Origin of the sequence: Enteractinococcus fodinae (assembly GCF_031458395.1) — a bacterium.
Classification (GTDB): Bacteria; Actinomycetota; Actinomycetes; order Actinomycetales; family Micrococcaceae; genus Yaniella; species Yaniella fodinae.
This window is the reverse complement of the sequence record NZ_JAVDYJ010000001.1, coordinates 1-115,343: the sequence shown is the minus strand read 5'-3', so window position 1 is coordinate 115,343 and position 115,343 is coordinate 1. Positions and strand designations below refer to the sequence as shown.

Below are 115,343 nucleotides of genomic sequence, written 5' to 3'. Positions count from 1 at the left end.
CCAATCGGCCATTGACCGCGAATACATCCTGCCAGCGCTGTCCAACAGTGATTGGTACGGGGCCGGTGCGGGCGCGGTTGAAGGACTGGCAACAGCTGCGACTGGCGACGTCGGCGCCGGCCCGGGCGCTGCACAAGATGGCGGCGCCGGTGGTGGTCTGCTGTGGCTGCTTATCCCGGTCGGCATTCTGGTAGCCGTTTTCATTTGGTATCAGAGCTCCCAACGTCGAAAGCAACGTCGACGGCCGGTGGAGCAGCCTGCGCCTGAAGATCCTCGGGATGCCATGCCAATCCCTGAATTACGCACACAAGCTGGTTCGGCCTTGATTCAAGCCGACGATGCCATCAAGGTCGCGGAACAAGAGATCGGCTTCGCTCAGGCCTCCTACGGGGATCGTGCGGTTGAGGTGTTTCAACGGGATCTGCAAGAGGCCAAAGACCACATGCAGCAGTCCTTCCAATTGCAGCATCAATTGGATGATCACATTCCCGATACGGAAGAAGATCAACGCGCCTGGCTCAAAGAAATTCTCGACCGCAGCGCACAGGTCGTGACGGCGTTGCAGGAACACGAGCAGGACTTTGCCACGTTGCGAGACTTGGAGAAGAACGCTCCCGAGGCACTCGAGCGCGTGAAGGGCGTGTTTGCACCGCTTCCAGGACAGTTGGACCAGGCTATTGGCACCGTCGAAGACTTATCGGCCAGTTACGATGCGGCAGCGCTAGAAGAAGGCGTGGATAACCTCGAACAAGCCAAAGGGTTGTTAGATTTCGGCCAAGAACGCATCCGCGAAGCCGAACAACAACTGCAAGACGGCCAGCTCTCGCGGGCCGCGTGGAGCATTCACGAAACCGAAAATGCCACCCAAGAGCTCCAAGAGTTATTTGCTTCGATCAGACAACTGCCTGCCCACTTAGATCAGGCTCAACGACAGCTTGGCATTGAGTTGGGACAGGCCGAAAATATGCTGGCCGAAGCGAAAAATTTTGCTGCACAGCATCGCACGGACTCGTCATTCTCCGCCCAGATCGCAGCCCTAGAACAGACCGCAGACCGCATTGGGGCCCAAGTGCCCAGTCGGCATCCTGTCCGAGATCTCGATCAGCTAGAAGACACTCTCGACCCAGTCGTAGAAGCGTTGCAACCGCTGCGCGATCACCAACAGCAAGTCGAAGTGGCGCGACGTGATTTTGAACCCACGATGGACCGGGCGCGCTCGAGCATTGACGCGGCCGACGATTATATCCGCCGCCGTCGCGGGGCTGTTCGCCACGATGCTCGTACGAAGCTGTCAGCCGCTCAGATGCACTTCAACACGGCACTGCAACTGCGCAATCAAGATCCCGTCCAGGCCCTGAGCGAAGCCCAAAAAGCCGTCCAGTTGGGCCGACGCGCGCAACAGCTGGCCGAAGAAAATTACACCGACTTCAACCAACACTACGGTGGTCCGCGCGGTGGCGGCGGCTCGAACATGAGCGCGGTGCTCGGTGGCATCCTGCTCGGGCAGATCCTTGGCGGCGGTGGATCCTCGGGAGGCGGCGGCATGTTTGGTGGCGGCTCCAGCGGCGGAGGTGGCGGATTCTTCGGTGGCTCCGGCGGTGGATTCGGAGGCGGCATTGGCGGCGGCTTCGGTGGAGGCAGCGGGGGCAGTTTCTAAACCCTTTAGCTACTGCCCCGACCATGACAGACACGTAATCAAATACTACGTTCGACGAAAGGTACGCACTATGGAAAAACAATCGATCCTAGGCCGCATCACCCAAATGGCAAAAGCTAACATTCACGCCATGTTGGACTCAGCAGAAGACCCCCAGAAAATGTTGGATCAGATGATCCGCGACTACACGGCCAACATTTCTGAAGCCGAATCCGCGATCGCGCAAACCATCGGCAACCTGCGTCTGGCCGAAGATGATTATCGCGAGGACCTCGAAGAGGCCAACACATGGGGACAAAAGGCTCTGGCAGCTTCGAATAAAGCCGAAGAACTGCGCGGCCAAGATGACGCTGCAGGTGCCGAAAAGTTCGACAAACTTGCCCGTATTGCGATTGAACGGCAAATGGATGCTGAATCTTCGGCGAAGACCGCCGCTCCAGCTATCGAGTCCCAGAACGAGGTCGTGAACAAACTCAAAGAGGGTTTGGAAGCGATGAAACAGAAGCGTCAGGAGCTCGTGTCGCGTCGCGATCAGCTCGTGGCTCGTGCCAAAGCCGTCCAGGCACAGGGACAGGTCCAAGATGCGGTGAAATCCATCAACCTATTGGATCCCACATCTGAGGTTGCACGTTTCGAAGAAAAAATCCGTCGCGAAGAAGCGCGCGTGCGTGGTCAAGAAGAACTGGCCGCTTCCACGTTAGATTCCCAGTTCGAAGAGCTAGAGGACCTTGGTCAGCAAACTGAAATTGAGGCCCGTCTGGCCGCGCTGAAATCTGGTCAGCAGCCCAAAGAACTGGGTAGTTAATCCTAAGCTCCACTTGACCATGGAAGTATCCGATGCCAGGGCGTTTCTGGCGCTGGCCGAAGAACTCCACTTCGGCCGGGCCGCGCGACGCTTGCAAATGGGTCAGCCGCCGCTGTCGCGGCTGATTCAGCGCCTCGAGCGGTCCCTGGGCACGGAATTATTCAAACGAACCTCGCGTCAAGTGGAGTTAACCGTGGCCGGGCGAAGCCTGATCGAGCCGGCCCGTGAGTTAGTAGCCGCCTCAGAGCGCGCCGTGGAAGCCGTGAAATCGACGATTACCGGTCAGATCGGCACGGTTTCCTTGGGCTTTGCGGGTGCAAGCTCGAATGCTGAAGTGGCTGCTTTAACTCGCGAGCTGGCGATCCGGGCGCCCCGGCTGCGGTTCGAGGTGCAATCCTCCCAGTTTGCCGATGATTCGCTGAAGAAAGTACTCGACCAGTCGCTGGACTTCGCCATCGGCCTGTGGGAATACGTACCCTCAGAGCTGGATGCGCTGCATCTCAGCGATGACGATGTCCTCATCGCGCTACACAAGAACCACCCGCTGGCCAAGCACGAGCGCATCAAGATAGCTCAGCTCGCGCAGGATCCCTGGATTAATCTGCCCGGCGGGTACAACTCTGCCCTCCAAAACCGGTTTCGCCACCTGTCCCTCAACGCGGGATTCGTGCCCCGCAGGAATCAGACGGTCCCCGACTCGTGGACCGTGATGTTGTTAGTAGGACTTGGGATGGGCGCTTCCCTCACCCTCTCCTCAGTGGCCTCCTCGGTGCCCGCCGATGACGTGGCCTTCCTGCGGATCGACGATGAGTCGAACACTCCCTTACCCTTGCGTCTGGTGTGGCGCCGAGATGCCTTCAATCCGGTGCTGCAAACCGTCATAGAGACGGCCAGAGATCTCTTCGGGTAAACGGGTTAGAGGATGTGGCGCAGGTTGGCGCGTGCCAGATCGACCAGCTGCGAGCCCTGACCGCTGAGCACTGTACGCAGCGCATACAGCGAGAAGCCCTTGACCTGTTGTGCCGTAATGGTCGGCGGAATTGAGAGTTCTTGGCGTTCGGTGACGACATCGAGCACGGCCGGACCATCGTGGGCGAGAAAGGCCTCCACGGCATCCGGGAGGTCTTTACTCCGCTCGACGTGCTTGCCCCAGATGCCCATGGATTCGGCCACTTTGGCATAATCCGGGTTATCAAGGTCGGTCGCAAACGGGACGAAGCCATCGGCTTTCATTTCGAGTTCGATGAAGTTCAGCGAGGAGTTATTGTAGACCACGATCTTGATGGGCAGGTCGTGCTCGCGCACGGTCAGCAGCTCGCCGAGCATCATCCCCAGCCCACCGTCACCGGCCAGAGCAATCACCTGGCGGTCGGGGAAGCTGGCCTGTGCCCCGAGACTCATCGTCAACGCATTAGCCATCGAACCGTGCGCAAAGGAACCCAGAATGCGTCGATCGCGGGTTGTGTGCACGTATCGTGACGCGTAAATGACCGGGGAACCGACATCTGGGATAAAGACCGCATCATCGGTGGCGAGCTCGTCGACGACCCGGGTGAGGTACTGCGGATGAATTGGTCGAGAGCCACGCGACGGTTTCGCCAGATCATCGAGTTTTTCTCGGGTCTTATCGTAGTGGTCACGCATCTTCGACAGGTGTTTCGAGGACTTGGCCGGTTCCAGCAGCGCCGTGAGCTCGCGCATGGTGTCCTTAGCGGTCCCGACCAACGGCACCTCAACGGGCACTCGTTTGCCGATCTGTTCGCCCCGGTTGTCGATTTGGATGACCGGCACCTCTGGATAGAACTGCCGGTAGGGCAGGTCGGTGCCGATCATCAGCAGGGCTTCGGCCTCACTCATGGCCCGATATCCCGAAGCGAATCCCAACAGCCCGGTCATACCCACGTCGTAGGGGTTGTCGTATTCGATGTGTTCTTTGCCGCGCATTGCGTGCACGATAGGCGCCTGGAGTCGTTCGGCAATGGTCAGCAACTCGTCGTGTGCGCCCTCGACACCTGCACCGGCAAGGATCGTGACTTGCTTACACCCGTTGAGCAGTTCTGCGGCGCGGTGGAGTTCTTCCTCGGAGGGCAGGATACGGGACCTGGTGTGCCGGATGATCTCAGGTTCGGTCTCGGGCATCTCGGTCAGAAACATCGAGGCACTGAGCACCAGGACGGCGACCCCGCGCTTCTCAATGGCCGAGCGCATCGCGATCGTCAGCACCCGGGGTAACTGACCGATGTCGCTGACGTGTTCAACATAGACGCTGCATTCCCGAAAGAGCTCCTGCGGGTGCGTTTCTTGGAAGTACCCGGTGCCGATTTCTTCGGCCGGGATATGCGAAGCTAGCGCCAGCACTGGAACGCGGGAGCGCTGCGCATCATAGAGGCCATTAATCAGGTGGAGATTGCCCGGCCCGGCTGTCCCAGCGGTCACGGCCAGCTCACCGGTCATGGCCGCTTCGGCCGAGGCTGCGAACGCGCCAGCTTCTTCATGCCGGACGTTCATCCACTCGATGCTGGAGCCTTGAAGCGCATCGGTAAAACCGTTCAGGGAGTCTCCGGCGATGCCCCAAATGCGTTCGATACCGTTGGCTTCAAAGGTTGAGATGAAATGCTCTGCTACGTTTGCCATTGTGCCTCCGTCAGATCGATTGGCTCCCACGGTACCGGAAAGCCATCTGACACCCAATGACTGGATTACACCGCAGCACAGACGGTGGTGGCGGCCTGGGCCAAGCGGTTGTCTTGGCCCAGGCGCAGCAGGTGTTTTAGACGGTGACGTTGGCGTCCAGCAGGTAGGTTTCGAAGTACTGGTCGAAAGCTTCGAACTCATCCAGCGGCAGGACGTGGCCGATGTACTGGTCGGGCCGAACGATCACAACCGCGCCCTTGGACCGGTCGATCTCGCGGAGCTGGTAGATGTCCTGGGTGGCCTGCAAACCGGGGATGGTACCCAACAACTGGCCGTTGGTTTGTTCGGCTGCGAAGACCTTTTCGTAGTCCTTCAGCGCGAACTTGCCTTTTGTTGGCTGCAGCAACGGGTGGATGTCGTTGACGTCCACGTCGAGGTGGTGCGCCTGGGTGACCGCGTAGACGTCGAAAACCGAGTCTGGATCGGCGTCATTGGCGGTGAAGCGGTTGATGGCACTGCTGGCCTCGGTGCTCATGCGTTCACACCAGTTGGCCACGGTCGACCCGGTGCCCACGCCTGATTCATCAGCGAACAGGTAGACGCGCCAGCGACCGTCAGCCTGGTGCACATGGCCCAGCTGCAGTGGTTTGGCATCAGCGACCCGAATGACCGGAGCCGAGTGGAAGCGGGTGCCAATCTCGAAGCCGGTGGCCAGGTCCTGGTGGGTGTTTTCGCCGGTGAGACGGGAGAACTCGGGCTGGTAATGGGTACCGAAGCCGGCGGTGAATTTACCACCGCGCACGAACTGGTCTTGCACTTCTTGTGGGGTCACGGGTTCATCCGCGTCACGGGAACCGACCATGCTGGACCAGCGGGTGTCGTAGTCAATGAGCTGTTGGGCGGTGACTTTGCGTTCGTGCTCGTAGGTGTGCAGCAGGCTCGGATGGGCCTGACCTCGCAGCACGGCACCGAGTTTCCAACCCAGGTTGAAGGTGTCTTGCATCGACACGTTCATGCCCTGACCGGCTTTGGCCGAGTGGGTGTGGCAGGCGTCGCCGGCGATGAAAATGCGTGGCTGGTTGGCGGCGCGCTCGTCGTCGTTGAGGTTGTCGAAGCCATCGGCGATCCGCTGACCGACCTCGTACACCGACCACCACGCGACGTCACGGACATCGACGATGTAGGGGCTGAGGATGGCGTTGGCCTGGTCGATGACCTGGTCAACGGTGATGCGCTTGCGGAATTCGGCGTCGTCTTCTGGCACGGCACCCATATCGGCGTACATCCGCACCAGGTAACCACCTTCACGCGGAATGAGAATCATCGAGCCGGCCTCGGAGCTGATGACGGCTTTTTTGCGAATATCTGGGAAGTCGGTCACGGCCAGGATGTCGAGCACACCCCAGGCGTGGTTTTGGGCGTCCCCGTGGAGCTGGCGGCCGATAGATTTGCGCACGACCGAGCCGGCACCGTCGCAGCCGACAACGTATTTGGCGCGCAGGGTGCGGGTCTGGCCGGCGGTTGCTTCGGCGGTGGATTCAACGGTGACTTCGACCGGGTACTCTTGGGTTTCGTCAAGGGTCTGGGAAAGGTATTTCCACCCGTAGTCCACGCTGTGACGCGATGGGGTTTTGGCCGCATTGTCGAAGAGTAGTTCCTGCATGCGAGCCTGGTTGACGATCACGTGTGGGAATTCAGACAAGCCGTCGGCGACGTCTTGGACGACACCGGTGCGGGTAATGCCCTTGCCCGAGTCGGCGACCGACCAGAAGGCGGTCTCATTGACCCACAGCGCTTCGCTGAGCAAGGTATCGGCCAGGCCGAAAGCTTCGAACATTTCGACGGTTCGGCAGGCAACACCGTCGGCGTGGCCGCGGGCCAACGGTTCGGTGCGTCGGTCAATCGTGCAGATGCTTACCTCTGGGAATTCGGCGAGTTGCGCGGTGAGCACGGCGCCGGCAGGTCCGGTCCCAACGACCAGTACGTCGACCTGCTCGGGAAGGTCGTCGCCTGGTTGACGGTGGTCTGGGGCGGCCGGGGCAATCGTCGGGTCGCCGAAGGTATAGCCGTTGAGGTGATATTGCATCTGAAAATTCCGTTTCTTCCTCGGTGTTCTAGAACACGTTTGTTGGTTGCAGACTATCCCGTTTAGTGCGACTGCAGCAAATACCGTGCTATATTTGCAGTGTGCGCAAATCACCGGACCGTATTGAAGCAATTCACCGTGCCCTGCAAGTCCTGAAACTCATGGCTTCCCAGGGTTCCGTGAGTGTGTCCGAAGCCGCTGACTATTTGGCCGTGAATCCCTCGACCGCTTCCCGAATTCTGACCACGATCGAATCCGACGGGTTTGCGGTGCGCGGGGCCAAGCGACGCTACTACCCCGGCGCCAACGCCTTACACTTCGGCCAGCCGCCGGTCATGCCGAAACTCTATGAGCGGCTGCGTCCGCACCTGGAACGCTTATCCAGTCTGACGCACGAGACCGTGCACACCGCTACATTGGTGGGCACCACGGTCCATCACAGTGATGCCATTGCGGCCACCGATCGCGCGTTGGTGTTGACCAGCCGCGTGGGGAAACGCTTGCCGGCGCACTTAGCTGCCTCGGGCAAAGTCATGCTGGCCGACCTGGACCCTGCGGTGGTGAGCGCCCGCTACGCACCAACCGATAGCGGCGCTATGCCGCAAGCCATCGCTTTCAACATGTCGAATCTGCACACCGAGTTAGACCACATCCGGCAGCGCGGATATGCGGTCAATGTCGAAGCCACCGAACAAGGGCTGGTCGCGCTGGCCGTCTCACTGGGTCACCTCGGTGGCGAACACGTGAGCTTTAGTGTCGCGTTGCCGTTAGCGAGGTACTCGGGCACCACGCATCAACACATCGCCGATGCGCTGGTGACCGTTCAGCACGAGGTGCAAACGGCGTTTGCCGACGAAGGTCGACCACCGCTGCCAGACATGCTCTAGTACACGAAACCTGCTGCTGGCTTGGGGTTGGTGATACAGTGCGGGGCACATCATCACACCGATCTGTTCTGGAGTTCTTCCATGACACAAGGGCCTTTTACCCCACATCAGCCGCCCCCTCCGCCCCCACCGATGTCGCCCGCACCAGCACCCAGGGGATTCGCAGTGGCCGCTTTGGTCACCGGGATCGTCGCTCTCGTGTTCGGTTTCATACCGGTCTTGAGCGTACTCATTGGGGCCGCAGCCATCGTGTTAGGCATAGTTGCGCTGCGCAAAAACCAGTCCCGCGGGATGAGTTGGGCCGGCATTATCACCGGCGCACTGGGTGCGTTGGCTTCGATTCTGGTCACCATCGCCGGGTTCATCCTTCTTGACGAGATTATTCCGGACGAGGCCCCCACCCCGCGCGCCACGATCGCACCTCCTTCGCCCGAGACCACACCTTCACCCACGGCCACTGAAACGGCGACACCGAGCCCGAGCCCGACACCAACACCGACAGAGACGCCCACCGAACCAGAACCGAGCCCGGAACCCACGACTGAGGAACCAACCCCTGAGCCAACCGAGGACGAAGAAGCCGGGACGGCCAGCCAGCAAAACGCGCTGGACTCGGCGCGAAGCTACCTTCGCTACACCGCGTTCTCCAAGTCGGGTCTGATCGACCAGTTAGAGTTCGAAGGCTACTCGACTGCCGATGCCACCTGGGCGGTCGAGAACGTCGACGTGGACTGGGGCGAACAGGCCATAGAGTCGGCGGAAACCTATATAGACTACATGGCGTTTTCACGCTCTGGACTGATCGACCAGCTTGAGTTTGAGGGCTTTTCGAATGACCATGCGGTCGCTGCCGTCGATAGCATCACGGTGGACTGGAACGAGCAAGCCGCCGCCTCGGCAGAGACGTATCTCGAGTACTCGAGCTTTTCGCGCAGCGGACTCATCGACCAGCTGATCTTCGAAGGGTTCACCGAGTCACAAGCACGATACGGGGTCGATCAGGCCGGCCTCTAGATTCCGGTATTTTCCGCGGCCCATGGATTGACGCTTCGATGCCCGTCGCGGTGAAATCTTTCGTGTTCCGAGCGTCGAAGGTGAGTAGGGACTCGGTATGTCGATACGGCGCAATCCCCGTATCGATTGCATTTTCTAACTGCGCCTTTCGTTTCCCTTCCGGTAAACGCTGGACTCCGGCCAATAACTCAGCCAGCGTGATGGTCGTGATAGCAACATCATCAGTGAGCAATTCAAGCCATGACATGACTTGCGGGTCAGGACGCGGACGGAACATCTCCGAAATTACATTCGTATCAAGGGCAATCATCCGAAATCTACACTTCGAGCTGGATCGGTTCGTTCGGGAAGCTGCAGTTCATCCACACCGCCAACTTCACGGGCGGCCTGCGCCAGACCTATATGCGGGCGTGTTGCGGCGCGGGTCAGGATGTCCCGCACTTCCGCTTCCATCGACCTGCCGTGTTCTTTAGCCTGTGCCGCTAGTCGACGCTTTACAGACTCATCAAGCCCACAAACAATAATCGATGCCATAAACACACCTCACTCGCTATCACCCAAAATAGTACTCCTGCGCGCGTGCCTTCCACTAGGAAATGTCAGAGGTTTGACGCTCTCGAGCACGCAGCTGCCCGGAAAGTTCCGGCAACTACGCAGACCAAGCGGGGCTTAGGGTCATCTCCTGCCGGTGTGTGCCGCAGTGTCGTGCAACCATGCGCGAATTGCCTCGGCGTCGGCGTTGAGTTTCGGTGGTGCTTTGGCATAACTGACCCCACTGCGCGAGTAGTCGATGGGGTGCTTGACGGTCGGAATTGCTTCTTCCCCGGCAGGCTGGACCGGTTCCAACCCGATCTCGTCGGCAAACTCGACGCCTTGGGCGATCGTGAACACTTCGGAACACGGGATGTGTGCTGCTCGCAGCTCTTCGACCCACGCCGAGGCGGATTTCGCCTGGAGGTGGGTCTCGAGTTCGGCCCGCAGCAGCTCACGGTGGGCGTTGCGACCAGGGTTGGTCGCAAAGCGCTCGTCGTCGGCCAGTTCGGGCACGCCCAGGGCGGTGGCGAGTCGACGGAACTGGTTGTCATTGCCGACGGCAATAATCAGCGGCTGGTCGGCTGCAGCAAACGGGCCATAGGGCGCCAGCGACGGGTGGTCATTGCCCATCCGGGTCGGTACCACTCCCCCGGCAACAAATGCCGAGGTCTGGTTGACCAACCCGGACAGTGCCGAAGACATGAGATTCACGGCCACGTGCTGGCCTTTCCCGCTGCGCTGGCGCTCCTGCAGCGCGCCCAGGATACCGACCGTGGCATGCAACCCGGTCACGACATCGAAGATCGCGACCCCGGCTTTTTGACCGTGCGATTCGGGTTCTCCGGTGATGTCCATCAGTCCCGAGGCCGCTTGCGCTAGCAGGTCGTAACCGGGCAGGTGCGCGCCACCGGCCGTGCCGAAGCCGGTGATCGAAGCGTGCACCAGTTGTGGGTACCGTTCGGCAACCGAGTCAGGGTCCATCCCAAACTTCGCCAAACCGCCGGGCTTCCAGTTCTCTATGAAGACATCGGCCTTGGCTAAAAGTTGATGCGCCGTGGCGAGATCGTCCTCATCTTTGAGATCTAACGCGATGGCGTGTTTATTGCGATTCACCGAAAGAAAATAGGTGGCCTGATCGTCGCGCACCGGCGGCTGCCAGGCGCGGGTGTCATCTCCCCCGGGAGATTCCACCTTAATGACGGTGGCACCCATGTCAGCGAGCAGCATGGTCGCATAGGGGCCCGCTAAGACGCGCGAGAAATCGGCGACCACAATGCCATCTAAGACGCCGCTGGAAGAAGAACCAAGAGAAGTAGTCATGGTCATCATCGTGGGGCCACGACCCCTGGCTCTGCAAGATCGATGCCGTAACAACATCGATCCGAATCGATCTCCGTAATGATAGGTGCCGATGTTGCTCGGGTCCCGCGGGGTTAGCTACCGTGAATGACATCACAGTAGCCACACAGGGTCAGAATGCTGACCAGACGCTTGGAGTACGCATGTCGAAAACAGATCTGTTCAATATCGCCTCGATGCTCACCGATGAGGAACTCGCAGTCCGCGACAGAGTCGCCGAGTTCGTTGACCGCCGCGTTCGGCCCAATATTGCCAAGTGGTACGACGAAGCACACCTGCCAATGGAGCTCATCCCCGAGATGGCCGAGCTGGGCCTATTCGGCATGCACATCGAAGGCTACGGCTGTGGCGGCCGCAGCGCGGTCGAATACGGCATCGCGATGCACGAGATGGAAGCCGGCGACTCCGGACTGCGCACCGTCATCTCCGTTCAAGGCTCCCTGGCGATGACCGCTATCGCAAAGAATGGCTCGGAGGAACAGAAACAAACCTGGTTGCCCAAGATGGCAGCCGGTGAGATCATTGGGTGTTTCGGTCTGACCGAACCAACCGCCGGATCCGACCCGTCGTCGATGACTACCCACGCAAAGTTTGTCGACGGTGAATGGGTGCTCAACGGCGCCAAGCGCTGGATCGGACTAGCCACCGTAGCGAATGTGGCCATCATCTGGGCCAAAGCGTCAGTTGCCGACGCCAAAGCCGCCGGCGTGCACCCCGAAGGCGATACTCGCGCCGACGATGAAATGGTCGTTCGCGGATTCATCGTCCCGACCGATACCGTTGGATACCGTGCTGAAGCCATCGAACAGAAACTGTCGATGCGCGCCTCACTGCAGTGCGATATTTACCTGGAAGACGCCAAGCTGCCCGCCGATGCGATTCTGCCGCACAACCCAGGCTTGCGCGGACCGTTCTCGTGCCTGAATGAAGCCCGCTACGGGATCGCCTGGGGTGCCCTCGGTGCAGCCCGCGACTCAATTGAAACCGCGCTCGATTACGCCTCAACTCGTATGCAGTTTGGCAAGCCCCTGACCGCCTACCAGCTGACCCAGAAGAAACTGGCCGATATGACTATCGCGCTGAATAAGGGTCAACTCATGGCCTTGCAGTTGGGACGCGCCAACGATGCCGGCACCATGGACCTGCACCAGATTTCGATGGCCAAACTCGATAACGTGCGCGTGGCGATTGAGATTGCCCGCGAGTGCCGCACGATCCTCGGCGGCAACGGCATCACCGCTGCCTACTCGCCACTGCGGCACGCCAATAACCTCGAATCGGTCCGGACCTATGAGGGCACCGACGAGGTCCACACCTTGATCGTGGGCCAGAAGCTAACCGGTGAGGCCGCATTCAGCTAAACCTTTACAGCACGCCTCGGGGTCGACGACGTTCGGTCAACCTCGAGGCTTGCGTTCAAGGCAGCTTATTCTTGGTCTGCGATGAGCGCAGCAGCGCGGGCACCAACCCCAATGCTGGGAGCCATGGTGTTCCCAGGCTGACGTGGGAGCACCGAAGCGTCAGCGACCCGCAGACCCTCAACGCCTCGAACACGCAGATCTGCATCCAAGGGGGCATCATCGGCGGAACCCATCCGAACTGTCCCGCACGCATGTAAGGCGTGCCCGCTGGCCCACGAGTGACCAATAGCCTCCTCACGGGAGTTCACGTTAGGACCCGGGGCTTGTTCTTCGGTCACCAGATCCGCCAGCGGATGTTGGGCTACAATCTCTCGGACAATCTGTAAGCCACGATATTGCGCCTCGCACTCCGCCTCATCTTCGAGATAGTGAGCATCAATGACCGGTGGGGCGAATGGGTCCTGGCTTGTCGCATGAATTGAACTCTCGGTGGTAGGAGTAACCAGATACCCTGCACCGCTGAATCCCGGTTCGGGGGCTACAGCCATGCTAGTTGCCGCTAAGTCCAACATGTGAGGCGTGAACATCAAGAATAAATCTGGCACCTCCAGGTGCTGAGCCGACTTAGCAAACGCAGCTAGATCGTAGCCGCCAGTACTGATGATGCCACCCCGTGTGGTGAGCCAGGCGGCCCCAGCAACCAACTGGCTAAATTTAGTGGACAGTTTCTGGTTATAACCCATCTGCTCTTTGATGCGCCACTGATATGCGAACATGCGCTGTTCTACCGCATGTTCCCCTACATGTGGGCTCTCCGCCACCTGACTGACGCCCAGCTGGCGCAGCACCTCGGGCTGGCCAACGCCGGAACGCTCCAAGAGTAACGGGGATTCCAACGGGCCAGCACACAAAATAATTTCGCGACGTGCCCGGAACATGCGGCGCTGTCCCTTCACGATCGTTTCGGCCCCGATGGCGCGCCTGCCATCAAAATGCACCTGTGCGGCGTGGGCGTGGTTGACATGGGTTACAGTACGTTTCTTCTTCGCCAGTGATAAAAAGGCGCGAGCCGTATTATGCCGCCGACCATTCTTCGTCGTGTTGGGGATGTAACCGATGCGCTCTCCGTCATGGGAATTCAAGTCCTCGGTCCAGGGCAGTCCCCAAGCTTGAGCAGCTTCCACTACCGCGTCATTGAGAGGTTCAGGATCGCGAGTGACATGGACAGATAGTGGGCCGCCTGCACCTCGAGCAGAAGACTCGCCGAGCTCATGATCTTCGATGGAGCGGAACGTATCCAACATATGCCGCCAACTCCATCGTTCATCAGCCTTTTGAGCCACAGAATTCCAATAGTGTCCGCCGGCGCGATCATACTGCATGCCGTTGATCGAGGTTGAGCCCCCGTCGACGCGGCCGCGCTGCCATATGTCAGGCTCTCCCGACTGCGGGACGGGTTTTGTTTCGTAGTAAAACGAGTGCTTCTTGCCGCCGTAAAGAAAGAAGAAGCCCTTCGGAATATGAATCATCGGGTCCAGATCGGGACCACCCGATTCTAAAACTAGAATGGTCTTATTGGTGCGGCGACTCAGCTCATAAGCGAGGGTTGCCCCACCCGCTCCAGCGCCGACAATAATGTAGTCAAAAATATCGGTATTCATCCTGGCCCTCCAGGTTCGCACCGCTTATGACTCTCACAAGCGTGTATGTGATGAGTGTCACATACTTCGAGCCTGCTCGGATGCCCGGGGTATGTCAATAGGGGCGTGCAAATTTCAAGACAAAAGCGTAGTTCAGGAGCCACATAGCAGACCTCTTCGCCTCGTCCGCCCTTGGCCCGGCGCAGTGTAAAAGTTATGTTTACAACACAGCGGTTCTACGGTTCGCGCTGAAACACGGAACAGCTCAGCAGATGTTCTGCATGACGCCCAAAGTTCTACGACTATCTACGGTGATAACGATGAGCACTCACTTAGACGCCAACAACGCTACCGGTCTCAAAGACCTGGACCCAACAGTCAACCCCGCTCGAGACGCAACACACTTTCGCAACATCCGTGCTGCTCGAGCTAAACTCGAGCAAGCCGAAGCCGACCTACGTGCAGCAATAAAGCAAGCACGTGCTGCCGGAGATTCCTGGACCATCATTGGCGCTGCTCTCGAGACGAGACGACAGGCCGCTTACCAGCGCTTAGGCCGCGACTAACTTCGTCACTATGCTGGATCTGTATTCAAACGGGAAGATTGTCAGCTCTAGACCGAAGGGTGCTGCTGCGAGGCGGTGGGGTCCGGGTTGGCTCGGCTGCGTCGTCCCAACCACCACCGCAACAGCGGCAAACCGACGACAATCAACAGCACGGCGATCCAAATGACCGCGGCAATGGGTTGGCTAATGAAATAGGTCAGGTCGCCATTGGCGGCGGTCAGTCCCTGTCGGAAGTGGCGTTCGACCAGCGGTCCGATGAGCGTCCCCAGCAGGACCGGGACGAGTTGGAAGTTGTAGCGCAGCATGAAAAACCCGATGACGGCCAGTGCTGCTGCGACCACGAGATCGAACCAGCTCAACCGGTAGGTGTAGACGCCGGCCCAGCAGATCGCGACCACGGCGGGCAGCAGGATCCAGTTGGGCACGCGCAGCACCGCCACCCACACGCGGATGAGATTGACGTTGAGGAGTAACAACATCACGTTGCCGATCAGCAGCGAGGCGATGAGTCCCCAAAACAGGTCCGGGTTGGTGGTCACCAGTTGTGGTCCGGGTTGGATGCCGTGTACCTGCATGGCCACCAACATGACCGCCAAGGTCGCCGAAAACGGCAGCCCCAGTGCGAGGAGCGGGATCATCGACGAGGTTGCTGCCGCATTATTCGCCGATTCCGGTCCGGCCAGGCCAGAGACCGCGCCTTTGCCGAAGTTTTTGCGGTCGCGTCCGACCATCGATTCGAGTCGATAGCTCAGCAGGGTTGAGAGCGAAATGCTGGGGCCCGGGAGCAGGCCGAGGCCGAATCCGATACCGCTTCCGCGGAACCAGCTGCCGGCCGAGTTTTTCATGTCGGTTTTGGTCGGGATGAGTTGTCGCCAGCGCAGCGAACCGACGTACGGGGTGGATTGTTTTTGGATGATCAACCGCAAAATTTCGGTCAGCCCGAACATGCCAACGGCCAGCGCCACGATGCTCACCCCTTGGGAGGCTTCCCGCACACCGAAGGTAAACCGTGCGTCGCCGCTAATGGCATCTTCGCCCAGCACGCCAAGCAGCAAACCAAAGGCCAGGGGCAGTAAGCCTGCGGTGATGGACCCGCCCATGATGCGCGCCAGAATGATTAACCCGCCGAGCGTGAGGGCAAAGTATTCCGCCGACCCAAACAGCACCGCCACTTCGGCCACCGGTGCGGCCACCATGCTCAGCACAATGACGCTGCCGGTGCCGCCGATAAATGAGGCAATCGCGGTGATCCCCAGTGCCGGGCCGGCTCTGCCAGACCGTGCTAACGGGTATCCCTCAAATGCCGAGACCACCGAGGGCGCGTCTCCGGGGATGTTGAGCAGAATGGAGGTCGTAGACCCGCCGTACATGATCCCGTAGAACATCCCGGCGATCACGATCATGCCGGTCAGCGGATCGAAAACATAGGTCAGAGGCAGCAGGATGGCCGCCCCCGAGACGGGACCAACCCCCGGGATGAGTCCCATGATCGTGCCCAGCAGGGCGCCGACCAGGGCGGCCAGCAGGTGTTCTGGGGTCAGGGCGATGCTGAGCCCGTAGAGCAGACCTTCCCACGGGTTCATGGCAGGTTAATCCCTAATAGCATTTCGAACAGCGCCCAGATGCCGAAGGTCACGGCCGTCATCGTGACCGGGATTTTCCAGTGGAAGCTTCCTTCAATCAGGATTCCCAACACGGTGGTCCCCACGAGGGCGACCGGGATAAAGCCCAGCACCGGTAGCAAACAAGCGCCACCTAAGATAACTGCCGCACCGATGCCGAATCGTCGCCACGCGATCGGGTGATAGCCGAAGGTGACGCCGCGAGCCTCGATCAGCGCCACCAGCGAGGCGATCGCCATCAGCCCGGCCACCAGCAACGGAAACAGCCCGTGGCCTGGCCGGTCCAAAGTACCCAACGGGTAGTTCTGCCACGTGATCCAGGCTGTCACGGCGGCTACCACCAGGCCGATGAGGCCAGCAACCCGCCAGGGTACGGTGGCCGAGCGTTGCTCGGTGGCTGCGGGGCCCTGGCCGGTGGGCTCCTCGGGTGTGGCTGGGGACGGCTGTTGGGTGGACATGGTTTACGGCTCGAGCGTGTCGTATTCTTCGATGAGGGTGGCGATCTCTTCTTGGGTGTCCTCGTGGTTCAGTGCGCTTTCTGGCAGCCCTAGATCACGCAGCGTGTCGGTCCATTCGGCAGATAGGGCAAGGTCATCCATCGCCGCGATCATCTCGTCCCGGAGTTGGTCATCAATTTCATCGGTGGTGACCACATAGAACGAAGTGCCCATCGGTACGTCGAGACCAAATTCGTCGACGGTTGGGACATCTGGGTTCTCGGGTTCGTTTTCATCCGAGAGGACGGCCAGAATGTTGACGTCGCCGGCATCGATCTGTCCTTGGACTCCGGCGGTGGTGCTGACTTGGGCGTCGACTTCCCCGCGCATGACCGCCAGGATGCCTTCACCGGCCCCATCGGTGTATGGCACACTGCGCAGCTGCCAGTCGTTTTGTTCATTGAGTTGTTGAACGGTCAGGTCCGTCTGGGCGCCTTCACCGGTGACGGCCACCGCAAGTTCTTCGCCCGCGTCGGCGGCGTCGATGAAGTCGTCCATGGTCTCAAAGTCCCCGTCGGCGGCAACCATGAGCGAAAAGGGTGATTCCCCAACTTTCGCCAGGGCTTCATAGCCCTCGGTTTGGTCGTATTCCAGCCCGGATTCCACCAGCGGTTGCCACAACAAGCCGTTGGAGGTCGCTAGCGCGAGCGTGGTGCCATCTGCGGGTGCGCTCAACGCTTCATTCAGCGCGATAGTGCTGGCTCCACCGGTGCGGTTGGTCGCGGTCACGTTGACGTTGTGCCGCTCTTGCAGGTGATCGCCGACGGCTCGGCCCAGCAGGTCGGGGGTGCCCCCGGCGCCGAAACCAATGAGCATTTCGAGGTTCTCGTCCGGCCATGCGGCATCGTCATCACCCTCAGATGCGGCCCCGCAGGCCGTGAGAGTCAGTGCGAGTACGGCTGCCACGCTGATGCCGCGTAGGGCAGAAGTCAGCTTCATGGATGAAACCTCCGGTGAAAGAAATCGGGTATCGATGGCGGTAGCGCCAGATAGAGCAACAGCCTATGCTATTACGCCCTAGGCACGCTCTGGCTTTCCGCTGCAACTCAAGGTAATAGTCGTTTGCCAGTTTCGCTGCGGTAGGCAAAGATATGAGCGACGATCGTTCAGCACTTCAGTACAGAAAGCGGATAGACGCATGCCACGCATAGGATTTTTCACCCGACTGCTTGATGAGGGGACGGCTGCCCAACGGTACCGGTGGGCGCTGGAACAGATCCAGCAGGCCGAGCGTGCTGGTTTTGCCACCGCGTGGGTCGCGCAGCACCACTTTGATGCCGATGAGGGCGGATTGCCCACCCCGTGGCCGTTTCTTGGTGCCGCAGCGCAAGCCACCAGTCGCATCCGGTTGGGTACCGCCGTGGTGACGCTGCCGCATGAAAACCCGGTGCGTACGGCCGAAGATGCCGCAGTGCTCGATATCCTGTCCGACGGTCGTTTCGAATTTGGCATCGCGCCGGGCGCCAGTCCTGAGAATCTGGCAGCCCTGGGATACGAGAACACCAATGCCCGAGAGCGATTCAACCAGGATCTGCCGGTGCTCCGCGCTGCGCTAGCCGGTGAACCCCTGGGGTCCACCGACAAAGTCATGCAACCGCTCTCGCCAGGCCTCGGGGAGCGCATCTGGCAGGCGACGTTCTCGGCCAATGGCGCCACCCGGGCCGGCCAGGCCGGTGACGGACTGATGCTGTCGCGGATCCAGCCCGGAGCTGAGGTTGGTGAACTCGTCGGCGATCTGCAAATGCCGATCATCGAAACCTACCGCGAACACCTCACGTCCGGCGTCGAACCGCGCATTCTGGCCTCACGGACCGCAGTGGTGATTGACGAAGAGAACCGGTCTGCCGCGCTGAAGCACTTGCGCACTCGCGTGGCGCACTTGGCCGAACGCAATCTGCGCTCCAATGGCGAGCCCATCAATGCCGCCGATCTCAGCGACACCGAGCTGTTGCGGTACACCGGGACGTATTTCGGCACCGTTGATGAGGTCGCTGAACAACTAGCGGAAGATAAGGCCGCAGCGGCAGCCACCGAGGTCAGCTTCCAGGTCCACTCCCTGGACCCGGGTCACGAGTTGACCATGCGCTCGCTGGAATTGCTCGGCACCCAGGTTGCCCCGGCACTGGGTTGGAGTGTGGCGGGCTAGGCATGGCGGACATCATTGATACCTTGGCCCAGATTGAGCCCGGTTCCGCACTGGATCAGATCCGTCGGACCCGGCAACAAGCCCGCGACAACGCCCAACGCAGCTTCGAAGTCCTGTTTGAACCCGCCGATCCCGGGACCTTCCCCTTGGCCGAACGCTATGCGATTGCGGCCTATACGGTCAGCTTGCAGGCCAGCGAATCTCCGGCCGCCGCGTTCTACACCGAGCTGCTCGAAGACGAAATCAGCCCGGAGCTCGCCGCAGCGGTTGCCGAGCTGGCAGCACGGGATCGTCGCCCCGGTCCGTATGGCGAGTACAAGGAAACCGGGCTGGCGGCCGAATCCGAACCGGGCCCAACCGTGTCCTACACACCCAAGCACCGTCCGGCGGTGATCGATGAGCGTCTCGCCGCGGCCCTCGAGCACGCCCATCTGCTGAGCTTGCATCCCCGCGACGCCGAACCCGGGCACTTACGGCGGCTTGAAGCGGCCGGTTGGAGTGCCGATGACATCGTCACGTTGAGCCAGCTCATCTCGTTTTTGTCGTTCCAGATACGCGTTGTCGACGGGCTGATCGCCCTGAAAAGAGCCAAATCATGAGTGACACTCCTGCACGTACTGAATCACAGCGCCCCGAAGGCTTTACTCAAGACAGCCTCGGGTGGGAGCCTTGGTTAGCTCCGGTAGCAGAGGTTGACCTCACCGAGGAGCAACGCGCGGCGCTCATTGGCCAGTTCCGGCTCAAGAGCCCGTATTTCCGGCTCTTGGTTCGCAACCCGGACGCCTTGGAAGCCCGCACGCTCACGGATCAAGACATTTTCTATAACGTCACCACGGGTCTGCCGCGCGCCGAACGAGAGATCGCCGCCTCAGCGGCCTCCCGCGTCAATGGGTGCGTCTATTGCGCGTCCGTGCACACCGCTCGAGCCACCAAAGAGTCCGGTCGCCGAGACGACGTGCAAAAACTCCTTGACGAGGGCGTAGAGGCGGACCTCGGTCAACCGTGGTCCGCCATCGCACAAGCCTCTGCGGCACTCACCGAAACACCCAGCCAATTCGACGCTGAGCACATCGAGGCGTTGAGCCAAGCTGGTCTCGATGACGCAGACATCGTTGATGTGATCAACGGGGCGGCCTTCTTCAACTGGGCAAACCGGTTGATGCTCTCCTTAGGCGAACCCACACAGCATCAGCGTCGCGAGGGATAACTGTATCCATGCACCGTGGCGAGGTCGGAGCCGTACAGTCTGGTCTTGTTGGCGCCGGGCACGTGGGAGTTAGGCTGCGGTGCGCCAGGCGATGTCGATGGGTCCCATGGGTGGGTCGGTGGTGTCATGGCGCAGCTGGCTGATGGGTGGTCGGGTGGGCACCGTGTACTGGTGCCCAGTCGGGGTGGGGACCATCAACCGATCTGGGGTCCCGGAATACGTCCAGCCCCGGTTTTCTTTGCGTTGGTTGCAGCGTTTGCATAACCCGGTGGCATTATCCCAGCTGGTAGCCCCACCCTTAGCCCAGGGTTTACGATGATCGGCATCTTCGATGGGGCTATTGCACCAGGGTGTGGCGCAGGTGTCGTCCCGGATGGTCAGCATTTTGCTCAGGCCTTCAGGGAAGTGGCGTCGTTTGGATTCAAGGGCCACCAATTGGCCATCGGTGGCGCGGGTATACATCCGCCGGAAAAACTTTGCCGCCTGCGGGTCGGACAGCCAGCGTTTCACCATGCCCGCCGGCAGTGGCCCGTGGCCGGGAATCCAGGCCGGCACGTCATCATCACCCAACAGGCTGGTATCGTGCATCACGACGACGACTTCGGCGGTGACGCTGTTGGCGGTGGTTTGGCCGGTGAGGGCTTCCACAAACACATCGGCCATGAGGTCATCGCGGCTGATCCGGGTGGTATCGGCTTCGGCGGTGCCATCGCTGGTGCGGCGCAGTAGCGCGACTAGGCGTTTATTCGTGCGTTTCTTTAATGCGTCCATGACGGCCAGGCCCTGGTGGGTAGGCAGCTCGGCAGTCAAAGAGACCATGCCTTCCCCGGCCGGATCTAAGCACACTCGGCGTCGGCGCCGGGCGTTGTCAGCCGCTCGCTGGTCAGCGGCTTTGCGGTCGAGCCGGTAGGCGTGGCCTTCAATGAGTTTGCGTAACTGCGAGCTGGAGGCTTTCCCTAACCGGTGGGTAATCAGAGCATCGATGTCTTTGCGGTGGGCCTCTGAGAGGTGGTTGGTTTGGTCGGCCACGATCCGTGCATGATATTCACTGACCCGACCCTCGGCTAAAGCCGTATACGTGTTCGGTAACACCGTCCCCAGGGCAATGGCCATATGCGTCAACGCGGCCCCCACGAACGGGGATTCCCCACGAGCTAACCCGACTTCAGCTTCTATGCCCTTGAGCTGCTCCGTGGTGGTGATCCGCAGCCTAGCCTCATTTTCCTGACGCTGCTCAACAAAAGCATGCGTCGCCTTCGCTTGGGCGGCCGCCAAGGCGCGCTTGGCGCGCTCTAAATGCTGCAACCGATCAATATTGTCCTCTTCGGACACAGCAGCCGGCACCGAGGCCAGAGAGTCGATAAACTCCTGCACCCGTTGCCCCAAATCAACTGCCGTTTCCATACCTCAAGGGTACCTATTCACATGGACATGATAAGGGAAAACGGCCACTTTGTGGACAACTTCCTGCTATCTCGATGCCCTGTGGAAAACCCCACGAGGCACCCAAACTGAACCGATGAGCTGTCATCAGCTCACCGGCCCGAGCCTGTGCGCCCACTTCCAGCGCTAAGAACGGTAGCGTTCGTACGGCATCGGGTTCCAGGATCGCTGTTGACGGGACTCGTCGCTGACTTTGACCGGGAGCTCCGCAAGCAGCCGCTTCGCGGCGTGCAACTCTCGTTCAACTTCGGCGCGGTCCTGATACATGTACTCATCCGAGGTAACCTCTGGAGCGGTCTGGAGTTTCTGTTCCAGCTCGCCCAGCAGTTTCTCTTGAGCACAGCGCAGCTCGTCGCGTGCTTCCTCGCGCCAGACCGGCTGCAACGAGGGTGACCGATCCAGATGAGAGCTGTATTCGTCGTAGATGTCTTGATAGATCAGGTTGGCATTGGCGCGCACGTCACGCAGTGCTGTCTCCAGGTCTTGGAGCGTGAGGTCCTCGACCTTGCGCGGGGTCTCGAGTTTCTCGCCGCCCAGGCGCTTGTATTCCAAATAGAACGGGAACATGCTCTTGATGACTTTGCCCACCGGCGTGATGGTGGCCTCGCCATCCTCGCCGATGCCTTTGGGTTGAATGCCCTGCATCGCTGCGAGCGCGCTTTCTGGCCGGACAATTTCCTTGGGTGGCATATACCCGTAGCGCAGCAACTCTCGGATGCCGGTACCTGAGATGTTGAGTCGATACCGGATGTCGTCGTTGCCGACCGTTCGGGCGGAGGCGTGGGTGGCGGCTCGGGTGTCATAGAAGACTTCGTGGAAGAGCCGTACATCGATCCCGAGTTCGTCTTCGCCGTAGTCACTAAACACATTGTGTCCGGCGTATTTATCGTAGAAGTCGCCGATGCCGGCGTGGTCACGGCCAATGAGCGCGTGGGTGCACCCGTAGTTTTTCATGATCAACGCGTGCAGTACGGCCTCGCGTGGGCCGGCGAAAATGTAGGTCACACGCAGCGGGGACAGAATCGAGCGGTCCGTGGGGTAGTAGGTGTCCATCACGTTCTGGTAGCCACGGATCCGGTATTCGTGCCGGACGAACTCTCGCTTTGCCATCTCGACTAACGGTTGTAAGAACAGCCCGTCAATCTCTTCCAACGCATTGCGGTGAATGTACTCATGTCCGCGATGCAACGGGTTAGCACCCGTAATGAACCCGGCCACCGAGTTGAATTGTTTCTCTTCGTAGAACAGTTTCCAAGTGTCCTTGGGCTCGAGCCGGAGCCGTTCAAATGGTCCCCAGTCCACCCGGTTGAGCAACTGCAATGTACCACCCAGGGCGGTATCGCCCATCCGACGGTAGATAGAATCCACGCCCGGATGTTTGCGATCGGTGGTCCCAAAAAGATGCTCGGCGCGGTGTTCGCGGTCGTAAGCAAAAATATCTTCAATCTCTAAAATCGCCACGGGTTCGTTGGCATCATCGACCAAGGCCACTTGGTCTCCGTTGGAAAGCCCCGCGATGACCTCCTGGTTCATGGTCCCGGTCGGCGCGAAGCTCAACGGGACCGGCCAGACCGTCCCATCGCAGAGGCGTCCCTGTTCCAAGACCGACAGATAGTCCTGCTCATTCATGAACCCACGATTAGGAGACAGCACGCCGGTGGTAATCATTTCGATGGTGATGATCGCTTCCAGATCCACCCGAATGCTCGGGAGAGTTCTGGCCCGTTCAATCTCTGCCGCGCGAGTAGCTTCCGGGACGACCTGATCTACCAGCACCCCACCGTGAGGAGTTTGAGGATAGGTACGCATACGAACGATTCATTCCTTTCAAGACGCAAGGTGATGTGATCCACATAACAGTCTGGCCGATAGGAATGGTTCTGTCACTCGTCCGTCGCCCCGATGGGATCCGGACCGAACACGAACAATTGACGCTCACCCGCAAGACCCGTAATCCTGGGTGCAGCCGATGACTACGCGAAGAGGTATGCCGTGTCCTATGTTGCCCCGCCCGCTGTCGTTGACTCCATGCTGGAGGCAGGTGATGCCAAAACGGATTTGAGTGCCGCCCAGCTCGTCTTGCGCGCTGGGTTTTCGGTATTCCTGCTTGCCGGAGCGACCACCTTTGCGATCTTTGCTAGCGAGGAGACAGGATTCGGCATTGTCGGAGCACTGTTGTTTCCTTTGGGACTGGTGGTCGTCGTATTGCTGAACGTCGAACTGCTCACCGGAAACTTTGCGCTGGTCCCGTTGTCGGTGATGCACCGGCAGTCGACGATGGGTGAGCTCTGGCGGAATTTCACCTGGGTTTTGCTCGGTCATATCCTCGGCGGCCTCTTGGCTGCCTTTTTATTTGCAGCACTGCTTTCGCAGTGGTGGACCACCGGGGCTGATCCCACCGCCCAAGGCCTAATCCATTTGGCAGAAGCTAAAACTATCGACTACCAGCATCACGGCTACCTGGGTGGAGCCGGCTTGGCCTTTCTCAGTGGGGTTTTGTGTAACTGGCTGGTGGTCCTGGGTGTAGTTATGGGGATGACCAGCGAGTCGACCAGCGGTAAGATCATGGCCATCTGGCCACCCATTGCCGCGTTCTTCGCATTAGATCTGGAACACAGCGTGGTCAATCTGTTTGCGATCCCCGTGGGCATGATGCTGGGCGCACCGATCGGGGTGGACGACTGGTGGCTGTGGAATCAGATTCCGGTGTTATTAGGAAACTGGGTTGGCGGCTTAGCGCTGGTGGGTTTACCGCTGTATTATGCCCACCGCTCTGACACACCAGAACCGCCGGTCTGAGACACCGGGAGCTAAGCTGATTCTTCTTGCTTGGCCACGATACTGATCGTCCCAGAAGTTTCCAGGACCGCCCATTTGATCTGGTCCATGGATTCCAGCCCTTGGGTCTCTCGAGCGGAACTGAGGATATCGTCATCGGAGATCCGTTCGCGATTCATGGTGTCGCGCAGCGGTCGGCCATCTTCGACCAGCACTACGGGGGCGCTTTCAAGGATGCGTTTGAGCCGCGGCACGCGCCAGCCAAGGTAATCCGAGACCCGGTCTAGAAGCACCAGGGTGGTGACGATCAGCGCTGCAGCCGTCAGGGAGGGATCCTCCCCCACGAGGGCTTCAGCCACCGCTTCACCGATAATGAGCAGCAGAATAAAATCGAAGATTGTCACCTGAGCCATGGTTCGTTTGCCGGAAATCCGCATGATCAGCAGGATCAGCAGGTAGACGGCTGCAGCACGAATGACGACATCCACTACAAACTCCTCAAGGCAGGGCGAACTGGTTAAACAAGACGGTTTCCTCCGCGACGGTAACTTGAGCTTCACGCTGGAAAAGCTCTTGAGGTATCAGGGTCAATGACACGTCGATGTCGCTGGAAGGTTCGACCATAAATGTCAGCGCAGTCCCATCCGGGATGGCGTGTTGTTCCACGGGGTCGGGGGAAATCGATTCGAGGTCAACGCCACTGACCCACGGTCCGGTGAATTCCAGGGTGACGGTATCGTTCTCAACGGCTTCCGGTGCGATCCTGACGTGCATGGTGGTTTCTGCATTCGCTCTAACGATCCAGTCATGCTCGACCGTGACCATACCCTGCGAACTGGAAGATGTTGTAGTGGCTAACGGTCCGGCACCCAGCAAACCCAAAAAGCCTGCCACAATAAACGCGACCAGCACGAGGATGCCGAATCGTTGGACAGTCCACTCACGTCGCTGAAACGCTTGACGTTCTTCGCTCTGAAGCTCCATTGTCCCTCCCGCTCCCCAAAGCTGCTCGTTACCGTAGCATAACGCGGTGGAACCAGGACGAATAGGACTACACCGCAGTGCTGAGGTACATATTGGCCAGCTCCGCGAACACCGACAACCCGGCGACTGCCAGAAGAATTCCCAGCACAATGGCTAACACGAGTCCAACGGCCATCCAGATAAGACTGGCCCTGGCAAAGTTCTGTTTGGCAGCGGAGGTACTGGTCCCAAAAGCCAATACGAGCAGGTAGATAATGTTCACCAGCGGTATGAGGGTCAGCAACACGACCAGCATCCAGCTGCCCAAGGTTTCTCGGTCTTGGGGCGTGGGAAGGGAATCGAAGCCGAGTTCAGGCGACTCAGTGGGATGCGGATATGGCTGATACTGAGTCATTGGGGTCTCCTTGTAGTTGGGGCGGCAAGATGCGACGGCTACCCTAGGCCCAGCCCAGCTCGTGCAGAGCGTCGTCGTCGATGCCGTAGTAGTGTGCGATTTCGTGAATCAGGGTCACTCTGACCTCGTGTCGCAACTGTTGTACGTCATCGCAGATTGACAGTAGCGGCTCACGGAACAGCACGATCTGATCGGGCAGTTGGCCGAATCCGTAATCAGCACGCGCATCTCGGTCGTAGCCTTCGTAATACCCCAGCAAGTCCATGGAACCGTCGGCAGGACGATCCTCCACGACAAAGACGAGGTTTTCTAGCCCGCCCACGATCTCATCATCGAGGGAGTCGAGCACCTCGGTAACGAGCGTTTCAAACTCATCCATGGTCATGTCCATGAGGTTGCCTCCTACCGGTGCTGTCCCGGGACGGTGCCTTGTGCCAACAGTTGCAGCACGCGGGAACTCAGCGGCGCCAAACGATAACCCGCTGGCACGTCAAGTGCCGCGGGATCCACCCACCACATCTCGGCGATTTCGGCCTGTGCGCTGGCGTGCTGACCGGGCGGCAGGTGGGTGCTGTAGACGTCGGACCGCAGTTCGGTCGCCGCCTCGTTTGCGGCCCGGGTGGTGTATTCCCCCACGTGGGTAAAGTCTTCAGCCGCGACGACGATCCCAAGTTCTTCGTGCAGTTCGCGGGCGGCGGCTGCCCGAGCGGTTTCGCCCGGTTCCGGTTTACCGCCGGGAAAGATCAGCGCGGTGGTCTGATATTTACGTACCAACGCGACTTGGCCGGCGTCGTTGGTCAGCACGACGGCGGCGACGCTAATGAACGGGCTGGGGTACACGGCGACTCATGCGGCGGTCGAGAACAATCATGACAAGTACAACGGCAGCCCCAAGCAGCGCAAGGACTACGTTGAGACCAAAGGCGTCACCGATGGGCTGCAGCGCACCAACCTCATTTTGATACGGCCACAGTGCGCGCAACGCACCGACCATGACACCAGCGAGAATGAGCAACGTGATGGCGTGATGATGATCGAGTAACCACTTCATCAACTGGACAATCACCACAGCGCCCAGGGCCAGCCCAGCCAAGAACACCGCCAGATAACCCAGATCTAACGCCTCCACCGCGCGCAGGGTGGGCTCATAAAGACCAACGGTCAGCAGGATCAATGACCCAGAGAGCCCCGGTAGCACCAGGGCAGATACGGCGATCGCTGCCGCCGGCAGCACGATATACCAGTGGGGTTCAAGTGCTGTTGTCCCTGGCAGCGAGAGGATACCGAAGGTGATCACGGCCCCAGCAATAAACAAGACTAAGTGGCGCCAGCCCAATGTTTTGCGATGGTATTGCACATCGTCACGGACCATCAGCAGCGGGACGAGCACAGAGGCAGCGACCATCCCGAAGAATAGCGAGCGCATCTGCTCCGGATAGGTTTCGACAAGATCGGCTACCGGACCGGCGACGGTGAATACCGCCGCAATCATGCCGATGCCCAGCGGAATAAGTAGCCGCCAGGAAACCTGTTCCCAGTAGTGCCGGGCCTCATCGCCTCGACCGCGAACCAACGACAGGCCCCAGCGGATCAGTGCGGAGGCGGATCCGATCAGTTGTTGGTAGATCCCAACTACCAGGGCCACCGTGCCACCGGAGATACCGGGGATGGTTTCCACCACACCAATGAGGGCCCCTCGGATGAGGTTGCCGGGCACTGAGGTTCGACGTTCGTGTACTGGGCGCATCTACTCACAATCCTTACAATCGGACTTAGATTAGTGTAGTCGCCTGAACGCGGCCTACATTGCAGACCGCGGTGGGAGCTGGTGGGCTAGAACTCTCCGTGCTCTGCCGGATCGAAAAACAGCCGGCCGCGTTCTAGCCCGTCAATGTCGGCAATATCGGCTTCATCGAGTTCGACCTCGAACAGGAGGTTCTGACGCTGGCGCTGTGGGTTTGATGAGGCCGGGAGGGGCATGGAGCCGTGATGCACATGCCAGGCCAGTACGACTTCGGCCGGGGTGGCGCCGTGCTTTTCGGCGATCTTCACGAGCACCGGGTCTTGGATCATGTCCGTGGTGCGACCCAGCGGTGACCACGCTTGAGTCTGAATGCCGTATCTAGCGTGAAAGTCGCGCAGTTCGGCTTGCCCGAAATATGGGTGCATCTCGACCTGGTTGATCACGGGCACCTCACCGGTCTCGTCCACCAGTCGTTGCAGATGTTCGGGCAGAAAGTTCGACACTCCGATCGCACGGATCAGACCGGCATCACGCATTTCGATCATGGCCCGCCACGTATCGACATATTTATGCAAGCGCGGGAGCGGCCAGTGGATCAATGCCACATCCACGTAGGGTAGATCCAGGTCGATCAGCGACCGGACGATAGACGTTTTTGCTTCGTGGTAACCATGGAATCTGCCCGGAATTTTCGTCGTGACGGTGATGTCTTCGCGTGGCACGTCGGTTTGGGCGATGGCCTGGCCGACTTGGACCTCGTTGTTATAGCGAAGCGCCGTGTCGAGGGTCCGATACCCTACTTCGAGCGCAGAAAGCGTGGCAGCACGGTAGACATCTGGGTTGTCTCGACCGGCTTGTACAAGGGTTCCGAATCCAATGAGATCTGAGCGCATGGTTCCACTCTAGACGTCATGCCGACCGAACCTCTGGTGTTAGGTGCTTTCCGGTGTCGCACCCTCGTTGGTGCCAGCCGCGAACAGGTCGATCGTTGTCCACGCCATCAAAACGGCCGCATCAAGCAGGGTTTGTTCGGCGACGGGACCAACGCAGGCATCGGCGAAGCCTTTTTGATGGTTGGTATAGGGCAGCGAGTCAACGCCAATGTATGGATGGATCGCCGGCACGAGCTGGGACACGTTCCCCATATCGGTTGACGCCCGGTTCATGCGGCCCGCTGTTTTCGCATCCGCAAAGACTCTTCCGCGAGCCTGTGCGTTGCGTTTATATGCCTCAAGTGCCGGTTCGTAGGTACGGAACTCAGCGTAGGACTTACTTTCCTCGGTGATCTTCAGTTCAGCACCGGTGGCGACTGCTCCGGCCTCGAAACACGCCTCCACTTTGCGCTCTACTTCAGCCAAGTCCTCGAGTGTTGCGGCCCGGATGTACCAGCGCCCCTCGGTCTTATCTGGGATGGCATTGGGCACCGACCCTCCAACGGTTTGGACGCCGTGGATTCGGGTGTCAGGCGGTAGTTGTTGACGCAGCAAACCGATCGCGACCTGCGCTATCACAAAGGCATCGTTGGCGTTGATCCCTTCGTCGGGATAGGCTGCAGCGTGAGCAGACACCCCGGTGTACTCGATGTATTTATGCGACACCGCAAACGGTTCAGCTTCGGCGATGTCTACCGGTGCCGGATGTACCATCATGGCAAATTCGAGATCCTGAAAGGCCCCGGCATCGATCAGTTCTACCTTGCCGGCTCCGCCCTCTTCGGCAGGTGTGCCATAGACGCGAATCGTCAGATCGAGCTCATCAGCCAACGGAGCAAGCGCTACACCGGCGCCCACTGAGCTTGCCGCGATGAGGTTGTGCCCGCAGGCATGACCGAGTCCTGCCAGTGCATCGTATTCGGCCATGAAGCCGACCGTACGAGACCCGCTGCCGACTTCGGCAAGAAAAGCAGTCTCAAATCCCAGGTAATTGCGGGTGACGGTAAAGCCGTGGTGTTCCAACAGATCTGCGACGGCTTTAGAAGATGCGTATTCTTCCCAGGCTGTTTCGGGGTTGGCGTGCAGCGTTTCGGATAGGTCAGTCAGCGCATCAGCGTGTTCAGTCACGGTTGCTTCGGTTTGAGATTTCAACGTATCAACGTGCATTCTTTCCTCTCTGGTTGCTCACTGGAGTGATTCGGCACAACGGTTCGGATTACGGTACGCAAGAGCCGGCTCAAACCCTGGAGGTCGAGCCGGCTCTGAAGAGAACAGGAGTTCTCCCCTACTCTTTAGCGCCCGCCAACGTAGCCGGCATCGGCGTGGATCGTGGTTCCGGTGACATAACTGGACTGATCGGATGCTAACCACAGGCTGGCATGGGCGATTTCTTCTGGTTTCCCAAACCGCTCCAGCAGTGACAGCTGGGGAGCATAGGATTCTTCGTCCAATCCGAATTCTTCCAGTGCACCACGCAACATCGGCGTATCGATCGCACCGGGAGCCACGGAGTTCACCCGAATGTTGTGCTTGCCGTTTTCTAGGGCGGCCACCCGGGTCGCCCCGACAACACCGTGTTTCGCTGCAACATAGGCGATATTGTTGGGCTGTGGCCGAAAACCAGACACCGATGAGATGTTAATGATCGACCCGCCGTTTCCTTGGGCGATCATTTGCTGGAGCTCGTATTTCATACACAGGGCGACCCCTTTGAGGGCCACGCTCATCAGGCGGTCCCAATAGTCTTCATCAAATTCTGAGACCAGTGCATTATCTGGAGTCAGTGCCGCGTTGTTGACCGCGACCTCGAGCGACCCAAATTCTTCCACGGTTTTGGCGACCATGTCTTTGACTTGGGCAGAATCCGATACATCGACTTTGATAAAGAGTGTCTTGGCGCCCAGTGTGTTGGCTATATCATCGGCGACTTCGCGTCCTTTTTCTTCGTTGAAGTCCGCAACGACGACGTTGGCTTTCGCTTCGGCGAAGACCCGTGCGGTTGCTTCCCCCATACCCATTGCAGCGCCGGTAATGATTGCCGTTTTACCTTCAAGTACTGGATGAATTGTTGCCATCTGCACTTCAACTCCTAAAGGTTGCCCGATGCTTGAGAAGACACCTCAAGCGTAGGGGCGCGGCCTGAATAATAGCCGCGAACTCTCCTACTTCTTGCGCGGATAGCGCTGCTTGAAGTCTTCGGCGATGTCTTTCATGTAGGCGAATTCGACCCCGGGGTGAGAGGAGAAATGATCAAAGAGTCGTTCCAGCATCAGCAGCACTTGGGGGCGACCTGCGACGTCCGGGTGGATGGTCATCGGGTATACCGCGTAATCCATCTCGCGATAGACCCAGTCGAACTGGTCGCGCCACAGCTCTTCGATATCGCGTGGGTTCACAAATCCGTGGGAGTTTGGGCTGGATTTAATGAACATCATCGGTGGTAGGTCATCGATGTACCAGGACGCAGGGATCTCCACCAGGTCCGTTTCTTCACCGCGGACAAGAGGCTTCATCCATTCTTTGGCGGATTTTGCGTTGTAGTCAATATTGGTCCAGGTATCGCCGACACGCACATAATAGGGCGTGAAATCCCGGTGCATAAAGGAATGGTCGTACAGCATGCCGGCGTCGGAGAGGATCTCGTTGGTGTGGTGCGACATTTCCCACCACGGTGCCACATACCCAACAGGAGCTTGGCCTGCGCGACGTTCAATTAGATCGTAGACGTATTCGAAGACTTCGGTTTCTTGTTCGCGGGTCATCTCTAACGGGTTCTCATGCGAGTACCCGTGGTGGCCGATCTCGTGACCGGCTTCCACAACTTGGTCGAACTCCTCTGGGAAGGTTTCGATCGAATGCCCGGGCCAGAACCAGGTGAAGGGCAGATTCCGGCGCTGAGCCAACTGGAGCAGTCGTGGCACACCAACCTCACCGGCAAACATGCCTCGCGAGATGTCATTCGGGGAGTCTTGGCCCCCGTAGGAACCTAACCAACCGCCAACAGCGTCAACATCGACACCCACTGCGATATAAATTTTCTTTGCCATGTACCTCGACTCCTTACCTCGTCGTGTATGCAAGACACTTTCAGACTAATCACCGAGCCGGAATCGTTGTCAACCAATATTGCCTTCATTTCCATGAAAGACCCACCCAGCATGACTCACCGGGCCGATGTTGTGGCCGCCATGTCCTGCATGTTGTAGTGCAAAGCCTCAGCCAAGCCCCGTTGGGTCTAGTCCCCACGGGGCTTCGCTAGAGTTGGCAGCATGAAGATCTTGTTGCTGGGTTTTGGGTCAATCGGCCGACATATCGTGAAACTGCTCGACCACGATTTCACGGCGATGGTCCGAGACATTGCTGCCCACCGCGAGCGCGGAACCATGGGCGTTCGGCTGATTACCGAGGCAGATTTCGAGGAGGCACTGACCAAGGCCGACCTAGTGGTTGAGGCCGCTGGCGTTGCAGCTGCCAAAGAGTTTTTACCCCGCGTCCATAAACCCATGGTGCTAACCTCTGTTGGGGCACTCGCCGACCCGCAGATCGCCAATCAGCTGATGACACCGAACCTGCACATCACTAACGGCGCCATCGGGGGTTTCGACCTGTTCGAGGCCGTGGCTGACCAACTCGAGCACATCTCCATCACGACCTCAAAAGATCCGACCGGGTTGATCCAACCCTGGATGAGCCAAGACGAGGCGGCGCGACTCGAAGCACTCACCGAACCGGAGACGCTATTTGAAGGCAACCCGGTGGATGCGATCGAGCAGTTTCCCGGCAACGTCAATGTTGCGGTGGCGCTGGCCTACGCGACGCGCGGGTCGCGCCCGTTCTCGCAAGCCATACAGCGGGTACAAGTACGCTTAGTGGCCGATCCGCTGCGTCCCGAGTCCGCCCACCGCATCGAAGCATCCGGGAATGCCGGTCAGTTCAACTTCGAATTCGTCTCGGCCCCCAGCCCCATCAACCCGGCAACCTCGGGCACGACGGCGTTATCGCTGGCCGCCACGATTCGACGCATCGCACCCTATATTCGACGTGGCTGACCGCAACATCGACCAATCCTGAACTTGCGGGCGCCCCTTAGAATGGAGGGCATGACGGACCGAGCGCCAGAACCCGACAGCCGAGTGGAGGAACGCAGCCCGAAGCGATCCTCGGCACGCATGGAGTCCGGTGCGATCTGGGCTTCGATCAGCTTCGCGGCCCTGGCAGTCGTGGTCGGGCTGATCGCGTTTTCGAATAAACTCACGCCCCTATCCGCCGACTACTCGGTGGGCACCGTGGCCGGGTGGACCACAGGCATCGCCGCGGGTGCCTCGGCGATGATTGGGCTACTGCTGGCCACCGAATCACCGCGTGGCAAACTCAGCTGGATGCGCCGTCGCTTCTGGGGATGGTGGCTGATCGATCTCATCGGGCTGATCATCACCCACGGGGCCATTGCCACCCTCGCGGTGCTGAGCACCTTCCGGCTCTTCCAAGAAGCGTTTCAAGGGCTCGTCGTGGATGCGATCGCCGCGACCGTCATGTTGTGTCTGGTTACCGCCGCAGCATCCTATTTCGGGTTTAGCTCCGCCTCGCGCGCCACGACGGCCTCAATTTCAAACCTGCTGGCACTATTTATGGCCGCAGGCGTGCTGGCTTCGATGCTGCTGGCCGAAAACCCCTACTGGTGGCATATGTTCTTCTCAGAACTGGGCACCGGCCAGGCAGGGATCCTATCGTTTTGGACGTTCAACACCACACTGACCGTTTCGGGTCTGATGTTGATCACGCTGGCGAACTTTATATCCCAGGACTTCAACGCCTGGGCAGCACATCGACGTCGCCAGGATCAGCGCCGCGGGTATGTCCGAGTGCTCAAGGGTGGCATCATCATCATGGGACTGTGCATGGTCGGGATATCCTGGGTGCCGATCAATATCAGCGACCCGATCCACACCGGCTTCGTCCAAGTATTGGCGGTGACGTTTGGGCTCATGTTGCTCACTGTGCCGATCTGGTTACCGGGCGCCCCGGCGGCGATGTATGTCATTAGCTATTTGATGCTGGGGCTCGGCGTGCTGGCCGTGGCCCTGTGGCATCCGCTGAATTATTACAATCTGACCGCCCTGGAACTGGCTTTTGCCGGCATTATCTTCGCCTGGCTCGTGGTCCTGATTCGCACCCTGGATGCCATGTTGTCGGATATCCGGCGGCCACGACCTCGCAGCGACCACCCCGATACCGAGGCCACAACAGTCAGCCAGACAACGGGTGGTAACCATGCGCCAGCCTAAGTCTCCGCGCACCGATGTCGAGCTCGCGCGGGAAGGGATCGTACTCGCCGGGGGTGGAGCTGCCATCGCCTTACAGGTTGCGCACCGGCCCGTAGCCGCCGGCGTCCAACAGCACTCGAACTTTACCGCCGACCCACTGGGCAGGCTGCGCCGCACACTCCAGTATCTGGCCGCTATCGTGCTTCCAGAAGCTCGATCTGCCCGCGCCACCGTTACCGGTTGGGTGGCACGCGCCCACGAACCAGTCGAAGGAATCGCCGATGGCGTGGCCTACAGCGCCGCCGACCCGGACACGCAACGCTGGGTCACCGCCACGCTATATTGGACGGCCGAAGAAATTCGCTGGCGCATTTGGGGTGAACAGCATCCCGACGACGCCGATCAGATTTACCGCAGCTACGCCGCCTTGGGTACCGCGCTAGGTATGCCGCAGGAATACTGGCCCGCAGATCGTGCCGCTTTCCAACGCTACTGGGATGAGCAGCTAGCCAGCCTGGATGTCACGGACGCGGCACGGCAGATCGTTAGTGATCTCTTTGCCGCACACAGTGCTCCGTGGTGGTTGCGCACCGCGATGCCGACGGCCAGGTTTCTGACGGCCGGTCTGTTGCCCGCTGAGGTTCGCGTCCAGCTCGGCCTGGACTGGGATGGCGCCGATGCTGTCCGAGAAGACCGACTGTGGCGCATCCTTGCCTCCGCCTATCCGCAATTCCCTGCGGGAATCCGTCATATTCCTGCACGGCTTGTGGTGGCTGAGTTGATCGCTGGATCACGCGGTACCAAGCACTCGTTCGATGCGCTGGGCTGACCGGCGCAGTTGGGCTGCGGCATCAGCAATATCCGCGCCCCCTTCGGTCAGGTACAAGATCGCCAGGGAAGCCGGTCGACCGTCTTTGGTGCGTAACGGCACTGCAATCGAGGTGACCCCAGCGAAAACTTCATCATGGCTGACTTCGTAGTCCTTGGGCGGGTACTCTTCGGGACGCAGCTGGGAGCGGATCACCCGACCGGGTGCGCCGCGGTCAATGGGATGTCGACTCCCGGGACGCTGCGCTACCGTTGTGATGGCATCCTGCGGCTCGACCGCCAATAATGTAACAGCCTGTTCACCGTCATAAGTCACGATAAAAGCCGTCATCCCCAGCGCGTTGGACAGGACGATCAGCTCCGGGCTGGCTGCGGTTTGCAGATCGCGGGCGATGCTGCGCGTCAAGGTCGCCATCCGCACCCCGATCTCGAGATTTCCCGTCGAGTCCCGTTCAATAAAGCCAAACTCTTCTAAGGTGCGCACTAAGCGATAGGCCATTGAGCGATGAATGCCCAGCTCTTGGGCGAGTTTTGGCACCGTCAGCGGGGTATCCGATTCACCGATCAGCGCTAGCGCATGGAGGCCGCGGGCGAGGGTTTGCGATCCGCCGGTGACCTGTTTGGTCGTGCTCGACATACATTTGTCCTTGCCAAAAGAGTGCGCAGTGACCTCCACCACGCTAGTATTGTATCTATATATAGAACTATGTCTCAACTATAGAGACAAGGAGCTCTTCATGCAATTTCACTACCGGGGTTATGACTCCCACGATCCGCGTATCAAGCCAGCAGCCGGTTACGGCATCAACCGCGCGGCAGATGTGCCGGATGAGATGGACGTGCTCATCGTGGGCACCGGTCCCGCTGCGGCTGTCGTGCTCGCGCAGTTGTCTCGCTTCCCCTCGGTGAACGTACGGGCGGTTGAACGGCGCCCGGGTCGGCTTGAAGTAGGCCAGGCCGATGGTATTCAGGCGCGTTCGGTCGAGACGTTCCAGGCCTTCGGTTTCGCTGAAGAGGTCATCAAAGAGTCTTACCGGAACGTCGAAATGTGCTTCTGGGCGCCAGATTCGCAGAATCCATCGCATATTGCCCGATCCTCGCGCAGCCCCGACGATGCGACCGGGATATCAGAGTTCCCGCACATCTACGTCAACCAGTCACGTATTTTGGACTATTTCTTGCGTGACGCTCAGCGAGCACCCGGTCGGGCAGTTCCGGACTACGGAGTGGAATTCCTCGGAGCCGATATCGACCCCGATGCCGACTACCCAGTGACCGCCAAGATCCGGTACGTCACGGGACCGCGAGCTGGTGAAGAGCGCACCGTCAAAGCCAAGTACCTGGTCGGTGGCGACGGAGCTCGTTCGACCGTCCGCAAAACGCTGGGCCACCGGCTCCAAGGGGATGCTTCGATGCATGCTTGGGGTGTCATGGATATCTTGGCCAACACCGACTTCCCCGATATCCAGGTCAAGTGCTCAATTCGGTCGCAAGAGCACGGCACCATCCTGTTGATCCCTCGCGAAGGCGGCTATCTGGTGCGGATGTACGTTGACCTCGGCGAAGTCACCGAAGACAGCGCGAAAACCATCCGCTCCACACCCATCGAAGAGATCATCCAGGATGCGAACAATATTCTGCACCCCTACTCGCTGGACGTGAAATCAGTGGCCTGGTGGTCGGTCTACGAGGTCGCACACCGTGTGGCAACCGGTTTCGATGATGTCCCAGACGGCGAGCGCGATACCCGCACCCCGCACGCCTTCATCATGGGCGACGCGTGCCATACCCACTCGGCAAAAGCCGGTCAGGGGATGAACGTGTCGATGCAGGACGGCTTCAACCTCGGTTGGAAACTCGGCCTCGTGCTAGATGGTCGCGCTCCGGCAAGCCTGCTGAATACCTACGCGGAAGAACGCGAAGTGGTGGCCCATGAGCTGATCAATTTCGATAAGCAATGGTCGGCAATTATGGCCGATGAAGGCGACCCCAAAGAAGTCGAAGAGTTCTATTTGAAGACTTTCGAATTCCCCGCCGGTTTCATGACCGAATACACCAAGAACCAGATCACCATGGGCACCGAGCACCAGGACTTGGCCCCCGGCTTCCCGGTGGGCAAGCGCTTCAAATCGGCTGAAGTCATGCGCCGAGCAGATAACCGCTGGCGTCATCTGGGCCACTTCCACGAGGCCGATGGCCGCTGGCGCATCTATGTCTTTGCCGACCCAGCAGCCCCGGCACTGGAAGGCACACCGGTCGCCGAATTCGCCACGTGGTGGAACGACGACCCGACCTCACCGCGCGTCCGATACACACCTGGTAATGGGGATACCGATGCGGTTTTCGATACCAAGGTCATCTACCAACAGGACTACACCGAGGTCGAACCCTATAACGTTCCCGCGGCGTTCAAACCGGTCAAGGTCCCGTACGGTCTGATCGACACGAATCAGATTTTTGCTTCGGGACATGGTCGCGATATCTTCCGCGACCGCCAGATCAGCAAAGACGGCGCGATCGTGGTGGTCCGGCCGGACCAGTATGTCGCCGGTGTGCTGCCCTTGAGCGCACGCGAAGAGCTTACTAAGTTCTTCGCTGCCAACATGCTGGAACCGGCCCCGACCGGTCCACCCGAATACATCAGCGACCTTGAGGTTGCTGACCGCGCTCGTCTCGCCATCAATGTGGAGGACTGACGCCACCCGTGCGTGGTGGTGTGAACGTATCGTTACGATACGTTCACACCCCAAGCATTATTTGTAGCGATCTTGATACTGGTTGCGGATGACTTTTTTGTCGATCTTGCCCACCGACGTAGCTGGGATCTGATCGACGACTTCGAACTCTTCCGGTAATTGCCAGTCAGCAAACCGCTGCCGTAAGTGTTCGTCGATCTCATCTTTGGTGATGGTCTCCCCGTCGCGCAGCACCAGCAGCATGAATGGGCGTTCATCCCATTTCGGATGTTCAAGCCCCACGACTGCCGCCTGGGCAACTTTCGGGTGGCCGATCATCGCATTTTCCATATCGATCGAGGAGATCCATTCCCCACCTGACTTGATCACGTCCTTGAGACGGTCTGTGATCTTGATGAAACCGTGGGCATCGATGGTGGCCACGTCTCCGGAACGCCAGTAACCGTCGACGAATTTATCGGCCAACTCCTCTTCGGGCATCCCGTGGTAACTGGCGGTAATCCACGGCCCCTTCAAGAGAATCTCGCCCGAGGTCTCGCCATCGGCTGGGACTTCATTGCCGAGGCCATCGACAATTTTGAGGTCTATGTTGACTGAAGCCTTCCCTTGTTTCGAGCCGTAGGCGTTCAATTCTTCCTGGCTCATGCGCTCCCGCATCGCTTCGGTGACGCGATTGACGGTGACAATCGGGGAAGTTTCAGTAGCGCCATAACCGTGGACAACTTCGGCGTTAAACGTCTCCTGATAACTTTGGATCAACGATGCCGGCGGCTCACTGCCACCACATAGCAGGCGCAACCCGGTTAGATCGGTCACGCCTTTGGATTTGAGCACCTCAAACATCGGCGTGAAAATGGCTGGGACGCCGTTGGTGACCGTGACCCCTTCATCGGTGAGGGCACCGGTAATCTCCCCGAGTGTTTCGGCGGAGAACTGTCCCGGCAAGACCAGTTTCGCCCCGACCATCACCGCGACTTGCACCATCCCCCAGGAGAGCACATGGAACATCGGGGTAATCGGCATGATCACGTCGTCCACGCTGGCCGAGAGATCTTTGGCCGTATTGTACGTGTGCAGGTACTGGGAACGATGCGAGTAAAACACGCCCTTGGGCCGGCCGGTGGTGCCGGTGGTGTACCCGGCGGCGAAAGCAGAGGTTTCCGAGATGTTTGGCCAGGAATCCAGCGGTTGAGCATCGGCAAGGAGGTCTTCGTAGTAGACCGCATTGGGTAGGTTGTGGTCGATCTGCCCTTCTGACAGGATCACCCAGGTTTTGACGCCTTTGGCTTGTGGAGCGATGTTTTCTACGATCGGGACCAGCGTTTCATCCACCACCACAACGGAGGCTTGGGAGTCATTGATGACATAGTGCAGGTCGTCTTCTGGCAGGCGAATGTTCAGCTGGGTGAAGACCGCGCCGATTGCCGGGATCGCCCAGTACAGCTCGTAGTGGCGCAGCGAGTTCCAATCCATGACGCCCACTCGGTCCCCCACCTCAACACCGAGTTTGGCAAATGCGCCCGCGGCCCGCTCGATCCGGTCGAAGTTCTCTCGGTAGGTAGTCCGACCCCATTCACCAGCCGAGTTGCGATGCACGATCTCGGCATCCGGATAGGCCCGGACCGCTTGGCGGATGAGCCGGCCCATGCTGAGCTGGTAGTCGTCCTGCATAGTTGAGGGGTATCCGTGTACAACAGCTGCCATTATGGTCCTTAAACATTTGTATAACTGATAGTGGTGCACATCACTCTAGCGAAGCTGATTGCTACTGTGAAGCACGTTCGATGTGTTAACTAAATGCCCAAGGCCTTGAGCATCTTTCGATGTCAGGCTGCAAAGATTTGTAGGGGCTACCGCCTAGTAAGGCTTATCGGGTAATCTGGCAAAAGCATGGTGACACACCTCACCTGCGCTCACACATGTCGTCCTCAGGGACCGTTTGAAGAGGATCTACTACGATGACAGATTTAACGACAATTCTCGATGAGATCAGTGGCTTCGTTTGGGGGCCATTTTTCCTCATCCCGCTGCTGCTGGGAGCCGGGCTCTACCTAACTATCCGCCTGGGCGGAATACAATTTACCAAACTCATCCCAGCGTTAAGTCTGGGAATCATTAAGCGAAAAGACCCCGGTTCTAAAGGGGATATCTCGCAGTTCCAGGCGCTCACCACCGCGTTAGCCGCCACGATCGGTACCGGAAACATTGTCGGTGTCGCCACCGCGCTGGCGATCGGCGGTCCCGGGGCGCTGTTCTGGATGTGGGTGACGGGTCTGGTCGGGATGGCCTCGAAATATGCTGAAGCATATTTGGGTGTCCGCTTCCGCGGTACAGATACCGCCGGCGAAAAATCCGGTGGCCCTCAGTACTACCTGGAACGCGGCATCAAAGGCCCAATCGGAAAGATCCTCGGGCTCGCGTTCGCAATCTTCGCCGTCATCGCCTGCTTTGGTATCGGCAACATGACCCAGGGCAACGCGATCGCCTCAAACGTGGAGAGCAGCTGGAACATCCCCATCTGGATCACAGGCATCATTTTGACCGTCATGGTGATGGTGGTTCTGGTCGGTGGGATTAAATCCATCGGTCGCGTCACCGCCGGCCTGGTGCCGTTCATGGTTGTCTTCTATGTACTGGGTGGCCTGTACATTCTGCTGGCGAACTTTGGCGCACTGCCTGCAGCGTTCGCCCAAATCTTCACCGAAGCATTCACCGGTTCGTCTGCAACCGGTGGTTTCGCGGGGGCCGCCATCATCATCGTTATTCAGTACGGTGTAGCTCGCGGTATGTTCTCCAACGAATCCGGCCTGGGTTCAGCCGCTATTGCTGCGGCAGCCGCCCAGACCACTCACCCGGTCCGTCAGGGCCTGGTCTCCATGACCCAGACGTTCATCGACACCATCATCGTGGTCAGCATCACCGGGTTGGTCATCATCTCGACCGGTACCTGGAGCCAGACGGACCCCGAGACCGGCGAACAGATCTCCGCAGCACTGATGACCGGTGAGGCCTTCAGCCACGGTCTACCCGGCCAGTGGGGCCACTGGATCGTAACCATCGGCCTGGTGCTCTTTGCGTTTTCGACCCTGCTTTCCTGGTCCTACTACGGCGAACGGAACATCGAACGGCTCTTTGGTCGCGGCCTGGTCATGCCGTTCCGCGTGTTCTTCTCCCTGGTTGTGTTTGTCGGTGCAACCGCCGAGCTGGAGGTCGTCTGGTTGTTCTCGGATATCTTCAACGGTCTGATGGCGCTACCGAACCTGATTGGTCTGCTCGTACTGTCCGGTTTGATTGCCCGGGAGACGAAGTACTACCTCAAACACGATCCGAAACTGGAAGCCGATAAAGACCAAATCGAAGCCTTCATGGCCAACCGCCCCGGTTGGGATGAATGGAAATCCGGTGACGTCATCGGGTCGTCTCGGAAGTACGGAATTCAAACGGAATACCCTTCCGATGATCGGATCCACTAGCAGGCCCTAAGCCAGCTATCTGCGGCGGCGTAGTTCCTGGACTGCGCCGCCGCTGTGCTGCCTAGATGACGACAGCATCTTGAGCCAATGCGCGACACGATACCTGTCGCGCAGCGACGCAGGCCTCAATGGCTCTTGATTGTTGGAAAACGCTAGAACTCTTAGACCTCTGGGCGTAGCGTGGCCTAGACCAGGCCTCGGGGCCCTTCCGGGGCCGTCAACCAGGAGAGAGTCATGACCGGCAATGTTTATAACATCACCGAAATAGTAGGCACGTCGCCCGAAGGGACCGACGCCGCGATTACCAACGCGATCACCCAAGCGTCGAAAACCTTACGGAATCTGGACTGGTTTGAAGTGCAATCTATTCGAGGTCACCTTGAGGACGGCAAGGTCATCGATTGGCAGGTCACCGTCAAAATTGGTTTCCGGCACGAACCCTAATGTAAATAGCGCAGTGCCTGGGCCGGATGCGCTTCGATGCCACGCTCGTGGGCAATGATCACGACATCTTCGTCTGGGTCATAGGTGGTCAACGCGGCCAGAATCGCGTCAATACTCCAAGAGGCCGCGACCTCCACGGGTAACAACCGAACCGGCCCCGTGATGTGCTGGGCTAGGTCTGCTTCAAGGGATGGGTCTGCCGGACCGACCAGGGTCAGGGTGCCGTGGCGTACCGGTGTGGGCGCCTTGAGAGGACCGTGCCGCTGGTCCTGGCGCAAGATCGCAACGTGATAGGCGATCAGTGCCGCACTGGCAGCCAGAAAACTGGTCTCCATCCGCACTTTATACAGTGTGGCAAGGCTCAGGGAGCCCTGGCCTATGTCGTGGACGATATCGACCACCCCGGAAATCAGCGCGATCACCACGGCTACGCCCGACCCGCCCAGGAGCATTACCAGATAGATTCGCCGCGGGGTGGCTGTCAGCTCTGTCTGGGGGTCAGCATCTGCGTGAGCTTGGATGCGCCGCCAGTGCAGCCACCACACTGTCGCGCCAATGAGGAACAGGGGTAGCGCTCCCAGCAGGGTGTTGAGCGGATGGTAGTACAGGGAGGCCGGAGCGATCGCATCAATCAGAGAGATCACCAGCATGCCGATACCTGCTGCGGCCGCCAGCGCACCGATGCCCGCGGTGAGGTATTCATACACGCGTTGTACCGTGGAGCGTTGGGCAGGATCCAGGATGGTGCGGTGATACCACCACACGGTCGCCCCGATGACCATGGTGGCCACCGCAGTGGACCAGTTGAGCCAGTCGGTAAATAGCTCGGGGTGCCCCATGAGCTGCACTAGCCCGTGCCATATCAGTCCATGGGTCCCGAAGAGTGCGGTGGTCAGCCCACCGGCCACTCCCAGTAAAAGGACGTACGCATGCCAGGCGGTGTTGCGTGGGAGTTTGGCCGCCGCACCGAACCAGTACACACTCCAGATGACGGCTCCGCTGACGAACATGCCCGCTGCCGCACCGAGACCAACATAGGGGCCGATGATGATCTCTGGACCAGTCAACAGCTCGAGCGATGTGGCCAACAGGGCGATCAGCCCACTTACAGCCAGTACTAATCCGATAGTGCAGCCCAACAGGACATGCGCTACCGTATTGGGCACCGTGAGGCTGCGTTCGATGATGCGCCAGTGCACCGCCCATACCGCTGCCCAGATGGCGACACCGACCAGTGCTTCGGCATTGAGGTTTTGGGACCCGATCGCGGTGGTGAGGGTTTGTTGGAGGTTGGCCGCCGTCATGGCGACCCCGGTCAGCGCCGCCGTGGTCAGATAGGCCTGGTAGAGCAACGACTCCCGCTCGAGAGGGTCACGACGATGCGTGCGGTAGATCCACCAACTCAACAAGACTGCGATGGGTAACGCAATAACAATAGCGGTCAGCGACTGGGCGAACAGAAAACCATCATCCCCAATCGCCCTGGAACCGAAGACGCGGCCCAGTAGGTCCACGGCGCCGTTCGCAACGATCAAGACCAGGACGTAGAGCAGTACGTATTGGAAAGCTCGCCGAAACATCTGACCGCTAAGCGGTTGGCCTTGGAGTCGTCGTGATGCGGTGCCGATGAATCCGACGCCACCGACGAGCAGCGCCAGCAGTAATACGCTGATAATCATAGGGTCCCCGCACAGCTGTAGATCGGCCACGGCGTGCCGGTGATGAGCCACCCGCCGGTGTCATCCGGGATTAGTTCAAACTGTTCTTGACCAATAAACGGGTCGGTGAAGGCTTCGCTATAGCTGCCGAACTCAACGCTCACGGTAGCCTCATCTGGGCCGATATGGGCTTTGAGTAGGGACATGGCAGTGTCTTGTGGATAATAGGACTGTGCCAAGTCTTCGGGGGTGCACTCCATGCTCGGATCGAGGTGCGTGATCGCTTGGGCATAGTCTTGGTCGATGACCGCTTGGACATATGCCTGGACGGTGGCTTCGGGGGAATCATCGGGCCAGTCGGGTGCCATATCCCGGGAGGCGAAAATCGCAGCGAGGATAGCCACGATCACTACGAATCCGGTGATGATGGCAAGCACAAGGTTCGGCGCCGTCTTCATAAGCTTAGTATCCGCCTATCACCCCGGGTTTACAAGGCCATAAATTGTGCACATTAAAGCAGCGCACCCCGCCGCGATCTGGTGGATCGGGGCGGGGTGCGTGGTGCAGTTCGCAAGGCTCCGTGGGCGATGAAATCCTTTAGGACTTCGTGAGCGCCCGCGTTACTTATCTTGTTGACACCGTTCCGGTTTTTTCGGCGATCGGGGAGATGAAGATCGGCTTGATCAGCCAGGCCACCCCCACGGTCACGGCCACCGACAGTGCGAACACGGCGATGCCCCACCAGTCGCTAGCATCCCGGGCGGTGAACATAATGTTCATGTTGTGCAAGACCCCGGTGGTAAATACCAGGAACAGGTGGACGATGATGAACAGAATGAAATAGATCATCGTGAAGAAGTGAATCTTCCGAGCCACCGGCAAGGTGAACACTTTGTTGATGCCTTCGGCCTTCTGCGGCCACCACGTCGATAACCGCAGCCCCGTGAGCACCGCGATGGGGGCGGCGATGAACACCGTGATGAAATACGTCATGATCTGCAACGCGTTGTAATACACCCACGAGTTCTCGGCCGGCCAGTCCAACGATAGATACTGGAGGCCAGCTGAGACGATGTTGGGGAAGATGTCCCAGTTGGTCGGCACAATGCGCATCCAGTGCCCGGTGGCGAACACCATAATGTAGAAGATCAGCCCGTTGACCACCCACAACACGTTGAAGCTTTGGTGGATCCACTGCTGGATCGAGACCTTCTGCGGGGAGTTCTTCTTATTGGGTGAGAAAAATCCACCATCGTTGGGTGTCCAGTACGCTTCGGGGCGTTCCTGATTCCGAATCAAGAGTCCGGAGCGGATGACCATGACAATGATGAAGAAGTTAAAGAAGTGCTGCCAGCCCACCCAGGCCGGGATGCCGGGCTCAACCCCATCGGGATGGGTCGGGGTCCCGTCGTAGGTCGCGATGAACTCAGAGACGGGCTCTAGTCCGCGCACCCACTGGGCGATCAGGACCAGCCCGGCGGCGACCACGGCCACACCCAACAAGGTCAACACGACCTTGGTGACCTTCGACATTTCCTTCTTCGGTGGCTTCTGCGCGGACGCACCAGCAGGTGCGGCCTCGGTCTTGGCTGCGGGTTTCGCCGGTTCGGGCGTCACTACCTCTGGGGTCTTTACCGCCGGCTCAGCAGCAGGTGCCGACTCCTGGCTGGCCGCTGGGGCGCCCATTCGACGTCGCGGAGCAGCCGGTGCGGTCTCGGCGACCGGTGCCGGGGTCGGCTCTTCGGCCGCCGAAGCAGGGTCAGGCTGTGGAGCAATCGCCTCGGCGGTATCCGGGTGGCCCACCTTCAGCGGTTCCCACCCATCCATGCGTCGCCGTGGTAAGTCCTCGGTCACCGGTGCTGGAGCGACCGGTACCGCCTGCGCAGCAGCCGGGGTGGCCTGCTCAGTAACAGCTGGTGTTTCGGCAGCAGCCGCAGTTTGGGCTGCCGCCGCGGGTGCTGCGGTTGGGGCCGCAGCAGCTGGTGCACCATCACGAGCCACCGACAACGGCTGCCAACCAGCCATCCGCCGCCGCGGCACGTTGGGATCCTGAATCGGACCCGACGCAACCGGTTCAGCAGCAGGTTGCTCTGCCGCATCAGCGGGTTGGGCAACCGATTCCGCAGCTGGGGCGGGTGCCGACGCTTGCGGTGCAGCGGCTGGCGCAACCGGACCTGCCGTATTGGCTACGGTCAGTGGCTGCCAACCGGCCATGCGGCGGCGCGGCACGTTGGGGTCTTGTGGCGGCCCGTCAGCAACCGGAGCCGCTTGAGCAGCGGCTGCAGCCGACTGCTCAGCGGCCGGTGTGTGCTCTGGCTGAGGTGCCGGTGTTTGTGCAGGCTCTGGGGCCGCTTGGGGTGCAGCTGGTGCTGGGGCAGCGGTGGGCGCGTCGGGGTTTTCGACGGCCAACGGCTGCCATCCGACCATTCGACGTTTAGACATAAATATCAGCTTCGACGGGCTTGGATTTCATCAACAACTTTTGGCACGACCTCGAAGAGGTCACCCACCACACCGAAGTCAGCCACATCGAAAATTGGGGCGTCTTCGTCCTTGTTGATGGCAATAATGGTCTTGGCGGTCTGCATACCAGCCAAGTGCTGGATCGCACCGGAAATTCCTACCGCAATGTAGAGATCCGGGGAAACCGAAACACCGGTTTGTCCAACCTGTAAGTTGTGCGGCACGTAACCGGAGTCGACAGCAGCACGGGAGGCACCGATGGCGGCATTGAATTGATCAGCCAGGTCCTCGACGAGTTTGAAGTTCTCTTCGGAACCTAGACCGCGACCACCCGAGACGACGACTGAGGCAGCGGTCAGGGCTGGGCGGTCCGAAGCGGCCTCAACCTCTTCGGCCGACACGATGGTGGCACCTGGGCCGGTCTGAACCTCAACATCGGAGTTCACCACGGTAGGTTCAGCAACAGCTGCGGCGCGGGTATCGATCGTGCCGGGACGCAGGGTGGCGATCATCAGCCCACCTTCGACGGTGGATTCGGTGTTGTAGTCGCCACCGAAAATCGAGTGGGTGACGACGGTTTCTTGGCCGTCAGCATCCCAGTACAACCCGGTGGCATCAGCGGCGACCGCGCCCTTGGCTGCGATGGCAATACGACCGGCAAAGGAGGCATTGACCGGGCCATGTGCCATGAGCAGCAGTGACGCGCCGTAATGTTTTACAGCAGCTACACCGGCGGCGACGTCGGCGGTACCGAACTGATCCTCTGGACCGGTGTGTACAAAGATTTCGGTGGCCCCGGCCTGTCCCAGCGCTGCGATGGTCTCGGCATCGGGAGTCGAGGTGACCACGGCGACGGGGTCGCCAACGATTGAGGCGGCACCCAGTACTTCAGCGGGTTCTGCATTCGTTACTAAAGCAAGTACTTTCGTCACGTAGGAAAGCTCCTTAGATCAAGTGCCGTTGGGCAAGGAAGTCGACAAGTTCAGTGGCAGCGGTATCGCCCGAGACCTTCTGGCCGGCCTCTTTCGGCGGGCGTTCTGCGGCAGAAACCATCACGTTACGCACATACGCGGCATCTGGCCCGGCCGAAATACCGAGATCAGCAAGTGAGGTTACGGCGATTTCTTTCTTCTTGGCCTCACGGATGGCTTTGAAGTTTGGCAGTTTTGGCTCGCCGGCCTTTTCGGTCAGCGATACGACCGCTGGAGTCGTCGCCGACAGCGTGATTTTTTCGGTTTCGGTGTTGGTCACACCGGTGATCGTCCCGTCGGCAATCTCGATCGAGTCCGCGCCCACGATGTGTGGACGGCCCAAGATTTCAGCGATCATCGCTGGGACCATGGCGCCGCGACCATCGGTGGATTCGGCACCGGACAAAATAATGTCGGCGTCTTTGGCCGCTTCGGCCAATACGCGGGCGGTCTGGACCATATCCGACCCTGCCAGCGCGTCATCGACCACGTGAACGGCACGATCTGCTGCCAGTGCTAGCACCTTCCGGATGGCTTTATCCGCGTCAGCAGGACCCATGGTCACCGCCACGACCTCGGTCGCAGTCCCGTCTTTTTTCAGATCGGCCGCGACAGCACAGACCCGTTCGTCGATTTCATCGACCACATTTTCGGATGCTTCCCGAGCCAACAGGCCGGTATCCAACGCGATCTGGCGTTTCTCATAGGTGTCAGGCACCTGCTTCACTAGCACTACGACTTTCATGTCCACCTCAACAGTGATGACGTTCACTCAGACTATATTTTTGTACAATATACCGTACAATCTAGATGCCCCATAGAACCCGAAGGTTACGGAAGCTGTGACCTCAAACACCATACCGTAAAAAGGTAGCGTCCCATGCCGACAGCCGATCTTAACGCCGATTTGACCGCCAAGGCCCGCATTCGTCAGGTGGCCCTGGAGCTTTTTGCGCTCAACGGAGCCGACGCCACCTCAATGCGCGCCATCTCGTCACGCGCTGGCGTCACCGTGGGGCTGATTACGCATCATTTTGGCACCAAAGCTGGGCTGATTCAGGCCGTGGAGGATGATTTACTTAACGGCATTCAGAAAGCGATCGAATATAAAGAAACCGACGCTACCGTGGACGGGGTCGTCAAGAAACTCGATCAGCGGCTGATGGATCATATCGACGCGAACCCGCTGGTAGCCGCCTATCTGCGGCGCATGATGCTCATCGAGGGCAATGGAGAGGGTTCCGACATTACCGAGCGGTTCACCCGCATGGCATTACGGCAGATTAAAGATCTGCGTCGACACGGGATCGCTTCGACGGCCCGCGAAGCAGAAGACCAGGTCATGCAAGTCATGCTGGTCCAACTCGGCCAGGTACTGATGCAACCCTTCGTCGATCAAATCGCCGGCTATTTGCAGCGCGACCCAGAGCAATATCGATTGAGCCTGCGCAAGACTAAACACTGAGGGTGGTTCGTGGTCTCCTGCCGCGTCGGCATAAATATTCACCTGACGCAACACTACTTAACACTGCTAACTAGGTATTTCGTCGAGCTCAATAGCTTGGCCTCTGACCCTACAACGTTGCAATGACGGGGTTTCTTATGTCGGCCGACATGTTGTGAGTAGCCGCTGACCTGGGTCACAGCCAGCCCTAAGACCCGACTGAGACGTTTCCCCATCCCCTTCGATGTAGAGTGACTCTCGATCCGTGAACACGGATCATTACCATCCAGAGCGACTGAGAGATCTGGCTCAACGACGTCGCAGCAACCTCCCCTAGGGGTCCGGTGCTACCGCCAGCAACGATGGAGCCTTTTTGTGATCGCATTTTCTGTTTCTTCCATGTTTGTCGCGCCGACGTTTACCTGGGAACAGCACACCTCGTATTGCGGATCGTCCTAGATACCCAGACGCGGCGACAAGGTGAACACGATCTGTCGCATCACTGCCGAAGCGCACCTCATCCTTATGGAACTTCACCGCCGCCCGGCGAGTATGTTCCTTCGACTCGATCCATAGAGAGATGAATTCATGACTGTCCCACATCGCACACCTTCGAAACTGCTATTTGGAGCCGTGAGTGCTGCCGGAATCCTTGCCCTAAGTTCTTGCGGATTAGCTAATGATGATGATCAGACCATTTCGATGATCCTCACGGAGTCTGGCCCGTTCCAGGAACCAACGAACATAGCCTCCGACATCCTGGAAGCGGAAGGCTGGACCTTAGAGCCCACCTACGTCACCGATATAGTCCAGCCGAATCAAGTGGTTTCCAACGGTGAGTATGATGTCAACTACTTCCAGCATTTGGCATATCTGCGACAGTTCAATGACGATTACGATCTAGATGTCGAGCCACTACTCGCAGTATTTCAAGCCCCCGCAGGTATCTACTCCGAGCGACACGATACCGTGGAAGAGCTACCACACGGCGCGCAAATTGCTCTCCCCGTAGATCGCGCGAACAACGGGCGAGGACTTCTGCTATTGCACGAAGCTGGCCTCTTGGAAGTGGATACCTCTCAGGACGTCACCCAGATTTCTCAAGAAGACATTATCGATAACCCGAACGAATATGATTTCGTCGAAGTAGACCAGCAATCCCTGGCACAAATCCTTCCTGATGTGGACGCAGGCTTTTCATTCACCAGGCTTATCGCAGAAGCAGATCTCGAGGTAGAGGCTACTGAACCATTGCTGATCGAAGAAGATGCAGAAGCTCAAATACCTTATACCGTGGTGATTGCCGCAGCGTCTGACTTTGCCGAGAATGAGCCTGAAAAATACGAAGCTCTACGGGCGGCCTACCAGTCAGAAGAGGTGCAGGAGTGGTTTGAAGGATACATCGGCGGCCTCAAAAAAACCGCATTCGATCTCGACATATCGGAACTCTGGGAAGATTTTCAAGCCACTGAGGAAGCCTCCTAAGGCTCCCTCGATACCAATCACCGGCTGCCTGCAGCGCGATCCAACACAAACTCGAGTGGGTCGTCCACGCATGAATGTTAACAACCTGTTTCTCAGTGCCTCTGACCTGACGACAGGGTTTGCTCCTGCGGGATTAAACACGGTGGAAACCGCTGCAGCGTACCTCTCAGCTGGCCGACAATGGCTCTACCTGCACCTCCGCGCCGCGGAGCATTGTCGAAGGAGCTGAAGCCATCATGAAACTGTCACCAGAATCTGAAGCCGTGGTGAAAGAAACCGCCGGTGTAGTCGCCGAGATCGCCGATGAAGCGACCGCGTTGTTTTATCGCGATATGTTTGCCGCCCACCCGGAACTGCTCAATGTTTTCAACCAAGCCAACCAGGCGATCGGCGAGCAACCCAAAGCATTAGCGGCCTCCGTCGTCGCCTTCGCGGTCCATCTCATCGACCCGGATGCCCCCGACTTCACCCCGGTCATGCAACGGATCGCCCACAAACACGTCTCACTGGGGATTACTGCCTCGCAGTATCTGATCGTCGGGCGGTATCTACTGGGCGCGGTTGCCAAAGTCCTCGGCGATGCCGCGACTCCAGAAATTGCAGCCGCCTGGGATGAAGTGTACTGGCTGTTTGCCACCGCCCTGATCGCTGAAGAAGCCAAGCTCTATGCCCAGGCCGGCACTGATCCTGAAGAACCCTACCGTCCGTACCGGGTGGTCGAACGGTTTGAAGAATCCGATGAGATCTTTTCGCTGCTGTTGGCCCCGCTGGACGGTCAGGTGCCCAGTCACTACACGGGCCAGTATGTGTCGATCGCCGTGGATCTGCCCGACGGGTATCGCCAGCCCCGCCAGTACACCATCTCCTCGGGTCCGCGCGGCGATTCACTGCGGGTGACCATCAAACGAGTGCGCGGCGTCGATGGCGCACCGGATGGCCGCGTTTCGGGCTGGCTACATGAGCATGCCACCCCGGGGACCGTGCTGAACGTGTCGCAGCCGGCTGGGGATGTCATTCTGCAGGATTCCGACAAACCGCTGGTTTTGGTCTCGGCGGGGATTGGTATCACTCCGGTCGCGGCGATTATGGAGGACCTGTCCCGTCGACAACCCGATCGGACCGTGCGTCTCTTCCACGCCGATAAGACGCATGCGCATCACGCCCTGTATGACGGCCTACGCCGTCAGGTGCTGGCCATGTCGGATGCTCGCGCGCAGAACTGGTACGAAGAAGGCGCCGAGGAGGCTCCGACCCTGCATCCAGCGCGCCCGGGCTTCATGGACCTCTCTGACGTCGAGCTCCCGGCCGATGCCGAAGTGTTCATGTGCGGTCCCCTACCGTTTATGCAGATCGCTCGAAAGACGCTCATGGACCAGGGCGTGCCCTCGGAATCGATCCACTATGAGGTCTTCGGCCCCGATATGTGGGCACAGCGTCCGGCCTAAACCTGACAGGCCGTCTCCTGCCCTTCGGCCAGAGCTCGCTGCTGGGCCCGTAGGGCAAAGTCCGCCAGCTCGGCGTCGGTGCGGTTCGCATCGATGCCGAGCTGCTGTGTTGCTGGTTCGGTGTCGTCGGTGCCAAGCACCAGCAAGCAACTGTGCGCGGTGGTGAAGGGGTGGAGGCGGCGCAGTGTGAGCGGCCCGTCAACCTGGTCGAGTTGTTGGCGCACAAGGTTGGCGTGCACCGAACACACCACCGGGCGTTCATCTTCGAGTAAGCCCTGGTAGAGACAGGGCCGTACCCCAACGGTCAGTGCTGTCGAATCGATGACGGGCTCCATACCAGCGTCGTCCAGATGTTCGTAGAGCACATCGAGTTGATGCTGGGCGCTGTGCCCGAGGTGGTCACCATGGTCAAGGTCAGGACTGATGCGACGAAGTAGTGCACCGCGAGCGCTCGCCTCAGCGGCCCGTCCTCGCGCAGCCTGGTTCTGTGCCGAGTCATCGACCGGAAAGTACTGCATGGGTGGGCGACCGCGCTGTCCGGTGTCGGCCGGTGCGCGATACAGCAGCCCTTCGTCTTCGAGGACCCGTAGGTGATCACGAGCGGTGTTAACATGAATACCGGCCGCCGCGGCCAGGGATTTGAGACTCTGACCGGGGCGGCGCTGTACGGCGTGGAGGAGTCGGAGTCGGCTGGACTCCGTCAGGCCGCGGTAATCTGTGGTTCTGCGAGGCATGCTGGCATCATAGGCACAGTGACGGCCCTATCTGCCAGTGGCTTCGCCGCCGGAAGGATCTTGGGTCCGATGATAGAGCTCCGCGTCTTTGGCTGCGCGACGATTGATCTTTCGGGCTTTGAGGATTCGTCGGACAATATCCGCCAGAAGTGCCACGGCGAGGACTACAAGCATCCAACTCACCAGGTCGGGTCTGCCCGCGACGAAGAACCTGATGGCGATGATCACCGCTATCATCAGCAAGATGATTTCGCCTAGGATCCAGAAAAATCCCCAACCACTCGCGGATTTTTCCCACGTAGGATCTTGGGGTGAGGTCGTATTATCGTGCGGTGAGTGAATATCTTCTTGTTCAGCCATAGGGCTACTCCCCTCTCACAAGCTTTGGATTACTTCAACGCTACTGTGTTGATAAAGCCCTGTGAAGAGACCATCGCGGGTGTGATGCTTTGGATCGTGACAGGACGCTGATTGAGCCTAGCCGCCGAAGCGGGCATCCGAGACGATCTGATAGCGTCGCGGGCCGGGTTGGTCCTGGCTTTTGACCAGTTGCACCGAGGTCGCCGTCCAGGCGAGTGGCTCAATGTCATGCCCCACGAAGGGGTCCTGCCCTTGGGTCGGGACCGGGCGGACTCGGCCCAGCGTCACGTGTCCGTAGAAGGGTCGCGTGCCGGCCCGCGCATCGGATGACAGGTGAGCCAGTTCGTTAATAAATCGTGTCCCCGCTAGCTCGGCTCCGGTGGCGGCCAGGGCCAGGCTGTTGCGCCCCAGCCAGTGTGTTACACCACTGATGGTGATGGTAGCCGGTGGCACATGGGCTGCGATGCGGTGCATCTCACTTCTCAGGTGTGTTTCTTCGTCGGTTGGACCGACATAGAGCAGGGTGCAGTGCAGGTCCGCTGGTGCATTCCACGACAACTGATAGGGATGCTGATCAGGCAGGGTGGCCTGGATGGTTCTGGCAAAGGTCGTCAGCTGATCCTGGATCCTTGCCGGGACCATGAGCCCGATGAAATACCGTGACATACCCGTGGTCTTGGGGATGCTATGCGGGCTTTTGTGCCCAGTGGATGGCCATGGTGCCGAACATATACGAGCGGTATCCCGTGGCGACGAAGCCGGCTTCTTGCATCATGTGCTCGACCCGGTCGGCGGTGTGGAAGGCTCGTGAGGTGCGGGACAGGTACTCGTAGGCGTCCGGGTTTTGGGTAATGGCGTTGGCCAAGCGCGGGACAATGTATTTGATGTAGGCGGTGGAAAACGGTTTGATCACATCACGCGGTGCCGGTGACATTTCTAAACAGCTCATCATGCCCCCGGGTTTCAGAACCCGGTACTGTTCTTTCAGGGTCGCGGCGATGTCGGTGACGTTGCGCAGCAGGTACCCGTGGGTGATCGCATCAAACGTGTCATCCTCATAAGGCAGCGCCATGGCATCCCCGGTCAGCCAGGTGATATTTTGGCCCCCGGGACGGCGACGTGCGACTTCGAGCATCTCGTTGGAGATATCCAGCCCGTGGACTTCAGCACCGTAGCGCTGGTTGGCAGCTTCAAATGCGAGATCGCCCGTGCCGGTCGCAATATCGAGCACTTTTGGGGTGGGTCCGAGTTTGAGGGCAGCGACAGTATCGCGGATGAAACGGGGCTCTTGCCCCCACGTCATGACCAGGTTCATGAGGTCATAACGGTCGGCGATTTGATCGAACATCTCGGCCACGGTGGCACCGTGGGAGTCTACGGCTGCTTGATGGGTAGTCACCTTGCTAAGCCTAACACCCACGGTGCGGCCGAGATTCTTACTCTTCGACGATGCCGTAGACCGTCATCGTTGCGCGGCCTAATGTGTTGCCGAAACGGTTGAAGCCGAAGAACGCGTTGGACGCGTCTTCTGGAATGTCGAGTTTTTCGACGCTTAAGGCGTGGACGGTAATGATGTAGCGGTGTGCGCCGTGGCCTGCTGGTGGGGCGGCACCGATAAAGCCGCGTCCGCCGCCGTCGTGTTTGAGCTGGAAGGCGCCCTCGGGCAGACCGGAACCGTCAGCGGTACCGGCGTTTTCAGCCAGTTCGGTAACGTCGGCTGGGATGTTGCCCACTGACCAGTGCCAGAAGCCGGAACCGGTTGGCGCATCTGGGTCAAAGACTGTCACGGCGTAAGATTTGGTGCCCTCTGGCGCGCCGGACCATGCCAGGTATGGGGAGATGTCTTGGCCGTTGGGCACGCCCATGGCACCTGAGTATTGAGCGGTTGGCCATTCTTGGCCTTGGGTTACGGTATTTGAAGTGACGGTGAATTCGGCGGCCTCATCGAGGCGGGCGAATGGATCGTTGCCGATGCGTGCGAGTTCGTTGATATCGACCATGGTACTCCTTGAATGTCGAGTGGTTCTGGGATACGTGTCCAGCCTAACGGACCTCCACAGCAAAGAACCGGGGCGGCGTACTGCCGTCCCGGTTCTTTCGTGGAATGTTGTCGTTAGTCGTTTTTCAGGCTGTCGCCAAATCCTTTGGCTTTGTCTTTCGCATCGGTGAGTCCTTCTTTGGCTTTGCCTTTGAGATTCTCACCTTTACCCTCGGCTTCGGTCCGGGAGTCGCCGGTCGCTTTCCCAGCGCCTTCTTTGACCTTGCCGGACACTTTATCTTTCATGGCATCTGCTTTTTCGTCGAATCCCATAGTGTTCACCTCGGGTTCTTCGGGGACAGGTTCGTTAACGACGCTAACGGGAATTCCTGAGAATGTCATCCGATTTGAGTGAACTTTCAGCCAATTGTCAGCAAGCTCGTCGCGCCGAGTTAGTCGATGGTCGCGTTGAATTCGACGATGCGCTCAATGGCACGGGCCACAGCTTCGTACCCGGCGGCAAAGGAAATGCGGATGAACTGATCCCCCTCGACACCGTCGAAATCGACCCCTGGAATGACGGCAACGTGAGCACGCTGCAACATGTCCGCGGCGTACGCCACCGTATTCCCGTAGTGGTTCAAAATCTTTTTCGACGGTTGTGCATAGTAGTAGAACGCCCCGTCTGCGGGGGCGGCATTGCGCCACTCAAGGCGTTCGACGTTATCCAACACCAGCTGCCGGGTCCGGGCGAACTCGGCGACCTCGGCATCCGCTTCGGCGTAGGCGTCATCGGTGAAGGCTGCGATGGCGGCATATTGACCGGCGGCCGGCGGGCACAGTGAGATGGATCCGGCCAGCCCAGAGACCGCCGGAGCTAAGTCTTCGGGCATGAGCATCCACCCGAGACGCCAGCCGGGCATGCCCCAGTATTTGGAAAATGAGGAGATGACGATTGCGTTGCGGTCATACTCCCAAGCCGAGGTCCCGCGGTCTTCTCCAAAGGTGATGCCGTGGTAGATCTCATCTGAAATCAGTCGCACCCCATTTTCGGCGCACCAGATCGCGAGTTGGCGCATATCTTCGCGCGGCACCATCGTGCCGGTCGGGTTATTCGGGGAGGCCAGGATCAGCCCGTCCAAGGGTTGTTGTGCGTGACACTCCGCCAGGCGATTGACGTCGAAGCGGAAGTTGGATTCCACCCCGGCGGGTAAATCAACGACATCGACATCGAGCGCGCGCAAAATATTGCGGTAGGCAGGATACCCGGGTCGGGCCAGTCCGACTCGGTCCCCGACGTCAAAAGCAGCCAGAAAACTTGCCACGAATGCGCCCGAGGAGCCCGTGGTGACGGCAACCGATTCGTACCCGATCTCGAGGTCGTACCACCGGCGGTAGTGTCCTGCGATCGCTTCGCGCAGTTTCCGAGTGCCCAATGATGGGGTGTAGTTGAAGATCGGCACATCGGCGTTATGCAGGCGGGCTGCCTCACGGTTCACCGCTGCGGGCGCTCCCCCGCTGGGTTCACCGGCACCCAGCGAAATGACGTCGTAGTCTTGGGCTTTCATAGCCTCGACATCGCCGACGATGTCCATGACTTGGAATCTGGGAACTGCGGAGCGACGACTGGGGGAAAACTTGGATGTTGCCATGTCACCAGTATGCCAAATGGCACCCGGTGCGGTGAATGGCTAGAACCCACCATCCGATGGCGCCATGTTGGCGAACCGTGAGTAGTGGCCCTGGAACGCGAGTTCGATGGTTTTTGTCGGACCGTTACGGTGCTTGGCGACAATCAGGTCAGCTTCACCAGCACGCGGAGATTCCTTGTCGTACATGTCCTCACGGTGCAACAAGATGACCATGTCCGCATCCTGTTCAATCGAACCGGACTCACGCAGATCCGAGACCTGCGGGCGCTTATCAGTACGTTGTTCAGAGCCACGGTTCAGCTGTGACAACGCAATAACCGGAACCTCAAGTTCTTTGGCCAACAGTTTCAGCGCACGCGAGAATTCGGCCACCTCTTGCTGGCGGGATTCCACGCGCTTGCCCGAGCTCATCAGCTGCAGATAGTCCAGCACGACCATCTTGAGGTTGTGCTGCTGTTTCAACCGGCGACACTTCGCGCGAATTTCCATCATCGACATGTTCGGTGAGTCGTCGATGAAAAACGGTGCTTCGTTGAGCTTCTGCAAGGTCAGTGCCATCTTGCGCCATTGGCCCTCATCCAGGGTGCCTTTACGCAAGTCTTGCAGTGAGATGGTTGCCTCGGCCGACAGCAGCCGCATGGCGATTTCGGTTTTCGACATTTCCAAGGAGAAAAACGCAGTGGTCATCCCGTGACCAATGGCGGCCGCACGAGCAAAGTCCAAGCCCAGCGTCGACTTCCCAACTGCCGGACGGGCGGCGATGACGACCATTTGTCCGCCGTGGAGTCCCTGGGTCAGCTCATCGAACTCGTCAAAGTTGGTGGGCACCCCGGACAAGCCATCCCCGGTGGTGGATGCCGCTTCGATCTCATCGATGGTTTCGGCCAGGATGTCACCCAGTGCGACGTAATCATCACCGGTGCGGTTTTCCCCGACCTTGTATATCTCGGCTTGCGCCTCGTTGACGATCTCTTCGACTTCTCCGTCGGCGCTGTAGCCCATCTGAGAGATCTTGGCACCGACGTTGACGATACGGCGCAGAATCGCCTTCTCGGCGACGATTTCGGCGTAGAACGAGGCGTTGGCTGCTGTCGGGACAGCCTGAACCAGCGTGTGGATTTCCGCGGCACCGCCGACACGCGACAGTTCCTTACGGCGATCCAACATAGAGGTCACGGTGATCGCATCGGCGGGCTCACCGGCTGCAAAGAGGTCGGTAATAGCTGTATAGACCAGCTCATGACCTGGGGAATAAAAGTCATTGGGACGCAAGATTTCCGAGACTTCGGCGATCGCGTCAGTAGAGAGCATCATCGCGCCCAGAACAGAGCGCTCCGCGTCAAGGTCTTGAGGTGGAGTTCTAGGGTTCGCTGACACTCCGTTGGCAGTTTCCATTGCGTTAAAGTTTGCCATTGTTCTCTTAAAAGTGCCCTCCCCTACCCCGGCAGCAGAATGCCTCAAAACTTGAGCTCGTAGGACGGCCGATGCACGCATATTTCTATATGCCAATACCGGCCGCTACGAGCTAGTACCCGATGACGATACTCCGCGAAAGGCACACGATCAACTGTGGATAACCACCCTTTTGTGGATAACTTGTGGATTACTTTGCACAGGTTGTGCACAAGCTGTGGAATAGAGGTGGAATACTTATGCGCACTATCCACACACCCCTGTCTGACATGGAGATTCAATGCCCACAGGCTGTGAATTAAGAAATTAATACCCCTATTTTTTGCGATTTGACATCCTGAAATTCATTGAAATTTCACGCTGTCCACACTTTCAACAGGCATTATCCACAGGTTGTACACAAGCTGTGGGTAAACTACATTCATGTCATTTCGCGAGAGTTCGGCGTATTCTCCGGTATGTCGCGAAGGACGCGAACGAGTCACTAAAAGTTCGAGAAATTTCAAGTGGGATCCCGAAAAGAGCGATCAGGTGCTTGAAAGGAACTTTTGGCGAGATTAAACCCACTTCGGTGGAAGATGAATGTGAAGTTACAAGCAACAAAACATGCGCAGATTGTTCACCGATCTGAGTTCGTGACCTTTGACACACTATTTACGTCGTCGCGGCGAACCTCTCCGGCCTTACATCTGTTCTAGGTAAAGCTTGCGAGGCGAACTCAGGCCCTACCAGAGCAGGGTTCTGGAATGACGCTGGAGCTTAGTGTGGGCCGCCTAGCGCACCAGCGTCGACCGGTGGCAAGGCACAGATCGGTACCTGGCGACAAAACACCTACAAAAATGGGTTGACTGCGAGACTTACAGCTCTGTAATTTATTCACACTTGTGGACAGTGCTGTGGATAACACTATTTCGAGTAATCCCTCGCACCGAAGATCGCGGTTCCTACGCGCACTACCGTGGCGCCCTCTTCGATCGCGAGCTGATAGTCATTAGTCATTCCCATCGACAACCCGCCCTCACCGATCAACTCCGGTCGGCGCTTGCGTAACTCATCCCGCAACTCACGTAAAATCGCAAAATTCTGGCGGATGAGCTGCTCATCATCAGTATGTACGGCCATCGTCATCAACCCCTTGAGATGCAGGGCATCAAATTCCCGAAGTTCTTCGAGGAAGTCTTCAACTTCGTTGGGGTGCAGACCAGACTTCGCCTCTTCACCCGAAACGTTGACCTGTACATACACTTCTAGGGTCCGGCCAAGTTCCTTCAAGTGCGTGTCGAGGCGTCTAGCGATCCGAAGCCGATCAAGTGCCTGAAACTCATGGGCAAACTCGGCGACTTCACGAGTCTTATTGGACTGTAATGGACCAATAATCGCCCAGTGCGCATCGAGATCGGCCATAGCCTGTGCCTTCGCCTCAGCTTCTTGTACCTTATTCTCGCCAAACTGGGTCACACCTGCGGCATAAGCAGCCCGGAGTCGTGCTTCAGGCACGGTCTTGGATACCGGTAAGAGCCGGATTTCGGCCGGGTCCCGATCGACGCGGGCGGCAGCGGCCGCAATATTGTGTTGGACTTCAGCAAGAGCTTCTCGGAATTGCTCTTCGGTAACGGCGACATCTGGCTGATTCTCAGGCGTGGACATGTCAAAAATGTAACATAGAGGCAGATATTCGACCCTAAAAAGCCCGTCTTAGACGGCTTGTGGAGGAGCTTTAGTGCCCGAGTCATCTCCCGCGTCTGACCCGATCGCGTCGATCACCGCACGTACCGCCGCTGAGATCGCCGAAGCGGTACGCGACCTGGTCGACACCGGGCAGTTGGAGCCCGGCGCGAGCTTGCCACCAGTCCGGGCGTTGGCCGAGCAGCTTTCAGTTAATCGGAATACTGTCGTCGCCGCATATGGCCTGCTGGTACAGGCTGGGGTAGCTGTCACCCGGGGACGAGCCGGTACGAGAATCGTGGACCTCCAACCACTCCCCCAAGAAGGCTTCACGCACGCGCCGGGTCTGGTTGATATTGCTTCGGGCAACCCTGATCCTGATCTTCTGCCAGATGCGACCACAGCGCTAGCCCAACTCACCGCAGATGAACCTGTACTGTATGGCCAACCGGTCATTGACCCTGACTTAGCCAAGTGGGCCCGTGGGGTCTTCGCCGCTGATCTGGGTGAAGCCGAACTGACGGTCACCGCCGGCTCAGCAGATGCCGTGCAACGCTTGCTGGCTGATTCTTTGACCATCGGCGACGCGGTCGGGTTCGAACAACCGTGTTTTCTCACCACACTGCAAACCGCTCAAGCCGCCGGATACCGCCCGGTCCCCATGCCCGTGGATAATCAGGGCCTCACGGTCGATGGCCTGCGCTCCGCATTAGAGGAAGGCATCCGTGCGCTGGTGGTCACCCCGAGAGCGCATAATCCCACCGGCGCGGTAATTTCGGCTGCACGAGCCCGAGACCTAGCAGCATTGCTGTCCGAGTATCCACACGTACTGATCGTGGAAGATGATCACTTCTGGCAAGTGTCTGGGCATCAGTACCGTTCGATTATCCCCGAAGGCCATCCGCGTTGGGCACTGGTACGCTCCGTATCGAAATCTTTAGGACCTGATTTACGCGTGGGGATTGTCGGCTCAGATAGACTCACCGCAGCTCGGCTCGCGGCGCATATTCGATCCGGGGCGATGTGGGTCTCACACTTATTACAGCGGTTGACGTACTTACTCACGTCACACCCTGAGACCCCACGTCAGCTGGCGCATGCTGCTGACGAATACGCTCGCGCGAACGCAGACTTGGTGGAGCAACTCGCCGCCAAAGGTATTGCGGCAACATCGGCAGACGGGGTCAATGCGTGGATCAATCTGGAGACCCCTGCCGCACCAATAGTGACGGCACTAGCAGACTACGGTTGGCTCGTTCGTGACGGGGCAGAATTCTCATTGGATGACACCGACGACGCCATGAACCACATCCGCGTCACGATTCACCAGCTCACCGCCGAGCAGATGGGGCAGTTTGTTGCCGATCTAGCAGAGGTATTAGGACGTTAAACCCACCTTGTCAGATAAAGGTTTCTTGAGGATTAGGTAATTTCCTTTATAGCGGTTACAGTTAAACATGCTGTTCATAACGCTTAGGTCTTCCAGTTGCGGATTCCGCACTGTACGATGAAGAGCGGACGAGGTCAGAAAGATCTTGTTTGGACCAGCCCCGGGCAGCCGGGATTGTACGAGTTATAGAACGAATTGGGATTTCATCTCCACTATTGCATTACTTCCAACACCGCGAATCGAGCCGTGTTGCTCTCCATCGCAGATCGTAAGTTTGCGTGAAGCTTCCGCTGTTTTCTGATCTCCGATCTCTCCCTCCCCTGCTCAATCTAATTAGCCGCACTTTGTCGCATCCGTGACGAAGTGCAGGGCAGCATTTTGCCCACCAAGAATTCCGCTTTGACAATGTCATTGCGGGTACAAGGATCACACCGGTGGTCCAGAACTAAGAAATAAGGAATATCGTTATGGCCACAGGCACAGTAAAATGGTTCAACTCCGACAAGGGCTACGGCTTCATCGCTCCAGATGATGGCTCCGCCGATGTCTTCGCACACTTCTCCGCTATCCAGGGTTCCGGTCACCGCAACCTGGAAGAGGATCAGAAGGTCGAATTCGACATCGAGCAGGGTCAAAAGGGTCCTCAGGCGTCGAACATTCGCGGCCTCTAAACTCTTTTAGAACGCACGGCGGGGTTTTCCGCACGAGAAATCGTGTTGGATCCCCGCCGTTTTTGTGTCTTAAATATCCATGCAGCCGGTAGTTACCCCCAATACTTCTCGCTGTCGACGGAGCAAAGGAGCGCGGCGATGGCTTCCTCGAGCGCTGCACGCGGGGCAAGCGATGCCTGGTTTCGGTCCGGCCTATACTGCCTCCCGCACCCTTACCGGCTGGCGCACGACGTTGGCGTTAAACCATATTGGGCGGCCCCTCCAGTGGAGGGACCGCCCAATATCAGCGTCGAAAAGTGTTACTTCTTCGGTGCTGGAATAACTGACACGCGTGTTTCCGCCAGAACGTCCTCGTGCAGACGGATCTGGATTGGGTAGGTACCCAGCGTGCGGATGTCACCGGCACCGATGATCGAACGACGGTCTACGTCGCCCTTACCGGCTTCCTTGACTGCTTCAGCAATCGCGGCGGTGGTAACAGAACCGAACAGGCGGCCGTTTTCGCCGGCTTGCATCTGGATCTGGATCGGTTGCTCAGCAAGCTGTGCAGCCTGTGCCTGTGCGTTTTCTAGCGAGCGAGCTGAACGGGCAGCGGTAGTTTCGCGCAGCTGTTCAACTTCGCGCTCGGCGCCACGGGTCCAGCGAACAGCTTCGCCGCGTGGGATCAGGTAGTTACGAGCGTAGCCGTTACGTACTTCAACGACGTCGCCGGCCGAACCGAGGTTCGGGATCTCCTGGGTCAAAATGACTTTTTGATTTGCCATGATTTCTCTCCCTCAGGGTTTAGCGGCCGGAACCGGAGTACGGCAGCAGAGCCATTTCGCGGGCGTTTTTAATTGCCTGAGCGATCTTGCGCTGCTGTTGGACGGTCACACCGGTAACGCGACGTGCACGAATCTTGCCGCGGTCGGAGATGAATTTACGTAGCAATGCGACGTCTTTGTAATCGACGTATTCGATTTCCGCTGTTTTCAGCGGATTCGGTTTTGGTTTCGGCTTACGAACTTCTGCCTTAGCCATCTTGGTGCTCCTTTATAGCTATAACCTGGAGCCCGCCGGTTGGCGGGATGGTCGTGAATGAATAAAACTGTCTTAGAACGGTGGTGGTGAGTCGTTGCCCTGATCCCAAGATCCGGCTGATCCACCGCCACCCCACGGGTCGTTGCTCGGTGCCGATTGGCCACCCTGGCCGCCCCAACCGCCTCCGGCTGGTGCACCTCCGCCCCAGCCTCCGCCGGGGCCACCTTGCTGGCCGCCACCGCCACCAAATCCGCCGCCGCCACCGGAACGTGGTGTGCGGTTGATCTGTGCGGTAGCCCAGCGCAGTGATGGGCCAATCTCGTCAACATCGAGTTCCCAGTTGGTCCGTTGTTGACCATCCTTGGTCTCGAATGACCGAGCTCTCAGCCGACCATAAGCGATGACTCGTGTACCCTTGGTCAGCGTCTCTGCTACGTTCTCAGCCGCTTCACGCCATACGGAAGCGCGAACCCACAAAGTTTCATCGTCGACCCATTGACTGGTTTCGCGATTAAAGCTCCGAGGTGTTTGTGCAATCGTGAAGTTCGCAACCGCGTGTCCCGATGCGGTAAACCGCAGTTCCGGGTCACCTGCCAGGTTGCCGACCACAGTGATATATGGTTCTCCGGCCATGAAGCGCTCCTAATGCAGTAGCAGGTTGGTGGTTCTAAAACTTAGAGGGTAATTTTCTGATCTTCCGGACGGATGATCTTGGTGCGCATCACAGTCTCGTTGAGACTGAGCTGACGATCCAGTTCCTGAGCCTGCTCAGGAGTAGCGTTGAAGCTCACGACGGCATAGATTGCCTCGTTTTTCTTCTGGATCTCATAGGCAAGACGACGACGACCCCATACATCGAGTTCGTCAACGGTTCCGCCATCCTTGATCACATTGTCAAGGTATTTACGCAAAGTTGGTTCAACGGTACGCTCGTCGAGTTCTGGATCGAGCATCACCATTAGTTCATATGCACGCATGCGAACCCACCTCCTCTGGACTGGTGGTCACGGGATTTCCGTAACAGGAGGTTCTTAGTGCGAGCATCCCGACCCATCTGGAGTCAGGACGCAACCTCGCCATTATAGCGGAGAACCGGTAGAAACTAAACTCGGAAAGCCAGCACGATACGCTTGGGATACAGCACGTGACGGAGTCGTGAACTTTGGTTAGCTACCCCAGCAGCGCTTGACACTGACATGCTGCGCTGTGTGAAATAGGGCGACCAGTGGGTACTACGAGGCTGGTTCCGAGTCAGTCGTGAATATTGGTCGAACACGGCGAGGCGAACAGGAGCATGTGACTAAGCACATCGATAAGGGACCGGCCTTCTATCAGCAATCACTGATTGGTCCAGGAGCAGTCTATGCGTCGTAACACTCCCCCACCGCTGCGGCAGTTCTTTCACCGTCCCGTCACCACCGTCGCTGCGGCAATAGCATTCCTGTTGGTTGCAGGGTGTGCTGGCCCTACAAAGCAGGAGCCAGTCATGGATGCGGTCGGACACCGCGATGTCGTCGTCGATTTCGTCGTTGACACCACCGAGCAACTCGAGCTCGACGGATGGGAAGCGAGGCACGGCACCGCGAACTCAGAACGCTGCACGATGGACAACGGCACTAATGGTGCAGCGTATAAGTTCAATCTGTCGGCAGACTCCGGGACAGACCATGAGGAGAATGCTCGACGGATCGTCGACTACTGGGATTCCCTCGGCATGGACACCCGCGTGGGCGACCACGGCGGCTACCCCGTGGTGTACGGCACGGGCGGTCCGGTCCAACGCGCGACCTTTGACACCATGGCGGCCGGCGACACCTACCGTGTGGTTGCGGTGTCGCACTGTGCGCCGGGTGATACCGCGAAACTCAAAACCGAGTTTGACGAACAACGCAAGGATGGCGAGCGGTTCCCGGGAGATGAGTACGTGCCGGAAGAAAACATTTCCGACAAGTACCGCTAATCGGCTCGAGGGTGCGAGACCTGCTCGTTATCGCCCCTCGAGTTGTGCTTGCTATCCCCTAGCCAGCTGCCGCTGCGCCATCCTTTTTGATGGTGATCTGCCAGGAGGCGTCGCCGGTTTCTCGGAAGTCTGTGACTTCGTGACCGTCGTCGACCGCCCACTGCGGGATGGTTTCGGTACCTTGCGTGCAATCGAAATCGATGACTAAGTGCTGTCCGGATTCCAGACTGGCCATGGCATCTTTGGCCTCGAGGAGCGGGAACGGGCAGACCGCGCCCAGCGAGTCCAGCGCATAGTATCCGTTGCCTAGATGCTGCGCTTTGTGGTCAATTGCGGATTGTAGTGTCACCAGTCCGGTGGCCACCTGCATGCCACCAAAGGCTGGTGCCTGGGTCGCAGTGTTGCCCAATGGCATCGATTCTCCGGTGGTATTCACTGAGTTGTGGATGCTATCGTTGGTTGTGTAGGTCTGGGGTGTGGCGGCGGGCTTGGTGCGGGCTGGTTTCAACCAGAATTTGGCGCCCACGCCGATGCCCACGGCAATGAATAGCAGCGCGACCCATCCTTGGAAGCTGAACAGGCTGGTCTGGACCATGCCGTTGCCCACGGTGCAGCCGCCTGCTAACGAGGCGCCAACGCCCATCATTGAACCGCCGCCGATGGAGCGTACGGCTGTGGTGGAATCTGGCATGCGGATGCGGAATTCACCGGTGGCTTTGGCTGCGATAAAGGCTCCCACAAGCAGCCCGAGAACCAGCAGCACGCCCCAGTCGACGAATGATTCATCTCCGGTGACACCGTACTGCAAGGTGTTGGCGGTGGGGCCGGTGATACCCAGGCCGCTGTTGCGTCCGGCAGCCGCCGACAGTGGCCAAGCAATCACACCGATGACCCCGATGAGGGCACCGGCGGTGTACATCGGCAGCGGGCGCTTCCAGCGGGGCTGGTTACCCAATCGAGCAACCTGTGGGCGTTTGGCGTCTTGAGCGCGGAAGTGCCGGACCAGCAAGGCGGTGCCGATCGCTAAAGCGATTGCGAACCACCAGGGTGAGATACCGAAAAGTTCCGGGATGGTCGTTAGGCCGGTGTCCCAACTTTTCATCCACGCGTTGAAGTCAGAGAGCGCGCCGTTTCGCATGGCTGCCGCTGACAGTGCGTACATGGCCAGGGCGATCCAGGATCCCACGAGTCCTTCGGCTGAGCGGTACCACGTGCCCGAAGCACAACCGCCAGCCAAGATGATCCCCAGCCCGAACACGAACCCACCGACGATCACGGCGGCGGGTGCAAACGTGGTGTTCTCCGGTGAGATGACCCCGGTAGAGGTAAGCGCGGCTATCCCTACGGCATGGACGGCGATGACGATAAGCAACGCCACAAAAGTTCGCCAGGAATTTGCCAGGAAAATATCGCGAATCATGCCGGTGACGCAGAAGCGGCCACGCTGCATGACCACGCCGAGTACTACACCGATCAATAAACCAGTAAGAATCATGAAATCCCAGTCTCACGGAAGGCTCTGTTCGGTCTACGATTCGACCGAATGATGAGAAATTTGAGTTCCTAGCAGCCTAGGTCGCTCGTGATGGAGCGCAACTGAACGGGACATGAATCTTCATACGACGTCATAGGCGTCATAAAAGCCGACCGTGATGGACCGGTACGCGGGCCCTCACGGTCGGCTTATGACGGGATGCGGTTTAGTGCTCCTCGAGTAACTCCGTGACCAGTGCTGCGATTCGGCTGCGCTCGGACCGGGTCAAGGTCACGTGACTAAACAGCGGGTTGCCCTTGAGGATCTCGACGACCGCGCCGACACCGTCGTGGCGTCCGACCCGGAGGTTGTCGCGCTGGGCGACGTCGTGGGTCAGGACAATCTTGGAGTTCTGGCCCATGCGGGACATCACCGTCAACAGGACGTTTTTCTCTAACGACTGTGCTTCGTCGACGATGACCCAGGCATCGTGCAGGCTGCGCCCTCTGATGTGGGTCAGGGGGAGTACCTCGAGCAGGTTGCGGGATTTGATTTCGGCCAGGACGTTCTCGCTGACTAACGCTCCCAGGGTGTCATACACGGCCTGTCCCCAGGGATTCATCTTTTCTTCCTCGGTGCCGGGCAGGTAACCGAGCTCCTGACCGCCCACCGCGTAGAGCGGACGGAACACGATGATCTTTTTATGCTCGCGACGTTCCAATACGGCTTCGAGTCCTGCACATAGTGCGAGCGCCGACTTCCCCGTTCCGGCGCGCCCACCCAGCGAGACGATGCCGATCTCGCGGTCTAACAGCATATCGATGGCTAAGCGTTGCTCGGCAGAGCGGCCGTGTAAACCAAAGACATCGCGGTTTGCTCGGACCACTTCCACGTATTTGTGTGAGGTCGCATCTATCTTGACTCGACCCAGGGCTGAGCTGTGTCCCGATGAGATGACAAGCCCGGTGTTGGTTGGTAATTCGGTGGCGTCCTCGATATCGATGTGTTCGCCGTCGTAGAGCTGGGCGATTTGTTCTTCGGTCGCATCGATTTCGGCGATCCCGGTCCATCCGGAGTCTGCGACCCATTCGTTGCGGTATTCATCGGCGTCCAGGCCCATGGCAGAGGCTTTGACGCGCATCGGCAGATCTTTGGAGACCACGGTGATCGCGCGGCCTTCATCGGCGAAGTTTTTGGCGACCGCCAGGATGCGGGAGTCATTATCGCCTTGCCGGAAGCCGGCGGGTAGGACGTTTTCGGTGATGTGGTTGAGTTCGACCAGCAGGTGGCCACCCTCGTCGTTGAGGGGGACCGGTTGGTTCAGGGTGCCGTGCCGGACGCGAAGTTCGTCGAGCAGACGGAGGGCGGAGCGGGCGTAGTACCCGAGTTCCGCGTCGTGGCGTTTCTTTTCCAGTTCGGAGATGACAACGATCGGGATGATCACTTCGTGTTCGGCAAAGCGCAACGGGGCTTTGGGATCCGACAGGAGGACGGAAGTGTCGATCACATACGATTTTTGTGCCACTTCAGAAGCCACCGCAGATTCGAGTTCTGCACTCAAAGCATTTGGGGTATGTAACGAGGCCACAGTTTCTCCAAACCGAGACGGCTGCGGCATAAGCGGGCCGGCAGCCAGTCCTCATAACGAGTCGCGGATAGGGTGTCGGTCGATCCCAGGCCGTGCGGGCGGCGATGGGACCGTACCGGCCCCTTCGGTCGCTTCGCATCAACGTGTGGGCCTTCCGGTCAATGTTCTGACACTTCTCAATCTAGGGGGTGCCGGGGGAGCAGGGAATAGCTTGTACCTAACTGTGCGGTTACGTTTTGGTAAACAGTTGGCCTGCCATAATGTGGCGGTCTATCACACGGGGTAGCTTCGCCACAAAGAATCAACGATCAAATTCACGGCGATGCTCTAAATGAGCGCCCAGACAACTAGACAGTCTTCACAAACCTCGTAGACCCTGCGCAAACGCTATGGCCACTACAGCCCAAGCTCTTTGACGAGTACCTCGTGAGCTACCGTCGGACCGTGATCATGTCGGGCTTCGTGAGCAGCGCGAATGTCTTCTTGATCCTCAAGTGCTTGGATCGCCCGGTCGAAGAATTCCGGGGACACTACTACGGCTCGTCGATTCGCACCCCGTGAAGTGATCTCTACGGGTTCACGCTGAGCGGCGGCAATATAGTCGCTTTGGTTGTTCCGGAATTCCGATAGGCTTACAGAGATCATAGACTTAGTGTACTTGTACAAGTTGTACACCCAGGGAGTCGCTATGAGCGGACGTGTTCCCGATAGAGTAGTCCTAGCGCCGGTGAACTTCCAAACTTGGCAGTATCTGACGTTTCTGCATTGGTCCTATGAGCCCTCGGTTGTTCAGGCATTAGTGCCCGAGGAACTGACCGTTCAGCAATGGAACAGTCGAACGTGGGTGGGGATCACGCCGTTTCAGATGGCGCGGGTTCGCGGACCTTTCCGCGTGCCAATCCCGGGGTGGGACGCATTCCCCGAGCTGAACGTGCGGGCGTATGTGCGCACCGATGACGGACGCGATGGGATCTGGTTTCTGGGTATGGTCGTCCCGAAAATATCGTTTGTCGCAGCTGCCAGGAGTGTGGGGCTACCGTATGAGCGCTCTGCTGCGACGGTGTCGGTCGGCGCTGCGTCGTGGGCATACCGATTCGGCACACCGAATCCGTTCAAGTTGTTGCCCGAGGACGATTGGTTCGGCGCGACGGTCACAGTGGGGGAGCCGTTGGCTGCATCCGACCGAACCGAACTGGTTGACAGTGTCACGGGCCGGTGGACGGCGTTTCATCGGCGAGCGCGTCAGCTGTGGGGGACTCCGGTGTCTCACGAGCCGTGGCCGCTGCGCGCTGCAACAGCCTCGGGGCACTTCACTGAGCCACTACGCTGGGTTGGCCTGCCAGAACCGGATAACAAACCGCTGGTACATGCAGCGTCGATAGTACACACGCGGCTCGGCGTGCCTCGTCGGGTATGACTCGATCAGCTCGCAGGTGTTTGGCGACGATGTAACCCCACGCCAACAGCTATCCCGGCGGAAATTAATAAGGCAATCCACCAACCGTGCAGCATCAAGTAGAGACAAATGATCGCCACAGCAGCCTGACCATACTCGCTGCCGGCCCCGAGCAGGTATGGGATGCTGTGACTCCCCACCGCGAGCACTGGAACACCCACCACACTCCAGACGATGAGCCAGGTCAGCGCGGGACGAAGGGTCAGTCCTTTGCGTCGTCGCCGCCAGCTATAACCGACCAGCACCAGCGCGCTGATCAGCGTCAGCCCAACAGGGATGACCGCCATTCCGATCGCGATGAGGTCGTCTTGGATGAGCGTCATACGGTGTACGACCGCACTCAAGACGAGACTGCCACTGGCGATGAGCGCGCCCATGACCACGCTCATCCCATGGCTCTGCTCGGGAGCTAACCCGTCCTGGGGTTCACCTCGTTGGTCCGGCCGTTGGCGCCATCGCAGTTTTCGTCGCGGGCCAGCTGCTCCACCCGGATGTGGGACGTGTTGTGGCTGCTGCGGTAAATAGGACACAGTCAGCGGCGGGAGTCTTGGTAAAACGCGACCGCAAGTTTCGCTAAGTGCTCGGGGTCTTGTGCGCCACACATTTCGCGTACCGAGTGCATCGAGAGCAACCCAATGCCGGCGTCAATGGTTTCCATGCCCAGCCGGGTCGCCGAGATCGGGCCGATAGTTGAGCCCGATGGTTGCGTGTTTTTTGACACGAAGACCTGATGGGGGACACCGGCCTGATCCGCCCAACCAACGAACTTCGCGGCCCCGTGGCCATCCGACAGATAACGCTGGGTCGCGTTGACCTTCAAGATCGGGCCCGCATTGGGCAGCGGGTAGTGTTGCGGATCGTGACGCTCTGGATAGTTCGGATGTACCAGGTGCCCGCCGTCGGCCGAGAGCATGATGGAGTGCGAGATCATCGTCTGGTGCTGCGTCGCGGGGACGTTCAGGGAATCCAGGATGCGTCCCAGCATTTCTCCTAACAGGGGACCGCCGGCGCCCGTGCGGGTTTCGGAGCCAACTTCTTCGTGATCGAAGGCCGCTAACACGGTGATGTGCTCCGATTCAGACTCGAGCAGCGCCCGCAGTCCGGCGTGCACGGAGACTAAGTTGTCCAGGCGCGGTGCGGCAAAGAAGTCATTGTCGACCCCGATGGTTGCGGGTGCTTGGGTATCAGTGAGCACCAGATCAAAACCTTGCACCGCTTCTGGCTCCACGTCAGCATGTTTGGCGATTTCCGCGAGGATGTTCGTCTCGTCCCCCACGCCCACGATCGGGACCAGGTGTTGCTGGCGGTCGAGCTTGAGCCCGTCGTTGACGCTGCGGTCCAGGTGAATCGCGAGCTGGGGGATCCGCGCCATGGCCGGGGTACGCACCAGATGCTGCTCGTCTGCCGTGATGAGTCGTCCGGCGAATCCTAAATCGCGATCCAGCCAGGAGTTCACCAGGACGCCCCCGTAGACTTCGACGCCGACGCGGGCGTAACCGACCGAGGTGTTATCGGGCAGCGGCTTGACCCGGAAGGTAGGGGAGTCGGTGTGGGCTCCGACGATGTGGAACGTTGGGTACTCGGTGACCTGTTCGGGGATCTTCCACGCGATGACCGCACCGTCGCGGACCAGCACATAACCACCGGGTTCGCTGGGCCAGGGGCCGGGTGCATCGTCGAGGACGGTGAAACCGGCTTCGGCTGCGCGCTGGGCGACCTGAGCGGTCACATGATAGGGCGAGGGGGCGGTGTGGATGAATTCGGCGAGGTCATCAAGGTATTGCGTCATGCTTCGAGTCTATGTCGCGCGATAGGTCAGGGGGAGCTGTGTCACGCCGGCGCAATACGAATCGATCTGCGGCGCCATCAAATTCTGCCCCACCCGGGTCGTCGATGGGTACCTGTGGGTGGGCGGCTTTGGCCAGGCTGTTGCGGACCGGGTCACCGCCGGGGTCATACATGTCGAGGACGACTCGCATCATCAAATAGATGAGCATAACCACGTGCCCGGCCACCGCGGCAAGGTAGAGGTTTTCGTCGAGTTGGTGTTGGGATTCGTACTCGGAACCCAGGCTGGCCAGGTAGCCCCAGATCGCCCAGAAGTGCAGCAGCTCGATGACCGAGAAGATCAAGAAATCCCGCCAGTTAGGCAGGGCCAGTACCAATAGCGGGATCAGCCACAGCACAAACTGCGGCGAGTAGACCTTATTGACCAGTAAAAATGCGGCCACGATCAGAAACATCAGTTGCGCTAGCCGGGGGCGGTGTCGGGTGGTCAGCCCAATGACCGCGATGACGATGCACAGGATGAGGAACGACCAGAAGGCGTAGCCGGACAGTTCTGCACCGGTGATCGTGTCGCCGGTGGCGACCCCGTAGGCGTGCCAGATAGAGGACCAGCCCGGTGGACGGTCGGCCGAGAACTCGTAGAAGACCGCCCAGGCCTCGGGGTTGAACATCATCATCGGCAGGTTGACTAAGAACCACGTCACGGCGGCGGCCGCTGCGGTGACGACCAATGGATAGTAGCGGGCGGTGCGGATCGCGAGCACGGCGATCGCGCCCAGCAGGAATAAAGGAAAGAGCTTCACGGCGACGCCCAGGCCGATGAGCACCCCGGAGATGATGTACCGGTGCTTGGCGAACGCCCACATTGCTCCGACCATCAGGGCGACCGCCCACATGTCCCAGTTGATGAACCCGGCAAAGATGATCCCCGGGGCCACCGCGACCATGGTTGCGTCCCAGTAGCGAATACCGGCGAGTTTGGCCACGAGGAGCACCGTGACAATCCATAGGGCGACCACGGCTAAGAAATTCAGATCGTAGAACACCAGGTTGGGTCCGGCATCGACGCCCAGGGCCTCTACGATGCCGGTCAGCGCGTGGGCCAGCCAGGCCAGGACCGAGGCCACGACCGAAATCAACACCGGATACTCGAATGACCCATCGGGTTGAAATGGCGCCCACGGGTTTTCGGCGAAACCGCGCGAAGTCCACAATCCGGTCCAGTCTGAATAGCATCCGCCCAGATAAACGTCCGGAACACCCCAGCCACCGACCCTGCACGGGGTTTTCAGCAGGACCGCTACCAGGGCTGCCGCGATGGTCAGTAAGACCAGCAGATGTCCCGGGCGCCAAAAGGCTCGAATTCGGCCGGGGAGCGTGTATTTGCCGCGCGGTGCGATGCGGCTGTGTTCAGATTTGGCGAGCTGTTGTCGTGGATCTTCTGCCGTGAGATCATCATGTGCACTCGCCATGAGCAGAAGTCTACCGATCTGAGTGGGAATTACGCATCACGTGGGCGGTGGGTTGGTTGAACTGTCGTACAATACAGTGAGTTAAAAGCCTCAGCCACAGTTTTTCACCGCAAGGAGTTTCGTGCTGTCCAACCAAAAAGTTCGCGTTGCAATCGCCGGTCTGGGCAACTGCGCTACCTCACTGATCGAAGGCGTGGAGTACTACAAAAACGCCTCGGTCGATGACACCGTACCAGGTCTCATGCATGTCCAATTCGGCGACTATCACGTGTCCGACCTGGAATTTGTCACCGCCTTCGACGTCGACGCCAAAAAAGTTGGGCTCGACATCTCCGAAGCGATGCGCGCCTCCGAAAATAACACGATCAAACTCACCGACGTTCCTGAGATCGGTGTGAAGGTGCTGCGCGGACCGACCCTTGATGGGCTGGGCAAATACTATCGAGAAACCATCGAAGAATCCGATGCCGAACCCGTCGATGTCGTCCAGCAGCTCAAAGACGATCAGGTCGATGTGCTCGTCTGCTACCTGCCGGTCGGTTCCGAAGAGGCCGCGAAATTCTACGCCCAGGCTGCGATCGATGCCGGTGTGGCCTTCGTCAACGCGCTGCCCGTCTTCATTGCCTCCGATGAGTGCTGGGCCCAGAAATTTACCGACGCCGGTGTGCCGATCATTGGTGATGACATCAAATCCCAGATCGGGGCAACCATCACCCACCGTGCACTGGCTGCGCTGTTCGAGTCCCGCGGCGTGACTGTGGATCGGACCTACCAGCTCAACGTTGGCGGCAACATGGATTTCAAGAACATGTTGGAACGCGATCGTCTTGAGTCCAAGAAGATCTCTAAGACCCAGGCCGTCACCTCGAACATGAAAGCCGGCATGGCCGACGAGGATGTGCACATCGGACCTTCGGACTACGTGTCCTGGTTGGATGACCGCAAGTGGGCCTTCGTTCGGTTGGAGGGTCGCAACTTTGGCGATGCCCCGGTGTCGCTGGAGTACAAGCTCGAAGTTTGGGATGCTCCGAACTCGGCCGGCGTCATCATCGACGCGATCCGTGCGGCCAAGATCGCTCTGGATCGCAAGGTCGGCGGACCGATCCTGTCTGCTTCCAGCTACTTCATGAAGTCGCCGCCCATCCAGCACCACGATGACCACGCGCATGACCTCGTCGAGGCCTTCATCTCGGGAGACATCGAGCGCTAAAAGACTTCTCTACAAAACGCCACCGATCTATTTCGGTGGCGTTTTTCATTCTCCAAAGAGGCAGTGAACATCAACTACCGTCTCGTAGGAGGTATCTTTGGCATACTCACACCTATGAGCTCAACGTTTTTGCCCTCATCTCCGCTCGAGTCGCTCCAGATGGCCCAGGCGGAAATCGGAAGTGGTCATAACTGCTTCGTCTACGTGCCGGAGCAGCCCCTGGCAGACGAAAAAGCCGACTCACTCCCACTCGCCGGCTTGCCGATCGCCGTCAAGGACGTCATCGACTGCCAGGGCATGCCCACCGCAGCTGGCTCTCGGTTCACTGCGCTGCAACCTCGCAGTGCAAGACTTATCGACCAGCTGGTGGCGGCGGGCGCCTCGGTGGTAGGAAAAACCCAAGCCCACCAGTTCTCGTTTGGCACCACCGGTGATGTCAGTTTCGCCGGAGCGGTACGAAACGCCTGGGATCCTTCGCTCATGGCCGGTGGCTCAAGTGGTGGATCCGCGGTAGCTGTTGCCTTAGGCATCGTGCCCGCAGCCGTGGGGACGGATACGGCAGGCTCCATCCGGATCCCAGCGGCGCTCAACGGCGTCGTGGGGTTCAAACCTACCTACGGGACACTGAGTTCAGAGGGCATATTTCCCCTGTCGCCATCCTTAGATACCCCTGGGTTGGTGGGCCGAGACGTTTCCACGCTTGTCACAGTATGGGAAGCGCTCCACGAGGTCGCAGATGATGCGCAGCGGCCCGTGCGAGCGCACCGGCCATTACGCTTCGGAGTGCTTCCAAGTTCGTCGCTTACTGGGATGGCCTCACGAGTGGAGAGCGGTTTGGTACATACGCTTAAACGTCTCGACGCGAAGTCGAATACTCTGCTGGAAACTCCGCACGTTGATCTTGAGATTCTTCGGCGGCTTTATCTGAGCATCATTGGGTGGGAAGGTTCGATGATCCACGACGGCCTATCTCGGGTCGCTCCTGAGCTGTACGACGATGAGATTCGCCAACGTATCGGAAATCTCTTCGGGGTGACCTTCGAGGACTACCTGACAGCACTGAACGCTGCCCAGCAGCAACGTCATGAACTCTCGGAGCTCTTCCAAGACTACGATGTCTTGGTGAGCCCCACGTTGGCTATCGAAACTCCTGGGATTGGTCAACGTACCGTGCAGGATGATTCGGGCCTGGAGCAGGTGTGGGGAGCGCTCGCTCATTTCACGTCCCCTTGGAATGTGGTCGGGTTTCCCGCGATCACCCTGCCCATCCCGGGCGCGGAACAACCCATCCCAATTGGCCTCCAGCTCATCGGTAAACCAGAGTGCGACACAGCCCTACTCAGCATCGCTGAACAGGTCGAAGCCCTTCTTCGCGGAGAAATCGAGGACTAAAGTTCTTCGGAAATTCGCAGGAAGCACTCTGTTTCTGGCACCGGTCTGCCGCTACACTAACGGCATGACTTATGCGCACATGGGCTCACTGGTGGCTCAACCCGGCAAACGCGATGCTGTTGTGGAAATCCTGACGCGGTTGCGCCCCGAGCTCAGAGATGCAGGGTGCCTGCTCTATGAAGTCGGGACCAAAGATGGCGAACCAGATACCGTCTACGCCATGGAACTATGGGAGACCGCCGAAGCACACCAGGGGTCCCTGCAGCTCCCCGACGTGAAAGCTGCCATCGATGAGGTCGTGCCGATGCTGACCGGACAATTCGAGAGTCAAGACTTTAACGTCGTCGGTTCGCCGCTACGTAGTACGGAAGCCTGAGTGTATTCGGGGGCGTGCGCTATGTTCAGTTCTGATCGGGATACATCTCTTTGATCATCTCGTAGGAATCATTGATCAAAAACCGCAGTATGTCTTCATCGACCTTGTCGAGCTTCGTCAGATAGAGACAGGCTTTACTTGCCTTATGCGGACCTAGCTCCGCTAATTTCTCCGAGTGCTGTTCGGTGAAGTTATTCATCAAGTACACGACCAGGTTCGCTTTCCGCGGGCTAAAACCCGCAGCAGGTGCATCCCCTTCTCGACCTGATTCGTACACGTAGTGATAGCTCCCAAACCCAATGATGCTCGGCCCCCACATCACGGGTTCTTCACCGGTAATATCACGCATGATTTCTACCATGCGTTCGGCATCCGCACGGCGCGTGGCGTTTTCGACCTGGTCGATAAATTCCTCTGGATCGACATCGGTGGGTTGCATTTTATTGGCGGTTTTTGCCACGGCTCTCCTTCAGATTCATTAGCTCTATATAGGCTACGCTCATCATCTTGCCGGCAGAAGAGTGAAGCTATGACTCGCAACTTCGGTTGGCGGAGTGAGTCAATGCTAGTAACCAAGGTGCGTAAAAGCGGGTATGAGATACGAGACGCAAACTCGTCCCAGCGCCATCGGTAGGAGCAACCCACCCTGGGGCTTCTTAGAGCTCACTAGCCTTGGGTTTCGGCGCCTGGGGTCGCCCCGCGTCGAGGAGCGGAACATATGGAGCTATAATTCCCAGGTCAATCGTCGTGAGAATTAATATCCCGGGCCATAGCCTTACGGTTGGCGCGGGCGATGAATTCCAAGTCTACTGCTGCCAGTTTTACCTTTTCTTCCAGCTTTTTGCTGTTCTCGCTTTCTAAGGGAACTCCACGGAGCGCGTGGGAATATCGCCCCAGTCGGTTACGCACCTCGTCGTTTAAGTCGAAGAACGCTTCCCGCTGTGGGCCCTCGTACACGGTGAGTTGAACACTGAAAGACACTGCGAACATCATCATATGAAGCCCGTAAATGATGTACTTCTGGGCGAGCGAACCGGCAGCTGGAATGCCTGACGCTTCTGACAGCAGAGACTGAATCTCGGAAGCCTTAACCTCGTACTCGCGGGGGGTTGCACCGTATGTCATCAGGCGGAGGTAGTCATCAACCCCCGCGGCCGCCTCGACTAGTGGTTGGAGGCTTATCGCGTATTGTCTCTTCGAATCCATAGTCCCAATGGTCAAGGCCTCATGGGCGATCTGGTTGGCACGCCGCGCTTCATCTCGAGCTTCCCGAGCAATCTCATTCGCCTCCGTCTCCCGAGTATGGCCAGTGATCATGGCGATAATCGAGATAATTACAGCAAAGATTGCCACTGCGATAGTTATGCCGTCATTCATTCTTACGTAAAGGGACGGATCCTCCGTGGCAGTAATCAACATAAAACTCCATCATTTGGACCGAAAAGAACAAAGATGCCTGTCGAGTCTGGATGATATCTCACTCCGCTTGGTCTGCCGACAACCATCCGATCTCACATCGAAATGATTCCTCTATACCACCGGATGCTGCAAGCTGAGAGGGGACCAGGATGTGGGCCTGTTGCTCAGCGAGGAGGTGAGTACAGTCAAACAAAACATCAACTCTACCGACATTTGATTACGCGCATCTCGGGTCGATGGCGCACCTTGAGAATGCAAATGCGGGTATATCCTTTACACCTTGCGGCCCGAGGAGCGTATGCTTGTCGTTCCCAAGTGAAGGGACACCCGGAGAACCTGCACCAACATCACGCCGAGCTTGCCGAGAGCTTGTACGATAGCGCCGTGACCGATTATCAAATTGACACCGACAACATCCTGGCACGCCACCGTCAGCTGAGTGGTCTCAAAGCCCTGGCCACTTCGGGCCAGAAGCTGACCGAACGCAGCTTCGAGCTCTACGGACCGACAGCGACCGCCGAGTTTGCCAAATGGACGAGTCGTGCTGGGAACTTGGCGGCCAAACCCCAGGTAGTTCAGGTCGTGCAGGCCCATCAGCAGTTGATCCAGACGCACGGCGTCTACGGTTGGTTGCAGGTGTTGCTGACCGGTGCGGTCTATCAGTACCACCGTGATTTGAACATGCAGGGCCGGACCGGCGATGCAACGTACCTTTCCCGGCAACATGTTGACGACGTCTGCCGGCTCGGCACGCACATTGTGCTGAACTATGGGGCACCGACGATCGGGAATCGCAAATTACTCACACATTTTATGTCAGGAAACTACGCTCGCTTGGTGGATCGCATCCTGCCATCGGTGGGCGCTGAGCTCGGTCAAGAACTTTCCGGCGAAGCTCTGGAGCAAGGTGCGAACCCGGTGTTCCGATTGCCGCAAGAAGGCTTGCAGCTGGCCATCGTCCACGAATTGGACCTGCGTCCAATGGATGCGGACGAGCCCGTCCAGGATGACGGCTTCCCGCCCCAACCCGACCCAATCCGCCAAACCGATGTGTCCACCCTGGACGGTGCGGCCCAGCAGATGATCTATGAACTCTCCATGATCACGCGTGCACTCCAGGGAGACACTCCGCCGGAACCCTGGGATGAGACGCTAGTCCGTGCTCGTCTCGAAGCCACCATGGGCATCGCCTGGGCTTCGCAATGCCTCTACCCGCATCCCGAGGTCGCGTCCGAGGAACTTCGACAGATGTATGTCGAGGACCTCGTGGCCCGGGTCGAAAAACTTCAGGATCGTGGCGTCATCGGCACAGTCTCCTCCGATATCTTCGAAACTCGCCAGCTCGTTGAAGAAGCTGCCGAGGGCGACCCTGGCACCGCGGTGCTCTACGAGCGTGCCATGCGCCAGTCCGTGGATAATGCCGCCTGGGTCGTGTTGAACTGGGTACCGGATCTGCAAACGGCAGGTTTTCTGGCCCAGTTACTGCTGGACTATCAGTTCGATGTGTTCTTCGACGAGATAGAGACGCTAGAACTTCCATGAGACGCCTTAGCACCCGTCAAAGAGGCCTCGTCGCCCAGGTTTGAAGGGAGTGCATGATCTAGACAGCAGGGGAAATGAGCGGCCATGATGAAGCATTGCTCATTCGGAGGTCCCCATGCAGACGTTGCTAGACATGCTCATCCCCACCGTACCCGTGTGGGAAGTGATAGTCCGTGGGACGTTGACCTCTCTGGGCCTCATGTTGCTGCTATGAATCGTTGGACAGCGAGAATCCGGCGGTCTTGGACTGACCGATCTGCTCATCGTCCATGCGGCCGATGCCGCCGGGGTAGGTCTGCAAGGAGATGCTAGCTCACTTTCCGACATTCTGGTGCTCACCATCTTTTTCTGGAGCCTGGCGCTGGATGCCCTATCGTACCGCTGGCCGAGATTTGCGCGCATCGTCAAGGCTCGACCGAAACTGCTCGTTCAAGACTGCCAGATTAATCGGCGTGCGCGCCGGCGTGACTTTATGAATAATGAAAAGTTATGGCGACTTATGAAGATTCGTTGCTTCACTGAAGGTTATTTCTTGGCTCCCAATTGATGCATGTCGTGAATCGAGGCTATAGTGCAATACAGAATCTTGAGATCCGGCGTATAGCCCTAGCTACCCGGACAGCAACCCTCTCACCGTAGTGGGGTGCTCTAGGTGATGATTCGGCCCAGCGAAAAAATCGTGGGCAAGTATGGTGCCTCTCACTGAAGCTCCCCAATATGCGCGAGCTGTCGTGTGCGGAAGTGCCACGAATTTCATGAAACGAGTGAAAACCGATGACTTCTACTTCAACTATTGCACTACCAACGTTCGAACAGCTCCTACAAGCTACGGAACACGTTTCGCCCACTGACCTGCAATTACACCAACATTTTGCACCGGTGTTCGAAACGATCGCTGCTGGTGCAAGGCAACGGGAGCAAGACCATGAACTAGCGTTTGATGCCTTTGAAAAATTGCGGACCTCGGGTTTTACTCGCGTTCGTCTAGCTCGAGAGCATGGTGGAATTGGTGCATCCCTGCCGCAATTAGCCGAACTCTTAGTTGACCTCGGACAAGCAGATTCAAATTTACCTCAAGCCCTACACGGGCACTTCATGTTCACAGAACAGCATCAGAATGAATCTCAAGGGGCAGTCTCTGCATGGTGGCTTGCTGAGGTGGCCAAGGGCAAAATCTTTGGTAACGCCCTGGTTGAACTCCCCCCTGCAGCGGGCAAGCGCCCGGTGTATTGGACCGACGCGGAACCCACGTCCGGTGGAGTCATTGCTCATCTGACCGGCGACAAATTTTATTCAACTGGCGCGATCTTTGCCGACTACCTTCTCATTTCAGCGTCGCGTGCAGCTGATGAAGACGAAGGACCATTGTTTGCAATCGTCGACGCAGAACACCCTGGTGTCAAACGAATCGACGATTGGAATGGTTTTGGGCAACGACTCACCGCTTCGGGTACGACCATTCTCGACGAGGTTCCCGTGCTTGAAAACCGGCTCCAGGAATTCGATGTGCCCACCGGAGTGCTCTCGTACACGATCTTGTGGATCGCCTTAATTGCTACCCAAACCGGCATAGGCCAAGCGGCGATAAAAGATATTACCCAGTACGTTGCCACTCGACGCCGGACCTACAACCACGCAACAGCAGAGACCCCTGCAGAAGATCCTCTGGTACATGAAGTCATCGGGAAAGCCTCCGCCAAAGTGTCCGCAGCTCGACACATCGTGCGAGGTGTAGCAGCCGTTGCAGAGCAGTCCTATGTGCAAATTCAAGGGCATACCGATCTGGAAGACCCGGTCTTTCTAGATGCGCACACGAGAGCAAATATTGCACTATCTGAAGCTAGTCTGGTGGTCTCAGAACTCATTTTGGATGCCACCAATCAGATTTTTGAAGTCGGGGGAGCATCCGCGACGATCGCATCCAATCAATTGCACCAGCACTGGCTCAATGCGCGTACCATCGCTAGCCACACACCTTTAATTTATCGTACCCAGGCTGTGGGTAACTACCGAATCAACGGCGTGATCCCACCGCACCACTCGACTGCCCGGAACTCAGAACCGCGCCAGGGATAGATACCTGGCCGCTCGCTGCTGATAGTTCAGGGCGCACCATCCAACGACGGTGCGCCCTGAACCGCGAGAATAACACTACGGTGACCAGTTACGCGTTAGAACAGGCCTAGAATTTCGCCTTCATCGTTAACGTCCATCTTGTCGGAAGCGGGTTTAGCAGGCAGGCCAGGCATCGTCATCATGGCACCGGTCAGGGCCACGACGAATCCGGCACCGGCACGCAGGTTGAGCTCGCGCACGGTCACCCGGAACCCGTCAGGAGCACCCAAGGCTTTGGGATCGTCACTGAAGGAGTACTGGGTTTTTGCCATACATACGGGCATCTTATCGAGGCCGGCTTCTTCGAGTTGTTTCAGCTGCCGTTGAGCGGTCGAGGAGAAATCGACACCGTCGCCACCATACACGTTGGTCACGATGTGCTCGATGCGCTCCCGGATGCCGGTGTCTTCACCGAACATCGGCTGTACGGTGTCGTCGGAGTCCTTGAGAACCTCAGTCAGGTGGGAGGCCAGGGCTTTGGCACCTTCGCCACCATTGGCCCACACACTGACCACTTCGGCGTGGACATCGTGTTTGGCGCAGAAGTCTTTGACCCACTGGAGTTCTTCTTCGGTGTCTTGCGGGAACTGGTTGACCGCCACCACAACCGGAGCGCCAAAAGATTTCACATTCTTTAGGTGCCGAGCGAGGTTCGCGGAGCCTTTTTCCATCGCCTCGATGTGGCCGGTGCGATCATCACCGGGGTTATTGACCTCATCGACGGACAAACCACCGTTGTATTTGAGGGATCGCACGGTTGAGACGACGGTGACCGCGTCGGCGGCAAACCCACCGGCGGGCCCGGTGATATTGACGAATTTTTCGCCACCGAGGTCTGCGCCGAATCCGGCTTCGGTCACGACCGTGTCGGCCAGATCCAGCGCGGTGTTGGTCGCGATCACGGAGTTTGCCCCGTGGGCGATGTTGGCAAATGGCCCACCGTGAATCAGCGCGGGGGTCCCGGCCAGGGTTTGAACGAGGTTCGGGCGGATTGCATCACGCAGCAGGATGGCCATGGCACCTTGGGCGCCGTTTGGTCCGAGCTGAGCCGCAGTAACGGGCTCACGATCGTAGGTGTCGGCCACGACAATGCGAGACAGGCGTTCTTTGAGATCATCGATATCACGGGACAGGCAGAACACGGCCATGGTCTCGGAGGCGACGACGATCTCGAAGCCATCTTCACGCGGGCTACCAGAAGCGCGGCCGCCCAGACCGACCACGACGTTGCGCAGGTTGCGGTCGTTCATGTCCAGGACGCGTTTGACGCGGACGGTGCGCGGGTCGATGCCGAGTTCGTTGCCGTGATAAATGTGGTTATCCACCAGAGCGCACAACAGGTTGTGGGCTGATGAGATCGCGTGGAAGTCCCCGGTGAAGTGCAGGTTGATACTTTCCATGGGCACCACTTGGGCGTAGCCGCCACCGGTGGCGCCACCTTTCATCCCAAAAACCGGGCCAAGCGATGGCTCGCGCAGGGCCACCATAGTTTTGGAACCGACCAGGTTGAGCGCATCGGCCAGACCGACCGAGACGGTGGATTTGCCTTCCCCTGCGGGGGTGGGGGAGGTGCCGGTAACTAATACAAGTTTTCCGCGTTTGCCGGACTTCTGGATTTTTTGGGTATCGACCTTGGCCATGTGGTGGCCGTAGGGGATCAGGGCGTCGTCGGAGATGTTGACGGTTGAGGCGATGTCCGCGATGGGTTTGAGCTCAGCGGCAAGTGATATTTCAGCATCATTCATAGGGGCCACGTTAGCTACATCACAGCGTTTACGGAAGGGTCAGTTTTGCGTGGTGGGGACTTTTTCTGCCGGGTTTTTCTCCGGGGCGGTCAGCCGCCAAATGATCCATCCGACAAGGGAAATGACCATTACGATTGTGATAATGATCGTGGGGACGGGCCACCGGTTATAAGCGATCCCGATCGCGGCGATCGACACCGAACCAATGGTGGTGTAAATCGTCGCCCAGAGCGCTCCCCCGATGAGCAGGGCGGGCACGTAGCGGTACCAGCGCATGCGAATCACACCGGAGGCCAGATTGATCGCGGTCTGAAAACCGATGGTTAGAAACGACACTGCAACGGCGGGTGGCCCCCAGCGATCGAGCACGCGTTCGGCACGCTGATACGCGGCCGAAGCTAAGACGCGTTGGATTGATCTCACCCGCGAGACGCCGTTGCGGACTGCGCGACCAATCAGATGAGTCCCGCCGGCGCGACAGAACACGATGAAGTACAGGGCCAACCACACCCAGATCCAGGGTCCGTCCCAGGTCATGGGGTTGTACCAAACACCGTCACCCATGCGGTCTGCTCCCTTGCTGGCGCGTCGTGATTATTTCACGATTCCAGTATGCGGGAAATTAGGCCTCGTCGTCAGGAGTTTGGGCTTCGGGCTGATCAGCCCACCAGTCCAGAAGGGCTTGTTTGGCGGTTTCATAATCTGCCGGACCTTGATCCAGCCGGACATCCAACAGGTACTTATAGGCCCGCCCGACCAGCGGTCCGGGCTTGATGCCCAAGATCTCCATGATTTGCTGGCCGTCGAGGTCGGGGCGAATCGAGGCGAGTTCTTCTTCCTCGGCCAATTGTTCAATCCGGGCTTCGAGGTCGTTGTAGTTGTCTGCCAACCGACGGGCTTTGCGCTTATTGCGGGTGGTGACATCCGAGCGAGTCAACGCGTGGAGGTGGGGGAGTAGATTCCCGGCGTCGGTGACATACCGGCGCACGGCTGAATCCGACCACTCGCCCTCGCCGTAGCCGTAGAAGCGCATGTGGAGCTCGACCAGGCGTGCCACAGCTTTGGTGGTGTCCTTATCGAAACGCAGTTCGCGCATCCGTTTGGCCACCATCTTGGCGCCGACCACATCGTGGTGTCGGAACGAGACTTTGCCGCCGGGTTCAAACCGGCGGGTCTTGGGCTTGCCGATGTCGTGCATCAGGGCCGCGAAGCGCAATACGAAATTCGGCGCCTCAACATAGTCGGCTTCGTGTTGGATCGCGTTGTCCATGACCTGCAGCGAGTGCTGATAGACGTCCTTGTGCCGGTGCGCATCATCCGATGATTCACGCAGTGCGGGCAGTTCGGGCAACACGTAATCGGCAATCCCGGACCGCACCAATAGTTCGAGTCCGGCACGCGGGGTCGGAGCGATCATGAGTTTGACGAGCTCTTCGCGCACGCGTTCTGCCGAAATGATCTCAATGCGCGCGGCCATTTCTTGCATCGCGGCCGCAACATTCTCTGAAACGGTGACCCCCAACTGGGCGGCGAACCGCGCGGCGCGCATCATGCGCAGCGGATCGTCCGAAAATGAGGCTTCCGGGGTGCCCGGGGTTTCCAACACGCCGGCCACGAGCGCTTTGACCCCACCAAAGGGGTCGACCAGTTCAAAGTCGGGCAGGCGCAGCGCCATCGCGTTGACGGTGAAATCCCGACGGCGCAGATCTTCGATCAGCTCGGTGCCGAAGACGACCTGGGGTTTGCGAGAATCGGGATCGTATTTTTCATCCCGGTAGGTCGTAATCTCCACGGTCCAGTCGCCGTAGCGGGCACCGATCGTGCCAAACGCCGCGCCGATGTCCCATTGGGTGTGTGCCCAACCGGTCAGCACCTGCTGGATAGCCTCGGGTTTCGCGTCAGTGGTGAAATCCAGGTCGGTCACGGTCGAGCTCAAGAACATGTCGCGGACGGGTCCGCCCACCAGCGCGAGTTCGTAACCGGCGTCGTCAAAGCGCTTGCCCAGTTCGATCACGAACTTGGGCAGGGTGACATCGTCGGGAAAACCGGCCGGTAGCGGCACGGTTGCATAGCGCGTGGAGGAGTTCTTCGACATGGTGACTAAACGTATTCGTTCCGGTTGAGGGATAAATTTTTTTTCAGGCCGCGGCGATCCCCGATTGCGTACAGGACTTCCGCGCAGTGTGTGACGGGCTAGAGTGGATTATATGTCCAACCGTGCCCGCGGTGCCGCTGATCGCACCCCGCCCAATGTCTGGGGCACGAGTGCGTCCGCACGTCGGCGCGTCCGACGGGATGCACAAACGGGGCGGCTTCGACCAGATGCTTCCGGTCAGATACCCACTGTACGAGAGATTTCCGCCGGCGGCATGGTCGTGCGCGAACACCGTGGAGCGCATCAAGTAGCCATTATTGCACGCTATAACCGCGGAGGACGACTCGAATGGGTCCTGCCCAAGGGCCATCCCGAGGGTGAAGAAGACCACTACGAGGCCGCGATGCGTGAGGTCGCCGAGGAAACCGGGATCTCGGGTGACATCCTGACCGAGCTGGGCCACATTGAATACACGTTTACCGTGCCGGGCCGGCGCATCCACAAAACGGTCCACCACTTCTTATTACGCGCCACCGGTGGGGAACTAACCATCGAAAACGACCCCGACCAAGAAGCCGTCGACGTCGCCTGGGTCGATGTCGACCGCCTGACAGGACGCCTGACCTTCCTCAACGAGCGGCGCATCGTCGAACTCGCCCGCGAGATGATGGCCGAGTTCTTCGACATCACCCCACCACCACCGACGATTCGGCCCCGGCGCGTGGTGCCGATGGTCCGCAGATTACCCTCCGGGCTGATTCCACCGCAGTTCCGCAACGACGATGCCGAGGCACTCAAAAAGCCGCCGACGCCCTATGAACTGGCGCAAAAACTCGCGCGCGCTCGGCAGGAACCAACCCAGCCCAAGGCTGACACGGCGCCAGAAGACTCGCGGCAAGCAGCACAACCGGAGACTGCACAACAGCAGACCGCAGGGGAAGAACCCAAGTGCCGGAGGACCGCGCCTGACCACAAGGCTCTTGAGACTCCGAAGCACCCGGTGTCCAAGCAATCCACAGACAGCACTGGTAATGTACCCAAGGATTCCGCCCCGGAATCGGACCCCGAGCCTCCGCAGCAGCCGAACATTCCGAAACCGTCTGCCGCCTTGTTTAAGAAACGCCGCAAACCAAACACATGACCCAAACCCGCCAGGCTGAACAGCCCTCACACGACCCGCAGGACGCCTCACGCAGCCGAGAGGCCGGTGCTAAAGCCTCGGCCATCATGGCCTCGGGGACGATCGTCTCGCGAGTGTTGGGCTTCGTCCGCAGCTCCCTGCTCTATGTGGCCATTGGTTCGACCGCGTTAGTCTCGGACGTTTTTGAAACCGCCAACACGATCCCCAACGTCATCTACATGCTCCTGGCCGGGGGCGTGTTCAATGTGGTGCTGGTACCCCAGATCATCAAACAAGCCAAGAAGGCCGACCGCGGTGCGGACTACACCTCCAGACTGATCACCCTGGCGGCGATCATCATCGGGGCCTTTACTATTGCGATCACCCTGCTGGCCGCGCCCATCATCGAAGCGCTGACGTTGAACTGGTCGGACCCCAAGCTGGCCCTGGGGACGGCGTTCGCGTACTGGACGCTGCCGCAGATCTTCTTCTACGGGATGTATGCGGTCATCGGGCAGGTGCTCAATGCCCACGGCCGCTTCGGTGCCTATATGTGGGCGCCAGTGGCCAATAACGTGGTGGCCATTGGGTTCATCCTGTTTTACATCGCGACCTTCGGCGCATACACGGCCATCCCCGACGCCGAACAATACGTCGAATGGACGTCGACCCACACGGTCATCCTGGCCGGTGGCCACACCCTGGGTATCATCATCCAAGCCATCGTGTTGTTCTGGCCGCTGAAGCGCCTCGGCTTGGGCCTCAAGCCGAAGTTCGGGTGGAAGGGCATGGGGCTGCGCCACACCGGCCGGATCGCGGGCTTCACCATCGTCACCATGACGGTCGGCAATATCTCGAACCTGATGATCAACCGCCTGGTGACCGGCGCGACCGAGGCTCGAAGCCAACTCGACGACCCGTTCGAACAAGCCGCGATCCCGGGGCTTCAGGCGCTAAATATGGGCCAGTTGATCACCGTGTTGCCGCACTCGGTGTTTGTGCTGTCGATTGCCACGGTGCTCTTCAACCGCCTGGCGCGCTCGATGCAGGAAGACGATATGGACACGGTCCGACGGACCACCGGTGCCGGCCTGCGCACCTTCGCGGTGCCCATGATGATTGCCGTGGCCGGTGTCATTGTCCTGGCCCCCACGGTCGCCCGACTGTTCGCCAGCTCGGCGGAAACCGCGATCGTCTCAGCTCACGCAATCGCGCAGATCTTATTGCTCTTGGCATTGGGTATGCCGCTGCGCTCGGCACACTTCTACCTGCTCCGAGTGTTTTACGCGGCAGAAAATGCGCTGATCCCGATGCTGGTCCAAGTCGGTGCCGCAGCCTTGTCGCTCACGCTGGCCTACGGCATCGCCCCGCTGGTGCCCATGGAATCGTTGGCCCATCTGATCGCGCTGATCTTCACCGTCATCCACGTCTTCCAATTCGCAGCGACCCACATCCTGGTCAAGCGCCACTTCGGCGACTACGGATCCAGAGCCGTCGTGGCAACCTATATCCGCACCGGGTGGGCCGCCGTCGTCGCCGGGGTCTTCGGCGCGGCCGTGCTCTACCCGCTGGGTGGGTACACGGGCGGCTGGGCCATGGCCTCGATCATCAACGCCGCGATCGCCTGCGTCATCGTCGGCGTCATCATGGTGGTCGTCTACCTCGTGGCGTGCCGGATCTTCAACGTCACGGAACTCAACGAGTTCACCGACCCCATCACCACGCGTTTACGTCGGAAACTGCCAAACAAGTCCTAGTGTGACGCAACGGTGTCAGATCTCAACACCGGCTAGCGAATAACCTAAACTGGAGGATAGTCTGCAACCTATGCCGGAAAACTCAGGGAGGTCTTGGTGGCCAGTATCGACGAAGGCAACGTACTTGGGGGTCGCTATGAGATCACCGGGCGCATCATGGCATCCGCACAGCAAGACCTGGTGTTGACCGGCCTCGACCAAGTACTCAACCGGGAAGTGCTCATCCTGGTTGCCTCTCGCGAAAATGCCTCCCAAGCGGCCCAGTCCGCCCGGCAGCTTGCCACCGGGGAACGCTCCAGCTCCATCCAGATCCTGGACCTTGGCCTTTCCGACGACCGCACCTATCTGGTCGCCCCCGGGAACTCCGATGTAGAAGATTTCCTAGCGCTACTAACCGGCGAAGACGTCTACGTTGAACCGTTTTTCACCGAGCACCTCGGCACCGAACTCTTCGGGGAATCCCGCCAACGCACCCCGCACACGTACGAAGATGACACCGAGTACTACGCCGAGCTGCGCGAGGATCTGGCCGAAGAGCCGGACCCATCCAAGCGCCCCGAGTTCCTGAATAAGCTCTCCGATCGTATTGATAACTGGCTGCAGGACGACGAGGACGAGACTCGCGTCGTCCCCGGCCAAGGACCATCCGCAGCAGCAGGCGCTGCAGCCGCATCCACCGGTTCGACTCGCAAGCCCAAGACACCGGAGTCCCAACGCGACGAACAGCCGGCCGAAGAAACCCGGGAAATCGCAGCCGACGAAACCCGGGAAATAGCTGCCGAGAAATCTCCCGAAACAGCTGCCAACGACACTCGCGTAGAGGTGGACGATGAACAAGCCACCCAGATCGTTCACCCCGTCACCGAGCAGCAACAGCAAGCACCGGTCCCCGTACCGACCCCCGCAGCCGCGCAGCAAGCTGAAGCACAACAGCAAGCCAAACAACCCCCTGCCAAGCCCTTCATCCCGCCGCCTGCGCCCAATGAGCCGGGCGAGCCGAACGCTGATGAGGGTTACGCGATCGAATACACCGACGAGAAGCCACGTTCCACTGCCGGACGGTGGATCGGTGGCCTCTTATTGGTCGGCGTACTTGTCTTTGCCGTGGTGATCGGTTTCCAGGTCCTCGGCGGGCCAGAAGACGAAGAACCTCCAGTAGCCAACGAGCCCGCACAAGAGGCCCCCGCCGAAGATCCAGAAGAAGACGACGAAGCAGCCGAAGAGGAAGAAGAACCCGAAGAACCTGCCGGGCCTCCGCCTGAGCCCGCCTCGGTTGAACGAGTAGTACCGGATTCACCAGGACTCACCAGTGAATACGATGCAGACCTCCCAGCCATCATCGACGGCAACCAAGCTACCGCCTGGCAAACACTGACGTTCACCACCCCGCAGTTCGGCGGGTTTGCTTCGAACCTTGCACTCATCGTGGAACTCGAAGAGCAAGCACCGATCTCGGAGATCACGATCACTCAGAACCAAGGATCTGGTGGCGCCTTCTCCGTGGCGGCTGCGAATGAGCCAGACCCGAACGGGGGAGTGGTGCTAACCGAAGGGTCATTTACCGGACCCGAGTACACGGTCGATGCCCACGATTCAGACGGTGAACCGATCGAAGCACGCTACGTCATCATCAACTTCACTGAACTGCCAACGCTATCGAATACCAACTCACCCGATCGCCCGTACGGGCTGCGGATCGCTGAGATCGAGGTCGACTAATCTCACAGCGAAGGTACCGCAAGATGACGGGAATATTCTTGGTGGCACCATACGTTGTTTAGTGTTGAATCATAAACCCCTATGGGCCCTCCGAGTTGTGCCCACCAAACGCATCTGAGCAAAGGAACATACTCTTGGCAGACAACCTCACCTCCGACGTACACGACGTTGTGATCATTGGATCGGGCCCTGCCGGTTATACGGCAGCGATCTATGCCTCCCGTGCGAACCTTGAACCAGTCATGTTCACCAGCTCCGTGCAGGCAGGTGGCGAACTCATGAATACGACTGACGTCGAAAACTTCCCCGGCTTCCCAGACGGCATCATGGGCCCAGAGCTGATGGGCCATCTCGAAGCACAGGCTCGCAAATTCGGGACCGACGTGCAGTACGAGGATGTCGTCGAAGTTGACCTCCAGGCCGAACCAAAGCGCATCACACTCGCTAACGGTTCCAAGCACTACGCACGCTCGGTTATTATTGCGACCGGCTCCCAGTACCGCGAGCTCGGTCTGCCTGGTGAAAGCGCACTGACCGGTAAGGGTGTCTCCTGGTGTGCAACCTGTGACGGTTTCTTTTTCCGCGATCAGCCACTTGCCGTTGTTGGGGGAGGCGACTCCGCTATGGAAGAGGCACTCTTCCTGACCAAGTTCGCCTCCCAGGTCTTCGTGATCCACCGTCGTGACGAACTGCGCGCCTCGCAAATCATGGCGGACCGTGCCCTGGCGAACGAGAAGATCTCGTTCATCTGGGATTCGGCCGTCGAAGCCATCAAGGGCCAGGATAAAGTAGAATCACTTGATATTCGGAATCTGAAGACCGGTGAGGTCAACACGCTCGACGTCAACGGTGTCTTCATCGCCATTGGTTCCGATCCGCGTACCGATCTAGTGAAAGATGCACTGGATATCGACGCAACCGACGGCACCATCAAGGTACAAGAACCCTCCACAGCAACCAACATTCCCGGCGTCTTCGCGGCAGGTGACGTGGTCGACGGAAAATACCGCCAGGCCATCACAGCAGCAGGCATGGGCGCCAAGGCCGCAATTGACGTTGAGGATTACCTCGCCGCCAACCCCGCAGCCTCCAATCGTCCCGCACTCCTAACGGAAGGATCATAATGTCAACTATCGACGTAACAGACCAGGATTTCCAAGAAAAAGTCATCGACTCGGACAAGCCCGTCATTGTCGACTTCTGGGCAGTATGGTGCGGCCCTTGCCGTCAACTGTCACCCGTTCTCGAAGAGATCGGCGAGAAGTACTCAGACAAGGTGACTGTCGCCAAAGTCAACGTAGACGACAATCCAGGTATCGCCGCTCAGTACGGTATCACCAGCATCCCAACCGTCTACGTCTTCAAAGACGGTGAGCGGGTAGCGACTTCCGTTGGCGCGAAACCGCTGCATGTCCTTGAGCAGGAATTCTCCGATTACTTGAACTAAGTTTATAGTTCCTCGTTAAATACGAAGGGCGATGGTCTGTGTCAGACCATCGCCCTTCGTATTTAATAACCGTGTGTCCTCACGGGTGAGGACATGAAATTAGTCGTCTTTCGCCTCAGCACTGATGACACTCATAATTCTGTTGAGATCTTCGACCGATGCGAAATCGATGGCGATCCGTCCCTTCTTAGCTCCCAGGGTGATTTTCACCTGAGTATCTAAAAGATCCGTAAGTGACGAGGCTAGCTCATCAAAGTGCTGCGTGTTCCGGCGCGCCGGGGGAGTGGTCTTGCCGGCATCCTCGGAGTTTTTCAACATCAAGCTAGCCAGCTCTTCAGTTGAGCGAACCGAGAGACCCTCATTGATGACCCGTTGGGCAAGTTGGTTCATCAATGCCTCGTTACCAAGGCCCAGAATTGCGCGTGCGTGTCCTGCGGAGAGTACACCCGAAGCCACTTGGCGCTGTAGCGCTGGCGGAAGATTCATGAGTCGGAGTGTATTCGAGATGTGCGGACGTGATCGTCCTACCCGCTTAGCCAGGATGTCTTGTGACCATCCGAAATCCTGCATGAGTTGTTGATACGCAGCCGCTTCCTCGAGCACGTTGAGTTCACTGCGATGAATGTTCTCAAGTAACGCTTCGCGGAGTAGATCTTCATCGGCCGTGTCTCGAACGATGGCGGGGATGGTATCTAGGCCTGCTCGACGGCTGGCTCGCCAGCGTCGTTCACCCATAATGAGCTCATATTGCCCAGAGGTTCCCGACGGCCGAACAACAACCGGCTGAAGCACGCCCACTTCCGAAATGGAGGCCACTAATTCGATCATGGCTTCCTCATCAAACTCCTCGCGTGGTTGGCGTGGGTTTGGTTGTATATCCTCAACTGGCACATCACGCAGCAGACTCTCTACGGCATCCTCTGCTTCAGGCTCCGCGGTCGTCCGCTCGAGAATAGGATTGGGCATCGCTGCCCGACTGCCGTTCTTGCGCTTCGAAGTTTTAGCCGCAGGCTGGTCGGCACCAAAGAAGAGGTCAGACGGACGAGTCTTTTCACGTGAAACATCGCCCGAGTCGAGGTAGCGCGAACCGAGCGTGTCGGCAATCTTTGATGCGTCCAACTTATTATTGCCAGTCTGCTTCGTGTCGGTTGTGGGTGTTTCAGCTTGTTCCGAAGCGGCTGATTCGTCCTCATTGTCTGGCGTAGACGTATCCTGAATTAGAGCGCTGAGTCCGCGCCCCAGTCCTCTGCGCCCCTTCTTTGGTGGTTGTGTCATTTTCTCCCGCTTTTGTTGAGCTCGATATTCGACCACTACATACCTTATCGAGATTTTGGACAAGTTGTCGCGTTTCACGTGAAACACTCCGAATTTATGCCGTAGGGGGAGGGGTGCTACCCACAGCGCGCCGCAAGAACGAAGAAGGAGTATCGCCCTCGATTTACCAGCGGCAAGTTTCACGTGAAACGAATGGCTCAAAGTTCTGCCAAAGTTTACCTTCGAAGCGCGTTATTGGTCCCTATGAAACGACGAGTATCGGAACAGAGGCGGTCAACGTAGGGGATGGACTATAGTCACGACAGCATCAAATGCTCCAGCGGCCCCTAAACCATTCTTCACCGCATTCGAAACTTATCTTTCATAACTATGAGGTCCACTGATTCGCGGAGAGTGTTTCACGTGAAACATGAGTGAAGCGTCCAATTCTTCCGATATTTTCAGATTCTCCTTCGACTAGATTGTGAACATTTCCTCGGAGCGTGACCTGAGTGATGATTTATTGTAGTTGCCTGCCCCTCTGGAATTGACGACTTTGAAAGTTTAGACGGACGAAAAACGAGGCTTTAAAACGTTGAGTAGGCGGTATCGATTGCGTCGTTCCGTTCACTACGAAGTGCCCCTAGGCTTCACTTACTCAAGGTTATCTCGCTTGCCGTCCTGAAATAGCGCTTGCTCGCGTCATGTTTCACGTGAAACGGGAATCATCAGAGATATCCGGTGTTTATGAATTTGTTTGAGGGGACACTCGGTTATGGTGTTCTACAATCTCTGATTGTCTTCGCATAGGCAGCTCCAACCGGTAAGGTCGACGATCTACACTCTCGATAGCCAACGTGTCGGCGCCTTTCGATAAGTTCACTCCAGCGCGCACCACACATCTCAGAGGCCAAAGTTGAATAGAGGCGCCTCATCTGGCTATCAGCTCGGACGCTACTTCACGCGCACTGCGGGTACATCAGTTGATTTAACGTAATAACGCAGCCCGGGTAGCGCGATACTATAGAAAGCCGGGGTCCACTTCGAGCAACCTACCTGTAGTAGAAACACCTGACCCACCTTTTACTCTGTGCGGGTTGACCCGCCTCTTTCCGACGCACTCTAGCTCGACGTCAGGGTTCGCAATTACAAGGTGCACCGCTAACTCGGCCAGTTCCTTTCATACGTTTCACGTGAAACCAGGCGGAGAGTCAGAGCAAGTCTTTAGCGATACACATACGACTCAGAGCTATTACCCGACTTTCAACAGCAGACGGACAGTAGGGGAGCGGCTGAGAGATGGAGGCGACCGATAAGTTGATAGCAGAGCCCGGGAACGTATTCGGTCCTACCGAAATGTCGCGAGCCCGGCCAAGGTCCAACCAGACATTCCCACATTGTTTCATCTTCTCGGTGGGCTCCTGGTGGGAAGCGAAACAGTCTCTGCAGCAAACCGAGTCAGATCGATAGTAAGTTCTCGGACGCGCATGGCATGTAACGTCACGCTTGTTTAGCCGTTTCACGTGAAACCAAACGGACCCAGGCGAGTCATGAGGGGGTTATTCGACAGCTCTTTTAGGAAGCAGAATGCTGGTTTCACAAAGTTGTTAGAAACCGATGCGACTAAAACGAAAGTGTTAAGGGCTAAGGAGCGGGAAGGTTTCACGTGAAACAGTCCGAGCGGAACTTCGGTCTTTCTGAATCCCAAACACCCCTACGGTGGCAGAGCACTCCTCGGATTCAGAAGGCTTTATATCGCTAACGCAAGGGTGAGGAGCGTTAGCGATAGCACGCTCCCTAACAATCGGCTACTTAACTTTATATCCGAGCGTCCCACAACCCTGGCTTAAAGCCCGACGCACTGACAGGCGACGTTCCAGACAAAGCCCGTGACAAATGCAAGCATCTAGTTTACCTGAAAGCATTCGGAGACCATCTACTGTTTGCATCATACTCGCTGGAAATCCTTGCACGGCTCGGCTCCAGAAGACCATCACCAGGGAGCCGGCGTATTCTTAGCACAAACATAACAACCAGGAGAGGGTCGGCTATTCCGCGAGACCTGGGCAAGGGAGTGCTCAGATCCACTACACCTCAGCGCTACCGGCACGCTGGTCGAAACGACGTCAGGCTTTAACGTCTCACGGAAGAGCCCAATAAATTCAAAGTGTTTGTGAAGTCGCAGGGGAGGGCGATCAGCTACGCCCGCGCAAGGCTTAAGCGTAAGAAAATGCACGAACCCTGCTGTTGAGCCGATATGCATCGGTCATTGAAATCGATCACACTACGAAGACTCGAGTGAGCACAACCGACAACTCGAGCCGGCAGACATGCAACTCCCGGCCGGGAAGACATGTAGACCTATATGGGATAGGGAACTCCACGGTTCTGCGATTAGTGCCTCATACAGCAAAATAGACTCCAGCACGCTGAAGAGACTGTGAGTCGAAGTTCGCTCGAAACCGTCACAAGACGTGGCAGACACCTCTATACCATGATGCAGCGAGAGCTTTTCGGTCGGGGTGGCTCCTCTGTAATGCAACTAGTCTGGTTTTCTTGAGACCTAGGACTGTATCTCCGAATTGTCAAAGCACTGCCGTCGTGCCAGGCGTGAACCGGCACTAAGGAGTAGTTGCGGTAACCGCTATTATTTCTCAACCCCGAGTTCCACGGGTCTACATGCCTAAGTCTTTTCAATATGAGCGTCTTACTCAATGCCCGCTTGAGGGCCAATGCGATAGGTACCTGCCGATGACATGAAATGGCAGTAGTCGCGCGTGGGACACGTGGGAGTCCCTAGGCACGAAATCTTATAGTGAACGCTATGACAGCTCTCTATCGCCGTGAAATATCAATGTTTCACGTGAAACGATACCGGCATTCTGGGCTGGAGTTAGGCAGAGGTTGGGCCACGCTCTGCAATTTCCATAGCTGCTTCACGATAACTTAGAGCACCGGTCGAGCTTGGATCGTAGGTGAGCACACTTTGCTGGTACGAAGGAGCTTCGGAGATTCGCACGTTCCGAGGAATCACGGCGTCGAGTACTTCTTTGGGGAAGTATTCGCGTACTTCATCGGCGACTTGAACCGCGAGATTTGTTCGGGAGTCAAACATCGTCAGAAGGATGGTCGAAATATGCAGCGACGGATTCAAATGCTGCTGAATCATCTCGATGTTTTTTACCAGCTGCGACAAGCCTTCAAGGGCATAGTACTCAGTCTGGATAGGAATGAGTACCTCACCGGCCGCTACGAAGGCGTTAACAGTTAAGAGGCCGAGGCTTGGGGGACAATCAACAAAGATGTAGTCGAGGCGCGGCAGACCTTGCTGCTCACGGTACTTCGAGTAGTTTTGAATGGCGCGCGTCAGACGCTGCTCACGCGCAACAAGAGAGACCAGCTCGATCTCTGCTCCAGCAAGATCGATCGTCGAAGGGGCAACGATCAGACCATCTGTCTCCGGGTTGTCGTACACCACGTCTTTGAGGGCTTCATCTTCAATGAGTACGTTGTAAATCGATGGTGTTCCCGGTGGGTGGGGGATGTTCAGCGCAGTCGAGGCGTTACCCTGCGGATCCATATCGATGACCAGCACATTCATGCCAGCTCTCGCCATAGCGGTCGAAAGGTTCACGGTCGTCGTGGTTTTCCCGACGCCACCCTTCTGGTTTGAGATCGTAATGATTCGGGTGTGCTCGGGTTTGGGCATGCGCTTGGCCTTCAGTTTCTCACGACGACGCTTTTCGGACTCTAACTGCCGAGCCAGCGGCGTCGCAGCGATGCTACCTGCACCCTGCGATGTTTCCTGAGAAACGCTATCTCGATCGGCCAAGCCTGCCTCCATTACTTTAAATTTGAAATACTTTGCTGTCCCGGTCAGGAACCGTATGTAAGTCTTGCAACGGTTGTGGGTACTTCCAAGAGTTCATCACCGATGCTGAGTACTTCGGAGCCCTTCGTCTTGAACTTTCGCAAAACCTTGTCCGCTTTTTCTAGCTCCGCCGGTGCGCTGCGACCTTTAATCGCAAGCAGCTCACCTTTGCCATGAAGGAGCGGAACCGTCATCGGAATGAGCGATTTCATAGCAGAGACTGCACGTGCGGTGACAATATCCACGTCTACCGAATCAACGACCTGTTCTGATCGCGCCCGGATGACATCGACATTTTCAAGTTCCAGATCGTCGATGACCATGTTGAGCCAGTCGACTCGGCGCTCGAGCGGTTCGATGAGCACGAACTGCACATCTGGACGCGCAATGGCAAGAGCTATACCGGGCAGACCGGCCCCCGAACCCACATCAGCGACCAGCGCGCCCTGGGGGAGGAGCTCGTGAACTACCGCGCAGTTCAGCACATGGCGTTCCCACATCCTGGGGACTTCGCGCGGTCCGAGCAGGCCCCACTCAATACCTGTCGTCACCAGATGCTCCACGAAGCGCTCAGCGACCTCTAATTGCTCGCCGTAAAGGACTTCAGCGGCGTCGACAACCCAGGCCTCCTGACGTTCGAGGAGGGCCTCAGAAGGGTCTGTGACAGGTGCGGGTTGGTTATCAGACAAGACTATTCTCCGGCGGTAATCACGACGTGACGGCGTGGACCTTCACCTTCGGATTCGGAGTGCAGGCCGGCTTCAGCTACGACGTCGTGAACAATTTTACGTTCGTAGGGGCTCATGGGTTTGAGGTGTTGAGCAGTCCCTTCAGCTTCCACTGTAGCAATGGCTTCGCGAGCCAGCTCACGGAGTGCTTCAGCTCGTTTCACACGATGGTCAGCGATGTCTAGGATCAATCGCGAACGCTGACCGGTGGCAGACAGCACGGCAAGGCGGGTGAGCTCTTGAAGCGCTTCCAGCGTCTTGCCATCTTCACCGACTAAGCCTTGGATGTCTTCGTCATCCTCAGGGGCCAGGACCGAGAGGTAGGTTCGGTTGTTGCGGACCTCAATATCGATGTCGCCATCGAGGTCGGCGATATCGAGAAGTTCCTCAATGTAGTCGGCCGCGTGGTCGCCTTCAGCTTCGATATCAGCGGAGGAGAGTTCTTCCTCCGGGGCTTCGTCAGTGGCGTTAGATGGTTCTGCGTTCATCGTTTCTTCCTAGGTTTTCTCACAGGTTGTTGACGTTGGCCCGCTGGTTTCGTTTCCCGAGCTTTTGCTTTTTCTTGCGCAACTTCGGCTTGCTTACCAACAGGGGGCAGGCCCTTGGCTGCGCGACGTTCATTGAGTTCGCGTTCAGCAATGGACCCTGGGGTCGGGTTACGACGGATAATAAAGAGCTGCTGTCCAACGGCCCAGAAGTTGGTGGCGGTCCAGTAGATGAGCACACCAATTGGGAAGTTGAAACCACCGATGAGGAAGACCAGTGGCAGCGCGTACAGCATGATCTTTTGAGTCTGTGCGAACTGTCCGGTCTGAGCCGCTTCGGACATGTTCTTCCCCATGAGCGTCTTCTGCATGTAGAACATGGAGACGGTCATCAGGATAATGAGGACGCTGGCGACGATGACGACGTTAAGGTCAAAGCCCTCACCGAGATGATCGATGAGAATGTCCGACATCTGCGCGCCGGCGAAGGTGGAGTTGGAGAAGGATTGAATCTCATCTGCCGACAACGCACCAATGGACTCGTTGTTTTGAGCAGCACCTGAAGCGGATATCAGGACTCGATAGAGCGCAAAGAAGAAGGGCATCTGGACCAGCATGGGCAGACACGCAGCGAACGGACTCGTCCCGCGGTCCTTAAATAACTGCTGCTGTTCCATCGCCATGGCTTGGCGAGAAAGCTGATCTTTCTTGTTTTTATACTTCTCTTGAAGTTTCTTAATCTCAGGCTGCAGTTCCTGCATCGCTCGCTGAGATTTGATCTGTTTGACGAAGACCGGGATCAAGAGGGTACGAATCAGCACCACAAGTAGTACAAGGGCTAGCGTCCAGGTCCATCCCGAATCGGAATCCATCCCGATGGCGCCCAGGAGGGTGTGGAACATGCTGAGCACCCATGAGACCGCCCATGTAAAGGGGAGAAGAATCGTGTCAAAAAATCCCATAATTTTATTTATCCTCTTTGGTGGCCTCATCGTCCGGTGGAATCACCGGGTGGTTCAGTTCAATAATGAATGGTCGCTTGCCATCCGGCCAAATCCTATTCCCTGGGGGAACGGGATCTATGCCACCATCCTGCCAAGGATGACAACTCAAGACCCGTCGTCCTGCCATAAGGCTACCCTTAATGGCACCGTGCGTATAAACCGCTTCTAGGCCGTAGGCGGAACAGGTCGGAAAGAACTTACACACATCTCCGTAGGTGGGGGAGATGACCTTCCGATACGCCCGAAGCAGCCATCCGACGATCGTCGACGGGAGGGCACGTAAGAACCCCCACTCGGTGGCGCTGTCCTTCACAATAAATGGCGAAGGTTGCGTTCCGAAGACGGGTTCTTCATGCTCCTTGTTGTTCATCACGACGCTTAAACTTTCTGAGCGCGCCATATACCGCCTGGGTGGTTGATGCTTGGAGCTCATCGAAATCGACGGAAGCCGAAGCCGGTAGCGCCCGTACAACTACATCAACAGAACCCTGGTGGGTATCTAGATCGCTCTTGAAAAGGTCGGCGACAATGGCACGCAGTCGGCGCTTAATTTTATTTCTTGTGACGGCATTGCCCACGGCTTTTGAAACTATAAAACCTGCGCGTGGGTCCTGGCCGGCTACCGGGCGAATATTTGCAGATACGACAACGTTCCGATTGCCGAAACGGGAACCGGAACGTTGCGTATCAAAAAATTGTGCTGCAGTGCGTATTCGTTGGTGTTGCGGTAGCAATCGATCAAGCTCCTGCGGCCACCGACACCGACACTTTGTTAGGCGCTCAGACGCGAGCGACCCTTGGAGCGGCGTGCTGAAAGAACGGCACGGCCAGCGCGGGTGCGCATACGGGAACGGAAGCCGTGCTTACGGGCACGGCGGCGGTTATTCGGCTGAAAAGTCCGCTTAGACACTGTTAATCTCCACACTCAATCAAACGCAGAAGCATGCTGGGGAAGTACGTTTCAAACCTGCGTTTGCCCAAAAACTTCGGCGATATCTGTTCATTATCTGTTTACGCTTACCGGGTGCAGCCACAAAAGGGCACGCTTCACCCCGGATAAGACTCACCAAGTCTAAGAACCCCGATCGATTTGGTCAAATTCAGGATCGGAATCAGTTATCCTAAAACCTCTACTGTGTATAAGCTGTGCATAACTGCAACCCGCCTGTGGAAATTAAGGCTAGTGTTGTGGAGACGTCAGAAGTAGACCGTTGCAATCCTGGCAGAACGCTCCAAGTGTGAGACCGGTTGCGCAACGTGGGGATATTGCCGTGATGACGAGAGGAACTCAGAGTCAGTGCGGGAAGCATAAAGTGGGGTTTAGCGGATGAGTGTAAGTGAGTCGATCATCAACTCTTGGCAGAGGGTTGTTGAAAACGTACGCACCTCTGGTGACATCGGACCTAGTCAGATGGGCTTTCTTGATCTTGCTCGCCCGCAAGGTCTCATCGCAAATACCCTGCTGTTAGCGGTTCCCAATGAAATGACTCGGGACATCTTGGAGAACCAACTCCATGAACGCTTAGCTGATGCGCTCACCGCTGTCTTTGGTACCGACATCAACTGTGCATACTCCATCGATAACAATATGCACGCTTCGACACCCGAAATCCCGACCCCCGAGCCGCGCTCAGCACCCGCCGAACGGCCTGTGGATAACGTTGTGAATATCTCGCAAGCTACCCAGTCACATGCTGAGCGATCTGCCACTGATGAACCGCTCTTAGACGAGTTGTTTAGCTCCCGAACGAATCCTGCCGCAGCGCCAGGTAGTGGACTGCAGCAAAACGTTCCACCACAATCCGGTGAACGCTCTCGACTCAATGAGCACTATCATTTCGACAATTTCATCACCGGTTCATCGAACCGTTTTGCTCACGCAGCCGCCTACGCAGTCTCAGAACAGCCGGCAAAATCTTATAACCCGCTGTTTATTTACGGTGAATCTGGTCTGGGTAAAACCCACCTGTTGCATGCGATTGGTCACTACGCCCAGGAGCTTTTCCCCGGTTTACGAGTGCGCTACGTCAACTCCGAAGAATTTACGAACGATTTCATTAACTCGATTCGGCACGACGAGGGCGCATCCTTCAAACAGATTTATCGCAACGTCGACATCCTGTTGATCGACGACATCCAGTTCATGGCGAATAAAGAAGCCACCGTTGAAGAGTTCTTCCACACCTTCAATGCGCTCTACAACAACAACAAGCAGGTAGTGATTACCTCGGACTTGCCTCCGAAACAACTATCCGGCTTCGAGGAACGTCTCCGCTCCCGCTTTGAGTGGGGACTGACCACAGATATTCAGCCACCTGATCTCGAAACTCGGATTGCGATCCTGGCGAAGAAGGCAGATGCAGAGGGCATCAAAGTTCCCGCCGATGCACTGGAATACATTGCTTCGCGCATCGATACCAATATCCGTGAGCTCGAAGGCGCCCTGACTCGAGTGACCGCGTATGCGTCGCTCAATAATGAGCCCATCAACCTTGATCAGGCGCAATACATCTTGAAAGATCTCATCTCTGATGACGACGCCCAAGAGATAACATCCGAGCTCATTTTGGATGAGACCGCTAACTACTTCGGTTTTTCGATTGCCGAATTGCAGTCGAAATCTCGGACGCGCACGCTGGTGACGGCTCGTCAGATTGCAATGTACCTTCTACGTGAGCTCACCGAGATGTCACTGCCTCGCATCGGGGCAGAATTCGGTGGACGCGATCACACGACGGTGATGCATGCTGACCGAAAGATCCGAGATCTCATGAGCGAACGGCATGCGATTTACAACCAGGTCACGGAATTAACGAACAAAATTAAGCAGCGAGCCCGCAATATTTAAGAATTTCCGTCGGAGCGACAATTAGCCCGAAATGGTCGGAATACTGCAATTAAACTCGCAAACCTTCAGGTTAAGGTTGAATGCTTCTCCACACCTGATGAATACCCCTATTAGGGCTACGGCGTGCGGGCTAGGGCACCTTCGCCCAATGTCTCTCCACCACGATCCACAAGTATCCACAGCTTTGTCCACAGGTGGGTTGAACCCTGTTTTCCACGGTGTGGATAACCCTGTGGATTCTTAAGGGATAACCCTATTCTTAATGCGGATAACTCTCTAAAGCGGTGGAATTACAACGATGTAAGCATTTTGGTCCTGCACACCTTACCCACACGCAAAGCGAAGACCATGCACGTTCTTCTCCACAGGAACTTCGGTATAGGGGTGCCAATGCACAGGCTTTTCCACAGTATCCACACCACCTACTAATACCCCTATTCCTTTAAACACCTCTAAATAACAATGGCCCGGAAAATTCCTCAGGTTCGATGGCCGTGGTGCAGTCGCGAATTCGTCTTGGCTTGTCGCGGTGGTCCTCAAAGACCGCTAAGCTATCTAGAGCACCTCTATAATTTTTGGTGTTCACCACTTATGTCATCGGACAATTTCGCATTGCAATCGCTCAAGGGAAGGCAGACTCTTCGTGAAGTTCACAATCGGACGGGATGTTCTAACTGACGCTGTCACTTGGACCGCACGTTCTCTGTCACCCCGCCCACCCGTTCCGGTTCTGCGCGGTCTGCTCATCACCGCCAAAGATGATCTTGTCTCGATCGCAAGCTTTGATTACGAAACCTCTGCTCAACTTGATATCGAAGCGCACATCGATACCGAAGGCCAGATTCTCGTTGAAGGCCGCATGCTCAGTGACATCGTCAAATCGCTGCCAAACGCTCCAGTCACGATCGAGCTCACCGAGTCCCGCGTTGTCGTGACCTGCCAAAACACCAGATTTACTCTGGCGACCATGCCGGTTGATGAATATCCAGCACTTCCCGCTATGCCTGACGTTGCTGGCACGATCGATGGATCAGTATTCTCCGAAGCAATTTCACAAGTCACTGCCGCAGCTTCCAAAGATGACACACTGCCGATTTTGACTGCCGTCAAAATCGAAATCGAAGGTGACACGATCACCTTCTTGGCCACCGACCGCTACCGTCTGGCCATGAAAGAAATCACCTGGACTCCTCGCGATCCATCGATCTCAACTTCCGTTTTGGTGAAATCTCGAACCCTGACTGAAGTTGCCCGTTCGCTCGGTGGCGGCGGTGAAATGGAATTCCGGTTGTCTTCGGACGAGGATTCCGCTGAATTAGTAGGTTTCTCCTCTGGTGGTCGTCGAACCACCAGCTTGCTGGTTGACGGCGAGTACCCAAAGATTCGTTCGCTGTTCCCCGAAGAATCAAATATTTATGCAACCGTAGATACCGCCCAACTTGTCGAAGCCGTCAAGCGTGTGGCTCTGGTTGCAGAACGCAACACCTCACTGCTGATGTCGTTTAGCGGCAATGAAGTTTCCCTGTCAGCAGGCCAAGGCGATGACGCTTCAGCCAACGAATCTGTTCCAGTCCAGCTGGAAGGCGAAGAGATCACCGTCGCGTTCAACCCGTCGTATCTGTCTGACGGGCTCAACGTCATCGGTGGGCCATACACCCGCTTTGCTTTCACCAGCGCACCAAAACCAGCCCTTCTGACGGGTAAAAAAGAACTTGAAGGCCCGCAGAACGAGGACTACCGGTATTTGGTCATGCCGATCCGCATCCCGAACTAGCCGTGTACCTGTCACACCTGTCCCTGACCAATTATCGTTCTTACGAACAGGCCGAGCTTGACCTCAAGCCCGGTCCCAACATCCTGGTTGGTGCAAACGGTGTCGGCAAGACCAACGTAGCCGAGGCAATCAACTACCTGGCGGTCCAGCACTCGCATCGGGTATCCAATGATCACCCTCTGGTGCGCATCGGTCACGAGCAAGCACTGGCCAGAGGGCGCGTCCACCGCGGTGAACAGGCCATCTCCATCGAGTACGAGATCAACCCCGGCAAATCCAACCGGGTGGCGATCAACCGCGGGGCACCTCAACCAGCCCGCCAGGCCTACGGCATTTTCAAAGCCGTCATGTTTGCGCCCGAAGACATTGAACTGGTTAGCGGACAACCAGACATTCGCCGCCGATTCATGGACGACCTGATCGTCCAAATGCGTCCTGCACTCGGCGATGCTCGCCGCGACTTCGACCGCGTCTTACGCCAACGCAACGCACTACTAAAATCCGGTCGCAAACCCGGCGCCTGGACCGAAGAACACGAAACCACGCTGGGCGTGTGGAACGAACACCTCTCCCGAGCCGCAGCACGACTGATCAACGGGCGCCTGCATGCCTTAAGACTGCTGGCGATCCCCACCGCCAATACTTACGCGCAATTATCCAATGGCAATAAACCGGCGGGGTTTAGCTACCAATCCACGGTCCCGTTGGCATCCGGGCAGCACGCCGAAGTGCCCGATGAAGCTCAGCTCTACCAAGCGGTACTGACTGAACTCGAAAGTTCCTACCGTGCCGAACGCGACCGCGGCATCACCCTGGTGGGTCCCCACCGCGACGACATGGTCATCACTCTGGGCCCCGCCCCGGCCAAAGGATTCGCCTCCCACGGTGAGACTTGGTCGCTGGCCCTGGCGCTGCGGTTAGCCTCCTATCGGGTGTTGGTCGAGGACGATCCAGATCCGAATGCCAAACCGGTGCTCATTCTCGACGATGTCTTCGCCGAACTCGATGCTGCACGACGCAGCCGGCTGGCAGAAATGACCCGGGACGCCGAACAGCTGATCATCACGGCCGCGGTGGCCGCAGATATCCCAGCAGAACTCACCGGTACCCACATCCCGGTACAAATGCGCGACGGGATTTCGTCTCCGGGCGAGCACCACACGGATTTGGCAACCTTAAAGGTCCTTGAGGCTAACAACTTCGAAGATGCGGAAGGTTCCGAGTCCCCATCGGAGCGTGGCGACGATGACTGATGAACCCATCGAACCCGAAGAAGACCACATTGATGCCGCCGCCGCAGCCCTACAACGGGTGCGTTTAGCCGCAGCGGAAGCCGGATACCGTCCCGGAATGGCCGGGCAATTTCATCGCCGATCGAAAAAGCCGCGCCCAAAAACAGAAGATTATGTCCGGTCCGTGGGCCCGCAGCCGTTAGGCGATGTGTTCTCGAAATTCATTGCCCAGCGCGGGTGGAAAGAACCGGTAGCCGTCGGGTCGGTACTGGCCGACTGGGCTTCCGTCGTGGGCCCGCAGATCGCAGAGAACGCGAAAGTCGAGACCTTTGAAAACGCTAAACTCGTGCTGCGCGCATCTTCAACGGCCTGGGCCACCCAGTTACGCCTACTCACCCCGCAGTTGATGCATAAATTCGACGAAGTCCTCGGTCCCGGTGTGATCACCAAGCTGGAAATTAAGGGCCCAACCGGCGGAAGTTATGGTCGTCGCCCGCGCCGCAGATAAGTTTTTGGATTGCGGCGCCCCAACGGCCTGTAGAGCGATTTCTGAGACTGAAGATGATCCGGGGGGCATATTCAGGCCTGCGATCACGCTGCAGAGGCAGTTTTGGGCTTTATGGGGCAGGTTTTAGCCCACAGCACCCCTCGATTTTGGGCGAAACGTCACATAATGTCGTAGAATAGGGACGTTACAGACTTTTCTGTAGTTGATCTGCACCGCTGTTAAGGAGCTAAACGGCCCGTGGCTGAAAACCTAACTGACAATACCTTAGCTATGGCTACTCAAGCCCAGTCTGAGCTGCAACGCGTAGAGCATTCCTATGAAGCTGGCGACATCACCGTGCTGGAAGGCCTCGAAGCCGTCCGGAAGCGCCCGGGGATGTACATCGGGTCCACCGCAGAACGCGGGCTCCACCACCTCGTCTGGGAGGTCGTTGACAACTCGGTCGATGAGGCACTCGCCGGGCACGCAGATACCATTCATGTCACCCTGTTGAAGGACGGTGGCGTCCGGGTCGAGGACAATGGCCGCGGGATCCCCGTGGACATGCACCCAACCGAAAATAAACCCACCGTTGAAGTCGTCATGACCGTACTACACGCCGGCGGGAAGTTCGGCGGGGGAGGCTACGCGGTCTCCGGTGGTCTCCACGGTGTCGGTGTCTCGGTCGTCAACGCGCTCTCCTCTCGGGTCGAAGCCGAAATCCACCGCCAGGGTTACATCTGGACCATCTCGTTCAAAAACGGTGGACTGCTCGATGATGCGCTGCAACAGGGTGGCACTACCGATAAGACCGGGACGATCATTACGTTCTACCCGGATGCAGAAATCTTCGACACCATCGAATTCGACTACGAAACGCTGCGCGCACGGTTCCAGCAGATGGCGTTTTTGAATAAGGGCCTGCGCATCACGCTGACCGATGAGCGCGAGCAGGTCGTTGACGCCTCGACGGCCGATGAAATCGCCGGCGAAAGCCACAACGAAACACTGGCCGAGGCCGAAGCCGAACTGCAGTCTGACGACGGCGAAGACACTGAATCGCCAGAGCAGACCATTCGGTTTGTTGACTACATGTACGAAAACGGACTGCTGGACTACGTCACCCACCTGAATAAGGCCAAGCGCGCCGAACTCATTCACGACGACGTCATCGCCTTCGAAAAAGAAGACGTGAATCAGGGCATGTCCATCGAAGTGGCCATGCAGTGGACCACCGCGTACTCTGAATCGGTGCACACCTACGCCAATACAATCAACACCCACGAGGGCGGTACCCACGAAGAAGGCTTCCGTGGTTCGCTAACCTCGTTGGTCAACCGGTATGCGCGCGATAAGCAGATCCTGCGCGAAAAAGATGAAAACCTCACCGGTGACGACATCCGTGAAGGCCTCACCGCGGTCATTTCCGTCAAGATTGCCGAGCCGCAGTTCGAGGGCCAGACCAAAACCAAGCTGGGTAACTCCGAGGTCCGCGGTTACGTGTACTCGGCGATGACCGAACAGCTCGGCGACTGGCTCGAGGCTCACCCCGGACCGGCACGCGATATTATCCGCAAAGCCCAGCAGGCCGCTCACGCCCGCATGGCCGCCCGCAAGGCCCGCGAGAACGCTCGCCGCAAATCGCCGCTGGAATCCTTCGGCATGCCCGGCAAACTGTCCGACTGCTCCTCGAAGGACCCATCCGAGTCCGAAATTTACATCGTTGAGGGTGACTCGGCCGGTGGTTCGGCCAAGCAGGGCCGTGACCCACGCACCCAGGCGATCCTGCCGCTGCGCGGGAAGATCCTCAACGTCGAGCGCGCACGCCTGGACCGCGCGTTGGGCAACGCTGAAGTCCAAGCCATGATCACCGCGTTTGGTACCGGTATCGGTGAAGAATTCGACATCGAAAAAGTCCGCTACCACAAGATCGTGCTGATGGCCGACGCCGACGTCGACGGCCAGCACATCACCACGCTGCTGCTGACCCTGCTGTTCCGCTACATGCGCCCGCTGATTGAGCACGGCTACGTCTACCTGGCACAGCCACCGCTGTACAAGATCAAGTGGTCCAACCACCAAGACGAACACGTCTTCACCGATGAACAGCGGGACGAAGCACTGGCCCGCGGTCAAGAAAAAGGCTGGCGCCTGCCCAAAGAAAACGCCATCCAGCGCTACAAGGGTCTCGGCGAAATGGACTACCAGGAACTGTGGGAAACCACCATGGACCCAGATCGTCGCACCCTGCTGCAGGTCACCATGGACGACGCTGCAGCAGCCGACCAAGTCTTTTCGATGCTGATGGGCGAAGACGTCGAGTCCCGCCGGAACTTCATTCAGGAAAACGCCAAAGACGTGCGCTTCCTCGACATCTAAACCCGAGCGGTTGAGCCTGAAACTTTTTTGACGAACTACCTGGAGAGATGACTAGCCCGTGAGTGACGAGCAAACACCAACTACCGACCAGCCAGAACGGTCCGGATCCGGCGTAGATCAGATTGATCTCCAGACCGAAATGAAACGGTCTTACCTCGATTACGCCATGGCCGTGATCGTGGGACGCGCCCTGCCTGACGTCCGAGACGGGCTGAAACCCGTCCACCGTCGCGTCATCTACGCGATGTTCGACGGCGGCTACCGCCCGGAGCGTTCCTTCAATAAATCCGCCCGCGTGGTCGGCGAAGTCATGGGTAACTACCACCCACACGGTGACTCGGCCATCTACGACACTCTGGTGCGCCTGGTCCAAGACTGGGTCATGCGCTACCCGCTGGCCCTAGGCCAAGGCAACTTCGGTTCCCCCGGTAACGACGGGGCTGCCGCCCAGCGTTACACCGAAACCAAGATGGCACCGCTGGCCATGGAAATGGTCCGCGACATCGACGAAGACACCGTCGACTTCCAGGACAACTACGACGGCAAACAGCAAGAACCCACTGTCCTGCCGGCCCGCTACCCGAACCTGCTGGTCAACGGTTCCACCGGTATCGCGGTCGGGATGGCCACCCAGATCCCACCGCACAACCTGCGCGAAGTCGCCGAAGGTGTCCAGTGGTACCTGGATAACCCAGAGGCCAGCCGCGAAGAGCTGCTCGAAGCCCTGCTGAAACGCATCAAGGGCCCAGACTTCCCATCGGGCGCCCAAATCCTCGGCCACGCCGGTATCGAACAGGCCTACCGCACCGGCCGCGGGTCGATCACCATGCGCGCCGTGGTCAATGTTGAAGAGATCCAGAATCGCACCTGCTTGGTCATCACCGAGCTGCCCTACATGGCCAACCCGGACAACCTCGCCCGCCGCATCGCCGAGCTGATCAACGAGGGCAAACTGTCCGGCATCGCCGATGTCCGCGACGAAACCTCCGGTCGTACCGGTCAGCGCCTGATCATTATTCTCAAGCGCGACGCCGTGCCAAAGGTTGTGCTGAACAACCTGTATAAGCACACGGCACTGCAAGAAAACTTCTCGGCCAACATGCTGGCCCTGGTCGACGGTGTGCCACGCACCCTGTCGTTGGACGGATTCGTCCACTACTGGGTCAAACACCAGGTCGAAGTCATCGTTCGCCGTACGGCCTTCCGGAAACGCAAGGCCGAAGAACGCGCCCACATCCTGCAGGGCCTGCTCAAAGCCCTGGATATGCTCGACGAGGTCATCTCGACCATTCGCGCCTCGGCATCCGCCGATGTGGCCCGCGAAGAGCTCAAGAACCTGCTGAGCATCGACGACGAACAAGCTCGCGCGATCCTGCTGATGCAGCTGCGCCAGCTGGCCGCCCTGGAACGCCAAAACATCCAGGACGAATACGACGAGCTGCAAGCCAAGATCGCCGAATACACCGAGATCCTCGAATCACCGCTGCGTCAGCGCGAAGTCATCTCGGAAGAACTCGCCGGCATTGTCGAACGCCACGGCGATGAACGCCGCACCGAGATCCTCTACGGCTACGACGGCGACATGTCGATCGAAGACCTCATCCCAGAAGAAGAAGTCGTCGTCACCATCACCCGGTCCGGGTACGTCAAGCGCACCAAGGTCGATAACTACCGCGCGCAGAACCGCGGCGGGAAAGGTGTCCGTGGTGCCGCCCTACGCGACGAAGACGTGGTCGAACACTTCTTCACCACCTCAACGCACAACTGGCTGTTATTCTTCACGAACTTTGGCCGGGTCTACCGGATCAAAGGCTACGAATTGCAAGAAGCCGGCCGTGACGCCCGTGGTCAACACGTCGCCAACGTCCTGGCGTTCCAGCCCGATGAGCACATCGCCCAGGTCATGACACTAGAGACCTATGAGGACGCCCCGTACCTGGTGCTGGCCACCAAGTCGGGCATGGTCAAAAAGACCCGCCTGGAAGACTACGACAGCCCGCGCCAAGCCGGCCTGATCGCGATCAACCTCAACGAGGGCGACGAGGTCGTAGCAGCCAAGCTGATCGACAACACCGATGACCTTATTCTCGTCTCCCGCAAGGGCCAGTCGCTGCGCTTCACCGCAACCGATGAAGCCCTACGCCCCATGGGCCGTGCGACCGCCGGGGTCAAGGGCATGAAATTCCGCGAAGAGGATGAACTGCTCACCATGGGAGTCATCACCGAAGACTCCTACGTCTTCACGATCACCGACGGCGGTTTCGCTAAGCGCACTTCCGTCGATGAGTACCGCACCCAAAACCGCGGTGGCTACGGCATTAAGGTCGCCAACCTGCCAGAAGCACGCGGCGAACTCGTCGGCGGTGAGGTCGTGCAGGACGATTCCGAGGTGTTAGTCATCATGGAATCCGGTAACGTCGTACGTTCAGCAGTAGAACAAGTCCCAATCCGCGGACGTGACACCATGGGCGTCATCTTTGCCTCCCCGGGTAAAAACGACCGCATCGTGGGTGCTACGCTCAACTACAAAATTGACGAACTCGAAGACGACGCCGAAGAAGGCGACGAGCCCGAGGACGAAACCCCAACAGATGAATCCACCGTCCCAGATCAGGTATCCTCGGATACTGACCGAAATGACGAAGGAGCATAGTGAGTAAGACTCAAGCCGCCAAACCCACCAAGGGTGGAAGCAAGCCGGCTGGCAAAAGCAAAGCGAAAGCTGGCACTGGTAAAGGCCTCGTTCGTCCAGCGCCGAAAGCCAAAGCACGCCGCGCGAAGCTCGTCATGGCCAAGATCGACGCCTGGTCGGTCTTTAAGATCTCCTTCCTGCTGTCCGTAGGCCTCGGGATCGTCACCGTGGTCGCAGGGATCTTCCTGTGGACCACCATGGACCTCACCGGGATCTTCGACGACATCAACGCCCTGCTCGGCACCGTGCTGGGTACCGAAGGCGGCGGAACGCAGATCCAAGAGCTCATTACGCTCGGTCAGGTTGCCTCGATGACCACTATCATCGCCGTGCTCAACGTTGTATTAATCACCATCGCAGCCACCCTTGCAGCGCTGTTATACAACGTTTGTGCTTCACTTGTTGGCGGTATCGGTCTTACCCTCACAGACGACTAAGAAAACATCGCATTCCGATTTTGCTTTTTTGAAATTCGGGTGTAAGGTTGTATTTCGGTTCGGGTCACTGACCAGTTCCGAAATGAGGGCGTATAGCTCAGGCGGTTAGAGCGCATCGCTGATAACGATGAGGTCCCAAGTTCAAGTCTTGGTACGCCCACTACACTTATAGGGAGTGGACATGAAAAAAGTTCTTCTAGGACTTGCCATGATCGCTGCTGCAGGTGTAACTTATAAGATTGTTGCTGATCGCAAAGAAGCTCAAGACATTTGGGCAGCAGCAACAGATATAATCGAATAAGTCCTCGGGGGCATGGCGCAATTGGTAGCGCACCTGCTTTGCAAGCAGGGGGTTAGGGGTTCGAGTCCCCTTGCCTCCACAAATAAATAAAGGGAAGTAATGCAACTTCTTCCCAAAATATTGAAAATATTCCCACAGGTAATACCTGTGGGAATATTTTTATGCCTACGATATCCGAGTGCCGAAAACAGTGCTTCTTCGGCCTGGATAGCAGCCTCGAGGACGTCGCGAGTTTTTCCAGAACAGTCCGTAGCAGATTTCGTTTTCATGCCGCAAAACTCCCTAGCATGCGGCATTATCTGGGGTGTAGCCCTTGTGGGACATCGAGCGGGTGATCTCGGCAGCTTGGGGGCGGCAGAGCAGCCATGCAACCGATAGTTCCCGCCGCGGCTGCTGTTAACCTGAATTCGGGTTAATTTCGATCGCTGCATCTAACATACATCTGTACAGTTATAGGCTTGGTATGCTGGCGAAGTGATAACCGAATCGATGGGGCGCATTGTAGTTTGCTGTGACAACAATGTGGCTGAGAACTCGGTTCGGACTTCAAAACTGAGTTCTACTACTATCGGCGGTTTGCTACTCACCGTGAAGCTGAAGCCGCCGACTTGGGCTACGTCGAGTCCTGGTACAACTGACGAGTCTACAACGAGCACATCAACGGGTACTCACCCGTGCAGGTCTCGAATATTTACCAAATCAGTGATCAAGAACTCGTGGCTGCACAACAAGATGTATTTAAGGAGATTACCTTAAACTTGACGATCCTGTAGGGTGGTATCGTCAATCCTAGTTGGAGGGTTTTATGAGTGCATTGTCGGATTTGACGGACCCGTCCGCTGTTTTGCGCACGATTGAAGAGTTCAAGGACCTGGGCCGTGAGACGTTTTTGCAGAAGCATGGGCAGCATGCTTCTGCTCGATATTTTGTGAGCGTTGACGGGCTGCATATTGATTCCAAGCCGTTGTTATCGGTTGCCTATGGGTATCAGTATCCGGATCGAGGAGCGTTGCATGTCCGCGAGTTCGCTGGTGGGGCCGAAACTCGTGCGGCACTTTCTCGCTTTGGGTACGAGTTGGTTGATTTGCATGAGGCTAGCCCCGATGTTGTCTACGGGGAGATTGATGATTGTCCTCCTGGGACGATCTTCAAGAATCGGAGTGAGGCTTTTGATGCGGGAGTTCACCGAACGCTCCAAGCGGGGATTGCTGGTCAGGCCGGTGGGACTCAGTCAATTTGTCTTTCAGGGGGGTATTCGGATGATGAGATCGATGGGGATCTGATTACTTATACCGGGTTTGGTGGGCGCAATGCGTCCACTGGGAAACATGACGCCGATCAGCAGCTACGTTCGGGAAACTTGGGCCTGGTAAAAAACCATGAGCTGGGCCAACCTGTTCGAGTGTTGGTGAAGATATCGGTGCTTTCGGGCAATTCTTCAGACACGGAGTATCTGTATCTTGGTCTGTTCTCAGTGATTGGCTGGGCTTGGGGGACAAGGGACGGCTACAAGGTCTTGGTCTACCAGTTGAGGGCGGTTAGGGACCAAAGCCTGATTCCTGAAGAGGTCGCTCTGAGCCTCGCTCGAGGTGAGGAGTTGCCGGTGCCGAGGAAAGTGGCAACTGTAAATCGATTTGTCCGCAATCCTGCCGTTGCTGAATCGGTGAAGAAACTCTATGCGGATACATGCCAGATTTGCGGCTTTCAACTGCGAACTGCTGCTGGTACATACTCAGAAGCAGCGCACATACGGCCTCTGGGGATACCTCACAAGGGACCGGATTCTTTGAGTAATCTCTTGTGCCTTTGCCCTAACTGCCATACTCAGTTTGATGGCCATGCGTTGACTGTGACACCTGATGGCACGGTGCTGAAATTTGACGATCCTGTAGGCAAGCTGACTGTTGATGATCGGCACCAGTTGGACTTTGCCCAGCTGGCGTATCAGCGAGAAATTTCCACAGGTAAAACTGTAGGCGCCTAGATACGAAGGCCAGTGCTTTCACAGTTTGTCTGTTTAGCCTTTCGAATCGTCCTGGGTTCTGCTTCGCTTATTATACGGGGCTCAGAACTTGAGCCTACTACCGCGGCTCCCGGGAGATAGACCAGTCACACATGGACTTAGAGAATCCATTTGCTCGTGGATGTTGGATGTACATACCTGACCAGTAAGGTAAGCTCAGCTGAGCTTACCGCTTGATCTGTCGACGGCACGCTACAGCATAAGTAAGATGACGTGCATGGAAAAGCCTAGACCAGACGAGAGTGTCATTCAATCTCTGACAGATTTTGTGGCCGAACGGGAGTGGGCGCAGTTCCATTCCGAGGGGAACCTAGCAAAATCGATAGCAATAGAAGCTGGTGAGCTCCTCGAATGTTATCAATGGGACGATGGTGAAGCGTCCGATGAAGTGGAATCGGAATTGGCTGATGTGCTTACATACGGCTATCTGCTAGCGATGAAGATCGGAAAATCACCTGCTGAGTTAATCCTTAACAAACTCGAGATTACTCGCCGCAAGTATCCAGCTGAGAAAGCTAGAGGGACGAGCCGCAAGTATGACCAGCTTTAGGATCGTTGAGCATCACGGCTACCAAGATTTATTTGCTAGTCTCCGCTCAGGTTTCGAAATAGGACCTATCGACATAGCTAACCCCACCCGTCGTGAGATCGATGAGAAGCTGCAGAATTGGCCTGTCGTTTATACGCTGAGCAGTACCAGCGAGATCTACATTGGCGAGTCACGGAATGCCGTGACACGAATGCGCCAACACCATCTGAACAACGAAAAGAAGAATCTCGACCGACTTCACATCATCGTCGACAGGACCTTCAATAAGTCTGCGGCGCTGGATTTAGAAGCGTACCTAATTCGTCTTTTTTCGGGTGAGGGTCAATTCAGCGTCCTGAACCGTAATGACGGGATCGTCGATTCTGATTATTTTAATCGAGAAAAATACCAAGAGACCTTCGACGAGATCTTCGAAGAGTTGAGGTCCAGGGGATTCTTCTCAAGAAGCATTGAAGAGATCCAAAACCTCGATCTTTACAAGTTTTCGCCGTTCAAAGCGCCTTCTATGGAACAAGCGACTACTGGCGCTGAAATCGTCGAGCGTTTTCTTCGAGATAAAAGACTGGGTGTTCAAGGTGAGGAAGTAGTCCAAGGCGGGGCCGGGACAGGAAAAACTGTTTTGGCAGTCTACCTCTTGAAGCTACTCAGAGATATTGAGCGAAGCGATGTTAGTGAGGAACGGGAGGCAGATACTATGTTCTCGGAATTCTTCACAGCCGAAAACCAGGAGTTGTTAACAGGCTTCACGGCTGGTCTGGTAATACCCCAACAATCGCTACGCAATTCAGTCAAGAAGGTCTTCCAGAACACGCCTGATATGGGAGATATCGAAGTATTATCCCCCTTTGACGTTGGTGAAAAGGAAGGTACTTTCGACATCCTGGTCGTTGATGAAACGCACCGTTTGAATCACAGAGCAAATCAGCCGTCGGGAATGCAGAATAAGCGATTTAGAGAAATCAATGAAGGACTCTTTGGTGAAGACCGCGATGACCTAACCCAGTTAGATTGGATAAGAGAAAAATCTCATCAACGTATTCTGATGATCGATCATAATCAAACAGTTCGTCCCGCTGACATCCGCAAACAAATCGTTGACGAACTCGTGACTCAGGCTCAGAATAATAACCGTTATTTCACCTTGAAAAGCCAAATGCGTGTGAAGGCTGGGTCAGACTATCCAGGCTTCATCCGTGCCTTGCTCGAAGGCAGGGTTACAGAAGAAGCCCCTGACTTTGGTAATGAGTATGAGTTCGGCATTTTCAGCGATCTTGGCAATATGCGAGACGCAATTATTGAGCGAGACCGAAAATTTGAATTGTCTCGACTCGTAGCAGGCTACGCGTGGATGTGGAAGAGCAAACGCGATAGAGACGCTTTTGATATTGAAGAAGGCGGTCTTAAGCTCCGCTGGAACTCGACAGATAAAGACTGGATAAACTCGAAGAATTCATTGAATGAAGTGGGCTCTATCCATACAGTCCAAGGGTATGACCTCAATTATGCAGGTGTCATCATCGGACGAGATCTACGAATGGATCCACATTCTGGGGAAATCTACTTCGATCGCACCAACTACTTCGATAAGAAGGGCTTCGAAAACAACCCAAGATTAGGTATCACATATTCCGATCAAGATATTCTGGAGTACGTTCGAAATATCTACTCTGTGTTGTTGAGCCGAGGCATCAGAGGTACCTTTATCTATGTTTGCGATGAACCACTGCGCGAGTATTTCATGAAGTACCTTCTGCATCTCGACTAGAGATATGGGATATCTCGACCATCATGGGGGCGTTCGGGAGCTCTGGTGCCGGGTAGGTCTCTCAAGAACGTCGCAGTGGTCTGTTTGCCTTCCACCTTCTGTCCGCGCAATGACAGCCCAAACTTCTAGACGCGCTCGTAGATTTGGATCGTCACGTTGCGGTGATGAGCCAGCGCTGCGTGACCGAACAGCTTAGTCCTTGAGGGTGTAGCGCATTAGTGTGGTTGTCCTTGGTTGATGGTGAAGTTGTGCAGGTAGGATTCGTAGAGTTGGACTGGGCGTAGGTGTTCGGGGAGTTCGCGGCAGATCATCTGGAAGGCCGTGTCGTCGTCGGTGATGATATAGACCGTCAGGCATCCTGGGTGGTGTCGTATGGCGGTGAGGAAGGCCTCGGTCTGGTCGAAGTTTGCTAGCACTGCGTAGGCTTGGGCGATGTCCCAGCCCTGGTCACCCAGGGTGGTGATGATGCGGCCGTGGGCGCCGGCCCGGAGCCAGAGCATCGGGGCGATGCGTTCAAAGGCGCGGTGGTGGCGGACGGCCAGTGGGGTTTCGTAGGTCAGGGTGAAATAGGCGGCGTTTTCCTTGAAACCGTCGGCCATGGGGAATTCATCGGTGAACCGATAGTCGCCTTTAATGGGTTCACCGTCGGGGGTATGTCCGGTGATGGCAGCAGTAATACGAGGTTTGGTGATGTAATCACAGATGCCCAAAGCTTCCCAGTCGGGATCGCCGGGGCGTAGCCCGGCCTTACGGAGAGTACGCTGCTCTTCTGCTGAGACCTCGTTATTGGTCACCGAGATCGACTGTCGCCGCCCACCGTCTTGTTTGTTTAACCGCATCACGGCATGCGCGGTCGTGCCCGAACCAGCGAAGAAATCCAGAATCTTGGCTTTGGATTTGTCTTTGACAAAAAACCGCAGCGCATCCTCCACCGCATACAACGACTTCGGAAACGGAAAACGGCGACCTGGGAGTAAAGTCTTGATAAGATTGGTGCCGGCTTGTTCAGCATTGTGAGACTCGATTCTCCATTGCGTGCCGGGGATAAACGAAGGTTTGTAATTGGAGCCGTCCACGATTATGGAGTTATCTGCTCTTCTGCCAATAATCTCAAACTGACCAGACTCGACTTTTTGCCAGGCGCCGCGGTTGAGATAGCTCAAGGATGTTTCAGCACCACGCCATTTCCCTATTCGAGCGTAGCCGGCTTCTATCAATTGGCGTAGGAGCGTAGGACCAACCTGCCATCGGCCTTCACTACCGTCAGATCTGATAGGCCAAATTGCAACAGTGGAAGTGGGCGGTTCGACTTCATTGATATCAGTTCCAGTGTAGGTAGAGCCCACCGAATGAAAAACAGGTCCCTCATTGGTGTTCTTTATAAAGATAGGGTAAAAGTTGCCGGGGCTATTTCGACGCAAAGCTCCGCTACCAGACCGCAATAGCTCGGCCCAGCGAAGAGTATTGGCCCGTGGATCTTGGATAATTTTCCATTCCTCACCGAGTTGCAGTGGTACGGGGGCCATGTCTCCGAACATAACCACGAAAATATATTCGTCCACACGACCGAAAGCAGAACTACGTGATGCCCCCTTAGGATTGATTACGGTGGAAATCATTTGAATTCGTGCTTCGGGAAAGGTTTGTTCGAGCAGCAGGCCCAAGCGGAGGTATTCTTTTTCGTCGATGGTGACGATCAGGACGGAGTCGTCGGGGTTGAGTAGGTCCCGGGCAATGTGCAGGCGGCGTTCCATGAAGGCTAACCATTTGGAGTGGCGGTAGTCGTCGTCGCCTTCAACGTAGTTATTGTTGTATTTCCAGTCTTTGGCCCCGGTGTTATATGGCGGATCAATGTAGATGGCATCAATCGAGTGCCGGTGCGTGTAGGTCAATAATTGTAGGGCGTGGTAGTTTTCGGCGTTGATGACCGTGTGGAAGGGTTTATCCCCGCCTCGTTCGATGCGCCCGGTTTCCACCAGGCCCGGGTAGATCCGGTCGCTAAACTCGGCCGCCACGACTAGATCTTTAACAGGGTGTGTGAGGGTATCTGGGGTGGCGGCGTCCAGTTCGGTTAGGTGGGCGAGCCGCTGGGTGTCTGCCCGGTCGATGTGGGCGACTCGCCATAGACGTTGGTCTTTAATGCTGGTTTTCCCGCGGGGTGGTAGCAGGCGGACTTTATCGCCGCGGCGGATGGTCCGTCCCGGAAGTTCTACGGCTTCGGGCTGGTGGGGTTCAAAGACTAATCCGAAGGTGCGCCGGTTGGTGAGTTGACTAATCTCAGCTTCGAGATCCTTGGCCAGTTGTGTATCGGCTTGGCGCACTTGTCGCAGGAGATCAGTCAGTCTAGACACAGTTCGTTACCCCTTAAGTGTGTGAGTGTGAAACGCCGTCATTCCCGTTCTTACAGCATGATGGCGCACTTTCCATGATATCCACCCACACACTCTGCCGAGAAATACTGCATCACCACGCAACACACAAAGCAGACGCAGCA

The 115,343-nt window shown here is 57.8% G+C and carries 105 protein-coding genes, 2 tRNA genes, 1 pseudogene and 2 riboswitches (1 of these 110 running past the window's edge); of the genes and pseudogenes, 47 read left to right on the top strand and 61 right to left on the bottom strand.

The genetic code is table 11. The features are described 5' to 3' along the window. The 3 genes from J2S62_RS00540 to J2S62_RS00530 form a co-directional block, all read left to right on the top strand. Positions 1-1,657, top strand: partial view of a TPM domain-containing protein gene (locus J2S62_RS00540; RefSeq protein ID WP_310170056.1) — the 3' portion only. Its footprint begins 371 nt before the window's first position; 1,657 of the gene's 2,028 nt are visible here — the last part of the coding sequence; the start codon falls outside the window, past its left edge; the stop codon is at positions 1,655-1,657. Between the two features lie 70 nt (positions 1,658-1,727). Further along, positions 1,728-2,462, top strand: a complete 735-nt coding sequence (locus J2S62_RS00535) for a PspA/IM30 family protein (protein ID WP_310170054.1) — start codon at positions 1,728-1,730, stop codon at positions 2,460-2,462. 19 nt (positions 2,463-2,481) lie between these two features. Beyond that, positions 2,482-3,372: a LysR family transcriptional regulator gene (locus J2S62_RS00530; protein ID WP_310170052.1), complete on the top strand. Its 891-nt coding sequence runs from the start codon at positions 2,482-2,484 to the stop codon at positions 3,370-3,372. Positions 3,373-3,377: 5 nt separating this feature from the next. Here J2S62_RS00530 and poxB read toward each other — a convergent pair whose 3' ends face one another. Together poxB and J2S62_RS00520 are read right to left on the bottom strand one after the other, a co-directional pair. Beyond that, entirely contained in the window at positions 3,378-5,096 is a 1,719-nt protein-coding gene (gene poxB / locus J2S62_RS00525; RefSeq protein WP_310170050.1) for a ubiquinone-dependent pyruvate dehydrogenase, read from the bottom strand. Between the two features lie 136 nt (positions 5,097-5,232). After that, positions 5,233-7,182, bottom strand: a complete 1,950-nt coding sequence (locus tag J2S62_RS00520) for an FAD-dependent monooxygenase (protein ID WP_310170049.1) — start codon at positions 7,180-7,182, stop codon at positions 5,233-5,235. 101 nt (positions 7,183-7,283) lie between these two features. Here J2S62_RS00520 and J2S62_RS00515 point away from each other — a divergent pair, with 101 nt between their 5' ends. Both J2S62_RS00515 and J2S62_RS00510 read left to right on the top strand, forming a co-directional pair. Continuing rightward, positions 7,284-8,069 (top strand): IclR family transcriptional regulator, encoded by a 786-nt coding sequence (locus J2S62_RS00515; RefSeq protein ID WP_310170046.1) that lies wholly within the window; start codon positions 7,284-7,286, stop codon positions 8,067-8,069. A 165-nt stretch (positions 8,070-8,234) separates the two neighbouring features. Further along, positions 8,235-9,083 (top strand): Ltp family lipoprotein, encoded by an 849-nt coding sequence (locus J2S62_RS00510; protein ID WP_310170044.1) that lies wholly within the window; start codon positions 8,235-8,237, stop codon positions 9,081-9,083. Here the strand turns inward: J2S62_RS00510 and J2S62_RS00505 are convergent. The 3 genes from J2S62_RS00505 to J2S62_RS00495 all read right to left on the bottom strand — a co-directional run bounded on the left by J2S62_RS00505 (position 9,037) and on the right by J2S62_RS00495 (position 10,937). Beyond that, positions 9,037-9,393, bottom strand: a complete 357-nt coding sequence (locus J2S62_RS00505; RefSeq protein WP_344986888.1) for a PIN domain-containing protein — start codon at positions 9,391-9,393, stop codon at positions 9,037-9,039. The two genes, J2S62_RS00510 and J2S62_RS00505, sit on opposite strands and share 47 nt — an antisense overlap. Next, complete coding sequence (locus tag J2S62_RS00500; RefSeq protein WP_310170041.1) at positions 9,390-9,617, bottom strand: FitA-like ribbon-helix-helix domain-containing protein; 228 nt, start codon at positions 9,615-9,617, stop codon at positions 9,390-9,392. Before J2S62_RS00500 ends, J2S62_RS00505 begins: the two co-directional genes overlap by 4 nt. Before the next feature lie 141 nt (positions 9,618-9,758). Next, positions 9,759-10,937 (bottom strand): CaiB/BaiF CoA transferase family protein, encoded by a 1,179-nt coding sequence (locus J2S62_RS00495; RefSeq protein ID WP_310170037.1) that lies wholly within the window; start codon positions 10,935-10,937, stop codon positions 9,759-9,761. Between the two features lie 182 nt (positions 10,938-11,119). Between J2S62_RS00495 and J2S62_RS00490 the strand changes: the two genes are divergently transcribed. Beyond that, the gene (locus J2S62_RS00490) at positions 11,120-12,337 is read left to right on the top strand and encodes an acyl-CoA dehydrogenase family protein (protein WP_310170034.1); all 1,218 of its coding nucleotides are present in this window, start codon (positions 11,120-11,122) and stop codon (positions 12,335-12,337) included. Between the two features lie 65 nt (positions 12,338-12,402). Here J2S62_RS00490 and J2S62_RS00485 read toward each other — a convergent pair whose 3' ends face one another. Further along, complete coding sequence (locus J2S62_RS00485) at positions 12,403-13,998, bottom strand: GMC family oxidoreductase (protein ID WP_310170032.1); 1,596 nt, start codon at positions 13,996-13,998, stop codon at positions 12,403-12,405. A 299-nt stretch (positions 13,999-14,297) separates the two neighbouring features. On the opposite strand from J2S62_RS00485, the gene J2S62_RS00480 reads away from it, so the two are divergent. Next, positions 14,298-14,543, top strand: a complete 246-nt coding sequence (locus tag J2S62_RS00480; protein WP_310170031.1) for a hypothetical protein — start codon at positions 14,298-14,300, stop codon at positions 14,541-14,543. Between the two features lie 47 nt (positions 14,544-14,590). Here the strand turns inward: J2S62_RS00480 and J2S62_RS00475 are convergent, their stop codons facing one another. The 3 genes from J2S62_RS00475 to J2S62_RS00465 are packed head-to-tail and all read right to left on the bottom strand — an operon-like array spanning position 14,591 to position 17,601. After that, on the bottom strand, positions 14,591-16,126 hold the full coding sequence (locus J2S62_RS00475; protein ID WP_310170027.1) for a tripartite tricarboxylate transporter permease: 1,536 nt from the start codon (positions 16,124-16,126) through the stop codon (positions 14,591-14,593). Then, positions 16,123-16,623, bottom strand: a complete 501-nt coding sequence (locus J2S62_RS00470; protein ID WP_310170024.1) for a tripartite tricarboxylate transporter TctB family protein — start codon at positions 16,621-16,623, stop codon at positions 16,123-16,125. The genes J2S62_RS00475 and J2S62_RS00470 overlap by 4 nt, the downstream gene beginning before the upstream one ends. A gap of 3 nt (positions 16,624-16,626) precedes the next feature. Continuing rightward, positions 16,627-17,601: a Bug family tripartite tricarboxylate transporter substrate binding protein gene (locus J2S62_RS00465; RefSeq protein WP_310170022.1), complete on the bottom strand. Its 975-nt coding sequence runs from the start codon at positions 17,599-17,601 to the stop codon at positions 16,627-16,629. 199 nt (positions 17,602-17,800) lie between these two features. Between J2S62_RS00465 and J2S62_RS00460 the strand changes: the two genes are divergently transcribed. Genes J2S62_RS00460 through J2S62_RS00450 form a run of 3 tightly spaced genes read left to right on the top strand, consistent with a single transcriptional unit; the run spans position 17,801 to position 20,015 of the window. After that, positions 17,801-18,808, top strand: coding sequence for an LLM class flavin-dependent oxidoreductase (locus tag J2S62_RS00460; RefSeq protein WP_310170019.1), 1,008 nt, complete (start codon positions 17,801-17,803; stop codon positions 18,806-18,808). Between the two features lie 2 nt (positions 18,809-18,810). Beyond that, on the top strand, positions 18,811-19,407 hold the full coding sequence (locus tag J2S62_RS00455) for a CMD domain protein (protein ID WP_310170018.1): 597 nt from the start codon (positions 18,811-18,813) through the stop codon (positions 19,405-19,407). Continuing rightward, positions 19,404-20,015 carry an alkylhydroperoxidase domain protein gene (locus J2S62_RS00450; RefSeq protein ID WP_310170016.1) on the top strand — a complete coding sequence of 204 codons (612 nt, stop codon included), beginning with the start codon at positions 19,404-19,406 and terminating at the stop codon, positions 20,013-20,015. Before J2S62_RS00455 ends, J2S62_RS00450 begins: the two co-directional genes overlap by 4 nt. Positions 20,016-20,084: 69 nt before the next feature. Here J2S62_RS00450 and J2S62_RS00445 read toward each other — a convergent pair whose 3' ends face one another. After that, positions 20,085-21,419 carry an HNH endonuclease gene (locus J2S62_RS00445; protein WP_310170014.1) on the bottom strand — a complete coding sequence of 445 codons (1,335 nt, stop codon included), beginning with the start codon at positions 21,417-21,419 and terminating at the stop codon, positions 20,085-20,087. 165 nt (positions 21,420-21,584) lie between these two features. Further along, a complete protein-coding gene (locus J2S62_RS00440) occupies positions 21,585-23,267 on the bottom strand; it encodes a hypothetical protein (protein WP_310170010.1) in 1,683 nt (560 codons plus the stop codon). A gap of 183 nt (positions 23,268-23,450) precedes the next feature. Here J2S62_RS00440 and J2S62_RS00435 point away from each other — a divergent pair, with 183 nt between their 5' ends. Next, complete coding sequence (locus J2S62_RS00435; protein WP_310170008.1) at positions 23,451-24,257, top strand: formate/nitrite transporter family protein; 807 nt, start codon at positions 23,451-23,453, stop codon at positions 24,255-24,257. 11 nt (positions 24,258-24,268) lie between these two features. On the opposite strand, the gene J2S62_RS00430 is transcribed toward J2S62_RS00435, so the two are convergent. The 10 genes from J2S62_RS00430 to J2S62_RS00385 form a co-directional block, all read right to left on the bottom strand. Continuing rightward, positions 24,269-24,724 carry a DUF421 domain-containing protein gene (locus tag J2S62_RS00430; RefSeq protein WP_310170006.1) on the bottom strand — a complete coding sequence of 152 codons (456 nt, stop codon included), beginning with the start codon at positions 24,722-24,724 and terminating at the stop codon, positions 24,269-24,271. A 10-nt stretch (positions 24,725-24,734) separates the two neighbouring features. Beyond that, entirely contained in the window at positions 24,735-25,220 is a 486-nt protein-coding gene (locus J2S62_RS00425) for a hypothetical protein (RefSeq protein WP_310170004.1), read from the bottom strand. A gap of 67 nt (positions 25,221-25,287) precedes the next feature. Beyond that, positions 25,288-25,614, bottom strand: coding sequence for a hypothetical protein (locus J2S62_RS00420; protein WP_310170003.1), 327 nt, complete (start codon positions 25,612-25,614; stop codon positions 25,288-25,290). A gap of 43 nt (positions 25,615-25,657) precedes the next feature. Then, positions 25,658-26,005, bottom strand: a complete 348-nt coding sequence (locus J2S62_RS00415; protein ID WP_310170001.1) for a metallopeptidase family protein — start codon at positions 26,003-26,005, stop codon at positions 25,658-25,660. 11 nt (positions 26,006-26,016) lie between these two features. Next, the gene (locus tag J2S62_RS00410; protein ID WP_310169998.1) at positions 26,017-26,454 is read right to left on the bottom strand and encodes an NUDIX hydrolase; all 438 of its coding nucleotides are present in this window, start codon (positions 26,452-26,454) and stop codon (positions 26,017-26,019) included. Next, positions 26,432-27,361, bottom strand: a complete 930-nt coding sequence (locus J2S62_RS00405) for a DUF368 domain-containing protein (protein WP_310169995.1) — start codon at positions 27,359-27,361, stop codon at positions 26,432-26,434. Before J2S62_RS00405 ends, J2S62_RS00410 begins: the two co-directional genes overlap by 23 nt. A gap of 86 nt (positions 27,362-27,447) precedes the next feature. Beyond that, positions 27,448-28,251 (bottom strand): aldo/keto reductase, encoded by an 804-nt coding sequence (locus tag J2S62_RS00400; RefSeq protein ID WP_310169992.1) that lies wholly within the window; start codon positions 28,249-28,251, stop codon positions 27,448-27,450. 39 nt (positions 28,252-28,290) lie between these two features. Then, positions 28,291-29,457, bottom strand: a complete 1,167-nt coding sequence (locus J2S62_RS00395) for a M20 family metallopeptidase (protein WP_310169989.1) — start codon at positions 29,455-29,457, stop codon at positions 28,291-28,293. Between the two features lie 125 nt (positions 29,458-29,582). Then, complete coding sequence (locus J2S62_RS00390; protein WP_310169987.1) at positions 29,583-30,365, bottom strand: SDR family NAD(P)-dependent oxidoreductase; 783 nt, start codon at positions 30,363-30,365, stop codon at positions 29,583-29,585. Between the two features lie 87 nt (positions 30,366-30,452). Continuing rightward, the gene (locus J2S62_RS00385; RefSeq protein ID WP_310169985.1) at positions 30,453-31,337 is read right to left on the bottom strand and encodes a polysaccharide deacetylase family protein; all 885 of its coding nucleotides are present in this window, start codon (positions 31,335-31,337) and stop codon (positions 30,453-30,455) included. A 222-nt stretch (positions 31,338-31,559) separates the two neighbouring features. Here J2S62_RS00385 and J2S62_RS00380 point away from each other — a divergent pair, with 222 nt between their 5' ends. From J2S62_RS00380 to J2S62_RS00370, 3 genes are read left to right on the top strand one after another with little or no spacing between them, the layout of a single operon-like run. Then, positions 31,560-32,339 (top strand): aspartate dehydrogenase domain-containing protein, encoded by a 780-nt coding sequence (locus J2S62_RS00380; RefSeq protein ID WP_310169983.1) that lies wholly within the window; start codon positions 31,560-31,562, stop codon positions 32,337-32,339. Positions 32,340-32,390: 51 nt separating this feature from the next. Beyond that, a complete protein-coding gene (locus J2S62_RS00375) occupies positions 32,391-33,575 on the top strand; it encodes a hypothetical protein (protein WP_310169979.1) in 1,185 nt (394 codons plus the stop codon). Next, positions 33,562-34,383 carry an oxygenase MpaB family protein gene (locus J2S62_RS00370; protein WP_310169977.1) on the top strand — a complete coding sequence of 274 codons (822 nt, stop codon included), beginning with the start codon at positions 33,562-33,564 and terminating at the stop codon, positions 34,381-34,383. Before J2S62_RS00375 ends, J2S62_RS00370 begins: the two co-directional genes overlap by 14 nt. Here J2S62_RS00370 and J2S62_RS00365 read toward each other — a convergent pair. Then, positions 34,345-35,019, bottom strand: coding sequence for an IclR family transcriptional regulator (locus J2S62_RS00365; RefSeq protein ID WP_310169975.1), 675 nt, complete (start codon positions 35,017-35,019; stop codon positions 34,345-34,347). The two genes, J2S62_RS00370 and J2S62_RS00365, sit on opposite strands and share 39 nt — an antisense overlap. A 100-nt stretch (positions 35,020-35,119) precedes the next feature. On the opposite strand from J2S62_RS00365, the gene J2S62_RS00360 reads away from it, so the two are divergent. Further along, positions 35,120-37,078: an FAD-dependent monooxygenase gene (locus tag J2S62_RS00360; RefSeq protein WP_310169973.1), complete on the top strand. Its 1,959-nt coding sequence runs from the start codon at positions 35,120-35,122 to the stop codon at positions 37,076-37,078. Positions 37,079-37,135: 57 nt separating this feature from the next. On the opposite strand, the gene J2S62_RS00355 is transcribed toward J2S62_RS00360, so the two are convergent. Further along, positions 37,136-38,782, bottom strand: a complete 1,647-nt coding sequence (locus J2S62_RS00355; RefSeq protein ID WP_310169970.1) for a long-chain-fatty-acid--CoA ligase — start codon at positions 38,780-38,782, stop codon at positions 37,136-37,138. Positions 38,783-39,036: 254 nt separating this feature from the next. On the opposite strand from J2S62_RS00355, the gene J2S62_RS00350 reads away from it, so the two are divergent. Beyond that, positions 39,037-40,551 (top strand): alanine/glycine:cation symporter family protein, encoded by a 1,515-nt coding sequence (locus tag J2S62_RS00350; protein ID WP_310169968.1) that lies wholly within the window; start codon positions 39,037-39,039, stop codon positions 40,549-40,551. Positions 40,552-40,785: 234 nt separating this feature from the next. After that, entirely contained in the window at positions 40,786-40,995 is a 210-nt protein-coding gene (locus tag J2S62_RS00345; protein ID WP_310169965.1) for a dodecin, read from the top strand. Here the strand turns inward: J2S62_RS00345 and J2S62_RS00340 are convergent. The 5 genes from J2S62_RS00340 to J2S62_RS00320 all read right to left on the bottom strand — a co-directional run bounded on the left by J2S62_RS00340 (position 40,992) and on the right by J2S62_RS00320 (position 46,859). Further along, positions 40,992-42,674, bottom strand: a complete 1,683-nt coding sequence (locus J2S62_RS00340; RefSeq protein WP_310169964.1) for a DUF5671 domain-containing protein — start codon at positions 42,672-42,674, stop codon at positions 40,992-40,994. The two genes, J2S62_RS00345 and J2S62_RS00340, sit on opposite strands and share 4 nt — an antisense overlap. Continuing rightward, positions 42,671-43,111 carry a hypothetical protein gene (locus J2S62_RS00335; protein WP_310169963.1) on the bottom strand — a complete coding sequence of 147 codons (441 nt, stop codon included), beginning with the start codon at positions 43,109-43,111 and terminating at the stop codon, positions 42,671-42,673. Before J2S62_RS00335 ends, J2S62_RS00340 begins: the two co-directional genes overlap by 4 nt. Before the next feature lie 166 nt (positions 43,112-43,277). Beyond that, positions 43,278-45,095 carry a cytochrome b/b6 domain-containing protein gene (locus J2S62_RS00330; RefSeq protein ID WP_310169961.1) on the bottom strand — a complete coding sequence of 606 codons (1,818 nt, stop codon included), beginning with the start codon at positions 45,093-45,095 and terminating at the stop codon, positions 43,278-43,280. Between the two features lie 5 nt (positions 45,096-45,100). Beyond that, the gene (locus J2S62_RS00325; RefSeq protein ID WP_310169959.1) at positions 45,101-46,048 is read right to left on the bottom strand and encodes an electron transfer flavoprotein subunit alpha/FixB family protein; all 948 of its coding nucleotides are present in this window, start codon (positions 46,046-46,048) and stop codon (positions 45,101-45,103) included. 13 nt (positions 46,049-46,061) lie between these two features. After that, positions 46,062-46,859 carry an electron transfer flavoprotein subunit beta/FixA family protein gene (locus J2S62_RS00320; RefSeq protein ID WP_310169955.1) on the bottom strand — a complete coding sequence of 266 codons (798 nt, stop codon included), beginning with the start codon at positions 46,857-46,859 and terminating at the stop codon, positions 46,062-46,064. Between the two features lie 108 nt (positions 46,860-46,967). On the opposite strand from J2S62_RS00320, the gene J2S62_RS00315 reads away from it, so the two are divergent. The 3 genes from J2S62_RS00315 (at position 46,968) to J2S62_RS00305 (ending at position 50,461) form a co-directional block, all read left to right on the top strand. Next, a complete protein-coding gene (locus J2S62_RS00315) occupies positions 46,968-47,552 on the top strand; it encodes a TetR/AcrR family transcriptional regulator (protein ID WP_310169953.1) in 585 nt (194 codons plus the stop codon). A 258-nt stretch (positions 47,553-47,810) separates the two neighbouring features. Continuing rightward, positions 47,811-47,900, top strand: a riboswitch (SAM riboswitch). Positions 47,901-48,119: 219 nt separating this feature from the next. Further along, positions 48,120-49,016 (top strand): MetQ/NlpA family ABC transporter substrate-binding protein, encoded by an 897-nt coding sequence (locus tag J2S62_RS00310; RefSeq protein WP_310169951.1) that lies wholly within the window; start codon positions 48,120-48,122, stop codon positions 49,014-49,016. Positions 49,017-49,252: 236 nt separating this feature from the next. Further along, complete coding sequence (locus J2S62_RS00305; RefSeq protein ID WP_310169949.1) at positions 49,253-50,461, top strand: globin domain-containing protein; 1,209 nt, start codon at positions 49,253-49,255, stop codon at positions 50,459-50,461. Here the strand turns inward: J2S62_RS00305 and J2S62_RS00300 are convergent. The 9 genes from J2S62_RS00300 to J2S62_RS00260 form a co-directional block, all read right to left on the bottom strand. Beyond that, positions 50,458-51,195 (bottom strand): helix-turn-helix domain-containing protein, encoded by a 738-nt coding sequence (locus J2S62_RS00300; RefSeq protein ID WP_310169946.1) that lies wholly within the window; start codon positions 51,193-51,195, stop codon positions 50,458-50,460. The genes J2S62_RS00305 and J2S62_RS00300 overlap by 4 nt on opposite strands. A 27-nt stretch (positions 51,196-51,222) precedes the next feature. After that, positions 51,223-51,555, bottom strand: coding sequence for a hypothetical protein (locus J2S62_RS00295; RefSeq protein ID WP_310169944.1), 333 nt, complete (start codon positions 51,553-51,555; stop codon positions 51,223-51,225). 117 nt (positions 51,556-51,672) lie between these two features. Continuing rightward, on the bottom strand, positions 51,673-52,221 hold the full coding sequence (locus J2S62_RS00290; RefSeq protein ID WP_310169940.1) for a 2'-5' RNA ligase family protein: 549 nt from the start codon (positions 52,219-52,221) through the stop codon (positions 51,673-51,675). 19 nt (positions 52,222-52,240) lie between these two features. Next, positions 52,241-52,954, bottom strand: a complete 714-nt coding sequence (locus J2S62_RS00285; protein WP_310169938.1) for a ubiquinone/menaquinone biosynthesis methyltransferase — start codon at positions 52,952-52,954, stop codon at positions 52,241-52,243. 37 nt (positions 52,955-52,991) lie between these two features. Next, on the bottom strand, positions 52,992-53,555 hold the full coding sequence (locus J2S62_RS00280; RefSeq protein WP_310169936.1) for a YbhB/YbcL family Raf kinase inhibitor-like protein: 564 nt from the start codon (positions 53,553-53,555) through the stop codon (positions 52,992-52,994). A gap of 113 nt (positions 53,556-53,668) precedes the next feature. Then, on the bottom strand, positions 53,669-53,935 hold the full coding sequence (locus J2S62_RS00275) for a CsbD family protein (protein WP_344986918.1): 267 nt from the start codon (positions 53,933-53,935) through the stop codon (positions 53,669-53,671). Between the two features lie 50 nt (positions 53,936-53,985). Next, positions 53,986-55,185 carry a pyridoxal phosphate-dependent aminotransferase gene (locus J2S62_RS00270; RefSeq protein WP_310169935.1) on the bottom strand — a complete coding sequence of 400 codons (1,200 nt, stop codon included), beginning with the start codon at positions 55,183-55,185 and terminating at the stop codon, positions 53,986-53,988. A 39-nt stretch (positions 55,186-55,224) separates the two neighbouring features. Continuing rightward, positions 55,225-56,598 carry a replicative DNA helicase gene (gene dnaB / locus J2S62_RS00265; protein ID WP_310169933.1) on the bottom strand — a complete coding sequence of 458 codons (1,374 nt, stop codon included), beginning with the start codon at positions 56,596-56,598 and terminating at the stop codon, positions 55,225-55,227. A gap of 906 nt (positions 56,599-57,504) precedes the next feature. After that, positions 57,505-58,245, bottom strand: a complete 741-nt coding sequence (locus J2S62_RS00260; RefSeq protein ID WP_310169930.1) for a YggS family pyridoxal phosphate-dependent enzyme — start codon at positions 58,243-58,245, stop codon at positions 57,505-57,507. 73 nt (positions 58,246-58,318) lie between these two features. Here J2S62_RS00260 and J2S62_RS00255 point away from each other — a divergent pair, with 73 nt between their 5' ends. Continuing rightward, positions 58,319-59,653, top strand: coding sequence for an aminotransferase class I/II-fold pyridoxal phosphate-dependent enzyme (locus J2S62_RS00255; RefSeq protein WP_310169928.1), 1,335 nt, complete (start codon positions 58,319-58,321; stop codon positions 59,651-59,653). A gap of 467 nt (positions 59,654-60,120) precedes the next feature. Next, positions 60,121-60,324 (top strand): cold-shock protein, encoded by a 204-nt coding sequence (locus J2S62_RS00250; RefSeq protein WP_043055449.1) that lies wholly within the window; start codon positions 60,121-60,123, stop codon positions 60,322-60,324. 299 nt (positions 60,325-60,623) lie between these two features. Here J2S62_RS00250 and rplI read toward each other — a convergent pair whose 3' ends face one another. The 4 genes from rplI to rpsF form a co-directional block, all read right to left on the bottom strand. Then, positions 60,624-61,088 carry a 50S ribosomal protein L9 gene (rplI, locus tag J2S62_RS00245; RefSeq protein WP_310169924.1) on the bottom strand — a complete coding sequence of 155 codons (465 nt, stop codon included), beginning with the start codon at positions 61,086-61,088 and terminating at the stop codon, positions 60,624-60,626. Positions 61,089-61,107: 19 nt separating this feature from the next. Then, a complete protein-coding gene (gene rpsR / locus J2S62_RS00240; protein WP_043055447.1) occupies positions 61,108-61,344 on the bottom strand; it encodes a 30S ribosomal protein S18 in 237 nt (78 codons plus the stop codon). Positions 61,345-61,416: 72 nt separating this feature from the next. Then, on the bottom strand, positions 61,417-61,977 hold the full coding sequence (locus tag J2S62_RS00235) for a single-stranded DNA-binding protein (RefSeq protein ID WP_310169918.1): 561 nt from the start codon (positions 61,975-61,977) through the stop codon (positions 61,417-61,419). 41 nt (positions 61,978-62,018) lie between these two features. Continuing rightward, complete coding sequence (gene rpsF, locus J2S62_RS00230; protein WP_310169916.1) at positions 62,019-62,321, bottom strand: 30S ribosomal protein S6; 303 nt, start codon at positions 62,319-62,321, stop codon at positions 62,019-62,021. A gap of 386 nt (positions 62,322-62,707) precedes the next feature. Between rpsF and J2S62_RS00225 the strand changes: the two genes are divergently transcribed. Next, positions 62,708-63,304 carry a hypothetical protein gene (locus tag J2S62_RS00225; protein WP_310169913.1) on the top strand — a complete coding sequence of 199 codons (597 nt, stop codon included), beginning with the start codon at positions 62,708-62,710 and terminating at the stop codon, positions 63,302-63,304. 58 nt (positions 63,305-63,362) lie between these two features. Here J2S62_RS00225 and J2S62_RS00220 read toward each other — a convergent pair whose 3' ends face one another. The 3 genes from J2S62_RS00220 to J2S62_RS00210 form a co-directional block, all read right to left on the bottom strand. Beyond that, complete coding sequence (locus tag J2S62_RS00220; protein WP_310169911.1) at positions 63,363-64,799, bottom strand: YeeE/YedE thiosulfate transporter family protein; 1,437 nt, start codon at positions 64,797-64,799, stop codon at positions 63,363-63,365. Between the two features lie 205 nt (positions 64,800-65,004). Then, positions 65,005-66,396: a PhoH family protein gene (locus tag J2S62_RS00215; protein WP_407649870.1), complete on the bottom strand. Its 1,392-nt coding sequence runs from the start codon at positions 66,394-66,396 to the stop codon at positions 65,005-65,007. Between the two features lie 366 nt (positions 66,397-66,762). Continuing rightward, a complete protein-coding gene (locus J2S62_RS00210; RefSeq protein WP_310169909.1) occupies positions 66,763-67,011 on the bottom strand; it encodes a type II toxin-antitoxin system Phd/YefM family antitoxin in 249 nt (82 codons plus the stop codon). A 43-nt stretch (positions 67,012-67,054) separates the two neighbouring features. On the opposite strand from J2S62_RS00210, the gene J2S62_RS00205 reads away from it, so the two are divergent. Beyond that, positions 67,055-67,783 (top strand): YqjF family protein, encoded by a 729-nt coding sequence (locus J2S62_RS00205; RefSeq protein WP_310169907.1) that lies wholly within the window; start codon positions 67,055-67,057, stop codon positions 67,781-67,783. Between the two features lie 5 nt (positions 67,784-67,788). Here J2S62_RS00205 and J2S62_RS00200 read toward each other — a convergent pair whose 3' ends face one another. From J2S62_RS00200 to J2S62_RS00190, 3 genes are read right to left on the bottom strand one after another with little or no spacing between them, the layout of a single operon-like run. Then, positions 67,789-68,352: a hypothetical protein gene (locus tag J2S62_RS00200; protein WP_310169905.1), complete on the bottom strand. Its 564-nt coding sequence runs from the start codon at positions 68,350-68,352 to the stop codon at positions 67,789-67,791. A gap of 2 nt (positions 68,353-68,354) precedes the next feature. Continuing rightward, positions 68,355-69,611, bottom strand: a complete 1,257-nt coding sequence (locus J2S62_RS00195) for a M18 family aminopeptidase (protein WP_310169903.1) — start codon at positions 69,609-69,611, stop codon at positions 68,355-68,357. After that, positions 69,595-71,082: a glycosyltransferase family 87 protein gene (locus J2S62_RS00190; protein ID WP_310169900.1), complete on the bottom strand. Its 1,488-nt coding sequence runs from the start codon at positions 71,080-71,082 to the stop codon at positions 69,595-69,597. Before J2S62_RS00190 ends, J2S62_RS00195 begins: the two co-directional genes overlap by 17 nt. 124 nt (positions 71,083-71,206) lie before the next feature. Between J2S62_RS00190 and J2S62_RS00185 the strand changes: the two genes are divergently transcribed. The 3 genes from J2S62_RS00185 to J2S62_RS00175 all read left to right on the top strand — a co-directional run bounded on the left by J2S62_RS00185 (position 71,207) and on the right by J2S62_RS00175 (position 74,060). Continuing rightward, positions 71,207-72,292, top strand: a complete 1,086-nt coding sequence (locus J2S62_RS00185; RefSeq protein ID WP_310175667.1) for an inositol-3-phosphate synthase — start codon at positions 71,207-71,209, stop codon at positions 72,290-72,292. Between the two features lie 114 nt (positions 72,293-72,406). Continuing rightward, a complete protein-coding gene (locus J2S62_RS00180; RefSeq protein ID WP_310169897.1) occupies positions 72,407-73,684 on the top strand; it encodes an amidase in 1,278 nt (425 codons plus the stop codon). Positions 73,685-73,748: 64 nt separating this feature from the next. After that, entirely contained in the window at positions 73,749-74,060 is a 312-nt protein-coding gene (locus J2S62_RS00175) for a putative quinol monooxygenase (RefSeq protein WP_310169895.1), read from the top strand. Positions 74,061-74,085: 25 nt separating this feature from the next. On the opposite strand, the gene J2S62_RS00170 is transcribed toward J2S62_RS00175, so the two are convergent. Continuing rightward, a complete protein-coding gene (locus tag J2S62_RS00170) occupies positions 74,086-74,520 on the bottom strand; it encodes a DUF1801 domain-containing protein (protein WP_310169893.1) in 435 nt (144 codons plus the stop codon). A gap of 278 nt (positions 74,521-74,798) precedes the next feature. Continuing rightward, a complete protein-coding gene (locus tag J2S62_RS00165; protein ID WP_310169891.1) occupies positions 74,799-75,479 on the bottom strand; it encodes a hypothetical protein in 681 nt (226 codons plus the stop codon). 384 nt (positions 75,480-75,863) lie between these two features. On the opposite strand from J2S62_RS00165, the gene J2S62_RS00160 reads away from it, so the two are divergent. Both J2S62_RS00160 and J2S62_RS00155 read left to right on the top strand, forming a co-directional pair. Then, complete coding sequence (locus J2S62_RS00160) at positions 75,864-77,021, top strand: hypothetical protein (RefSeq protein ID WP_310169890.1); 1,158 nt, start codon at positions 75,864-75,866, stop codon at positions 77,019-77,021. A 582-nt stretch (positions 77,022-77,603) separates the two neighbouring features. After that, positions 77,604-77,717: riboswitch (SAM riboswitch) on the top strand. A 78-nt stretch (positions 77,718-77,795) separates the two neighbouring features. Beyond that, entirely contained in the window at positions 77,796-79,097 is a 1,302-nt protein-coding gene (locus J2S62_RS00155) for an acyl-CoA dehydrogenase family protein (protein ID WP_310169888.1), read from the top strand. Positions 79,098-79,192: 95 nt separating this feature from the next. Here J2S62_RS00155 and J2S62_RS00150 read toward each other — a convergent pair whose 3' ends face one another. Genes J2S62_RS00150 through J2S62_RS00140 form a run of 3 tightly spaced genes read right to left on the bottom strand, consistent with a single transcriptional unit; the run spans position 79,193 to position 82,976 of the window. Then, positions 79,193-80,881 (bottom strand): formate--tetrahydrofolate ligase, encoded by a 1,689-nt coding sequence (locus J2S62_RS00150; RefSeq protein WP_310169886.1) that lies wholly within the window; start codon positions 80,879-80,881, stop codon positions 79,193-79,195. A gap of 39 nt (positions 80,882-80,920) precedes the next feature. Further along, positions 80,921-81,445: a DedA family protein gene (locus J2S62_RS00145; RefSeq protein ID WP_310169884.1), complete on the bottom strand. Its 525-nt coding sequence runs from the start codon at positions 81,443-81,445 to the stop codon at positions 80,921-80,923. Positions 81,446-81,503: 58 nt separating this feature from the next. Beyond that, positions 81,504-82,976: a CCA tRNA nucleotidyltransferase gene (locus tag J2S62_RS00140; RefSeq protein ID WP_310169882.1), complete on the bottom strand. Its 1,473-nt coding sequence runs from the start codon at positions 82,974-82,976 to the stop codon at positions 81,504-81,506. Positions 82,977-83,088: 112 nt separating this feature from the next. Between J2S62_RS00140 and J2S62_RS00135 the strand changes: the two are divergent. The 5 genes and pseudogenes from J2S62_RS00135 to trxA form a co-directional block, all read left to right on the top strand. Next, positions 83,089-83,646 (top strand): annotated as a pseudogene (locus tag J2S62_RS00135) (NUDIX hydrolase); the annotation flags it as partial. A gap of 467 nt (positions 83,647-84,113) precedes the next feature. Beyond that, positions 84,114-85,853 carry a murein biosynthesis integral membrane protein MurJ gene (gene murJ / locus J2S62_RS00130; protein WP_310169880.1) on the top strand — a complete coding sequence of 580 codons (1,740 nt, stop codon included), beginning with the start codon at positions 84,114-84,116 and terminating at the stop codon, positions 85,851-85,853. A 96-nt stretch (positions 85,854-85,949) separates the two neighbouring features. Continuing rightward, the gene (locus J2S62_RS00125; protein WP_310169877.1) at positions 85,950-87,572 is read left to right on the top strand and encodes a hypothetical protein; all 1,623 of its coding nucleotides are present in this window, start codon (positions 85,950-85,952) and stop codon (positions 87,570-87,572) included. A 128-nt stretch (positions 87,573-87,700) separates the two neighbouring features. Beyond that, a complete protein-coding gene (gene trxB / locus J2S62_RS00120) occupies positions 87,701-88,696 on the top strand; it encodes a thioredoxin-disulfide reductase (protein ID WP_310175662.1) in 996 nt (331 codons plus the stop codon). Continuing rightward, complete coding sequence (gene trxA, locus J2S62_RS00115; protein ID WP_310169875.1) at positions 88,696-89,019, top strand: thioredoxin; 324 nt, start codon at positions 88,696-88,698, stop codon at positions 89,017-89,019. Before trxB ends, trxA begins: the two co-directional genes overlap by 1 nt. Before the next feature lie 99 nt (positions 89,020-89,118). Here the strand turns inward: trxA and J2S62_RS00110 are convergent, their stop codons facing one another. From J2S62_RS00110 to rpmH, 8 genes are all read right to left on the bottom strand, one after another. Beyond that, entirely contained in the window at positions 89,119-90,294 is a 1,176-nt protein-coding gene (locus J2S62_RS00110; RefSeq protein WP_310169873.1) for a ParB/RepB/Spo0J family partition protein, read from the bottom strand. 2,872 nt (positions 90,295-93,166) lie between these two features. Beyond that, a complete protein-coding gene (locus tag J2S62_RS00105) occupies positions 93,167-94,117 on the bottom strand; it encodes a ParA family protein (protein WP_407649869.1) in 951 nt (316 codons plus the stop codon). Positions 94,118-94,149: 32 nt separating this feature from the next. Next, positions 94,150-94,833: a 16S rRNA (guanine(527)-N(7))-methyltransferase RsmG gene (rsmG, locus tag J2S62_RS00100; RefSeq protein WP_310169869.1), complete on the bottom strand. Its 684-nt coding sequence runs from the start codon at positions 94,831-94,833 to the stop codon at positions 94,150-94,152. A gap of 2 nt (positions 94,834-94,835) precedes the next feature. After that, positions 94,836-95,360, bottom strand: coding sequence for a Jag family protein (locus tag J2S62_RS00095; protein ID WP_310169867.1), 525 nt, complete (start codon positions 95,358-95,360; stop codon positions 94,836-94,838). Further along, positions 95,357-96,319 (bottom strand): membrane protein insertase YidC, encoded by a 963-nt coding sequence (gene yidC / locus J2S62_RS00090; protein ID WP_310169865.1) that lies wholly within the window; start codon positions 96,317-96,319, stop codon positions 95,357-95,359. Before yidC ends, J2S62_RS00095 begins: the two co-directional genes overlap by 4 nt. 4 nt (positions 96,320-96,323) lie before the next feature. After that, positions 96,324-96,731 carry a membrane protein insertion efficiency factor YidD gene (gene yidD, locus J2S62_RS00085; RefSeq protein ID WP_310175660.1) on the bottom strand — a complete coding sequence of 136 codons (408 nt, stop codon included), beginning with the start codon at positions 96,729-96,731 and terminating at the stop codon, positions 96,324-96,326. After that, positions 96,712-97,095: a ribonuclease P protein component gene (rnpA, locus tag J2S62_RS00080; protein ID WP_310169863.1), complete on the bottom strand. Its 384-nt coding sequence runs from the start codon at positions 97,093-97,095 to the stop codon at positions 96,712-96,714. The genes yidD and rnpA overlap by 20 nt, the downstream gene beginning before the upstream one ends. A 38-nt stretch (positions 97,096-97,133) precedes the next feature. Further along, positions 97,134-97,271, bottom strand: coding sequence for a 50S ribosomal protein L34 (gene rpmH / locus J2S62_RS00075; protein WP_310169861.1), 138 nt, complete (start codon positions 97,269-97,271; stop codon positions 97,134-97,136). Between the two features lie 417 nt (positions 97,272-97,688). Between rpmH and dnaA the strand changes: the two genes are divergently transcribed. From dnaA to J2S62_RS00010, 13 genes are all read left to right on the top strand, one after another. Next, the gene (gene dnaA / locus J2S62_RS00070) at positions 97,689-99,209 is read left to right on the top strand and encodes a chromosomal replication initiator protein DnaA (RefSeq protein WP_310169859.1); all 1,521 of its coding nucleotides are present in this window, start codon (positions 97,689-97,691) and stop codon (positions 99,207-99,209) included. A 643-nt stretch (positions 99,210-99,852) separates the two neighbouring features. Further along, the gene (gene dnaN / locus J2S62_RS00065; RefSeq protein WP_310169857.1) at positions 99,853-100,983 is read left to right on the top strand and encodes a DNA polymerase III subunit beta; all 1,131 of its coding nucleotides are present in this window, start codon (positions 99,853-99,855) and stop codon (positions 100,981-100,983) included. 2 nt (positions 100,984-100,985) lie between these two features. Next, positions 100,986-102,236 (top strand): DNA replication/repair protein RecF, encoded by a 1,251-nt coding sequence (recF, locus tag J2S62_RS00060; RefSeq protein WP_310169855.1) that lies wholly within the window; start codon positions 100,986-100,988, stop codon positions 102,234-102,236. Then, positions 102,229-102,723, top strand: coding sequence for a DUF721 domain-containing protein (locus J2S62_RS00055; RefSeq protein WP_310169854.1), 495 nt, complete (start codon positions 102,229-102,231; stop codon positions 102,721-102,723). The genes recF and J2S62_RS00055 overlap by 8 nt, the downstream gene beginning before the upstream one ends. A gap of 270 nt (positions 102,724-102,993) precedes the next feature. Then, entirely contained in the window at positions 102,994-105,081 is a 2,088-nt protein-coding gene (gene gyrB / locus J2S62_RS00050) for a DNA topoisomerase (ATP-hydrolyzing) subunit B (protein WP_310175658.1), read from the top strand. A gap of 58 nt (positions 105,082-105,139) precedes the next feature. Next, positions 105,140-107,734 carry a DNA gyrase subunit A gene (gene gyrA, locus J2S62_RS00045; protein ID WP_310169852.1) on the top strand — a complete coding sequence of 865 codons (2,595 nt, stop codon included), beginning with the start codon at positions 105,140-105,142 and terminating at the stop codon, positions 107,732-107,734. Then, complete coding sequence (locus J2S62_RS00040) at positions 107,734-108,210, top strand: DUF3566 domain-containing protein (protein WP_310169850.1); 477 nt, start codon at positions 107,734-107,736, stop codon at positions 108,208-108,210. The genes gyrA and J2S62_RS00040 overlap by 1 nt, the downstream gene beginning before the upstream one ends. Before the next feature lie 86 nt (positions 108,211-108,296). Continuing rightward, positions 108,297-108,370: transfer RNA gene (locus J2S62_RS00035), tRNA-Ile, on the top strand. A gap of 21 nt (positions 108,371-108,391) precedes the next feature. Beyond that, on the top strand, positions 108,392-108,511 hold the full coding sequence (locus tag J2S62_RS00030) for a DLW-39 family protein (protein WP_211343964.1): 120 nt from the start codon (positions 108,392-108,394) through the stop codon (positions 108,509-108,511). A 6-nt stretch (positions 108,512-108,517) separates the two neighbouring features. Next, positions 108,518-108,590 (top strand) — tRNA-Ala (locus tag J2S62_RS00025). Positions 108,591-109,316: 726 nt separating this feature from the next. Next, positions 109,317-110,495 (top strand): YDG/SRA domain-containing protein, encoded by a 1,179-nt coding sequence (locus J2S62_RS00020; protein ID WP_310169844.1) that lies wholly within the window; start codon positions 109,317-109,319, stop codon positions 110,493-110,495. Positions 110,496-110,751: 256 nt separating this feature from the next. Further along, a complete protein-coding gene (locus J2S62_RS00015) occupies positions 110,752-111,084 on the top strand; it encodes a nucleotide pyrophosphohydrolase (RefSeq protein ID WP_310169841.1) in 333 nt (110 codons plus the stop codon). Beyond that, positions 111,071-112,849: a DNA/RNA helicase domain-containing protein gene (locus J2S62_RS00010; RefSeq protein WP_310169838.1), complete on the top strand. Its 1,779-nt coding sequence runs from the start codon at positions 111,071-111,073 to the stop codon at positions 112,847-112,849. Before J2S62_RS00015 ends, J2S62_RS00010 begins: the two co-directional genes overlap by 14 nt. A gap of 215 nt (positions 112,850-113,064) precedes the next feature. Here the strand turns inward: J2S62_RS00010 and J2S62_RS00005 are convergent, their stop codons facing one another. Then, a complete protein-coding gene (locus J2S62_RS00005) occupies positions 113,065-115,200 on the bottom strand; it encodes a site-specific DNA-methyltransferase (RefSeq protein WP_310169836.1) in 2,136 nt (711 codons plus the stop codon). Positions 115,201-115,343: the final 143 nt, after the last annotated feature.

What these genes read in the sequence shown, in the direction of transcription:
- J2S62_RS00030 (WP_211343964.1), top strand. Translation starts at nt 108,392, where the DNA reads ATGAAAAAAGTTCTTCTAGGACTTGCCATGATCGCTGCTGCAGGTGTA.
- J2S62_RS00095 (WP_310169867.1), bottom strand. Translation starts at nt 95,360, where the DNA reads ATGAACGCAGAACCATCTAACGCCACTGACGAAGCCCCGGAGGAAGAA.
- J2S62_RS00535 (WP_310170054.1), top strand. Translation starts at nt 1,728, where the DNA reads ATGGAAAAACAATCGATCCTAGGCCGCATCACCCAAATGGCAAAAGCT.
- dnaB (WP_310169933.1), bottom strand. Translation starts at nt 56,598, where the DNA reads ATGGCAAACTTTAACGCAATGGAAACTGCCAACGGAGTGTCAGCGAAC.
- J2S62_RS00010 (WP_310169838.1), top strand. Translation starts at nt 111,071, where the DNA reads ATGACCAGCTTTAGGATCGTTGAGCATCACGGCTACCAAGATTTATTT.
- J2S62_RS00385 (WP_310169985.1), bottom strand. Translation starts at nt 31,337, where the DNA reads ATGGCAAAGAAAATTTATATCGCAGTGGGTGTCGATGTTGACGCTGTT.
- J2S62_RS00395 (WP_310169989.1), bottom strand. Translation starts at nt 29,457, where the DNA reads ATGCACGTTGATACGTTGAAATCTCAAACCGAAGCAACCGTGACTGAA.
- J2S62_RS00235 (WP_310169918.1), bottom strand. Translation starts at nt 61,977, where the DNA reads ATGGCCGGAGAACCATATATCACTGTGGTCGGCAACCTGGCAGGTGAC.
- J2S62_RS00455 (WP_310170018.1), top strand. Translation starts at nt 18,811, where the DNA reads ATGGCGGACATCATTGATACCTTGGCCCAGATTGAGCCCGGTTCCGCA.
- J2S62_RS00165 (WP_310169891.1), bottom strand. Translation starts at nt 75,479, where the DNA reads ATGTTGATTACTGCCACGGAGGATCCGTCCCTTTACGTAAGAATGAAT.
- J2S62_RS00465 (WP_310170022.1), bottom strand. Translation starts at nt 17,601, where the DNA reads ATGAAGCTGACTTCTGCCCTACGCGGCATCAGCGTGGCAGCCGTACTC.
- J2S62_RS00250 (WP_043055449.1), top strand. Translation starts at nt 60,121, where the DNA reads ATGGCCACAGGCACAGTAAAATGGTTCAACTCCGACAAGGGCTACGGC.
- J2S62_RS00360 (WP_310169973.1), top strand. Translation starts at nt 35,120, where the DNA reads ATGCAATTTCACTACCGGGGTTATGACTCCCACGATCCGCGTATCAAG.
- J2S62_RS00420 (WP_310170003.1), bottom strand. Translation starts at nt 25,614, where the DNA reads ATGACTCAGTATCAGCCATATCCGCATCCCACTGAGTCGCCTGAACTC.
- yidD (WP_310175660.1), bottom strand. Translation starts at nt 96,731, where the DNA reads ATGAACAACAAGGAGCATGAAGAACCCGTCTTCGGAACGCAACCTTCG.
- rpsR (WP_043055447.1), bottom strand. Translation starts at nt 61,344, where the DNA reads ATGGCTAAGGCAGAAGTTCGTAAGCCGAAACCAAAACCGAATCCGCTG.
- J2S62_RS00505 (WP_344986888.1), bottom strand. Translation starts at nt 9,393, where the DNA reads ATGATTGCCCTTGATACGAATGTAATTTCGGAGATGTTCCGTCCGCGT.
- J2S62_RS00490 (WP_310170034.1), top strand. Translation starts at nt 11,120, where the DNA reads ATGTCGAAAACAGATCTGTTCAATATCGCCTCGATGCTCACCGATGAG.
- J2S62_RS00205 (WP_310169907.1), top strand. Translation starts at nt 67,055, where the DNA reads ATGAGCGGACGTGTTCCCGATAGAGTAGTCCTAGCGCCGGTGAACTTC.
- J2S62_RS00210 (WP_310169909.1), bottom strand. Translation starts at nt 67,011, where the DNA reads ATGATCTCTGTAAGCCTATCGGAATTCCGGAACAACCAAAGCGACTAT.
- J2S62_RS00105 (WP_407649869.1), bottom strand. Translation starts at nt 94,117, where the DNA reads ATGGAGGCAGGCTTGGCCGATCGAGATAGCGTTTCTCAGGAAACATCG.
- J2S62_RS00275 (WP_344986918.1), bottom strand. Translation starts at nt 53,935, where the DNA reads ATGACATTCTCAGGAATTCCCGTTAGCGTCGTTAACGAACCTGTCCCC.
- J2S62_RS00530 (WP_310170052.1), top strand. Translation starts at nt 2,482, where the DNA reads ATGGAAGTATCCGATGCCAGGGCGTTTCTGGCGCTGGCCGAAGAACTC.
- J2S62_RS00020 (WP_310169844.1), top strand. Translation starts at nt 109,317, where the DNA reads ATGAGTGCATTGTCGGATTTGACGGACCCGTCCGCTGTTTTGCGCACG.
- J2S62_RS00015 (WP_310169841.1), top strand. Translation starts at nt 110,752, where the DNA reads ATGGAAAAGCCTAGACCAGACGAGAGTGTCATTCAATCTCTGACAGAT.
- J2S62_RS00270 (WP_310169935.1), bottom strand. Translation starts at nt 55,185, where the DNA reads ATGGCAACATCCAAGTTTTCCCCCAGTCGTCGCTCCGCAGTTCCCAGA.
- J2S62_RS00295 (WP_310169944.1), bottom strand. Translation starts at nt 51,555, where the DNA reads ATGGCTGAACAAGAAGATATTCACTCACCGCACGATAATACGACCTCA.
- rpsF (WP_310169916.1), bottom strand. Translation starts at nt 62,321, where the DNA reads ATGCGTGCATATGAACTAATGGTGATGCTCGATCCAGAACTCGACGAG.
- J2S62_RS00280 (WP_310169936.1), bottom strand. Translation starts at nt 53,555, where the DNA reads ATGGTCGATATCAACGAACTCGCACGCATCGGCAACGATCCATTCGCC.
- J2S62_RS00290 (WP_310169940.1), bottom strand. Translation starts at nt 52,221, where the DNA reads ATGTCACGGTATTTCATCGGGCTCATGGTCCCGGCAAGGATCCAGGAT.
- J2S62_RS00425 (WP_310170004.1), bottom strand. Translation starts at nt 25,220, where the DNA reads ATGGAGCTTCAGAGCGAAGAACGTCAAGCGTTTCAGCGACGTGAGTGG.
- J2S62_RS00300 (WP_310169946.1), bottom strand. Translation starts at nt 51,195, where the DNA reads ATGCCTCGCAGAACCACAGATTACCGCGGCCTGACGGAGTCCAGCCGA.
- J2S62_RS00470 (WP_310170024.1), bottom strand. Translation starts at nt 16,623, where the DNA reads ATGTCCACCCAACAGCCGTCCCCAGCCACACCCGAGGAGCCCACCGGC.
- J2S62_RS00155 (WP_310169888.1), top strand. Translation starts at nt 77,796, where the DNA reads ATGACTTCTACTTCAACTATTGCACTACCAACGTTCGAACAGCTCCTA.
- J2S62_RS00480 (WP_310170031.1), top strand. Translation starts at nt 14,298, where the DNA reads ATGAGCACTCACTTAGACGCCAACAACGCTACCGGTCTCAAAGACCTG.
- J2S62_RS00445 (WP_310170014.1), bottom strand. Translation starts at nt 21,419, where the DNA reads ATGGAAACGGCAGTTGATTTGGGGCAACGGGTGCAGGAGTTTATCGAC.
- J2S62_RS00110 (WP_310169873.1), bottom strand. Translation starts at nt 90,294, where the DNA reads ATGACACAACCACCAAAGAAGGGGCGCAGAGGACTGGGGCGCGGACTC.
- J2S62_RS00365 (WP_310169975.1), bottom strand. Translation starts at nt 35,019, where the DNA reads ATGTCGAGCACGACCAAACAGGTCACCGGCGGATCGCAAACCCTCGCC.
- J2S62_RS00405 (WP_310169995.1), bottom strand. Translation starts at nt 27,361, where the DNA reads ATGCGCCCAGTACACGAACGTCGAACCTCAGTGCCCGGCAACCTCATC.
- poxB (WP_310170050.1), bottom strand. Translation starts at nt 5,096, where the DNA reads ATGGCAAACGTAGCAGAGCATTTCATCTCAACCTTTGAAGCCAACGGT.
- J2S62_RS00140 (WP_310169882.1), bottom strand. Translation starts at nt 82,976, where the DNA reads ATGTCGAAGAACTCCTCCACGCGCTATGCAACCGTGCCGCTACCGGCC.
- J2S62_RS00520 (WP_310170049.1), bottom strand. Translation starts at nt 7,182, where the DNA reads ATGCAATATCACCTCAACGGCTATACCTTCGGCGACCCGACGATTGCC.
- J2S62_RS00195 (WP_310169903.1), bottom strand. Translation starts at nt 69,611, where the DNA reads ATGACGCAATACCTTGATGACCTCGCCGAATTCATCCACACCGCCCCC.
- J2S62_RS00055 (WP_310169854.1), top strand. Translation starts at nt 102,229, where the DNA reads ATGACTGATGAACCCATCGAACCCGAAGAAGACCACATTGATGCCGCC.
- J2S62_RS00310 (WP_310169951.1), top strand. Translation starts at nt 48,120, where the DNA reads ATGACTGTCCCACATCGCACACCTTCGAAACTGCTATTTGGAGCCGTG.
- J2S62_RS00400 (WP_310169992.1), bottom strand. Translation starts at nt 28,251, where the DNA reads ATGCGCTCAGATCTCATTGGATTCGGAACCCTTGTACAAGCCGGTCGA.
- J2S62_RS00450 (WP_310170016.1), top strand. Translation starts at nt 19,404, where the DNA reads ATGAGTGACACTCCTGCACGTACTGAATCACAGCGCCCCGAAGGCTTT.
- J2S62_RS00145 (WP_310169884.1), bottom strand. Translation starts at nt 81,445, where the DNA reads ATGGGTGACGGTGTTTGGTACAACCCCATGACCTGGGACGGACCCTGG.
- J2S62_RS00150 (WP_310169886.1), bottom strand. Translation starts at nt 80,881, where the DNA reads ATGAATGATGCTGAAATATCACTTGCCGCTGAGCTCAAACCCATCGCG.
- J2S62_RS00380 (WP_310169983.1), top strand. Translation starts at nt 31,560, where the DNA reads ATGAAGATCTTGTTGCTGGGTTTTGGGTCAATCGGCCGACATATCGTG.
- J2S62_RS00175 (WP_310169895.1), top strand. Translation starts at nt 73,749, where the DNA reads ATGACTTATGCGCACATGGGCTCACTGGTGGCTCAACCCGGCAAACGC.
- J2S62_RS00260 (WP_310169930.1), bottom strand. Translation starts at nt 58,245, where the DNA reads ATGTCCACGCCTGAGAATCAGCCAGATGTCGCCGTTACCGAAGAGCAA.
- murJ (WP_310169880.1), top strand. Translation starts at nt 84,114, where the DNA reads ATGACCCAAACCCGCCAGGCTGAACAGCCCTCACACGACCCGCAGGAC.
- J2S62_RS00220 (WP_310169911.1), bottom strand. Translation starts at nt 64,799, where the DNA reads ATGATTCTTACTGGTTTATTGATCGGTGTAGTACTCGGCGTGGTCATG.
- J2S62_RS00315 (WP_310169953.1), top strand. Translation starts at nt 46,968, where the DNA reads ATGCCGACAGCCGATCTTAACGCCGATTTGACCGCCAAGGCCCGCATT.
- J2S62_RS00440 (WP_310170010.1), bottom strand. Translation starts at nt 23,267, where the DNA reads ATGCGTACCTATCCTCAAACTCCTCACGGTGGGGTGCTGGTAGATCAG.
- J2S62_RS00370 (WP_310169977.1), top strand. Translation starts at nt 33,562, where the DNA reads ATGCGCCAGCCTAAGTCTCCGCGCACCGATGTCGAGCTCGCGCGGGAA.
- J2S62_RS00390 (WP_310169987.1), bottom strand. Translation starts at nt 30,365, where the DNA reads ATGGCAACAATTCATCCAGTACTTGAAGGTAAAACGGCAATCATTACC.
- J2S62_RS00350 (WP_310169968.1), top strand. Translation starts at nt 39,037, where the DNA reads ATGACAGATTTAACGACAATTCTCGATGAGATCAGTGGCTTCGTTTGG.
- J2S62_RS00415 (WP_310170001.1), bottom strand. Translation starts at nt 26,005, where the DNA reads ATGGACATGACCATGGATGAGTTTGAAACGCTCGTTACCGAGGTGCTC.
- trxA (WP_310169875.1), top strand. Translation starts at nt 88,696, where the DNA reads ATGTCAACTATCGACGTAACAGACCAGGATTTCCAAGAAAAAGTCATC.
- J2S62_RS00495 (WP_310170037.1), bottom strand. Translation starts at nt 10,937, where the DNA reads ATGACTACTTCTCTTGGTTCTTCTTCCAGCGGCGTCTTAGATGGCATT.
- J2S62_RS00305 (WP_310169949.1), top strand. Translation starts at nt 49,253, where the DNA reads ATGAAACTGTCACCAGAATCTGAAGCCGTGGTGAAAGAAACCGCCGGT.
- J2S62_RS00330 (WP_310169961.1), bottom strand. Translation starts at nt 45,095, where the DNA reads ATGTCTAAACGTCGAATGGTCGGATGGCAGCCGTTGGCCGTCGAAAAC.
- J2S62_RS00355 (WP_310169970.1), bottom strand. Translation starts at nt 38,782, where the DNA reads ATGGCAGCTGTTGTACACGGATACCCCTCAACTATGCAGGACGACTAC.
- gyrB (WP_310175658.1), top strand. Translation starts at nt 102,994, where the DNA reads ATGGCTACTCAAGCCCAGTCTGAGCTGCAACGCGTAGAGCATTCCTAT.
- J2S62_RS00375 (WP_310169979.1), top strand. Translation starts at nt 32,391, where the DNA reads ATGACGGACCGAGCGCCAGAACCCGACAGCCGAGTGGAGGAACGCAGC.
- J2S62_RS00340 (WP_310169964.1), bottom strand. Translation starts at nt 42,674, where the DNA reads ATGATTATCAGCGTATTACTGCTGGCGCTGCTCGTCGGTGGCGTCGGA.
- J2S62_RS00180 (WP_310169897.1), top strand. Translation starts at nt 72,407, where the DNA reads ATGAGCTCAACGTTTTTGCCCTCATCTCCGCTCGAGTCGCTCCAGATG.
- J2S62_RS00335 (WP_310169963.1), bottom strand. Translation starts at nt 43,111, where the DNA reads ATGAAGACGGCGCCGAACCTTGTGCTTGCCATCATCACCGGATTCGTA.
- J2S62_RS00345 (WP_310169965.1), top strand. Translation starts at nt 40,786, where the DNA reads ATGACCGGCAATGTTTATAACATCACCGAAATAGTAGGCACGTCGCCC.
- yidC (WP_310169865.1), bottom strand. Translation starts at nt 96,319, where the DNA reads ATGGGATTTTTTGACACGATTCTTCTCCCCTTTACATGGGCGGTCTCA.
- J2S62_RS00190 (WP_310169900.1), bottom strand. Translation starts at nt 71,082, where the DNA reads ATGGCGAGTGCACATGATGATCTCACGGCAGAAGATCCACGACAACAG.
- J2S62_RS00225 (WP_310169913.1), top strand. Translation starts at nt 62,708, where the DNA reads ATGCGTCGTAACACTCCCCCACCGCTGCGGCAGTTCTTTCACCGTCCC.
- J2S62_RS00500 (WP_310170041.1), bottom strand. Translation starts at nt 9,617, where the DNA reads ATGGCATCGATTATTGTTTGTGGGCTTGATGAGTCTGTAAAGCGTCGA.
- J2S62_RS00460 (WP_310170019.1), top strand. Translation starts at nt 17,801, where the DNA reads ATGCCACGCATAGGATTTTTCACCCGACTGCTTGATGAGGGGACGGCT.
- J2S62_RS00475 (WP_310170027.1), bottom strand. Translation starts at nt 16,126, where the DNA reads ATGAACCCGTGGGAAGGTCTGCTCTACGGGCTCAGCATCGCCCTGACC.
- rplI (WP_310169924.1), bottom strand. Translation starts at nt 61,088, where the DNA reads ATGGCAAATCAAAAAGTCATTTTGACCCAGGAGATCCCGAACCTCGGT.
- J2S62_RS00215 (WP_407649870.1), bottom strand. Translation starts at nt 66,396, where the DNA reads ATGCCGCAGCCGTCTCGGTTTGGAGAAACTGTGGCCTCGTTACATACC.
- dnaA (WP_310169859.1), top strand. Translation starts at nt 97,689, where the DNA reads ATGAGTGTAAGTGAGTCGATCATCAACTCTTGGCAGAGGGTTGTTGAA.
- J2S62_RS00485 (WP_310170032.1), bottom strand. Translation starts at nt 13,998, where the DNA reads ATGAATACCGATATTTTTGACTACATTATTGTCGGCGCTGGAGCGGGT.